Raw genomic sequence first — 100,858 nt, 5'->3', positions numbered from 1 at the left:
GCCCGGCGGCCCGCGCCACCACGCGCGGGCCGCCGGGCTCGCGTCGTGCCCTGTCACCGGGTGAAACCGTCGGTACCGCACGCCACCGCCGCGGGGCCGTTCACCTTTACGGGCAGGCCGTTCTTGGACACCCTCGTTCTCGTCTCCGCAGGCACCCCTTGGACCACACCACCAGGAGGAACCAGTGTCATACCGGCAACTGCTCACCCCCGAGGAGAAGCTCGCCGACGCGAAGAAGCTGTTGAGCCTCCCGCCCATCGTCGTGATCTGCGGCTCCACCCGCTTCATGACCGAGATGAACGAGACCGAACTGCGGGAGACCGAAGCCGGAAGGATTGTCGTCAAACCGGTCAGTGACATGAAGTCGCCGCCCGAACTTCGGTCCGATCCTGTCGAGGCCGAGGCGCTGAAGGTTCGACTCGGCGATCTGCACCTGGCGAAGATCCGGCTCGCTGATGAGGTGCTCGTGGTCGGCGACTACATCGGAGACAGCACCCGAGCCGAAATCGCCTACGCCCGGTCGCTGGGCAAGCCCGTGCGGTTCACGCACCCCGAAGTCGACCCTCACGCCTGACCGCCCGCCGCCACTTCGACGACCAGTGCCGGCAACCCGCCGCCCGACCGTCTCGCGGACCCGCTGCCGGGCCAGGCGTCCTCGGCGGTGACTGTGCGACGATCGCGGGACCGGCAGACGATCCGCACGTTCACGCTGCGACGGTAGTTCTCGGTCTTCGCGGTCCGCCCCCTGGTGAACGGGGTCTGGGGGCGAAGCCCGCGGGAACCAGTGTTTCCGCACCTCGGCGGAGCTGCTCAGAGCCCTCGAAGTCGGGTGTGAGCTTGTGGCAAGATCGCGGGATGCTGCGACTCACCGATTTCATCATCGACTGTCCGGACACGATGAAGCTGGCGGCTTTCTACTCCGAGGTGACGGGCCGTCCGATCAAAGAAGGCAGCTCCGAGGACTGGGCCGGCATCCAGTTCGGCGAGATCGAGCTGGCATTCATCAGGGTGGACGACTACCGCGCTCCGCAGTGGCCCGACAGCGAGCACCCCAAGCAGTTCCACCTCGACTTCGAAGTGGACGAGATCGAGTCCGAGCAGCGCCGCGTCCTCGACCTCGGCGCGACGCTGAGGAAGGACTTCATCGGCCCCAACGGCTACGGCTGGCAGGTCTACACCGACCCGGTCGGCCACCCCTTCTGCCTGTGCCGCAACAAGGGCGTCGTCTGGACCGACGAGGGCCCGATCTGGCCCAAGCGCGACTGACCGGCTCGGATGAGGTTCGTTGCTGACCGTCGGATCCGGTCGCGTTGATGGTCCACAGCCTGGTCGACGGCCTTGCCGATGACATCGGTGCTGGTCCGGTCGCGTTGCGGGTAGTCCTGGTACGTCGCCTGGCGCCGGACCAACTCGATGTCATTCGGCTCCGGGCTGCGCGGTGGCAGGGGCAACAGCTCCAGCCCGATCTTGGTCAGCTGTTCGCGGCGGCCCTGGGAACGGGGCCGCGAACGTGCCCTTGACCGCTCCCGCAGAGCCTCGAACCCCGGCCGGTACGCGCCATCCGAACGGCAGCAGGCCCGGGCCGAACGCCGGCAGGCCACCGGCCTGCCGGCACGGGCCGTCGACGACGGGCATCACACCGGCATGACGTGATGACTCTCAGTCGTGCAGCATCCGGGCGAGGACCGCCCGCTGCAGCGGGAGCACCTCGGAGTGCAGGTCGCGTCCCTGCCGGGTGAGCGCCACCCACACGCCGCGCCGGTCCTCCTGGCAGACGGTGCGCTCCACCAGGCCCTCCTTCTCCAGCCTGCCGATCAGCCGGGACAGGGCGCTCTGGCTCAGATGGACCTGGCCCGCGATGTTCTGGACCCGGCACAGCTCGCCGGGCTCCGCGACGCGCGAGGCGAGGATGTCGAGGACCTCGAAATCGCTCGCGCCGAGACCGTGGGGATGCAGCACGCGGTCGATCTCACACATCGTGCGCGCGTGGACCGCGAGGATGTCCCGCCACTGGTCTTCCAGCCGGGCGTCGGACGTTTCCGTTGCCATAACTGAACGGTAACAGAGATCCGGCCATTCGTTGACCGTGCAACTAGTGTAGGCGCATTCAAACGGCGATCCCGTGCACGGTCCTCTTCACGCGCGTTCGGGCGCCCGGCGACCGCCGGTCAGGCGGCCGGATCCTGCACGAGCCCGACCAGGTTGCCGTCCGCGTCCTTCACGAAGGCGATGAGCTTGCCGCCGCCCACGTCCTGGACGTCCTGAAGGGTTTCCGCCCCGGCGTCGAGCAGCCCCTTCAGCGTCGCCTTGAGGTCGGAGACGTGCCAGTACGGAACCGGTCCCGTCATGCCCTTCGCGTGACCGTTGGGATCGAGGCCGATCTCCTGGCCCGCGGTCCGGAAGCCCACGTAGTACGCCTCGTCGGCGTAGGGCTCCACGCCGAGCAGAGCGGTGAACAGCGCCTTGGACTGCGTGAGGTCCTTGACGGGATAGACGATGGTCTTGAGACCGTCGGTCATGACGACTCCTTCGTGGTACGTGTCCTGCGTGCGGTGCCCGTCGCGTACGGGGGCGCTCCGGGCGCCGACGGGGCTCCCGCCGACGCCTTCACGCTAGATCGCGGCGGCCCCGGGCGGCTTCTCGAATCCTGACCGGTCGCGCCGGGGCCGCGGAGCCGTGCCCGGCGCGACCGCCGGACGCAGGCGTCAGGTCGACTGGCGCCGCACCAGCTCCGTCGGCAGGATCACCGCCGCGGGATCCTCGCCCCCGATCTCGGCCAGCAGCACCCGCACCATCTCGGCGCTGATCCGGTCCCAGGGCTGGCGGATCGTGGTGAGGGCCGGGCTGGACGCGGTGGCGGCGGGGGAGTCGTCGAAACCGCCCACGGCCACGTCCTCCGGGACCCGGCGGCCCGCCCGGTGCAGGGCGGTCAGCACACCCTGTGCCATCAGGTCCGAGGCGACGAACACCGCGTCCACGTCGGGTGCCTGCTCAAGGAGCCGCTCGGCCGCCGCCTCGCCGCTGGCCCGGCTGTAGTCGCCGGAGACGACGAGACGGTCGTCGGCCTCGATGCCCGCCTCGGAGAGGACCTCCCGGTAGCCGGCCAGACGCTCGACGCCGCCCGGTGTGTCGAGCGGACCCGTGACGGTGCCGATCCGGCGCCGCCCGAGCGACAGCAGATGAGCGACCATGTCGCGGGCGCCGTCCCGGTCGTCGGCGGCGACATAGCTGACCCTGGACCCCAGACCGATCGGCTTGCCGCAGGCGACGAGCGGCACCCCCGCCTCACGCAGCTCCTCGGCGACCGGGTCGCCGGAGTGGCTGGAGACCAGCAGCACCCCGTCGACATGTCCGGCGGTGATGTATCGCGTGATGCGGCGCCGCTCGTCCTCGGTGCCCGCGAGCATCAGCAGCAGGGGCACGTCGTGCGCGGCGAGCGCCTGGGTGCAGCCGCGCAGCAGGACGTTGAAGTTGGGGTCCTCGAAGAACCGCTCCTGCGGTTCGGTCAGCAGGAAGCCGATCGAGTCGGAGCGTCCGGTGATCAGGGAGCGGGCGTGCCGGTTCACGACGTAACCCGTCCTGCGGATGGCGGCGTTGACCGCCTCCTGCGCCGAGGGGCTGACGTAGTGCCCGCCGTTGAGCACCCGTGACACCGTGCCCCGCGACACTCCTGCCTCGCGGGCGACGTCGTGGATCGTCGGCGGCTTGCGCCGGCCCCCCGTGTTGCTCATGGTCACGACTTTACGGCTCCTGACAGCAGATCGAGGCTCCAAAAGCGCTGGATGATCAGGAAGAGCGCGATCAGCGGGAGGACGGCGAGCATCGCCCCGGTGATCACGAGGGTGTACAGCGCCGGGGTGTTGGAGCCCTGTTCGAGGAGCGTGAACAGTCCGAGCGTGATCGGGAACTTCTCGTCGTCGCTGAGCATGATGTAGGGGAGCAGGAAGTTGTTCCACACGGCCACGAACTGGAACAGGAACACCGTCACCAGTCCCGGCACCATCATCGGCAGCGCGATACGGGTGAAGATCCGCCACTCGCTCGCGCCGTCCATCCGCCCGGCCTCGACCACGTCACCGGGTACGGCCGCGGCGGCGTAGATCCGGGCCAGATAGATGCCGTACGGGGACAGGACGAGGGGGAGCAGGACGGAGGCGTACGAGTCGGTCAGGTCCGCCTTCGCCAGCAGCAGGTACTGGGGGATGGCGAGGATCACCGGAGGCATCAGCACCCCGGCCATCAGGACGCCGAAGACGGTCTCGCGGCCGCGGAAGCGGTAGATCGCGAGCCCGAATCCGCTGAGTGCGGAGACGGCCGTCGACAGCAGGGCGCCGAGACCGGCGTACAGGGCGGAGTTGCCCATCCACCTCCAGTAGATGCCCTCGCGGTAGGCGTCGAGGTCCCGCAGGTTCTGGGTGAAACCGGTGCCCGGCAGGAACGTGAAGGTCGAGAACAGCTCACGGCCGGACTTGGTGGAGGCGATCACCACCCAGGCCACGGGCAGCAGACAGTAGAGGGCGCCGAGCAGCAGTGTCAGTGTCGGGACCAGGGCGATCCGGCCGCGCAGCGGCGGCCCCTGTGCGGTCCCCGGTGTCGTACCGGCGGCCGGTGCGGCCTTGCGGACGGCGAGAGAACTCATCGTGCTTCCCCCTGCTTGGTACGGGAGTTGGCGGCGCGCAGGAAGCCGAACGACAGGACCAGGGTGACCAGGGCGATGATCACGGCCTCGGCGGCCGCCGCGTGGATGTCGCCCGCGCCGAAGGCGTCGCGATACACCTTCATCAGCGGACTCCAGGTCGTGGAGACGGAGTTGGTGAGCGGCTTGAGGGTGGTCGGCTCGCTGAACACCTGGAGCGTCGCGATGATCGAGAAGAAGAAGGTGAGGATCAGCGAGGGCGCCACCATCGGAATCTTGATCCGCAGCGCGATCTGCAGCGGCGAGGCGCCGTCCAGCTTCGCCGCCTCGTACACCTCGGCCGGGATGGCCCGCAGCGAGGTGTAGATGACGATCATGTTGAAACCGGTGCCGCCCCAGACGGCGATGTTGGACAGGGCCAGGTACAGCGGCCCGCCGTCCAGCAGGTTCGGCTGCGGCATGCCCAGCTTGTCCAGGACGAAGTAGAAGGGGCTGACGTCCGGGAGGTACAAAAAGCCCCACAGCAGCGCGGCGACGACGCCCGGGATGGCGTACGGCAGGAAGATCGCGAGGCGGGTGACCGGGGCGAGCCGCACTTTGTCCGTGTCGAGCATGAGCGCGAAGAGCAGGGCGAGGCCGAGCATCACCGGGATCACGATGGCGCCGTAGCCCAGGACGCGCAGCGCCCCGTCGAGCAGTTCGCTGTCGGTGAGGGCGTCGGTGTAGTTCTCCAGGCCCGCCCAGATCTCCGTGCGGGCGCCGGAGCCCAGCCCGAGGCCCTTGACCTGGACCTTGTGCAGGCTCAGCCAGATCGCGTAGCCCATGGGCAGGGCGAAGAACAGGACGAAGAGGACCGTCGCGGGGAGCAGGAAGAGGTAGGGGGCGGAGCGCGCTCGTTCGCGGGCGGTGGTGCGGGACGGGAGGGCGTACGGGGCCCCCTCGGCCCCGTACGGCTCCCGGCGTGCCGTGGTCACTGAGCGACCCCGAAGCCCTGCTTCTTCAGGTCGGCGACCGTGGTGTCCTGCATCGTCGTCAGGGCGGCGCCGAAGTCGGACTTGTTCTTGGCGGCCGCGCCGAAGGCGTCGTTGAAGGACGTGTAGGCGACGTTCACGTTGGGGCCCCACGCGGACGGCGCGGTGGTCTTCGCGATCTCTGAGGCCTTCGTGTAGAAGTCCGGCTGGTTGGAGAAGAAGGCCGGCGGCTGGGTGAACGCGCCACTGAGCTGGGCGCTGGTGGAGGCGGGGTAGATGCCGCCCTCCTTGGCCATCGCGGCCACCGCCTTCGGGTCGGTGTTCAGCCACGCGGCGAACTTCGCGGCGGCGGCCCGGTGCTTGGAGTCCGTGGTGACGGCCGTCGAGGAGCCGCCCCAGCTGCCGGTGACGTCGTCGCTGTCCGACCACTGCGGCAGCGGTGCCATCGCCCACTTGCCCTTGGTGTCGGGAGCCGCGGTGGTCAGCGTGCCCGGTGCCCACACCGCGCTCACCCAGGCGATCTGCTTGCCCGTGTTCAGGGCCTTGTTCCAGGCCGGCTGGTACATCGGCTGGTTGTCGATCACGCCCTCCTCGACCAGACCGCCCCAGAAGTCGGCGACCTTCCGGGTCGCCGCGTCGTCGATGCCGACCTTCCACTTGTCGCCGGAGGCGGTCCACCACTTCGCTCCCGCCTGCTGGGCGAGTCCCGCGAACAGGCCGGAGTCGTTGGCGGAGAAGGTGGTCAGGGCCTTGTCCGGTGCCTTCTTCTTCAGTGCGCGCGCCGTCTCGGCGAACTGCTCCCAGGTCGTGGGGACGGTCAGGCCGTACTTCTTGAAGAGGTCCTCGCGGTAGTAGAACATCATCGGGCCGATGTCCTGCGGGATCGCGTACACCGCGTCCGAACCCAGGGTGGTCTGCTGCCAGACGCCGTCGGCGAACTTGCTCTTCGCGCCGTCCACGTCACCGGATATGTCGGCGAGGGCGTCATTGCTGACGAGGGTCGGCAGCGTCTGGTACTCGGCCTGGACCAGGTCGGGGGCCTTGTGCGCCTTGTGCGCGGTGAGGATCTTGGTGACGAGCGTGTCGCCCGACGCCTGCTTCTTCACCGTGACGGTGATCTGCTGCTTCTTGCCCGGCCCCTTGTTCCAGAGGTCCACGACCTTGTCCATGCCCGGGGCCCAGGTCCAGTACGTCAGCGACGCGGGCCCGGACTCGGCCTGGCTGTCCTTCGAGTCCTCCGACCCGCATGCGGCGAGCGCGGTGGCGCCGAGTACGGCGGCGACGGTGGTGGCACCCCATCGACGGAGCCGGCTGTGCTGCGTGTTGCGCATGGATCGTTCTCCCCTGACCTGGGTCCCCGCCCGCTGCGGAGACCTGCCGTGTTCCCTGGCCGCTCGCCGCCCGGGCGCTCGGGCCGGTGGTCGAAAGGTGCGGCCGCGCCCGGCCCACGGGGCCTGCGCGCGCTCACACCGACGACACCGGCGCGCCCGTCGGCTCCGGTGCGGTGCTTCTGTGAGCGTTCACAGTAGAGAAACATCCAGGACACTTGTCAATGGTTGTTGCTGTGCGGTTATGTTGGCCTCGCGACACTGAGCATGTGTGTGCACGTTCCCAAATGATCGACACATCGGGAGAGATCCATGCCGGAGACCACCCCCAAGGGCCTCACCGGGCTCGCCTTCGGTGGGGACTACAACCCCGAGCAGTGGCCGGAAGACGTACGCCACGAGGACGTCCGGCTGATGCGCGAGGCGGGCGTCACGATGGTGAGCGTCGGGATCTTCTCCTGGGCCCTGCTCGAACCGACCCCGGGCACCTACGAATTCGGCTGGCTCGACCGCCTGCTCGACCTGCTCCACGACAACGGCATCCGCGCCGACCTGGGCACACCCACCGTCGCGCCCCCCGCCTGGTTCTACCGGGAGCACCCCGACGCGCTGCCCGTGGCCGCCGACGGCACCCGCTACGCGTTCGGATCACGCGGCGCCATCTGCCACAGCAACACCCACTACCGGGCCGCCGCCGCGAACATCACCACCCGGCTCGCCACCCGCTACGCCGACCACCCCGCACTCGCCCTGTGGCACGTCCACAACGAATACGGCGTCCCCGTCTCGGCCTGCTACTGCGAGTCCTGCGCCGCGCACTTCCGGCGCTGGCTCACCCGCACCTACGGCACCGTCGAGGCACTCAACGAGGCCTGGGGAACCGCCTTCTGGGGACAGCGCTACGCGGACTTCGGCCAGATCGACCCGCCGCGCCTCACCCCGACGGTCGGCAACCCGGCCCAGGCCCTCGACCACCGCCGGTTCGCCGACGAGACCATGCGCGAGAACTTCGTCGCCGAGCGCGACATCCTGCACCGCCTCGCCCCGGGCATCCCCGTCACCACCAACTTCATGACCGCGCTGAGCCAGTGCGACTCCGTCGACTACTGGGCCTGGGGCCGCGAGGTCGACCTCGTCACCAACGACCACTACCTGATCACCGACGGCCGACGCACCCACGTGAACCTCGCGATGGCCGCCGACCTCACCCGCTCGGTCGCCGGCGGCGCGCCCTGGCTGCTGCTCGAACACTCCACGTCCGGCGTCAACTGGCAGCCCCGCAACCCCGCCAAGGCCCCCGGCCAGATGGCCCGCAACTCCCTCGCGCACGTGGCGCGCGGCTCCGAGGGAGCCATGTTCTTCCAGTGGCGCCAGTCCCGGCGCGGCGCCGAGAAGTTCCACTCGTCGATGCTGCCGCACGCGGGCACCGACTCCCGGGTATGGCGAGAGGTCGTCGAACTCGGAGCGTCCGTGGAGGCGTTGGCCCCGGTCAAGGGCACCCGCACCGTCGCCGACGTCGCCGTGCTCTGGGACTGGCACTCCTGGTGGGCGCAGGGCCTCCAGTGGCGCCCCAGCGAGGACCACGACGCCCGCGAACGCGCCGACGCCTTCTACGAGGCGCTCTACGACCGCCACCTCACGGTCGACTTCGCCCACCCGGAAACCGACTTGTCGGCCTATCCCCTTGTCGTCGTTCCCGCTCTCTACCTGATGACGGAGGCGGCCGGGAACAACCTCAGGGAGTACGTCGAGAGCGGCGGCACCCTCGTCGTCTCGTACTTCTCCGGCATCGTCGACGAACACGACGCCGTGCACGCCGGCCCCTACCCGGGCGCCCTGCGCGATGTACTCGGGCTGACCGTCGAGGAGTTCTCGCCCCTCCTCGCGGGGGAGCGCACCCGGATCACCGGACCCGACGGCTGCGAACTCACCGGTGACGTGTGGACCGAGTTCGTCGTGCCGCGCGGCGCCGAGACCGTCTGGACGTACGCCGACGGACTCACCGCGGGCCACCCGGCCGTCACCCGGAACCGCCTCGGCCAGGGCTCGGCCTGGTACGTGTCCACACGCCTCGGCGCCCAGGGTCTGGACGCCCTGCTCGGCCGGGCGGCCCACGACGCACGCATCGCGCCCCGCGCCGAACTGCCCCGTGACGTCGAAGTGGTGCGCCGCGCGGGCGAGTCGGGCACCTACCTCTTCGCCGTCAACCACACGTCCACCGATGCCAAGGTGCCGCTCGACGCGCACGGCACGGAACTGCTGACCGGCGAACGCGCGGCGGGCCGGCTCGCGGTTCCCGCGGGGGCCGTAAGGGTCGTCCGGCTCGACGGCTGAACCCGACCGCCGCCCGGGTCCGCGGTCCGTTCGCCGGGCGCGACCGCGGTCCCGGTCCGCGGCCCCGCCCGCCGGGTATCACCGCCGGCCGGCGCCCGATGGCCGGGCAGCACCGCCGTCCTGCCGCTGGCGCCCGATGCGCGGAGCACAGGCCTCGGCAAGGCCGTACACGGCGGACTCGGGGCTCAACTCGAGCCGATTGCCTGCGGGTAGTCGAAGAAGCCGGTCGGGTCGTACTTCCGCTTCACCTTGACCAGACGGGGGTAGTTCGCGCCGTAGTAGGCCTCCCGCCAGTTCTTCAGCGTCGGGTCGGGGAAGTTCTGGTAGGCCTGGTCGGGCGCCTTGCGGGGGAAGATGTCGTCGTAGAACTGCTTGAGCCAGTGGAGGTTGGCCTCGGCGACGTCGGGGCGGTCGTAGTCCGCCCACGAGGTCTCGGCGGCGAAGACGAAGAGGTCGTTTCGGTGCACGAACGCGGTCGCGTCCGGCGGTACCTCGTTGATCTCACCGCCGAGGGCGAACATGGCGAACCCGGCTCCGTCCTCGTTGTTGCTGCCGGGCCATTCCAGCAGGCGCTCGGCCGCCGCGCCGACCTGCTGATCGGCCAGGAGAGTTCGGGAGTCCAGGATCGCCGATTTGGTGGCGAAGCGGTCGATCGGTGTGGTGGCGCTCAGCAGTTCGCTCGCCTCACCGGGCGTGACCTGACGAACGGAAGCGCTGTTGCGGTCGCGCTCCTGGGTCGTGCCGATCTTGAGCAGCGGGTCGAGAATGGCACGCAGTTCCTGGACGGTGCCGTAGAACTGGCCGATCGCGTTGACGTTGGCGTTCGCATGGATCTGCGTCCGGGTCGTCCCGCTGGTGCCGATACCCAGACGCAGATGGAACCGGCCGTCGCCCACGGTGTCCTGGGCGATGCGCTGCGCGGCGGCGAGCACCGGCAGTACGGAGTCCAGGCTCCAGCGGAGCTGGTAGAAGCCCACGGTGCCCTCGAACTGCTCGTACTGGAAGGTGAACGAGGTGTGGACACCGAAGTTGTTGCCGGCTCCGCCGCGGCAGGCCCAGAACAGGTCGGGGTGCGCATCCTCGTCGGCCTCGACCGTGCGTCCGTCGGCGAGGACGACGGTCGTGGCGATGAGCCGGTCGCAGGTCAGGCCGAACATCTTGTCGCTGAAGCCGATACCGCCGCCGAGCACCAGCCCCGCGACCCCGACGCTGGGGCAACGACCGGTCGGCACGAACATGCCGTGGTCCTCCAACAGGGGATGCAGGTCGCCATTGGTGACGCCGGCGCCCACGGTGACGGTACCGGCGTCGTGCACGACCTTCATCGGTCCGTAGACCCGGGAGCGGGCACCGCCCGGCACCGGGGTGGAGACGATGCTCTTCATACGGGCCATGTTCAGCAGCAGGCCCGTGGTCGTCGAATAGCCGGCGTAGTTGTGGCCCAGCCCGGTGCGAGGCACGGCGGGCAGCCCCACCGAGCGAGCCCAGCGGATCGCTGCCGACACGTCCTCGGTGGTTGCGCAGGCGACGATGCCGGCAGGTCGAATTCCGGCGTACCTGTGGTTGAACGGCAAGGCCAGCGACTCGTATTCGGAGCCGTTCGGCCGGTAGAGCGTGGCCCCCGGGGACAGCGCGTCAGCCAGCCGCTTCCAGTCCCGAGCGCGGACCGACCCCGCCGCCTCAGCTGCCGCAGCCGCACTGTCCGGTGCCTGCAGTCCCAGCGTGCCGGCGACGCCGCCCAGCACACCTGCCCGCAGCACGTCCCGCCTGTCGATCACAGTGACCTACCCTCACGCAGCGTTCGCAGGCTCGTCCTGCGATTCCGTCGGCCAGTTCACTGGTCGTCGACCGGTGCCGTCCCCGTCTGCCGTCCACTCGCCGGACCCACCATGCGAAAGGACGAGAGACGCACCGCCGAACAGCTCAGACACAGGTACCGCCGGCCCGTCGAACGCACCATGGCCCGGCTCGCCGGATACCGACGCCTTCACCGCCGCTACGGACGTGCCGTCGGCGCCTTTGCCATGCGGTTCTCGGCAAAGGCGCCGACGGCTTCCCGGACGTCCACAGGACGGGTGTCGTTTCAGTGCCCCTGCGGCTGGTCCCGTCGTGTCGGCTGCAGCGCGTTGGCGAACACGTAGTCGCCGACGTTGGTGCCGATCTCCCTGCCGTCCTCGGCGTCCCAGCGGAAGTGCACGCCCAGATAGAGTCGGCTGAACTCGCCCTCCTCGGCGACCTGGCTGAAGCTGTTGATCCGGCGGTACGACTCGAGGGTGTGCGGGTCCTCGGAGTGCGCGATGAACGAGACGTCGTCACGCTTGAAGAAGTGCTGCATCGCAGTTGCCCACGCAGCCGTGAAGTTGGCGTGCCCGGAGGTCCAGGCGATGAAGCACGGGGTGAACGGTGCCCCTGAACGGTCCGCGCTGAGAGGCTCCCAGGTCGCGTTCGGGCCGCCCGTCGCCCGGATCGCGGACACCGGGCGCCACTCGTTGATCGGGGAGTCGAACTTGCTGTCCCAGGCCGCGATTCCGGCATCCGCCAACGACAGCGCCGACAGCGCGAACAAGTGGGTGGTCTCGTACGTGTCGAGCTTGAACTTCTTGGCGACGGTCCCGGTCAGTTCGAGCAGTTGTCCCGGGGGGTGGTAGGTGCCGTTCAGGTCATGGTCCCAGAACCAGCCGATGACGGTCTGTTCGTGGGTGCGCTCGGTGGAGTCGACGGCACCGACCCGTCGTACCTCGTCGACCTGGGCTGCGTACTCCGGGCTGGCCACCAGATCGGCGTAGGACGTGAAGCCGCGCAGAGTGGGAGGCCGGAACTGCGAGCCGGAGCGGAGCACGAACGGCTTCACCTTGCCCCAGTTCGGGGTCACCGCGTCACTCGGCTGCTTGCAGGCCCCTTCGTCAGCCGTCGCCTCCTCACCCGTCGGCCGCCAGGCTCCAGGCGTGGTGGTGTCGCCGCTGTAGACGTCCGGGTTGTCCGAACCGTCGCCCGCCCGGGCCTTGTTGATCTGCTTCACCACGGGGTCGACCACCAGGCGGTCGAGGGGGTCGTAGGAGTGGGGGGAGCGGCCGGTCCGGGCCCGGTACCGGGCGTCGATGTAGGCCTGATCACCCGGGTACAGCTGCGAGATGATCCGGTACGCCGTGCGGTCGATCAGCCGCTCCTCCTCGTCCGGACCTGGTCGCGAGTGTTTGTCGGCGTACTTCAGCGGCCGACTGAGGTACGGCTCGTACTTCAGGGTTCCGTACGTGTACTGATAGGCGCTCTCCGCGTTGTAGATCGCCGCGAAGACCATCGCCCCGGACCGGGAGAGCTTGCCGGGCGAGGCGTCCCAGCCCCGCGCATTGCGGAACGTCTGGAGCAGGACCTTGTTCCAGTACTGCGTCGGATCGTCCTTGTGTCCGGTCGCGGCGGCGGCCGGTGGCGCGCCGGCCGCCACCGGACTCAGCCCGGCGAGCAGGGCACCGGCCACGACGGCGGCCCGTAGGCGTCCCTGGCGCCCGAAACGGGACTTCAAGCGCGGGAGCGCAGATTGCACGGCCGACCGACGGCCATGATGCGGATGGAGAGACACGGCATTCCTTTCGATGTCGCCGATGAACAGCGGCAGCGTAATGTCGGATATCTTCAAATTAAGATCAACCACGCCGATATACCGTGTATCTCGTGCGACTTTAGAATTTACGCGGAAATGCCGATCCAGTCATGATTGACAGCCGAACCCGGTTGCGATCGCCCAGACGTGGAGATCTCACTCGTCCGAGCGATTTCCGGGCCGCGAGTAGCTGCCCAGGGTTGCGATCGGGGCCGATCTCCAACCATCTGCGGCTGGAGTATTAGTTGGGATGGGTGTCGGTGGATCCCCTGGCGAATCCGCCGACAAGGCAGTATTTTGTCACCTTGTATCCGACAATGTATTTCTCCCGCTCCGCCACGTATTCCTGAACGTAGGATGCGTTGCTGTGGAAGGTGAATGCCGCCTCGTCGCGATAGAGTTCGTATTGGACTCGATCGATTCCGCCGCCGACGGGCTGATTCTCCGTGTACACCAAGGTGTTGGGCTCGTTGGCTTGAATTTTGGGGACCGTACGCGCCACGAGCTTGTCGTACGCGCGGGCCGCCGCGGCGTCCTTGAGATAGAGATCGACCACCAGTGCGAACCCCGAGGACTTCGCGCACTGATCCGCGGCGTGGGCACTCTCGGGTGTGGCGCGTGTTGAACGGTCGGCTCTCTCGTCGGCGTACGCCGACGACTGTGCGAGCAGCGTTCCTGCGAGGACGCCGACAGTGGTGACGGCGGCGAGAATACTCGAACGGGCCCTCGCGCCATGAGGCGTAGCGGTATGGATATGCTTCACCGGGGTGGGATTATGCGTAAGCACATTATCTCCTCTTTGCGGCGCGATAATGGTGTTTACCTTTCAAGGCGTCAGGAGTGGGGAATGGCGGCTGCACGAGTGCACCGATTCCCGAAGTAAGACATCGCGGTAACACGATGACGTAAGGGATCACCCGCGCAGCCGACCTGCGCGGGGTCTTGGCTTGCGGCTCCAGCACCGTCTACTGCTCGTCGGTCGGACCTCCGCGCCACAAGCCTCGGCCCGGTTTGCCGCCGCGCTGACGGTTCCTCTGGGCGAGGCTGACGCGAGAGGCGGGGAGCGGCGGCATCAGGTGTCTTGGTGCTGGTTGTGAGCGTGTCGAGACGGTTCTCCGGGTTCTGCATTGCTACGGTCCATTTCGCCTAAATCATCCATAAAGAACCGATTCGCGCGTTCTGGTGGTCGAGAGGACACGGACCATGAACGATTTCTCCCGTCGCGGACTGCTCAAGGCGACGGCGGTCGCCGGTGCCGGTGCGGTCGTCGTGCCGGGCGCCGCGGCAGCCGCAGCCCCCGGTGCGAGCGCTGTGACCGGCGCATCCGGGGGTGAGGAGTACGGGGCGGAGTGCGCGCCGGCGAAGCTGACCGGCCGCATCGTCCGCCCCGAGGACTCGGGATACACGGACGCGCGCCTCGGGTGGGACCAGCTCTTCTCCCACTATCCGCTGGTCATCGTCTTCGCCCAGAACACCCAGGACGTGGTCAACGCCCTGACGTGGGCGCGGCAGAACGACGTGGCGGTGCGGGTGCGGAGCGGTCGCCATGCCCTCGAGGGCTGGTCGAACGTGGACAACGGCCTCGTGATCGACATCAGCGAGTTGAAGTCGGTGCATGTCGACACCAAGTCGCGTATCGCGACGGTCGGCGCCGGGCTCAACCAGGAAGAAGCGGTGACCACGCTCGCGAAGCAGAACTTCGCGGTGACGACAGGCACCGAAGGCAGCGTGGGCCTGTCCGGTGCCACACTCGGCGGCGGATTCGGCTTCCTCACCCGGTGGCTCGGCATGGCCTGCGACAGCCTGGTGGGGGCCGAGATCGTCGTCCCGGCGGGCAAGGAGTGCGCCAAGGCGATCAAGGCGGACCTGAACCACAATGCGGACCTGCTCTGGGCGCTGCGCGGCGCGGGGAACGGCAACTACGGCATCGTCACATCACTGACCTACAAAGTGGCTCCGCTGAGGAGCGTCGCTTATCTCCAGGCGACGTGGCAGGGCGTCGACAACCTCCGCGCCCTCTTCGAGGCGTACCAGAGCACGGCGCCGACCACCGACGCCCGCCTCGGAACCCAGCTCGAGATCCACCGGAACCAGATCTTCCTGTTCGGGGTTCTCCCCGAGGGAACGCCGGACGAGACGAAGAAGCTGCTGGACCCGATCCTGTCGATCGACAGCCCGACGGTCACCACGCAGGTCGGCAACTGGGGCGACGTGTACTCGGGATTCCAGATTCCGATCGAGCAAGAACCGGCGAACTGGAAGTTCCACTCGCAGTTCACCAGAAAGGCATTCCCGAAGGACGCGATCGACATCGTCGACTCGTTCATCAAGAGCGCCCCGACGGACGACAGCAACTTCTTCGTCCAGGCTTTCGGCGGGAACGTCAGGAAGAGCCCCCGCGGCGGCACCGCCTTCCCGCACCGCGACGCGCTCTTCTACGCCGAACCCGGCGTCGGCTGGGGGAAGCGCAGCGACCAGCCGGGCGTCTGTGACCCGCTCACCTCGCAATGCCAGGCCTGGATCGCCGAGTTCAGCCAGGCCCTGCGGACCTACGTGGACGGCGCCTACGTCAACGTGCCGAACATCGCGCAGCAGGACTGGGAAACCGCCTACTGGCGGAACAACTTCGACCGGCTCCGCAAGATCAAGGCGAAGTACGACCCCGACAACGTTTTCCAGTACGAGCAGAGCGTCCCGCCCGCGATCTGCTGACCGATCACGGCCCGAGCCCCCTCCCGACAGGCGAGGGGGCTCAGCCGTGCCTGGCCCCCTCATCCATGCGGGGGCCAGGCACGGCGATCTTCGGCCACCGCTGCCGTCACGGCCCGGCCACCGTGCACGCCGGCCGGGCCGTGACGGCAGCGCAATGCGCCCTGCCGCGCCGTCCGCCCGATCGGCCCCGGCCAGAGAAGCGGAACGCCGTGCGTGCCGCCCCGTGCTGCGGGACAGTAGCGGGAGACCGTCGTGACGGAGGGGGACGAGATGCTGAGGGCTCCCGTCAGTGGACAACGCCTGGACATACTCGAGTGGTTGCGGGACCCCGTCGCGCACTTCCCGGTACAACGCCACGGCGACCTCGTCGAGGACGGCGTCAGCCCGGAGGCCCTGGCCGCGAAGCTGGGCGTGAGCCGGGCGGTGGCGCGCACCCACCTCGATCTGCTCACGGGCGTCGGACTGCTGCGGGCGAAACGCGTCAGACGGCGCACCTTCTACAGCCGTGACGAGTACCGCATCGCCGAGGTCGGTCTTTTCTTCGAGAAGGGTTGGTAGGGGCGTGGGCGCGAAGTCGCGGCGGACTCAGGTGGCATGGCCGGAGGAGTCCCGTCTGGTGCCCCGGCGTTTCGTGCCGCTCGGCGGCCGAGGGCCGGAGGACGTGGTCGCCGACTCGCGGGGCCGGGTGCTCACCGGTCTGGAGGACGGCCGCATCGTCCGCGTCGAAGGACTCGCGGACGCCGGCCGCACCCGCGTCCAGGTGCTGGCGGAGACCGGCGGCAGGCCGCTGGGCCTCGAACTCGTCACCGACGACGACCTGTTGGTGTGCGACGCCGAGCGGGGACTGCTGCGCGTCGCCCTCGACGACGGCACCGTACGCGTCCTCGCCGACAGCGTGGCGGGCGAACCCCTGCGCTTCTGCAGCAACGTGACCGCGCTCTCCGACGGCACCGTCTGCTTCACCGTCTCCAGCCGCAGCCACCCGCTGGAGCACTGGATCGGCGACCTCGTCGAGCACACCGGAACGGGCCGCCTGCTGCGCCTGGCGCCGGGGGAGAAGGAGCCGGAAGTGCTCCTGGAAGGCCTCCAGTTCGCCAACGGTCTCGTCGCCGCGCACGACGAGACCTTCCTCGTCCTCGCGCAGACCGGGGCACGGCGCCTGACCCGCTACTGGCTCGGCGGCCCCCGGCAGGGCAGCGCCGAGACCCTCGTCGACGATCTGCCGGGCCAGCCCGACAACCTCTGGCGCGCCCCCGGCGGCCCGATCTGGGTGGCGCTCGCCGGACCTCGCGTCGCCCCGCTGGAACTGTTGCACCGGACGGGGCCCGCCGTCCGGCGCGCCGCCGCACGGATCGCGGTCCGCGCGCCGTTCCGTCCCCCGGGCACCATCGGCGCCCTCGCGGTGGACGAACAGGGCGACGTGCTGCACCACCTGACGCGTCGCCGCTCCCGGTTCCGCATGGTCACCAGTGCCTGCGAGGCCGACGGCCGGCTGATCCTCGGGAGCCTGTGGGAGCGCGGGCTCGGCGTCTGCGACCTGCCCGCTCCGACGGAGTGATCCGCCGACGCCGGGCGGCCCGGACCCCGCACACCGTCACGGGGTGATCCATCGGGTCCCGGCGGATCGGGGATCCGCGCGCCGTCACCGTCCTTCTTCCCCTTCTCGATGAGGTAGCCGAAGTACGCCGCGACGTTCGCCGTGGTGGTGGTCGGCCGGGAGGATCTCGGCGTCGACCACCTCGGCCTCGTCGAGGTCCTCAACGGGGCCAGTCGCTTCGGTCGCTGACGTCATCGTGACCACTCCTGCACGTCGTCGGCCTGGCGCACGGCATGCCAGCAGTCCGGGCAGTGATCGAGCCACCTGCCCCGTGCTGCCGGTCGTTGACGACGGCTGCCGAGCTCGCTCTGGCGCCGCAGCCCAGACACAGGTGTCGGCCGGAGCGGGACCGCTGCGCTGGCTCGCTTGCCGTCCTGGCAGCCTTTCGCGGTCGGCCAAGACGAGGAATTCGCGCGCGTCACCAGTCTGATCGCGGGATATCCTCCCCTGGTTCGATCATGTAGAGGTCCAAGGGGAGGGCCCATGGAGGACCGTGCGCAATCCACGGTGGGGGAGCACGTCGAGCTGGAGTACCAGCTGACGCACGAGGACATGAGACAGGCGCTCAAGGCGCGGGCTAGGGCGTCGGGCCGTGCCCGTCGGACGCAGCGGTTCGCTCTGCTGGGCGTGGCCGCGTTCGTCGGAGCGTCGGCGGTGCCGCTCGCGAAGGGAGAGGCTCCCGACACGCCGTCGCTGGTGATCGCCAGCCTGGTCGTCGTGCTGCTGTTCGTGCTGCAGCCCTGGCTCATGGCCCGCCAGTTTCACAAAATCGCGTCCCGGAACGGGGCGTACCGCGCCAGGGTCGACGACTCCGGCGCCACCGTCAGCAACACGGGCGGCTCCAGCCAGCTGAACTGGACCGCGGCCCCGCGTTACGCCGAGACCCCCGACACATTCGTCCTGCTTAGCGGGGACAAGAACGTCTCGTGCCTGACCGTGCTGCCCAAGCGGGGCGTGCAAGAGCCGGGGGGCGTGGAGGCTTTCCGGACTCTGCTGGACCGGCACATCCGCAGGCTCTGACTCAGGGGCTGTCGCCGCGACCTCGAATGTGCGGGAGCGGTGCGCCGAGGCGCGGTGGTTATCGCCAGAAGGCTGGTTCAGCCGCTGCAGCAGCCGGAGGGTCACCGTCAGGCTGCAGTGGCAAGAGCTGTTCAACACTGAGGCTGGCGTCGATGGTGACACTGGTCGTCCACCGGGGGCCGTACTGTTGCTTGTAGGGCCGCTGTTCAGAAGTAGTTCGCCCCAACACAAGCTCGTCATACCCATGGCCGGCGAGGTCCTCCATGAGGAAGCGCAGCAGTGGGCACCGCTTCACCAGGGCCATCCACACGGATCCTGGGTGGGAGACGACGGCAGGGTCTCCTGCCGGCCGGGTCTGGCTGCGCAACTGGTGCAGCCGGGCGAGTTCGCCGTAGCTCTCCAGGACTTGCCGAGAATCGACTGGCCTCTGGGAGCCTGTTGAGAAAGTCCTGGTCGCCTGGGGTCTGGCGTCCATTGGGTGTCGTTGTCAGCGGTGCTGTGCATGATCGGCGCGTCAGCTTTTCGCGGAGGTAGGGAAGTGCCATGCCGATCACAAACCAGCAGGTAGTGGGACACGTGTTCCTGCGGCAAATGTACGACGACTCGTACTTCCCTGATCACGTGGTCGACCAGGGGAAGACAATCCTGCTGCGGCTGTGCGAACGCGTTGAGGCCGAGCGGCCGTCGGCCCTGCAGAGCTTGTATGCACTCACCCAGGCTGCGACGGAGGAGTTCAACCTGCTGGACAGGGAGTTCGTGGCGGCCGGGAGCGGGATTGAGACGGTCGCGCGGGAGTGGATCTGTGACGAGTTCTGCTTCGTCGCGTCGGCATACGGGTTCGCGGAAGCGGATGCGGAGGAGCTGACCGCCGGTCGGGACTGGTGAACGAGGACGGGAGAGCCAGCTCCGATCAAAGCCATTCGTGTAAAGCTGCGATCAGCACGGTTGCCTCGTAGCGGACGGCGAGCTGGTCGTATCGCGTGGCGACAGCGCGATGTCTCTTGAGCCGGTTGATCCCGTACTCGACTGCATGGCGCTCGCGGTAGTCGGCCGGGTCGAAGTACGGCGGTCGGCCGCCGCGGGAGCCGAGCCTTCGACGGTTGCGCGCCTGGTCAGCCTTGTCCGGGATGGTGCATCGGATCCCCTGTCGGCGCAGGTAAGCGCGGCTTCTGCGGGAGGCATAGGCCCTGTCGGCCCGCACGCGGTCGGGGCGGACGCGTGGACGGCCCGGCCCGATGCGGGGCACGCGGACCTTGCCAGCACATGGGACACGGCCCGGCACCCGGCTCAGGTTCCGGGGAGGATACGGCGCGTTTCGTAGGCCCACATCGCGATCTCGACCCGGTTGCGGGCGCCGAGTTTGGCCATCAGGCTGGCCAGATGCGTCTTCACCGTGCTGAGGCTGATGTGCAGTGCATCGGCGATCTCGGTGTTGGTCAGCCCGCGAGCGACGGCGAGGAGCACCTGCTCCTCGCGGGCGGTGACGGGGGAGACCGGCTGGGCCACGGGCCGGCCGGCGGGCAGGTCCGCGAATGCCTGGAGCAGACGGACGGTGACGCTGGGCGCGATGAGCGCCTCACCGCCGGACGCCGACCGTACGGCCTGCGCCAGAAGGTCCGGTCCCGTGTCCTTGAGGAGGAATCCGCGGGCGCCGGCACGCAGCGCGCCGTAGACGTACTCGTCGAGGTCGAACGTGGTGATGACAACCACCGCCAGCGGGTCGGCGACGCCCGGGCCGGCGACCAGCCGGGTGGCCTCGAGCCCGTCGAGTTCGGGCATGCGGATGTCGAACAGGCAGACGTCGGGGCGTAGTTCGCGGGCCAGACGTACCGCTTCCCGCCCGTCGGCGGCCTCGCCGACCACCTCGATGCCGAGCTGGGCGTTCAGCATGATCCGCAACCCGGTGCGGATGATCGTCTGGTCGTCAGCGACGAGGACGCGAATGGACACCGCTCTCGCTCCTCGCTCTCGGCAGTTCGGCTTCGACATGCCAGCCCCGGTCGATACCCGGGCCGGCTCGTAGTGTGCCGCCGAGCAGAGTCGCGCGCTCGCGCAGTCCGGTAAGTCCGTATCCGTCGCGACCCCGGCCGGTGCGTCGGCCGTTGTCGCACACGCTCACCCGTACCGAGTGCCGTTCCGCGGCGACCCGAACGACGAGCTCGGTCGCGTCGACCGCATGGCGCAGCGCGTTGGTCACCGACTCCTGCACGATCCGGTAGACGGCCGCGTCCACGGCCGGGGGCAGCGCGTCCAGTTCGCCGTCGAGCCCCAGGTCGACCCTGAGGCGACCACCCGGGGTGCGCACCAGGCGCTCCAGATCCGCGACTCCGGCGGGGGGCGCCAGCTCGGCGCCGACCCCGCGGTCGCGCAGCGTGGCGACCATGGCGCGCATTTCCTCCAGCGTGCGCGCCCCTTCCTCCTCGACCCCCTCCAGCGCCTCGACGGCGGCGGACGGGTCGGTGCCCGCTAGCACCCGGCCCGCCTGGGCGATGATCACCATGGCCGACACGTGGTGGGCCACCGTGTCGTGCAGTTCCCGGGCGAGCTGCTCGCGCTCGCGGGAGCGCACCTGCTCCAACTGCCGCTCGCGAGCGGTCACCCAGAATCGCACGGCAGCCCCGACCACGCCGGGCAGCAGCAGGAAGACGAAGCCCACGACGTTCTCGACGACCGGGGTCTCGTCCGTGACGGAACACAGCGCGCTGGCCGCGAGGGTCACCGCGCCGCCCAGCACGATCTCGCGTCCCGATCCCCACCGGGGCAGCGCGTACACCAGCACGAGCACGACCGCGCCGGTGTACAGGCCGACGGGCTCGCGCGGTGCGGCGACGAGCCAGGCCACCTGAAGCAGGATCACCGAGCCGAACGCCAGCGTCACCATCGCCAGCGGGCGGGTCCGGCGCCACAGGGGCAGCAGGCACAGCCATACGGCGAACACCACAGCCACCGGCCGCCACACGACGTTCTCGCGCAGGGCGGCCTCCAGCACCACACCGCCCAGGCCCGCGGCGAGCAGCGCCCAGTCCCGCCACACCCGGGCGGGCGCGTCGGGCGGCCGGGGTTCGGTCCACAGGGTTCGCAGGTCGTCTCGCAGCACGGTTCTCAGCCTAGGGACCGCGCCGTGCCGCGCATCGGCCGAAAGGACGGGGCGTCACTCCGCCCTGGGGCCGACGGATCCGCGGCCCGCGAGCCGATGCCGCAGAGCGCCGTGGCGACGAACCTCGGCATCGGCGGCCGTACAAGGACGGCCGACGAGGTGGTTGGAGAACCGATGCTCTCGAAAGCCCTGTTGCGCCTGGGCACAAGCGCCGCCCGCCATCCCTGGCGGGTGATCGCGGCATGGCTGATCGCCGCCACGCTTGCCGTCCTCGCCGCGATCGCCATCGGCGGGCGGACCGCGGACTCGATGACCGCTCCGGGACTGGACTCCCAACGGGCCGCGCAACTGATCGAGCGGGCCGGCACCGGCCAGGAGGGGATGACCGCCCAAGTGGTCGTCACCCCCCTCGACGGCGGTGCGACGTTCTTCGACCACGGCAGCGCGCGCACCGCTCTCACGCGGCTGCAGACCGAGGTGCAGCGGCTGCCGCACGTGCTCGGCACGAGCGACCCGGTGGGGGCGCTCGACGCGGGCGGGGACACCGCCGTGCGCGGCGGCCTTGTCTCGGCCGACGGGCGGATCGCGGTCGTCCGGGTGCAGTACCCCGACCAGAGCCGGCTGTCGGCCGAAGACCTCGACGCCCTCGTCGATCTCGGCGACCGGCTGCGCGCCGAGCTGCCCCTGCGCATCGAGATGGGCGGGAACCTCTTCTACGTCTTCTCCGACCCCGACGGCGGCGTGAGCGAGCTGATCGGCATCCTCGCCGCGGCCGCGATCCTGTTCCTGGCGTTCGGTTCGCTCGTCGCCGCCGCGCTGCCGATCGGCATGGCGGTCTTCGGGCTGACCGTCGGGGTCGCCACGATGACGGTACTGGCGGGGGTGACAGAGGTCCCCACCTTCGCACCGGTCCTGGGCAGCATGGTCGGGCTCGGAGTGGGCATCGACTACGCGCTGTTCGTGCTCGCCAGGCACCGGGAGTACCTCGCGCGCGGGCTCGATCCCCGCGAGGCGGCGGGGCGAGCGGTGGCCACGGCGGGGAGGCCCGTGGTCTTCGCCGGCGGCACCGTGGTCGTATCGATCCTCGGCCTGGCGGTCGCGAACGTACCGTTCATGACGGTGGGCGGGCTCGCCGTGTCGATCGTCGTTCTGACCATGGTGGTCGCGTCGGTGACGCTGCTGCCGGCCTTCCTCGGCGCCGCCGGCCCACGCCTGGTCCGGGCCGGCCGGATCGGCCGGGCTCTGCAGACCAGGAAACCGGCCCGACTCGCACGGCGGCGGGACCCGGTGGCAGGCGCCGCGCACGCCGCCGGGTGGCGTCGCTGGATCGGGCACGTCAGCCGGCACCCGGTGCCGTACGCGGTCGGCGCGGCGGGGCTGCTGCTGACCGCGACGCTGCCCGTGCTCGGCCTGCGCGTCGGCCTGCCCGACGACGGCTCACTGCCCCACAGCCGTACCGAGCGCCGGGCCTACGACCTCGTCGCCGAGGGGTTCGGCCCGGGCATCAACGGTCCCCTCGTCATCGCCGCGGACCCCACCGGTGATCCGGGAGTGCTGGAGCGACTCGTGGCAACGGTCGCGGCGGATCCGGGCATCGCATCCGTCGCGTCGACGCACATCGATCGGGCCACCGGCATCGCGACCCTCGTGGTGTTCCCGACCACCAGCCCTCAGGACAAGGCCACGGCCGACACCATCGCCCGGCTGCGCACCGACGTGCTGCCCACGGCGATCGGGCACGGCCCGGCCAGGGCCCACGTCGGCGGCGCCGCCGCGAGCCTGTCCGATGTGGGCCGACGCACCAGCCAACGCCTGCCGGTGCTCGTCGCCGCCGTGCTGGCGATGTCGTTCCTGCTGCTGATGCTGGTCTTCCGCTCGATACTCGTACCGCTCAAGGCGGTACTGCTGAATCTGCTGAGCATCGGCGCGGCCTACGGCACCATGGTCGCGGTCTTCCAGTGGGGCTGGGGAGGCGCACTCATCGGGCTGGAAGCGACGGTTCCGATCGTGTCGTTCATCCCGATGTTCCTCTTCGCCATCCTGTTCGGCCTGTCGATGGACTACGAGGTGTTCCTCCTCTCGCGTGTACGCGAGGAGTACCTGCGCACCGGCGACAACGGCACGGCGATCGTCGAGGGCGTCTCGCGCACCGCCCGGATCATCACCTCGGCCGCCCTCATCATGGTGGCGGTCTTCCTGTCCTTCGCCGTCGCCGAGGACCCGTCCACCAAAATGTTCGGGCTCGGCCTGGCCACCGCGATCTTCATCGACGCCACGGTCGTACGCATGGTGCTGGTACCGGCGACCATGACACTCCTCGGCCGGACCAACTGGTGGCTGCCGAAGTGGCTGGACCGGATGCTTCCCCGCGGCCCGGTCGGCACCGACGACACCGACGCTGAATCCACGGGTGAGGCTCCGCGTCCACGGCTGGTCGACCGTTGACTCAACTCCTGCCCGCCCTTGGCGTCAGCCGGACCGTGCCACGAAGGCACATCCCGCAAATTGATCACGACTCGATACGCGCCCTGGCTGCCCGGCGGGAGGGAACGCTCCCTCGGCTGGGGAGGCCCGGGTCCCTGCCGGGTGGTCGTGGACCGGGCCGTGTGTGCGTGCGCCGTCCTCCCGGCGTTAGGCTGTCCGGCGGCCGCGATCTTGCGTCGCGGCGCGGCGGTGGGGCCCGCCGTACCCGAACCGCGGCACCGCTGCCGCCAACGGTCCCTACTTGCGAGGAAGTGCGCCCGGAGCCGTCCGGGACCGGCGAGTAGGAGAAGTGCGCCCATGACAGCCCCACGTCCCGAACGAGTCGAGGAGCCCGGCGCTCCCGTGCGCACGCCCGCGCGGACGGCGTCCCCCTGGCAGCGCCAGGGGCCGGTCCTCGCCATGGTCGCCCTCGGCGGCGCGGTCGGCGCGACCGCGCGCTATGGCGCCGCGCGGCTGTGGCCCGCCGAGACGGCCGGGTTCCCCTGGACCACGTTCTGGGTGAACGTCCTCGGCTGTGCCGTGATGGGCGTCTTCATGGTCCTCATCACCGACGTGTGGGTCGCCCACCGGCTGGTGCGGCCCTTCTTCGGCACCGGGGTGCTCGGCGGATTCACCACCTTCTCGACGTACGCCGTCGACATCCAGAGGCTGGTCGACGAGGGACGCCCCTGGACCGGGTTCGGCTACCTCGGCGCGACGCTGATCGCGGCGCTCGCCGCGGTCTGGCTCTCCGGGGCGGCGACCCGCCGCACCATGGCAGGGAGGCGGCGATGACGGAGCGGACGGCCGGCGCCCTGCGCGTGACGGTCCTCACCGGCGAACACGACACCTGCCACCACGAGCCGCTGTTCCCGCCGGGGCTCGAAGACAGCGCCACCGGCGGACCGATTGTTTGCGACGACCGCGTGATCGTCCTTCCCGGGGGCGGGGAAGGTGAGAAGTCGTTGTGAACTGGCTGCTGGTGATCATGGGGGCCGCGGTCGGCGCACCCCTGCGCTACCTGACCGACAGGGCAGTCCGGACGAAGCACGACTCGGCCTTCCCGTGGGGCACCCTGGTCGTCAACCTGACGGGCTCCCTCATCCTGGGACTGCTGACCGGCGCGGCCGCCTCGGGGCACGCCTCGCCGCACCTGCACCTGCTGATCGGCACGGGCCTGTGCGGGGCGCTGACCACCTACTCGACGTTCTCGTACGAGACGGTGCGGCTGACGGAGACGGGGGCGGGGTTCTACGCTGCGGCCAACGTGATCGTGAGCGTGACGGCCGGCCTGGGCGCGGCGTTCGCCGGGGTCTCGTTTGCACAAGCTTTGTGGACGTAGGTGCCGGGCGTCGCCGCGGGTAGGCCAGACTGTGCCGTGTACCGTCTACAGCACTGTCGACCAATTCTTCAGAACTGGATCCCATGAGCGTCATCAACGTCGGTCAGGCCGTCGTCCTCGGAGCCGTCGAGGGGGTCACCGAGTTCCTCCCCGTCTCCTCGACCGGTCACCTCAAGATCACCGAAGGGCTGATGGGCATTCCCGTCGACGACGACGCCGTCGTCGGGTTCTCCGCGGTCATCCAGGTCGGCGCGATCGCCGCCGTGCTCGTGTACTTCTTCAAGGACATCGTGCGGATCGTCTCCGCCTGGGGGCGCGGCCTGCGGAACAAGGAGGAGCGGCAGCACCACGACTACAAGTTCGCCTGGTGGGTCATCTACGCGACCATCCCGATCGTCGTCGTGGGCCTGGCCGCCAAGCCGCTGATCGAGGGCCCGCTCGCCTCCCTCTGGGTCGTGGCGGGCTCGCTGATCGTCGGCAGCGGTGTGATGTGGGCCGCGGACCAGATGGGGCGGCACAAGCGGGGTGAGGACGACACCTCCTTCAAGGACGCCATGCTGGTCGGCAGTTCGCAGATCCTCGCCCTGCTCTTCCCGGGCTTCTCCCGCTCGGGCGCCACGATGTCCACGGCGCTCATCCTGGACCTGGACCGCGTGGCGGCAACCCGCCTCTCCTTCTTCCTCGGCATCCCGGCCCTGACCGGCGCCGGCCTGTACGAGCTCAAGGACGCCCTGGGCGCGGGCGTCGGCGCCGCCCCGCTGGCCGTCGGCACCGTCGTGTCCTTCGTGGTCGCCTACGGCTCGATCGCCTGGCTGCTCAAGTTCGTCGCCAAGCACTCCTTCAACGCGTTCGTGATCTACCGGCTCGTCATCGGCGTCCTGCTGTTCGGGCTGCTGACCACCGGGGCCCTGGACAGCTGAGTCCACAGGCCGCTGGATCAGGGGGTGTGAAGCCGGTTGTCCGGCTTCACACCCCCTGATCCGTTTCCCCTCCCGCCGACCTCCGGCCGTCCTCGCCCCCGCCGTCGCTTGACAGCGCGCCTTCGTCCCACGGATTATCGCCACCGTGAACCTGTCAGACAGCCAGACAGGTGGCTCGGTACCGCGGCGCGTCAGCGCCATGGAAGCGGTGCTCACCCACCTCCGCGACGCCATCGAGCGCGGCGACTACGCCATCGGCGACAAACTCCCCTCCGAGGCGGAGCTGTGCCGCCGCCTCGAAGTCAGCCGACCCGTGCTGCGCGAAGCCCTGCGGGCCCTCCAGGTCATGGGCCTGACCGTGTCGCGCACCGGCAAGGGCACCTTCGTCGTCGCGAGTGCGGTCGAGGACCCCACCTTCGGCGACTACGCGGCGAGCGACCTGCTCGAAGTGCGCCGGCACGTCGAGATCCCCGTCGCCGGATACGCGGCCGTCCGACGCACCCCGGAGAACCTCGACCACCTCGCCCACCTCCTGGACCGGATGGAACGGGAGACCGACACCACCGCGTGGGTCGCGATGGACACGATCTTCCACATCGCCGTCGCCGAGGCGTCGCAGAACCCGGTCTTCCGCCGGGTCATCGAGGAGATCCGGGACGCTCTGGCCCGCCAGTCGGCGTTCCTGAACGAACTGGGGGGCCGGCGCGAGCAGTCCAACCGCGAGCACCGCGCGATCGTCGAGGCGCTGTTCGACGGTTCCGAGCACGACGCCGTCCAGGCCATGTCCCACCACCTCGACCGCGTCGAGACCACCCTCACCTCCATCGTGCGCCCCGAGGCCACGGACCCGGCCACGGAAGGCGGACCCCGGACATGAGCGAGCAGCACCGGCGAGCAGTACCGCAGCACGGCGCCCCCGCCCCGACGGCGCGGCCCGCCGCGATACCCCAAGGAGCCGACGCGTGAACCCGGCCCTGACCCACCCCGCCCGGCCCGCCGAGGCCCCCTCCGTGCGCGAACCGCTGCACGCCCCCGTCGCCCACCTCGTACGCGGCGGCGTGATCGAGGGCATCCACTACGGATCCGTGGTCGTCCTCGCCGCCGACGGCGGCGTGGAACTCCAGATCGGCGACATCGAGGCCGCCTTCTACCCCCGCTCGGCGCTCAAGCCCGTCCAGGCCGTGGCCATGCTGCGCGCCGGACTGCCCCTGGACGGCGAACTGCTCTCGCTGGCCGCCGCCAGCCACTCCGGCGAAGAACGCCACCTCACCGGGACCCGGCGCATCCTGGACCTCGCCGGACTGCCCGAGGACCGGCTGCGCAACGTCCCCGACCTGCCCTTCGACCCCGTCGTACGGGAAATCTGGGTGCGCGACGGGCGCCAGCCCTCCCGGCTCGCCCAGAACTGCTCGGGCAAGCACGCGGCCATGCTCTGCACCGCCCGCCTCAACGGCTGGACGCTCGACGACTACCTCGACCCCGCGCACCCGCTCCAGCGGACGATCGCGGAGACCGTCGAGGACCTCACCGGCCAGGCCGTCGCCCGCACCACCGTCGACGGCTGCGGCGCGCCCCTGTTCTCCGTCTCGCTGCACGGGCTGGCCCGCGCCGCCGCCCGGCTGACCACCGCGGCGCCCGGCACCCCCGAGGCCAGGGTCGCCGACGCCATGCGCGAACACGCCGAGATGGCCTCCGGAACCGGGCGCGACGTCGCCGCGCTGATGCGCGCCGTGCCGGGCCTGCTCGCCAAGGACGGCTTCGAAGGCGTACAGGTCGCCGCGCTGCCGGACGGCCGGGCCGTGGCCGTGAAGATCGCCGACGGCGCCGACCGGGCGCGCGTCCCGGTGACCGCCGCCGCCCTGGCGCGCTGCGGGGTCGACCCCGCAGCACTCACCGAGTTCGCGGGCGCACCGCTCCTCGGCGGGGGCGAGGTCGTCGGGAACGTCCGGCCGGCCCGCGCCCTCGACCCGCTCACGCACCCCACGTACGCCTGAACCGACCCTCCCGGAAGAGGACCGCACACCCATGACCGGCGCAGCCCACCGCAGTGAACACGACCTGCTCGGAGACCGTGACGTCCCCGCCGACGCGTACTGGGGCATCCACACCCTGCGCGCCACGGAGAACTTCCCCGTCACCGGCACCCCGATCTCCGCCCACCCGCACCTGATCGAGGCCCTCGCCGCCGTCAAGGAGGCCGCCGCGCGCGCCAACGAGGAACTCGGTCTGCTGGAACCCCGCAAAGCGGCGGCCGTCGTCGCCGCGTGCCGCGAGATCCGGGACGGCAAGCTGCACGACCAGTTCGTCGTCGACGTCATCCAGGGCGGCGCCGGCACCTCGACCAACATGAACGCCAACGAGGTCGTCGCCAACCGGGCCCTCGAACTGCTCGGACACGCCAAGGGCGAGTACGCGCACCTCCACCCCAACGAGGACGTCAACCTCGGCCAGTCGACCAACGACGTCTACCCGACCGCCGTCAAGATCGCGACCGTGTTCGCGGTGCGCGGGCTGCTCAAGGCGATGGCCGTCCTCCAGGACACCTTCGCGGCCAAGGCCGTCGAGTTCCGCGACGTGCTGAAGATGGGGCGGACCCAGCTCCAGGACGCGGTGCCCATGACGCTGGGCCAGGAGTTCTCGGCGTACGCGGTGATGATCGAGGAGGACCGGGGCCGGCTCGCCGAGGCCGTCGAGCTGATCCACGAGATCAACCTGGGTGCCACCGCCATCGGGACCGGCCTCAACGCCCCCGCCGGATACGCCGAGTCGGCGCGCCGCCACCTCTCGGACATCACCGGACTGCCACTGGTCACCGCCGCCAACCTGGTCGAGGCGACCCAGGACTGTGGTGCCTTCGTGCAGATGTCGGGCGTCCTCAAGAGGATCGCCGTCAAACTCTCCAAGAGCTGCAACGATCTGCGCCTGCTGTCGTCCGGGCCGCGGGCCGGCTTCGGCGAGATCAACCTGCCGCCGGTGCAGGCGGGTTCGAGCATCATGCCCGGCAAGGTCAACCCGGTGATCCCCGAGGTCGTCAACCAGGTCGCCTTCGAGGTGATCGGCAACGACGTGACCATCACCATGGCCGCGGAGGCCGGACAGCTCCAGCTGAACGCCTTCGAGCCGGTCATCCTGCACGCGCTGTCGCAGAGCATCACCCATCTGCGGGCCGCCTGCCTCACCCTCGCCGAGCGGTGCGTCGCCGGGATCACCGCGAACACCGAGGTGCTGCGCGCGGCGGTGGAGAACTCCATCGGCCTGGTGACGGCACTGAACCCGTACATCGGGTACACCGCGGCCACCGACATCGCCAAGGAAGCCCTCGCCACCGGACGCGGCGTTGCCGAACTCGTTCTGGAGAAGGGGTTGTTGCCCGCCGAGCGGCTGGAGGCCCTGCTGCGTCCCGAGGTCGTCGCGGGCAGCGCCGCCCCGGCCGCCTGAACCCGGCGAAGAGCGCCAGGACCGGACCGGAGGCACAATGGCGATCATGAGCTCGCCCCTGACGTTCCAGCCGGTGCTGGAACGGATCGCCGAGGACATCGAGCGGACCCCCGGCCGCGGCCGGCCCGCCGACTACATCCCGGCCCTCGCCGCCTGCGACCCGCGCCGCTTCGGCATGGCCGTCGCGGAGCTCGACGGCACGGTGTACGGCGTGGGGGACTGGCGGCAGCCGTTCTCCACGCAGTCCATCACCAAGGTCTTCACCCTGGCGCTCGACCTGGCCCGGGAGGGCGACGCCCTGTGGGAGCACGTCGGCCGGGAACCCTCCGGCAACCCGTTCAACTCCCTGGTCCAACTGGAGTACGAGAACGGCATGCCGCGCAACCCGTTCATCAACGCGGGCGCCCTCGTCGTCACGGACCGGCTGCAGACCCAGACGGGCGACGCCGCGGCCGCGCTGCTCGACTTCCTGCGCGCGGAGAGCGGCAACGCGGACCTCACCTTCGACAGGGAGGTCGCCTCCTCGGAAGCCGCGCACGGCGACCGCAACGCCGCCCTCGGCCACTTCATGGCGTCCTACGGCCATATCGACAACCCGGTGCCGGTGCTGCTGAAGCAGTACTTCCAGCAGTGCTCGATCGAGGCGTCCTGTGCCGACCTCGCGCTGGCCGCCGGATTCCTCGCCCGGCACGGCATCCGCGCCGACGGATCCCGGCTGCTCACCCGCAGCCAGGCCAAGCAGGTCAACGCGGTGATGCTGACCTGCGGCACGTACGACGCGGCGGGCGACTTCGCCTACCGGGTCGGCCTGCCGGGCAAGAGCGGCGTCGGCGGCGGCATCATCGCGGTGGTGCCGGGCCGCTGCACGCTCTGTGTCTGGAGCCCGGGACTGGACGAACGGGGCAACTCGGTGGCGGGCGTCGCGGCACTGGACCGCTTCACGACGCTGACGGGGCTCTCGGTCTTCTGAGCCGTCCGCCGCCGCGGCGACCACGCGCGGTTCGCGGCGGGGCGTCCACGTAGGGCTTCCGGCGGGGCGTCCATGTACGGCTTGCGGCGGGACGTACCTCCCTGGTTTCCGGTCGAGCCTCCGCACGTGGCGCTCGGTGCGGCGTCCGCGCGCGGCGCCCGGCGACCACGCGGCGGTCACACACCGGCCCCCGCCCGGAAGGCGTCACGTCGCTCCCCGGCCACCTCGCGTTGCCACGCTTCCCGGGTGCTGGCCATGGCTTCTCCCGTCGATCTCCGCCGCTGTCAGGCTCTCGGCCTGGCCGGTTCCGCCTTCCTCGCGCTGGGCGGTGAGACGGCCGGGGCACTGCGCGCGCGGGACCTGCTCGCCCCCGAGTCCGCGCGTGCCGTACTCGGTCTGGTCGGCGTCTATTTCGGAGTCGTCCTGCTGATCGCCGCCTGGGCGCTGCTCGGCACCGTCGTCCGCGGCCCCCGCCCGCCGACACCCCGCTCCCTGCTGCCGGTGCTGGCGGTGTGGGCGGCACCGCTGCTGCTGGCGCCCCCGCTGTTCAGCAGGGACGTGTACAGCTATCTCGCGCAGGGCGCCATGGTCGACGCGCACATCGACGTCTACGCGCACGGGCCCGCGCAGCTCGGTGGCCCGCTCGCCGACGAGGTGGCACCGCTGTGGCAGCAGACCACCACCCCGTACGGTCCGGTCTTCCTCGCGGTCGCCTCCGCCCTGTCCGGGCTGACCCGCGGCGAGGTGCCGGCAGGGCTGCTCGGCATGCGGCTGGTCGCCCTGCTCGGCGTGGCCCTGATGGCGGCGGCGCTGCCCCGCCTCGCCCGGCACAGCGGCGCCGATCCGGCCGCGGCGCTGTGGCTGGGCGCGCTCAACCCGCTCGTCCTGCTCCACCTGGTGGCCGGTGCGCACAACGACGCCATCATGCTCGGCCTGCTCGGGATGGGGCTGGTCGCCGCGCGCGGCCGGTGGCACGTCCTCGGCGTCGTCCTGGTCACCCTGGCGGCGCTGGTGAAGGCGCCAGCCGCCCTCGGCCTGCTGGCCGTGGTCGCACTGCGCGGACGGCGGGGCGTGGCGCGCTCGGCGCTGACCACGGCCGCTGTCGCTCTGGCCACGACGGTCGCGGCGACCGCGGTGGCCGGTACGGGCTACGGCTGGATAGCGGCGCTGAAGACCCCCGTCTCCCCGCACAACTGGGCGCTGACCAGCGTCCTGGGCCGCGCCACCGGGGCCGTGCTGCAGCAGCTGGGCAGCGGCCTCGCCCCGCTCGCGCTGCCCCTCTGGCACGCGGCCGGCCTCGCGGTGACCGTGCTGGTGGTGCTGTTCATATGGCTGCGGTTGCGCCCCGGCCCGGTCTACGCGCTGGGGCTGAGCCTGGCGGCGGTGGCCGTGTTCGGGCCGGCCGTCCGGCCCTGGTACGCGCTGTGGGGCCTGTTCCTCATCTCCGCGGCGGCGCCGGACGGTTCGGTGCGCACGCGGGTCGCGGCCGCCAGCGCGGTGCTGGCGCTGGCGGTGCTGCCGAGCGGGGGCCCGCCCGACACCGCCCAGGTCGTCCTGGCCTTCTCCGGCGGCGCACTCGCCCTGGTGGTGCTCTGGCAGGCACACCAGGCGACGCAGGCACGGACACCGGTACGGGAGCGGACGGCATGAGAGCACCGGCCACCGACCGCGGGCGGCTGCTGTGCCTGCTCGCACTCGCCGTCGCCGTCGGCGTGTTCACCGCCACGGTGCCGCTCCTGCGCGGCTGGTTCGACCTGCGCGTGTACTACGGGACGGTCGACACCTGGGTCCACCACGGCGGCCGGATCTACGACTACCGGGTGCCGGGGACGGCGTACGGCTTCACGTACCCGCCGTTCGCCGCGGTCGGCATGCTGCCGATGGCGCTGGTGGGGCTGCCCACCGCGATCGTCGTGGGCTTCGCCCTCAACCTGGCGGCGCTGGCGTTCGTGGTGTGGGTGCTGGTCGGGCCCGCCCTGCGCCGCTACGGCTGGTTCGGCTTCGCCGTGGCGGGCTGCCTGCTGGCCCTGTTCGAACCGGTCCGCGACACGTTCAGCTTCGGCCAGGTCAATCTCCTGCTCCTCGGCCTCGTGCTGAGCGACGCCTGGCTGCTGTCCACCGGCCGGGGCCGCCGGGCGGGCGTCGGCATCGGTCTGGCCGCGGCGGTCAAGCTCACTCCCGCGCTATTCATCGGCCTGCTGCTGCTCGCCCGCCGCCCGCGTGCCGCCGCGGTGGCCACGGCCGTCGCCGCGGCGGCCACCGCCCTGGCGGCCTGGATCGCACCGGACGCCTCGCGTTTCTACTGGACCGACGCGCTGTGGGACACGGACCGCATCGGCCGTCTCGGCTATGTCTCCAACCAGTCGTTGCAGGGCGTGCTGGCCCGCCTCGTTGCGCCGGACGAGCCGAGCAGGGCCGTCTGGGCGATCGTCGCCCTGCTGGTGATGTGCGTGTGGGTGTGGCGGACCACCCGCGCCCTGGCCGAGAGCGACTGGACGGCCGCGTTCGCTCTCACCGGGCTCACCGCGTGCCTCGTCAGCCCGATCACCTGGGTGCACCATCTCGTCTGGCTGCTCCCGTCCTTCGCCGTGCTGCTGCACCGGCGCCGCCTGCGCGTCGCGGGTGCGCTCTACGCGGTGCTGTGCAGCAGCGTGGTGTGGCTGTGGTTCGACGACGCCTCGGGTCTCGACGGGTTCCTCGGCAGCAACACGTACACGTGGATCACCCTCGGGCTGCTGCTGTGGCTGCCCGTCGGTCAGCCGCGGGCCGAACGGGCGGCCTTGAGCCGCAGCGCCAGGGCCACGCCCCCGGCACCGATCCCGGCCGCGCCGGCGATCCCGGCGGCGTCCGGCCAGCTCGTCCCGTCGTCCTGCGGCGACGCCGGGGCGGCCGGCCGTGCGGAGGGTCCCGCCGCGGGCACACCCCGCGTGTCGATCAGCGAACCCACCGGGTCGACGTGCCCGGACGCCTTGAACCCCCAGTCGAGCAGCGAGCGCGCCTCCTCGTACACGGCGAACCCGTCGCCTTCCTGAGGGTTCATCACGGTGACGATGAGCGTGCGATCGCCGTGCCGCGCGGCGGCGATGAGGGTGTTGCCGGCTTTGGAGGTGTAGCCGTTCTTGATGCCGATCAGGCCCGGGTACGGGTCGACCCCGTCGGCACCGGTCAGCAGGCGGTTGGTGTTCTCGATCCGGTACGGGTAGCCGTCCCCGGGGAACATGGCCTGCGCGGTGGAGCAGTACCGCGCGAAGTCCGCGTTGCGCAGTCCGGCCCGCCCGAAGACCGCGAGGTCGTAGGCGGAGGAGACCTGGCCCGGCGCGTCGTACCCGTCGGGGGAGACGACACGGGTGTCGAGCGCGCCGAGGGCCTTGGCCTTGGCCTGCATCCGGGCCGCCGTCGCCCGCCATCCACCGGTCATCGACGCCAGCACGTGCACGGCGTCGTTCCCGGAGTTGAGGAAGACGCCGCGCCACAGGTCGGCCACCTTGTACGTGTGGCCGGCGTCGACGCCCACCAGGCTGCTGCCCTCGCCGACGTCCGCGAGTTCCGCTTCCTTGACGGTGTGCCGGATGCCGCTGGGCAGCGCCGGCATGACGGTGAGGGCGAACAGCGTCTTGAGGGTGCTGGCGGGCGGCAGCCTGCGATGGGCGTTGTGCGCGGCGAGCACGTCGCCGGTGCGGGCGTCGGCCACCAGCCACGACAGCGCGGAGACGTCCTCGGGGACCTCGGGCGCACCTGCCTGTGGCCGTACGTGCGTCCCCGACCGGTACAGGGGCGGTGGCGATGCCGTCGGCCGGGCCGCGCCCGGGTCCGTGCCGATCCGGGCCTCGGCCGGACTCGGCGCGAGGGCCAGTGCTCCGACCACGCAGACGACGGAGCAGGAGACGGCGGCGCGGCAGGCGGCGGCCCGCGATGCGGCGAGTCGGGATGAGAATCCGATGGTCATACTGATCAACGTAGGAACCGAGCGGCCCTGGACCCGGACGCCAGGCCCGAACGGCCGCAGCGAGTACCCGGATGGCACACGCGGGGGAGGTCAGGCGGGCAGTGTCGGTTGGACCCGCCGCAGGAAGGCCGCGTTGTCCGGGGTGGCCCGCAGCCGCTCCAGGAGGGTTTCGACACCGGCCTGGCCGTCACGGGTGGCCAGTGCCCGGCGCAGGCCGCGTACGGCCGCCAATTCGGCCGCCGGAATGAGGAGTTCCTCGCGGCGGGTGCCGGACGGGGTGATGTCGACGGCCGGGAAGACACGCCGGGACGCCAGATCGCGGTCCAGGCGGATTTCCATGTTGCCGGTGCTCTTGAGCTCCTCGAAGAAGTAGCCGTCGGCGCGGGAACCGGTGTCCACCAGGGCGGTGGCGAGGACGGTGAGCGAGCCGCCCTCCTCGGCGAGGCGTGCCGCGCCGAAGAACCGCTTGGGGCCGAGCACGGCGCCCGCGTCGACGCCGCCGCTGAGGGTGCGGCCACCGGAGCCGGCGGCGTTGTTGTGCGCCCGGCACAGCCGGGTGAGGGAATCCATCAGGACGACGACGTGCTCGCCCTGCTCGACCAGCCGCTTGGCGCGTTCCATCACGAGTTCGGCGAGCGCGATGTGCTGCTTGGGGGACTTGTCGAAGGTGGAGGCGTAGACCTCCCCGCGGACCGAGCGCCGCATGTCGGTCACTTCCTCGGGGCGCTCGTCGAGCAGCAGCACCATCAGCCGGCATTCGGGATGGTTGCCGGCGATCGCGGCGGCGAGCTGCTGGAGCAGTACGGTCTTGCCGGTCTTGGGCGGCGCGACGATCAGGCCGCGCTGGCCCTTGCCGACCGGTGCGACGAGGTCCATGACGCGTCCGGCCAGGCCGCTCGCCGGGTGTTCCAGACGCAGCCGGTCGCGCGGGTGCAGCGGGGTGAGGTCACGGAAGTGGGGGCGGCGGCGCAGCTCCTGGGGCGTACGGCCGTTGACGCGCTCGACCTCGGTGAGCGCGCGGGCCGCGCCGCGTACGCCCTCGATCGTGTCACCCCTGCGCAGGCCGTGACGGCTGATCAGGGCGGGGGAGACCTGGAGGTCGGCGTTCGAGGGCAGACAGTCCATGGCGCGCAGGTGGCCCTTCCCGCTGCCGTCGATGTCGAGGACACCGGTGACGGCCTGCGGCCGGGGCTGCTGCACAGGGGTGCGTTCGAGTGTGGTGGTCATGAGAGAGGTCCTTTCAAGGACGAGGTGCACGGGACATGCGGGGAAGGGGTGAGAGGCCGCGAAGGAAGGCCGAGGGCCGGTGACGGCGCGCCTCGGCGCGGCGGGAACATCACCTCGCGGGCGGCGGGACGGAACAGTCCGTGACCGCTTTCAGGAGGTGGTGCCAAGAAGCTGATCGGCCGGTCGTTCGTCGACGGGCGCGACAGCGGAGAGAGAGAAACTGACACCGGCGATCCGAAGGGGATCGCACATGGGTGCTGTTTCGGAGACTACCACGCCTCGCGTCGGTGCGGTGGGGATGCGAGGCGCGGGGTCCGTACGGGCGGCTTCGGCGGGAAGAGCGCCGGATCGGCCTCGGGGGTGTCGAGGAGCCGATCGACGTCGTGATCGGCGCAGTGGGCGGCACCCAACTGATGGCGGTCTACGCGCTGTTGGCACCGGGCGGCACGCTCCTGAGCGTCGACCGGGTGTCATGCCGCGAGGCGTTCCTGCCCGTCGGCTCGACCTTGGGCAGCCCGGTCCCCGGGACCGTCGTATCGGTGTACGACGGCGCAGGCCTGACGGACTGTCGGGTGCCGCCGACCAGGCGCCTCGCGTTGGTGAAGGCCGGCAGGCTGAGTGTGCCAGTCGGCCGGTGCGGGCCGTGGGACCGGATCGCGGAGGCGGTGGGCACGCTGGGCAGCCGGCGGCTGCGGGGCAAGGCGGTGCTGGACGCCGGGTGAGCCGGTGGCCCGGGGGCGCGGGCCTGGGTGCCGTCTCAGCGCAGGCGGCCGAGCACCTTGGGCGACAGGCGTTCCGCCAGTTGCTCCAGGAGGGCGACCGTCTCCGCGAGGGCCGCGGGGTCGTCGGTGCCGAGCGCGGCGCCGAGTGCCTCGTCGACCGGGGCCGCCGCGACCTCGGCCCGCCGGCCGGTGATCTCCGGGTTCTGCCGCAGCAGTGAGCGCCGGCGGTCGGCGGGGTCGGTCGTCGTGAGCACCGATCCCGCCTCCTTGAGCCGCGCGACGCAGGCGGACACGGCGCTCTGGGGCAGCCCCGTGCGCGCGGCGACCTCGCCGACCGTCGTGTCCGGGTGGGCGTACACGTCGAGCATCACGATCAGCATGGACCGGGTGCTGGTGGACCGTCGACCGACCCCCTCGGTGGGGATGGCCTCCTCGCCGATCTTCATCAAGGTCCGGCCCAGGAGGAAGAGTTCCGCTCCGTTCATGCCCGCAGGTTACATCAAGAGTGATGCATCAAAATAGATTCATCACTCTTGATGCATCAGAAATGATGGATTAGCTTGGTGGAGCGCCACGGAACAATGACGCACCCACCCCGACAGGAGCCCGCCATGAACGCCACGTCCGGAAAGCTCCAGGTCCCCGGTGCCACGCTCCACTACCAAGTGCGCGGCGACGGACCGCTGTTGCTCGTCTCGCAGAGCGGCGAAGGCGATGCCGACCGCAGCGACGCCATGGTCGGCCACCTCGTCGACACCTACACCGTCGTCACCTACGACCGCCGGGGGCTGTCCCGCAGCGTCATCGACGATCCGGCCCGCGGAGCCACGCTCGACGAGCACGTCGACGACGTGAACCGGCTGCTGGCCGAACTCACCGACGAGCCCGCGCGCATGCTCGGCTGCAGCATGGGCGCCGTGATCGGACTGCGCCTCGCACAGCGCCATCCCGGCCGACTGGGCGTGCTCGTCGCGCACGAGCCGGCCATACCGGGCCTGCTGCCCGAAGCCGAACGCCTGCGCGCGCAGCGGGAACTGGACGACATGTGCACCGTCTTCCGCCGCGACGGCTGGATCGCCGGAGTCCGCAGGATCGGCGAGATCCTCGGCATCGATCCCGCTCGGCAGGAGACCGAACCAGGCGTCAGAACGCCCCCGTTGGACGCCTCCCGCGAGGCGAACTTCACCTTCTTCGTCGCGCACGACGCGCCCACGATGACCCGAGCCGAACTCCACCCGCACGAGATCCGCGCGCTCGCGGCGGGCCCGGTCCGCATCGTGCCCGCCGCCGGACGCACCACCCCGCGGGCCGTGTTCGACTACCGGTGCGCGGAAGAACTGGCGGCCGGACTCGGCGCCGAGCTCGTCCACTTCCCCGGCGGCCACAACGGCAACCTCACCCATCCCCAGGGCTTCGCGGAGCGGCTGCGCACACTGCTTTGACTGCTCCCCTTTCTGAAGGGTGGAGGTTCCAGCCTTCAGGGTTGAGTGGGGATGTACGGCTCAGGCTGCCGTCTGGGCCGGCAGCCCAGGCGGTCTTGCGCCCTCGACACCGTCCGGGTTCAGACCTGCCCGGATGAGCATCACGCGGGCGGAGTTCTTGTCCCGTGGGGACACGGCTCCGCACGCGGTGCAGGCGTACGTTCGTTCCGAGAGAGGCAGTGCGTGCTTGGTTCTCGCTCCGCACTGCGCACAGTCCATGGTGGTGTGCGCGGGGTGCACCAGGCGGACATCGCGCCCGTGCTTGCGGCCCATCTCGATCAGGGCTTTCTTGGTGGCGCCGATGGCGGCGTCGGCTGCCTTGCGGGCCATGGTGGTCTTCGCGAGGAACTTCGGCCGGAAGTCCTCCACCGCCACCACGTCGTGGTCGCGCACCACGGACTTCGCCCACTTGCGGGCACTGTCCTCACGCTGCCGGGCCACCTTCTTGTTCAGCTTCGCGGCCTGCGTCTGCGCGGTGCGGTATCCGTTCGACGCGGGCTGTGCCTTGGGGCGCCGGCGGCGGGCCATCATGCGCTGGTAGCGGGCCAGTCTTTGCGCGGCCTTGCGGCCACGCTCGGCGTGCGGCAGATCGTGGGCATCGGAGGTGGTGGTGGCAATCTCCTTCACACCCCAGTCCACCCCGAGGACCCGGCCCGTCGCCGGCAGCGGCTCGACCAGGGCAGGTACGACAAAGGACGCGTACCAGTGACCCAGCGTGTCCTGGTACACGCGCACGCTGGACGGCTCGGCCGGAAGCTCCCGCGACCACACCACCCTCACCACGATGTTCCCCGCCAGGTGCAGACGGCCGTCCTTCACGCTAAATCCGCGCCGGGTGTAGTTCAGACTCGGCCGGCTGTCCCGCTTCTTCTTCCAACGGGGCATCCCGGCACGCCGAGCCTGCGGCAGCCGGTCCTTGATGTCCTTCAGGGCTTTCCCACGGGCCTTGGCGAAGTCGCGGATCACCTGCTGTTGCGGAACGCTCGCGCCCTCGGCCAGCCACGGCGTCACCCTCCGCGCCTGCGTCAGCATCCTGTCCAGCTGCGCGGGACCGCACGTCAGCTTCTCACCGGTCGCCTTGCTCTGCCGGTGCACCGCCTTGGACTTGGCCACACACTCGTTCCAGATCCACCGGCACCGCGCCCACTCGGCCTCGAGCGCACGACGCGCCATCGCCGACAGACGCACACGGAAGGTGTATCGGGCATGGCCCACACCCTCCGATACCTGCGCTCCTGTCGTCATACACCCGAACCTACCCGAGGGGACTGACAGTTGAGACTTCTTGATCATTACGGGCTGCCGCACCGCGTCGCGGGCTGGACGCCAGATCACCCCGGCGGCGATCCTGCTGTCCCTGCCTTGCTCGGCAGGAGTTCGGTTCCGCCCCGGCCTGAAGGCCGGGGCCTCCTCGGAGTGAGCCGGTGAGCAGGCAGAATCGAGAACCGTGCCGCCCCGGCGGCACCGAACCGCCTCCAACTCGACGTCTCACAAGGAGAATCCGGTGGACACCTCGTCCGGCACGCCCCATCGCCTGGATCCCGCGGGCGGCTGCCCGCACGTCGACAACGCGCGGCTCCTCGCGCGGGGCGGCGTCGCGCCGGTCGTGCTGCCGGGAGACGTGGAGGGCATGGCGGTGCTCGGGCACGACGCGCTCAAGGAGTTCCTCGCACACCCCGACGTCGCCAAGGGAGCCCGGCACTTCACGGCACTGCGTGAAGGCCGCATCACCCCCGGGTGGCCGCTGACGACCTTCGCCACCGTGCGGGGGATGACGACGGCCGACGGCGACGACCACCGGCGGCTGCGGTCACTGGTCAGCAAGGCCTTCACCGCTCGCCGCGTGGAGCGCATGCGCCCCTGGATCGAGGAGCTGACGGAGGGACTGCTCGACGACCTGGAGCGCGCGGCCCGCGACGGTGGGGGAGTCGCGGATCTGCGCCGGCACTTCGCGCTGCCGCTGCCCATGGGAGTCATCGGCGAACTGCTCGGTGTCGACGCCGAGTACCGGGACCGGCTGCACCACCTCTCCAACCAGGTGGTCGCCACCGACATCGGACCCGAGCAGGCCCTGGCCGCGAACCGGGAACTGGTCGGCGTACTCGCCGCGGTGGCCGAGGCCCGCGCTCAGCGGCCGGGCGACGACCTCACCAGCGCACTCATCGCCGCCCGGGACGAGGAGGGGAACCGGCTCGGTCACGAGGAACTCATCGGCACCCTCGTCCTGATGATCATCGCCGGGCACGAGACCACACTGAACCTCATCACCAACGCCGTACGGGCGTTGTGCGGACACCGCGACCAACTGGACCTGGTGGCACGCGGCGGAGCGGGCTGGGCCGACGTCGTCGAGGAGACCCTCCGCTGGGACGCCCCCGTCAGCTACTTCCCCTTCCGCTACCCCGTACGGGACATGACGCTCGACGGCACCGTGATCCCCGCGGGCACCCCGGTCCTCGCCGGATACTCGGCCGCCGGGCGCGACCGCGACGCGCACGGACCGGACGCCGACCGGTTCGACGTCACCCGTCCCGGACGTGCGGACGCAGCCCGGCACCTCTCCCTCGGACACGGCGCCCACTACTGCCTCGGCGCCCCGCTCGCCCGCATGGAGGCGACCATCGCCCTGGAGCGGCTGTTCGCCCGCTTCCCCCGCCTCGACCTCGCGGTGCGCGAGGACGAACTCTCCCGTCACGCGAGCTTCGTGGGCAACAGTGTGCGAGAGCTGCCGGTGCGGCTCGCACCACCCTCCACCACCGCGTGAACGCCGAACACCGTGTGACCACCCGGACCGCCGAAGCGGCCCGGGCGAGAGGACCGGCGCGGGGCCCGCGACACGAGTTCGGCACCTGCGACACGAGGTCGGCAAAAATTGTCGAGCGGACGTTGTCGATGCGGCGCGTTCCCGTTCGTCGGTGGGATGCAGGAAGCTCACGAACACCGGGAGGAACCATGAAGTACATGCTGCTGGTCTGCGGCGACGACACCGCCGACGCCTCCGACATGGCACCCGTCGAACCCTGGGTGGAGGAACTGGGCGCCGAGCGCGGCGTACGACTGCACGGCCACCGGCTGAGCCTGCCCGCCGAAGCCGTCACCGTACGCGTCCGCGACGGCGAAGTCCTGCGCACCGACGGTCCGTTCGCCGAGACCAAGGAGTACGTCGCCGGATACGACATCCTCGAATGCGACACCATGGAAGAGGCGGTAGAGGCCGCCGCCAGGCACCCCGTGGCGACGATCGGCGCCATGGAGGTACGCGCGTTCTGGGAGGACGAGGACGCCGAGGGCGAGATCCGGCGGCTCGACGCGGAACTCACCGCCGCCGCGCGCGAGCGGGACTTCGACCGGGCCATGGGCTGCTACGCCCCGGACGTCGAGATCTTCCACCCCGTGTCCGGTCTGGAACAGCACGGGATCGACGCCCTGCGCAAGGCCGAGGAACTCTGGTTCTCGACGCTCGCCGGACCCGTGGAGCGCGAGGTGCTCGACTTCCGGGTCCGCGTCGACGAGAGCATCGCCTTCAGCCACGCCCTCGTGCGGATGCGCGCCGAACTGGTCACCGGTGACACGCTGGACACCACCGCGCGCGTCACCACCGGCTACCGCGCGGCCGGGGACCGCTGGCAGATCGTCCACCAGCACACCTCGGTCCCGTTCGACTCCCCGGTCACCCAGGACCGGCCATGAAGTACGTCCTGTTCGCCTGCACGCCCGTCGACGGCGAGGAGCAGGGCCCCGCCGAGACCGCCCGCGACCCCCGCTTCACCGCCTACGCCGACGAGGTGCGCGGGCACGGCGTCCCATGCAGCGGCGCGCGCCTGCGACCGCCCGCCGACGCCACCACCGTCCGCGTCCGGGGCGACGAAGTGCTGCTCGACGACGGGCCGTTCACCCGGTCCGAGCAGTACGTCGCGGGCTTGGACATCGTCGAGGTCGCCGACCTCGACGAGGCGATCGCGCTCGCCTCCCGGCACCCTGCCGCGCTGGACGGCGGCTCGGTCGAAGTGCGGCCGGTCTGGGAGTGAGCACGAACCCGCGGGCGCGAGACGTCGAGGGGGCGGTCGCGGACGCCTTCCGTGAGGAGTGGGGCCAGGTCGTCGCCACCCTGATCCGGGTGACCGGCGACTGGGACCTCGCCGAGGAGTGCGCCCAGGACGCCTTCGCCCAGGCTCTTGACCGGTGGCGGCGCGACGGCGTGCCGCGCCGCCCCGGCGCCTGGTTGACCACGACCGCACGCCACCGCGCCCTGGACGTGCTGCGCCGGGAGGCGACCGGGGCACGGAAGCTGCGGGAGGTGGCCGTGCTGGCACGCGACGACGGGCCCTGCGACCCGGAGTTCGAGGACGGGAGCGAAGTCGGCGACGACCGGCTTCGGCTGATCTTCACCTGCTGCCACCCGGCGCTGCCCATCGAGGCCCGGGTGGCGCTGACCCTGCGCACCCTCGCGGGTCTGACCACGCCCGAGATCGCCCGCGCCTTCCTCGTGCCCGAGGCGACGATGGCGCAGCGCCTGGTCCGTGCCAAACGGAAGATCCGCAACGCGGGTATCCCGTACCGTGTGCCGCCCGCGCACCTCCTGCCCGAACGCATCACCGGCGTCCTCGGCGTGCTCTACCTGCTCTTCAACGAGGGCTACGTCGCCGGCGCGGGCGACGACCTGGTGCGCAGGGACCTGTGCGCGGAGGCGATCCGGCTGGCCCGCGTACTGGCCCGGCTGATGCCCGACGAGCCCGAAGTGCTCGGCCTGCTCGCGCTGTTGCTGCTGCACGACGCGCGGCGGGACACACGCGTCGACGCGGCGGGCGACCTGGTGACGCTGGAGGACCAGGACCGGTCGGCCTGGGACAGGGCGGCGGTCGAGGAGGGCGCGGCCCTGCTGGAGTCCGCGCTGCGCCGCGGGCGTCCGGGCGCCTACCAGATCCAGGCCGCCGTCGCCGCCTGCCACACGACGGCAGCCACCGCCGAGGAGACGGACTGGGCCGACATTGCGGCGCTCTACGGCGAGCTGCGGCGGTTCGTGCCGTCTGCCGTGGTCCGGCTCAACCGCGCGGTGGCCGTGGGTATGGCCGAGGGACCCGAAGCGGGGCTCGCCCTGGTGGCCGAGCTGGAGGAGCAGGGCGAGCTCGCGGACTATCACCTGCTGCCCGCCACCAGGGCGGACCTGCTGCGTCGCGTCGGCCGCCGCGCCGAGGCCGCGCACGCCTACGCCCGGGCTCTGGAGCTGGTGGAGAACGACGCCGAGCGGCGCTTCTTGACGAAACGGCTCGCGGAGTGTCGATCGGCGTAGGCGCCGTTCGTCGGTGGGGTGACAGCGCCCGATGACGACGACGGAGGACCCGATGACCACCGCGGCGACCACCACCAGTACTACTCCGGCCGGCTTCGCTTCCGCCACCGACGACACGTCCGCCGCCACCGCGACGGCGCCCCACTTCCTCAGAGCCCTGGCCGGGCGGCTGCTCCCCGCTCGCCGCACTTACCCGGGCACGCCCGCCCCCTTCCTGCGGGAGGACTCCGCCGAACCGGGACAGGAGGGTCCCGACGTCTGGCTCGCGTTCCTGCGGCTGCGCGCCTGACGGGTCCCGCCCGCTGTGTTCAGTCGGGGGGTGCGTCGTCCCGCGGCGCCGCGGCGAGCTCGATGCCGCGGACCCGGCGCAGCCAGCGCACCAGGACGTAGAGGGCGCCGCCCACGATCGCACAGGGTTCCCACACGTCCGTGACGAGGGCCGGAAGGCCCCCGTGGCCGACGATCCAGACCGCCTGGAAACCCACCACGGCGGCGATGAAGCCGTTCGTGCGGGACTCCACGGCGAGCGTCCAGTCGACCGGAACCCACATGGGAGAGGCGAGGTCCCGGACGCGCAGCCGGACGGCCGCCCACAGGAAGCCGAGGGCATAGCGCATCCTCGTGCGCGGGGACAGCACAAGCCCGTGCTCGGGGTCCCCGGCGAGGACGGCCGCCCACTCCTCGCGCAGATGGGTGCGGCGCCGTCCGGCCACGAACGAGGCGATCCCCAGGGTGCCGTTGCCCCTGCGGCTCTGCCGCTGCCGGGCGGCGGACGCGGTCCCGGTGCCCGGCTCCTGGGCGCCCTCACTGCCCGCGCGCAGGGCCGTGATCAGGAGGGCGATCGCGGCGATCAGGATGGATGCCGCGGTGATGGCTCCGAAGATCCAGCCGTTGGTGATCAAGAAAGAGGAGAACGTGGAGCCGGGGCTCACGGTCTTCAGGGTGTAGCCGATCAGCAGAAAGAGGACGGCTGCCGTCCCGGCCAGTACGGGCGCGAGGACCGCCACGATCGCGACGGGGCCGGCGCCGAAGGGGGGCTCGTCGTCCCGCCGGTCCGTACTCATGCCGCACCTCCGTCGCCGGCCGGGCGCAGCCCGAAGAGCCGTGGCTTGCGCTCCCGGGCCTCGCGGGTGGCGAGCCGGCCCGCGGCGGTCAGTTCGTAGAAGTAGCGCTTGGGGCGGCCGGGGTGCTCGCCGGTCTCGGCCCGGCGGACCGCCCAGCCGGCGTCGACGAGCCGTTCGAGAATGGGATACACGGTGCCGGAGCCGAGATCGGCCTCCTCGCAGATCCGCAGCCCCCACGCCGGATCGTCCGGCGTGGCGGCCAACAGCACCTTGAGGACCTCAAGTGTCGGTCGTGTCAGGCGAATTGATGCCATATCACCAGTGAAACAGGCAGCTCGGCGTATGTCGAGAACGACAGTCGCACCGCTCCCCGCCGAGATCCCGCTATCCGTCGAGCCGGTAGATGCCGTACCCGAACCCCTGCGCGTCGATCCTGCCGTCGTCGCCGATGTGGACGCCGGAGGATTCCAGGGGTTCGGCTCCATGAACGCGGGTCGAGGAGCAACCGGCCGCGCTCTGCTGCGGGTTGATGACGACGAGGTGGTGGTCCCCGCGTCGGTACACGAAGGGATAGCCCGGGTGGAGGACTTCCACCGGGCTCCGGGCGCCGAGGTCCGGTGTGCCGGCGCGGAGGGCCACGAGGCGGCGCACCAGATGGAGGAGCGAGGTCTCGTCGGCGAGTTGGGCGGCGACGGTGGGCCGGGCGGGGGAGGGGTCGACCGGGAGGTAGAGGGCGTCGGCGGGGGCGGACGAGAAGCCGGCGTTCGGGCCGTCGTCCCACTGCATCGGGGTACGCGAACCCGCGCGGTTGTAGCGGGGGCCGAGCACGCTGCCCTCCTTGTCGGGCAGCCCCGGGATGTAGCGCATGCCGATCTCGTCGCCGTAGTAGATCGCCGGCAGGGTCGGCCAGGTCAGTTGGAAGGCGAAGGCCGCGGGCAGCTGATCGGCCGTGCGGGGGCCGCAGTTGAGGCGGGAGAAGTCGTGGTTGGCGGTGGGCAGGGAGATGAACCCGCTGTCGTCGAGGGTGGTGGCCGCCCGGTGCCAGGCCTCCACGAACGGGCGGGGCGAGCCCTTGCCGCTCGGGTCGAAGAAGCAGTCGAGCGGGTCCCAGGCCTCGTTGACCGTGCCCTCGGAGTTGCTCCACAGCGACCGCAGCGCCAGGCCGTCGGTGGGCCCGCCGAACTGGAGGAAGAAGTCGGTGTGGAAGCCCGCGGGCACCGACACCTCCGGCTCGCCCCACTCGGACAGCAGTGCCGCGTCCGGGTGCGCGCCGTCCAGCCAGTGCCGCAGCTCCGTCCAGATCCGGGCGGTCTCGGTCCTGCCCGGATCGTCCTTCACGAGCGAGGCGGCCATGTCGACGCGGAAGCCGGACACGCCGAGCCCCAGCCAGTGGTCCATGATCTCGCGCAGGGCGGCGCGGTTGGCGCGGGGACCCTCGGCGCCCACCGGACTGCGCCAGGGTTCGGCCGGATCGGCGCGCGCGTAGCCGAAGTTGAGGGCGGGCTGGCAGGCGAAGAAGTTCGGCAGATAGGCACCCGGCCGGGTCCCGGGGGAGGCGACGAAGCCGTCGGGGCGCCCTTCGGGTGTCCAGATGTACCGGTCGTCCGCCGGGTCGTCCGCGGCTGCCTCGAACCACGGGTGCTCGTCGGAGGTGTGGCCCGCGACGAGGTCCAGCAGGATGCGGATGCCGTGGCGGCGTGCCGTGTCGACCAGTTCGGCGAGGTCGTCGTTCGAGCCGTATCGGGGGGCGGTGTTCAGGTAGTCGGAGACGTCGTATCCGGCGTCCTGGAACGGCGAGGCGAAGCAGGGGTTGAGCCACACGGTGTTCACGCCCAGCCACGCGAGGTGGTCGAGGCGCTCGGCGACACCGTCGAAGTCGCCGATGCCGTCGCCGTTCGAGTCGGCGAACGACTGCGGGTAGATCTGGTAGAAGACGGCGTCGGCCAGCCATGCGGGGGCGGGACGGAACGAAGTCATGCCGGCGACCCTAGATCAGCCCGCCCGGCGCGCGCTGCCCCTGGGCAGTTTCATTTGGACCAGTGGGACGTTGATCGCAACACCTTGCGAAAGTAGCTTTCTGCGTCTGCCCTTCCAGGTGCTTCGCACGGATTGACGTTGTTATGGCTCGTCTTTGTTATGGCTCGTCTTTCGGCGGGTCTTCCAGCAGTGTGCGCAGCGAATCGAGGTTGTCCAGGCGGATGACGGTGTCAGGGTGGTCCGGGCCGAGCGCGGCCTCGCTGACGGCCAGCGCCCGCCACCAGCGGCAACGCCTTCGCGAAGCGCAGAGCACTGAACGTCCTGGCGAGATTACCCAGCCGCAGGCGGTGTGAGGGTGGTCCGTAGGCGCCAGGTGTAGGTGGCCGAGTTCCTCGGCCAGCTCGGTCAGCCCTGCAGTGTCGCCGTCGGCCCGGCGTCCGGTGATCTCCTGCAACACCTTCACCGAAACCTCCGGAGTCAGGGTGTCCAGGCGCAGGGGCGCGCCGAGGTCGCGCCAGGGTAGGCCGCGTCGAGTGGTGACCAAGGTCTGGCCGGTGCCCAAACGGCCGAGATATAGGTGCAGGCTTCCGCACCAGCGACGCCGTCGAGGCATGGACGCAGGCACTGCGTTTGAAAGCTCTGCTGGAGGAGCACGACGACGAGGTGATCCTGATGGCCGAGGTGCTCACTGCCGAGGACACGCGGCGGATGGCGACGGTGCTTCCAGACGCTGAGTTCTGCTACGTCCACCCTCGGATGGACCCCGAGACACATGACTACGCGGAGTTCAGCTTGGCGATCACCGCCGCGGAGGACTCCGCGCTGGAGCCAGAACTGCCTTTGGAAGTCCTGCACTATGTTCAACTGTGCAAGTGGTGATACCGGGGCGTACGGGTGGGTTCACGGGGCAGGTCGGACGGTGTGCGCGTGCGGCGGTGAACTGTGGCGGCCGTCGACGTACTGGACAAAGACCAGGACAACGGAGTGGGGCTCTGAGCTGAGGCTTTAGCGCAGACGCGAGACGACCTGACTCAGAGCGTGAGCGACAGGGCCAGTCGGTGGGCGGATCGAGAGCGGGCAACTGCCGATTTCCGTATCCTCGGAGTGAGCCCTCGGGGGAGGGTCGCATCGGGGGTGTGGGCTTATGGCCATCAGCTCGGAAATGGCTCGGTACATGAGCTCGGGTTGTTGCCCGCTATGCGGCGCCCGGATCCTCGACGCCCTGCGCACGATCTTCAATGGGGGCCTCCACGTGGTCCTGGGCGACCTATTGACCGCGAGCGGCCTGACCGCGACGGAACGCGTCCGGCTCGCTCCAACTAGCGCGAACGTGACCTTCGTGGAGCCCGACACCTTGCGCTGCGGCTACTGCCGGGAGACCTGGGAGATTCACAACAACCTTCCTCCGGCGCCCACCTCATCTTCCGCAGTCGATGTGGGAGGCATGTTCCGCCTGCCTAGGGTGCAGCAAGGTGGCGTCCCATCGAACGTTTCCCCTCCAGTCCCGGCAACCCCCCAGACGCTGTCTCCGACTCAGTTCCGCTTCACCCGACTCAGGGCGAACGCGCTCATCGAGGTTCCCGCGCGCTCTGTGCGCAAGGTCATGCGTAACGACAGCTCCACCACCGTGACCGGTGTCGAGGAGTTCGGGTGGCGCGTGGAACGAACGGTCACGGTCGAGGACCGCAATGCCACGATCAAGGGCGGTCTAGCGCGACTGACAATCGCTGGGTTCGCAGACCTCGGCGGGACTCTCGCCAAAGAGGTCAGAGAGATGTACTCAGTGACTTCGCAGGCTGAGCTTTCCCGGACGACCTCCGTGTCGACCCCGGTGCCGCCGCACTCGGCGATTGAAGTGGAGTTGACCTGGAAAATCGTGCGGCTTCCTGGGGTCGGCCTTTTCGCTGGCAGCGCGGGCGCACTGGTGGAGATGCCGTTCACCGTGGACATGGACCTGGCCGTCGAGTGGCACACGCGGAACGTCTGAGTGCGCACAGTTTCCAAGCGGGCACCGTGGAGCAGCGGTTCGTGCGAGCTGTCTGGAAGGGGATGGCCTCGGTCGGCTGGGGCGGCAGATGGCCGGACGACGCCGAGGCGGATTGGCCCGGCGTCGCCAAGTACGACGGCGTGGAGGTTGTCTTCAACGGCGACGATGTCAACTTGTCTCAGCCGACCGACCACCAGGACCGTCTTCGTTCACGTGGATGAATGGGGCGATCTTCCATGGGTAGAGAAACTCGCCGCGCACCTCGGCAGCACTGTGCTGGGAGACGCCCAGCTCGGCTGGTGAGGGGCGCGGCTCCATCAGTCCGGGCGACCTCTTGAAACTGCTGGAAAGGTCGTGAGGGCGGCTTGACTTGGATCATCAGCGCGCACCTGAACCGTCGGCTGCACGATCTCTTGGGCGAGTTCACCGAAGTGTGGATCGCGTCCATGCGACGCCTTGGAGAATGAAGGGCCGGTCAGTAGCACGCCCGTGCAAGACTCGGCAGTCAGCTTGCCGAGTCAGAAGGGGCGCTCGTCGTGTCCGACGTCATGCCGTCGCCGATTCACCTCGACAAGGTGGTCGAGGGACTCGCGACAAACCCGGCGCTTCCGGCTGAGCTCGTTCGCCGCCTCTTCGCTCATCGCAAAGGTTTTGGCTCCGTGGCCAAGCGGCCGGACCTCACCGACGAAATGATCGACGAGATCATGGCTCTCGACGACCATTGGCTCACCCATGCGCTCGCGCTCAACCGCAGCCTCCCGCATACCTTTCGGATGATGCTCACCGAGCACCCGGATCCGGATATACGCGCGGCCTTGGTGATCGCCTCGGACGGCGCACCGCGGGAGCTGTTCGAGCGGTTGGTGGGCGACGCTGACCAGCACGTACGTGAGTTCCTGGCGGAGAGAGACCACTTGCCGACAGATCTGCGCGTGCGACTGGCAGCCGACCCGGACCCGGAGATCCGGGCGACACTTGCCCAATGCTGGACCCAGGCTCCGGAAGCGGTGCGTCGGCTCCTGTTGACAGATCCCGAGGACGCAGTACGCGCAGCTGCCTGCGCGACCTACTACCGACGGCTTCCCCATCCCGTCCCGCCGGCCGACCTGATGCCGACGTTGTTGGCGGACCCGATCACGCGCGCGGGGGCGGTGCGGCACTGCACGCTGGACGCCGACACTGCTCGTTTTCTGGCCGATGACCCGGACTACAAGGTGCGCCGGGAACTGGCCGCGCACCCCGACCTTCCGCCGCCGCTGCGCGACAAGTTGGCCCAGGACCCCAGCCCGCGGGTCAGGCTCCGCGTCTTCGCCCGTCAGGACACCCCTGCGCCGACCCGTGCCGCGATCCACGCGCAGATCCTGTCCGACGCACCCTCGCTGGACGGGCCCGGCCGTCTCCCCGTCCTGGACGACGATGCGTCAGCACAGCAATTCATCATGAGTCAAATGGCGCGCGTGGAGCTTCGGACGATGCGTCTGCCGTGGGTGACCGCTGACCCGCTGCCGTACGTCCACTCGCCCTACACCTGCTTCCGTGTCTCGGCCGCCATGTCCGAGAGCCTTCCTGATCCGGTCGTTGCCCGGCTGCTCCACGACGAGAAGAGCAGCGTCCGCACGACGATGGCTCTGCACGCCCGTGACCGGGTCGACTCCGCCACCGCCGAACGCATCGACCGCACCTATCGCATGGAGAAGAAGACCCTGTGGCGTCCAGCAGACGATTTCCCCCTCCCGGTGGAGGCGCTGCGGCGCTTGGCCACCGATCCCGACCCGAGGATGCGGCAGCTGGCCCCGCGTGACCTCGACCTGCCGATGGAACTCATCGGTCGCTTGGCCGCCGATCCGGAGTACACGGTGCGCCGCGTGATCGCGGCCCATCGCAAGCTTCCGCCCCGAGAGCTGACACGGTTGTTGGCCGATCCATCGGAACGGGTGGCGATTGTCGCAGCCGGTTCCCCGAACCTGCCGGTCGAGCACATGCACGAGCTCCTCGCCCTGGCAGGCCTGTGAAACCGGCTGACCAGTCCGCGCAAGGGCCCCGTGCAAACACGGGTTTTCGAGGAGGTGGTCTGTGAACACGCCTTGACGTGGATCAACAAGCAGCGTTCACAGCCCGCTAGAACATGTGCCTGCGCGGTGGACCGAGGTCACCTTCGAGCCGGCTTGTCCGGGCGTGGATCATGGTCCCGTGATGAAGTGGACGAAGAAGACGCTTCCGGTCGGGCAGTCCGCGCATGAGCCGGAACTCTCGGCTTACCAGAGGGCGATGAGGAACCGGCTTCTCGCGGCCCCTGTGGTGCCCGCGCCCGAACCATGGCGGCCCGTGTTCGAATACGACTACGGCGTCCCTGTCGGCGGACTGCTCGGTATCGGCTTCGCTACGGACCCCGATACCGGCCACGATCTGGTGATGGTCGTCTCGCATGACGGGCACGGTCTCTTCGACGCCGTCACCGGCGAGAAGATCGCCAGGGACCGCGACCCAGATCCCGAGGACAGCACCCCCGACGCAGTTGCCGACCTTTCCTGCCCCGGGCTGGGGCCGGTCACTGGAAGCCGCGTACGCATCGCCGGACTCTTCGGCGGCGGGCTGCACACCACCACCGAAGACGGCTGGTCCCTGGAAGTCGTCACCCCGGCCTGGCCGAACGAGCGGATCCTGCTGTCAATCGACGGCGGGCTCCCCCACGAGGGTCCGCACAGAGAGAAGTGGTGGCACATCTTCCACTCGAACTACTCCACATTCCGCGCAGCCGGCTTCTCCCCCACCGGCAGAACGATCGCCATAGCGACGAGCAGCGACCTCTCCCTGTGGACTCGCAGTACGGACGACCGTCATGCCGACGGCTGAGACATGACCGAGTTCGGGTGGAAGAGCAGAAGGAGGCGGAGTTGAGCGTCACAGGTGTGTGGATCGTCGGCGCAGTGCCTGACCAAGAGGCACGGAATTTGCTGAGCGCTTCGGTTCAGAACCCGTCGATGACACCGGTGCGCTGCAACGAGCCTGGGGAGGTGGCTTGGTGGCGACGCAAGGCGCAGGCGTCCATGTTCACCACAGCGACGAGCTCTCCCGGCGATTGGAGCGCCGACGAGGACGCCCTCCGGCTGAGCGCGTTCGTCGACGCCTGCCGCGACGACTCCGACCACGCGGCGAAGTTGCGTGACACGGTCATGGATCAGTTTCCCCCCCGATATCGGGGAGGGCTTGTTCGTGGTCACGGCGCGCAAGGCCGACCCATTCTCCGCTTTGGCTTACGCGCTGGGTCCCGATGCGACGCTGCGGCTGCCGGGCCGGTTCGGGGACTTCCTTCTCGATGCCGAGCAAGTCCGCGCTGAACTGCCTGCGGTCGAGGAGACTCTCGTCCTGACCGGAACCCCACGTCGTGACGCGATCGAGCGAATCCACGCGTGGATGACCGGCTTGGGTGACGACCCCGCCCACGACGCGGACGAACTGCTTGACGGCCCGCTCCGCGTTCTCCGCCACGCCGCCCGTACAGGCCATGGGGCAGCCGGCCAAGTCCGCTGGTACTGACGTGGCCGCACACCTTCCTCTGGTCCGCCTGCTGACATAGGGGAGCTGTGTGCCGGCTGACGTAGATCGGTACGCCCCTTGTCGGACGTCGCTGGCAGCATCACCGCCATGAACGCCATCTTCAGTACCCCACCGCGGCCGTTCGACATCACCGCGCTCTTTCCTGAGCTGGCTCCTCTGGCGCGGACGGCGACCCGGCTGCACCCGCGGCCGGGCTCGCCGACCGTGCACGACAGCTCTGTCGGCGGGCCGCTCCTGTGGCCCGCCGGCGAGCCGTGGCCGTACTGCGACGAGCCGCACGACAGTCGCGTGACGACAGTCGTGCACTCTCCGGACGATGTCCGGCTCCTCCGCCACGACCGCGCCGCAGCGGCCGAGCGGTTGCGCCTGGACCCCGAGGCACCCCAGTGGACTCCCGAGGAACGGGCGACCTGGGAACGGCTCGCGGGCCGCCCGTGGTTCGACGGTCCGATCCCCCTCCTCCCCGTCGCCCAGCTCTACGCCCGCGACGTCCCCTTCCCGTGCCCGCCCGACGCGGACCTCCTCCAGGTCCTCTGGTGCCCCTTCGACCACGAGATGGCCCACCCCCGGACAGCCCTCTTCTGGCGCTCCTCCGCCACCGTCACCGACGTCCTCGACGCACCGCCCGAGCCGCCCATCGTCCAGCGGGACTGCTACCTCCCGCAGCCGTGCCTGTTCTCACCGGAGCAGGTCACCGAATTCCCCCACCCCGGGGAGCTGGGCGAGGAGCTCCGGGAGCAGTTGGACGACATGAGCCGCTGGGAGACGATCGATCCCGCGCGGTACAACACGTACGCGGACGACCCGGGCGAGCTCTACCAGAACAACCTGTCCACTGCCCCCGGCTGGAAGACCGGCGGCTGGAGCAGCTGGCCCCGCACCGACCCCAAGCCCCGCCCCTGCCCCGAGTGCGGCACCGAGCAGGTGCCGCTCCTCACCATCGCCTCCTGGGAATGGGACGGCGGCAGCGGGACTTGGATCGCCGAGGAGGAACGGACGAACCCGGCCCCGCCTCCCCTGGGCGCCCAGGACGGCAACTTCACCTTGATCGACATCATCGGCGGCTACGACCTCCAACTCCACGTCTGCCCGGCATCCCCGGACCATCCGCACATAGAACTGCTCCCGTGAGCCCTGCGGACGTCCTCCGCGCCGACGCATACGCCACTGGGCACGCGCCCTGCTGGGCAGGAGCGAGGGGCCGGTTGTGGTCGGCGACTCCGTGATCGATGTGGCGGTTTGTGACGGCGACACCGGCACCGTGGTTTCTGCGTGTCACTGCGAGCCTGTGGCCACCAGGGTCGCGGTGATGGGTTCGAGCTCGGTGATCAGTTCGTCGAGTTCGGCGGGGGACAGGGCGTCGTAGGGCGGGGTGGCGAGTTCGTCGGTGACGGTTTCGATGCGTTGTTTGGTCGCGCGGCCGGCGTCGGTGAAGTGGCCGTGGGTGTCGACGAGTCCGCGTTCGCGCATGCCGTCCATGACCGCGGCCAGGCGCTCTTTCGGCAGGTGATGGATGCGTCCGAACGACTCCGGGGGGTGGATGCCCTGGTCAAGAGCGGAGAGCACGTGGGCCTCCGTACCGCCGATGCGCGCGCCGACGAGAGCGGCGATGTGCCCGTCGCCGCGGTGCTCGCGCAGCATGGTCGCGGAATGCCACAGCCGGGCGACGGGGTCGCTGGGTACCTCAAGGGTGCGCATGCCGGCGTACATCACCCGGCCTTCGGCGGGGGCGCTCGTCGCGGCCTTGGTGGTCAGGTCCGCGGCGCGCACCAGGCCCGGGGAGCCGGCCAGCTCGTCGCCGAGGATGCGCCGTAGGGAGGCCGCGCTGCCCCGCTCCCTCGCGGCGACGGAGGCCTCGGGCGGGATCGTCTCCCAGGCGCTGGGGATGTGCCGTGCGGCTTCCCCGTCGGCGAAGTTGTAGAAGGCTGCGTGCACGACTTGGGCCGGCACCCGTCCCAGTGGTGCGGCGCGGCTGGCGAAGTAGCCGTCCCAGTAGGTGCGGTGGCCGAGTCCGGCCAGTTCCTCGTTGCACTCGTCGGCGCAGTAGGTGACCAGGCAGATCGGCTCCAGGAGCTCGAACATGCGCCGGGCGATATGAGTCGTCGGATGCAAGCGCGTCGTGCCCATTGGGTTCTCCCTTTGTCAGGTGTGTCGACTTGGACCGTCCGGCACACCGAAACTCATCGGCGACCGAAGGGACGGCGACCGAAGGGAAGCAGTGCAGATGGGTCGGTGTCCGGGCGATTGTGTATGCGAGAGCGGATTACCGCGCTCTGTCGCCGGATGCGCGGCTGATCGGTGGGTGGCCGCCGAGTGCGGTGTGGCAGCGGTGGTGGCTGTAGGTGTGCAGGAAGCCTGTCAGGGCGGTGATGCGTTCGTCGTGGCCGGCGCAGGGGCACAGACTGTGCGCAGGCGGCCCGTCGATGACCTGTGGCGTGCCAGGAACCGATGCCCCCGGAGCCACAGTGGCCCGCCTCTTTCGGGAACTCATCGCCGATACCGATCCGCGCCCCACCGACCGGGACGACCTCTAAGCTGGACGCGATGTTCACCCCGCAAGGTCCCAGCCTCCGCGAACTCGCCGTCCAGGCCCTGTCCTCCGTCGAGCACGGCTACGACCTGCTCGCGCCCAAGTTCGACCACACGCCCTTCCGGACGCCGGACTCGATTCTCGACGCGGTCGGGCGGGCGCTGCGGCCCATGGGGCCGTTCCGGGCGGGCCTGGACCTGTGCTGCGGAACCGGTGCGGGCATGGACGTCCTGCGGGGGCTGTGCCGGGACTCGGTCACCGGGATCGACATCAGCGCGGGGATGCTGGCCGTCGGACGCGCGGGGCACCGGGCCGGCGCCGCGCCGTCCATGGCCTGGGTGCGGGGCGACGCCCGCGCGCTGCCCTTCGGTCCCGCGTTCGACCTGGTCGTGAGCTTCGGGGCGTTCGGGCACTTCCTGCCTCGGGAGCTTCCGGGGCTGTTCGCCGGGGTGCACCGGGTCTTGCGGCCGGGTGGGCGGTTCGCGTTCCCCGTCACGGCTCCGCCCCGCCCGAGCTCGCCCTGGTTCTGGGCCCTGCTGGGCTTCGACGCGGTGATGCGGGTGCGCAACGCCGTGTGGCGCCCGCCGTTCGTCATGTACTACCGGTCCTTCCGCCTGGGTGAGGTGCGGCGGGAGCTGGTTTCGGCCGGTTTCGACGTGGAGCTTCAGGCGCTGCCCGAGTTCGGCACGCGGCCCGACGGCAGCCCGCGGTGCCGCATGGTGGTGGCGACCCGGACACCGGACGCGGCCTCCCTTTGACCCCTCGGGTCCGCCTGTCGTGGCCGAAGCACGCCCTTGAGTGCGTTTGTTTTCCAAACCATGTGGGCTACAGTAAGTCTGTTTTTCAAACTAACTATCTCATGCCCGTCCTCAGGACCGACTGTGCGAGGAACCGCGATGAAGATCCCCCTGTCCGCCGGCGCACCCGCGCTGACCACCCGTTTCGGGGTGCACGATGGCATCTGATCTGCGCGCCGCGGCGACCGCACCGCGCACGGCTCCCGGAGCGAGCCCGCTGCCGGTCCTCGTCGCCGCCTGCCTCGGCCTGTTCACCGTCTTCCTCCAGACCACCCAGACCATCGGCACCCTCAGCGCGGTCCAGGACGACCTGGGCCTCGGCCCGGCCGACCTCGTCTGGGTGCCCAGCACGTACACGCTCGTGGTGGCCGCCTGTGTGCTGGGAGCCGGAGCGCTCGCCGACCGGTGGGGCCGGCGGAGCGTCTTCCTCGCCGGGGCCGTCACCATGGCGGTCGGCGGAGTCGTCCTGGTCCTCGCAGGCAACCTGGCCACCGTGCTCGCCGGGCAGGCGGTCGCGGGCCTGGGCGGCGCCCTCATCACGCCCAGCTCGCTCGCGCTAGTCACCCACGCGGTCCCCGACCCCAAGCGCCGGGCGGGCGCGATCGCCGCCTGGGCCGCCACCTCGGGCCTCGGTCTGGCGATCGGCCCCGTCACGGCCGGCCTCGCCCTGCGCTGGTGGACGTGGCACAGCGCGTTCTGGCTGAACGCGGCGGTCGCCGTCCTCGCCGTCGTCGTCGCCCTGCGGTTCGTCCCGGAGTCCCGGAACCCGTCCCAGCGCCTGGACTGGCCGGGCCAGGTGACGGCCATGGCCGGGCTGGGACTGATGGTCTTCTGGCTCATCGACGGCGGACACCACGGTTACGGCTCGCCGCGCGCGATCGCGGCCGTCGCCGCCTCGGTCGCGCTGCTCGCCGCGTTCGTCCTGATCGAACTGCGGCGCGCGGCGCCCATGGTCGACCTGCGGCTGCTGCGCGACCCCTCCTACGGCGCCTCGCTGGTGCTCGCCGCGATCGTGCTGTTCGCCTTCGTCGGCCTCTCGCTCCTCGAGGTGCTGTGGCTGCAGCGGGTCCGGGGACTGAGCGCCCTGGAGGTCGGTGCCCAACTCCTCGCACAGTTCGGCACGTTCATCGCCGCGTCCGTCCTCGCGGGCGTGCTCGTACGGCGTCTGGGGCCGCGCACCCTGATCAGCGCGGGGCTGCTGTTCGCGGCCGTCGGAGCCGCGCTCTTCGCGCAGGTCGGACCCGGCACCTCGTTCACCGGATACGTCGCCGCATTCGTCCTGTTCGGACTGGGCAGCGGCCTCGCCAACGCGCCGTCCACCGCGCTCGCGGTCGGCCATGTGCCGCGCGGACGCGAGGGCGAGGCGGGCGGCACGGTGAACGCGGCCCGCCAGATCGGCGCCGTCCTCGGCACCAGTGTCCTCGGCACACTCATGACCTCGCGTTTCGAGGACCGGGTCACCCAGGTCCGCGATCCGCGTGCCGCCTTCACCGACGCTGTCGGCTCCACCGTGTGGGTCGTCGTGGCGGTGCTCCTGGCCGGAGCGGCCGTCGCGCTCGCCCTCTCGGCGTGGACGCGGCGCACCACACCCGCCCGCAACGGCTGAGGGATACGCCCCGCCGCGGCGCCGCCACCCGCGCGGGCCCGGGCCCCCGGAACGAACCGGGGACCCGGGCCCGACGCATCCGATCCGGGAACCCGGCCTGCCGTACGGAAGGCCGGGCTCGGTGGCGCCGCCGTCAGAGCGGCGCGTGTCCGGTCAGCCGCGGATGAATTCCAGCAGGTCGGCATTGAAGGCCTGCTCGAACTCGCCCACCAGACCGTGCGGCGCGCCCGGGTACACCTTGAGCGTCGCGTCCTTGACCAGCTCGGCCGTCTTCAGCGCGGCGGCCGCGATCGGCACGATCTGGTCGTCGTCGCCGTGCGCGACCAGCGTCGGCACGTCGATGCGGGCCAGGTCCTCGGTGAAGTCGGTCTCGGAGAACTGCCGGATGCAGTCGTACGCCGCCTTCAGACCGGCCTGCATGCCCTGCAGCCAGAACTCGTCGCGCTTGCCCTGCGACACGGCCGAACCCTCACGGTTGGCGCCGAAGAACGGCACGCTCAGCTCTTGGTAGAACTGCGAACGGTCCGCCGCCACACCGGCCCTGATCCCGTCGAAGGCGTCGAGCGGAGTGCCCTCCGGGTTCGCGTCCGTCTTCAGCATCAGCGGCGGAACGGCACCCAGCAGCACCGCCTTGGCCACCCGCGCGCTGCCGTGCCGGCCGATGTAGCGGGCGACCTCGCCGCCGCCGGTCGAGTGCCCCACCAGGATCACGTCGGTGAGGTCCAGCTTCTCGATCAGTTCGGCCAGGTCGTCGGCGTACTGGTCCATGTGGTTGCCCTGCCACGGCTGCGCGGAGCGGCCGTGCCCGCGGCGGTCGTGGGCGACGGCGCGGAAGCCGTTCTCCGCGACGAGCCGCATCTGACCGTCCCAGGCGTCCGCGTTCAGCGGCCAGCCGTGGCTGAAGACGACGGGCTGCCCGCTGCCCCAGTCCTTGTAGAAGATGTCGGTGCCGTCGGACGTCGTGAACGTACTCATGGGTGTTCCCTTTCGAATGGTGAAGCGATGTGCGCGTGGTGGTGCGACGTGGCGTGCGGGCGCCGTACGGCCGGTGGTCGCGCGCAGCCGGTCACACGGAGCGGCGGACGAAGTCCGGCGCCGTGTCGGCTGCTTCCGGCCGGCCGTGGTCGATGGTCAGCGCATGTCCCCGGTCCTTGATCTGGGTGATCTCGGTGGCGCAGGGGCTGTGCGGCTGTTTCTTGCGTGAGCGACGGGCGATGGGGCCACGCACCACGTGGTCCTCAGGCCCGGGACGATCAGTCGCGGGCCGCCGTCGGGGTTCTCGGCACCGGACCGGAGGAGGCCGCCGAGGCGGTGGCCGACGCCGGGAAGCCGACCGGAAGGCGGTCCGCGGCGTCGGCCCGGTCGATCCGTTGCACGTCGTTGGTGGTCACGTCGTCGACGCTAGACGTGATCGGCGCTCCTGGGATCGGTCACGTGACTGTCATCGTGTACCGGACACCGATCCGACCAGGTCGCGGCCCCGGCCGCCGCCACCCATGTCCTCGGGTTCCGCGCCGGGACGGGGGCCTGGCGGAGGACGGCCCTCCGTGCGTCGCCCGGCCGGCGTCCCGGCGCGGTCAGCCGGCCGCCGGGAGCGTGAACTCGTACACCAGGGCGTCCTGCCGGGCGTCGACGACGAGGTCGGTGATCTCCAGGGGGCGGTCGTACTGGTCGTGGACGCGCCGGGTGACCCTGACCGACTCGGGGAGGCGGGTGATCGCGTCCCGGTGGTGCAGGGTCAGCCCCGCCTTGCGCATCCAGTCGTAGGCCCTGCGCAGCTGTGCCGACGCGGTGCCGTCGGCGCGGTCCCGGTAGCGGGCCAGCTCCTCGACCTCGGTGACCGCCACCGCGGAGAAGGACGTCACGGCCGTCCGCAGCCCCGTGCCGTCCGCCGCGGTCGACTCGTAGCGGTGGACCAGGGTCGGCCGGCGCGGAGCGAGACCGAGGGCCTCCGCGTGTTCCGGCGGGGGTGTCTCCCAGGTCACGGTGGTCCGCTGGAGCGTGGGTGGTTCGGGGCTGAGCGCCCCGACCGGGAAGTCCAGGGAGGGGACGTGCTCGGCGGCGGTGCCGGGCAGCGTGGCGTGGCTGCCGCGCCGGTCGGTGGAGACCGTGCCCTCGCGCCGCAGCAGTTGCAGCGCCTGCCGAACCGTCTCGCGGCTCACGCCGAATCGTGCGGCCAACTCCCTTTCTGCCGGGAGACGTTCACCGGGTGCCACGGTTCCGTCGCGCAGCTCGCCGAGCAACTGCGTGGCGATCCGTGCGTAGAGCGGCTCGTGGTCGGATGACTGGGTGGTGCGGGCCATGTCCGCGCCTCCTGGATGGTGACAAGGCGTAGCCGTGCGGGCTCATTGCGCCACCACATCTAGCATTGGTCTAAACCACCAGGAAAGAGCGGTCGGGCAGTTCGGCCGATTTCAGTCCGCGCGCCACGGCGGGCGCGGACCCCCTCAGAGCGAGCTGTACAGCGCGTCGACGAGCGCCGTCTTCCGTGGGTCGTCGGCGATGTGCGGGCCCATGCGGTTCATGACGTACCCCAGGGACACCCCCGCCTCCGGGTCGGCGAGACCGCACGAGCCGCCGAACCCGTCATGACCGAAAGCCCTCGGGTTGGGCCCGTACGAGCCGTTGGCCCCGCTCAGCCACAGCCCGAGCCCGATCTCGGTCTCGCTCTCGAACCCGGCGCCCAGGACGAGATCGCGGCAGCTGCCCTGTCCCTCGCGTACCCGCTCGGCGGCCTCCGGTGACAGCAGCTTCCGGGAGCCGTACGTACCCCGGCCGGCGAAGATCCCGTACAGCGCGGCCACCGCGCGCGCCGTCCCGTGGCCGTTGGCCGCGGGGATCTCGGCCGCCCGCCAGCGGGCCGTGTTGGCCTCCCCGGCGCCGACCGCCGGATTGGCCAGCGCGGCGAGCGCGGCGGGCGCCAACTGGGCGAAGACGGCGGCCTGTTCGCTGGTCGTCGCGGCCGGCGGATGCACCAGCTCGGCCGCCCGCTCCGCGTCCTTCTCCGGCAGCCCGATGGTGAAGTCGATGCCGAGCGGGCCGGTCACCTCGTGCTCCAGGAACGCGCCCGGCAGCAGCCCCGAGACCCGCCTCACCACCTCGCCGACGAGATGGCCGAAGGTGAGCGCGTGATAGCCGGACCGCGTTCCCGGCTCCCACCAGGGCTCCTGGGCGGCCAGCCGCTGCACGGTCAACTCCCAGTCGCACAGCTGGGCGAACGAGTGCGGCTCACGCAGTCCGGACAGTCCCGCCCGGTGCGACAGTAGATGCCGTACGAGGACGTTCTCCTTGCCGGCCGCCGCGAACTCCGGCCAGTACTCGGCCACGGGGGCGTCGAAGTCGAGCAGCCCCCGGTCGGCCAGGATATGGGCGCACAGGGCCGTCGGCCCCTTCGACGTCGACCACACGTTCACCAGGGTGTCCCGTTCCCAGGGACGGGTGCGCGCGGCGTCGGCCCAGCCGCCCCACAGGTCAACCACCGTCTCCCCGTGCAGCGTGACCGCCACCGCCGCTCCCAGCTCCTCGCGGTCCCGGAAGTTCTCCTCGAACGCGGTGCGCACCGCCGCGAAACGCTCGTCGCAGTGGCCTTGGACGTCGGACGGGTGCTGGGACATGGGACCTCCGTCGTGCGGACGCGGGCGTCCCCGGACGAACCCCGGGTCCGCCTGAACGTACCGACTGGTCGGACTGGAGGGAAGTGCGGTGGCCGGATCCACCCCGGAGGGCGGGCGCCCGGGCGGACCGGCCCGGCGCCCCGCCAGGTACTCCCGGGCCGGGTCCCGCGCGCCCGGGCGGCGCCGGACGGCACCCCGACGACACCCCCTAGGTCAGGAAGCGCGAACCGGCCGGTTCCTGATGGCCCTCCAGCGTGTGCCAGTAGTCACGGGTCTCCACGGCCAGCCCGTCCGCGCCGAAGCGGACGAACACGCAGCCCGCCAGCGTCGTCGGCTGTCCGTCCTCCTCGGCCAGGACGCGGAACTCGGCCACCGCGAGACCGTCCTGCCCGACGACTGGTTCGGAGAACCGAACGTCGATCGTGTGCTCGGCCGCGAAGGACCACCGTACGTACGCGGCGAGTTCGTCCCGCCCCCGGTGCGGTTCGCGGAAGGGCATCGACCGGTGGACGCAGTCCGCCGCGTACAACTCCAGGATCGCTTCGACGTCGTGGTCCGCCCAGGCCCGCTCCCACACCCGGACGAAGTGCCGCGCCGCCCGCCCCGTGTCCATCGCGGCGCTCAGACGTGCGCGGGCAGCCAGTGCAACTGGGCCGCCTGCTGGTAGGGGCCGCCGCCCTCGTGGTCGTTGAAGTCGTACACCTCGATCTTCTTCTCCTCGTGCGCCCAGGCGTTGTACGCCGCGAAGACCGTCGACGGCGGGCAGGTCTGGTCCTCCAGCGCCGCCGAGAACAGGGCGGGTGCCCGTCCGCGCGCGGCGAAGTGCACTCCGTCGAAGTACGAGAGCGTGCGCAGCACCTGATCGGTTCGGCCACGGTGGGTCTTGAGGTAGTTGCCGATCTCGCGGTAGGGAGCGCGGTCGGTGAGCACGGTGGCGCGCGGGAAGTCGCACAGGAACGGCACGTCGGGCGCGATCGCGGCCAGATCCGGCACCAGGCCGCCCACCGCGATGGTGATGCCGCCGCCCTGGCTGCCGCCGAGGGCCGCGGTGCGGGCCGCGTCGACCAGCGGGTGGGTGCGCGCCGCCTCCACGGCGCGCACCGCGTCCGTGAACAGCCGCCGGTAGTAGTAGGTCTCGGGGTCCTCGACCCCGCGCGTCATGAAGCCCGGGAACGAGGGCGCGCTGCCCACCGGGTCCGGGGTCTCGCCGCCGCCCCACGCACTGGCCTGGCCGCGCGTGTCCATCACGAAGTGCGCGAAGCCCGCCGAGGCCCACAGCAGATGGGTGTGCGCCAGTCCGCGTCCGCCGCCGTACCCGATGTACTCGACGACCGTGGGCAGCGGCGCGTCCGCTCCGGCGGGCACCGTCAGCCAGCCCTTGACCGGGTGCCCGCCGAAGCCGGCGAACGTGACGTCGTAGGTGTCGACGGTCTTCAGAGGGGTCGCGAACGGCTCGAACCGGGCGGCGAGATCGTGCTCGCGGGTCTCCTGGAGCGTCTTGGCCCAGAAGGCGTCGAAGTCCTCGGGCTCGGTGGACGCGCTGCGATAGCCGCGGAGTTCGTCGAGAGGGAGGTCGAACAGGGCCATGAAGGACCACCTTTGGCATCGAAGGTGCGGATGATCACACCGTACGTGTGCCGTCAGGGGGCCGCCAGAGCCTGCCGCGCGCCGCCCGGCGTCACGCGGACGGCCCGGCCGAACGGAGCGATCCGGACGCGGTGGCCTGTGCCGAACCGCCCGCCGCGGCCGAGGCGCCCGGCGCCGGCCGAACCGCTCGATCCTGACGTGACGGGCCCTGTCGGACCGCTCGATCCTGACGTGACGGGCCCTGTCGGACCGCTCGATCCTGACGTGATGGGCCCTGCCGGACCGCTTGTCCCGGACACGGCGGGCCCGGCCCGATCGCCCGTCCCGGACGAGTCGGCCTCAGCCGAACCGCTCGATACGGATGCGGTCCACCGGCTGGCCCGCCTCCACCAGCAACCGCGAGGCGTGCTCCGCGAAGGCGTTGGAGCCGCACACGTAGGCCTCCCAGCCACCTGGCGGCCGTTCGTCCATGAGCGGGGCCACATGCGCGGCCGTCATCCGGCCCACCGGTACGCCCTCCGGAGCGCGGCGGGTGAAGACGGGCGTGGTCTCGGCGCCGAACTCGTCCGCGTAGATGAGCTCTTCGGGACCGCGCGCGGAGACGAGCAGCCGCAGCGGTATGTCGAGCCCGCGCGCACGGTGGTGCCGCAGCATCGACATCAGGGGGACGACGCCCGAACCGGCGCCGATCAGCAGCGCGGGCCGGTCGCCGGGCCAGGCGAAGAAGCCGCTCAGCGGGCCCCGCACCTCAACCCGGTCACCGGGCGCGGCCACGGTGTGGAACCAGCCGGAGACCTCGCCGCCGTCGACGTGATCGAGGGTCAGCTCGATGTGGCCGTCGTCGCCGGGCGGTGACGCGAGGGAGTAGTGGCGCTGGGCCACGTAGCCGTCCCCGGCCGTCAGGCGCAGCAGCAGATGCTGTCCGGGCAGGTGCCCCGCCCAGCGCGGCACGGCGAACCGGAACGTGGAGGCGTGCGCCGTCTCCCGGCGGATCTCGGTCAGCGTGGCCGTCTGCCACGCCGTCGCGGCGCTCTCGCTCACGGCGATGCGGCCGGGCACGGCGAAGCGCGTCGGGGGCACGAAGGGCACGGTCGTCGTCTCAGTCACCGGAGTAGCGCTGCTCTTCCCAGGGGTTGCCGCGTGCGTGATAGCCGTTCTGCTCCCAGAAGCCCGGCTCGTCGTGGTCGAGGATCCGCAGCCCCGCGATCCACTTGGCGCTCTTCCAGAAGTACAGGTGCGGCACGATCAGCCGCGCGGGTCCGCCGTGCTCGGCCGGGAGCGGCTGCCCCTCGTACTCCCAGACGATCCAGGCGCGGCCGCCGGTGAGGTCGGCGAGCGGAAGGTTCGCGGTGTACCCGGTATGCGCGTACGCGACCGCGTGGGTGGCGGCCGGGTCCGGGCGCACGGCCGTCAGGAACGCGTCCAGGGACACACCGCCGAAGCGCACCCCGAACTTGGACCAGCTCGTCACGCAGTGGATGTCGCCCTCGTACGCCGAGGCCGGCAGCGCGTGCGCCTCGTCCCAGCTCCACGAGCGAGGCTCGGCCACCAGGCCGTCGATCCGGAAGCTCCAGTCGGCGGGGGACAGGTCCGGGGTGACCTCGGCGGAGAGTACGGGCCAGTCGTCGCCCGCGTCGTACTGGCCGGGCGGCAGCCCGGCGTTGTGGACGCGCGGACGTCCGGTGAAGCCTCGGGTGACATTCATGCGGCTGGTGCCTCCAGGCCGTCCGGGACGGCCCGCGGGTCGAGCGTGATCGGTCCGCACGTGTGCGCGATGCGGACACGTGCTCAATGGTTACGCATTCAACCGTACGCGGCCGTGTGCGGTGCCGCGGGCCACGGCGGGCCGCCGTTCATTGCGGGCGCATGAACTCTCCGCGGGCCCGGGAATAGCCGCGCCGGGATCTTCCTTGCTGCTGGAGCCGAGTCCGGTGGCCTGTACAACTACGCCCGGTGTCCGGCCGCCACGACCGGTGACAGCGAAGGAGAGTGAGGGAGCAGATGCCCAAGGCGTACGTCTTCACGCGATACGGCGGCCCGGAGACGGAGGCGCTGGTGGAGCGGGACCGTCCGAGTCCCGGGCCCGGCCAGGTCCTCGTCGCGGTGCGCGCGGCGGGGGTGAACCCCGTCGACTGGAAGCAGCGCTCGGGTTACCGGCGCCCGGGCGAGGCCGACCGCGAACTGCCGGTGGTGTTCGGCAACGAGGTCGCCGGGGTCGTCCTGGAGACCGGCCCGGACGTGACCGGGTTCGCCGTCGGGGACGAGGTCTTCGGCAGCCCGGTGGCGGGCGGATACGCCGAGTACACCCTGCTTCCCGTCGCCGTCACGGCGCACAAGCCGGCCGGGGTGTCGTTCCCGGACGCCGCGACGCTGCCCGTCGCGGCCGCGACCGCCTACGACGGCCTCCGCCAGCTCGCCCTGCCCGCGGGCGCGACCGTACTCGTCACCGGCGCGGGCGGCGGGGTCGGCGTGGCGGCCCTGCAGATCGCGCGCGCCTTCGGGCTGCACGCGGTCGGCGTGGCCGCCGAGGGCAAGAAGGACCTGATCGAGTCGCTCGGGGCCGCGCACGTCGCATCGGGGCCCGACCTCGCCGCACGGGTACGCGCGGCGGCGCCGGGCGGCGTGGACGCCGTCTTCGACCTGGTCGGGGGAGAGGTCCTGGAGGCCGCGGCGACGCTGCTGACGGACCGCACCAAGCTGATCACGGGCGCCGACCGGGCGACCGTCGCCCGGCTGGGCGGCGCACCCGTGGAACGGGCCCGTACCGCCACCGTGCTCGACGAGGTGGCGCGGCTCGTCGTCGAGGGACGGCTGCGGCCCTTCGTCACCCTCACCGTGCCGCTCGACCGGGCCGGGGAGGCCCTGCGCGCCATCGAGGAAGGCCACACCCGCGGCAAGATCGTGATCGAGGTGTCGGCATGAGCACACGCCCCCCGAAGGACCGCGAGCCCGCGCTGCGCGCGGCCGGCGACCGCGACGCGCTCCCGCACCCGGCGGACGCCCCGGCACCCGCCGGGTACCCGGCCGGCGACCCGTTGCCCGCCCCGCACCCGGCCGGCGCCCCGGCATCCGCCCCGCATCCCCTCGACAACCCCGCCCTCGGCTCGCTGACCGGCCCGCACGCGCACTTCGCGGAGCGCCGCGGGCGTGTCCTGCGCTATCCCGTGGACGTGTCGCCGTGGCTGGCGCTGCCCGACGAGCCGGACGCCGACGACTGGGCGGACCTGGCCGCACTGGCGGGTCCCGGAGCCGAAGCCCCGCTGGCGGGCTTCACGGGGCGGCTCCCGGACGGCTGGGAGGTGACGTTCGACATCGGCGGCGTCCAGCTGGTCGACGACGGGATCGCGGCGGCACCGGACGCCGAAGCCGTACGGCTCGGTCACGCCGACGTGCCCGAGATGCTGGACCTGGTCGCCCGTACCCGCCCTGGCCCCTTCCTGCCGCGTACCGTCGAGCTGGGCACCTATCTGGGGATCCGCCGCGACGGGGCGCTGATCGCGATGGCGGGGGAGCGGCTCCATCCGCCGGGCTGGACCGAGATCAGCGCGGTGTGCACCGACCCCGCCTTCCGGGGCGAGGGCCTCGCCACACGGCTGATCCTGGCGGTCGCGCACGGCATCCGCGAGCGTGGCGAGACGCCGTTCCTGCACACCGCGGCGGGCAACACCAACGCCATCCGGCTCTACGAGTCGCTCGGCTTCCGGTTGCGCCGCACCACGCGTTTCCTGGCGGCCCGCGCGCCCGAACACCTGGGGGACGGGCGGCCGGTGGGGGTCGGCTGACCCGCCCACGCGGCGGTGCGACGTACGTGCGTGAAGCGCCCGGCCCGTCGGGAGGTCAGTCCCCGGCGGGCCGCCCGGGCCGGGGCGCCTGCTCGACAGCCGCCGCGTTGTAGCGCAGCAGGTAGGACGCGAAGCGCTCCAGGTCGTCCTCGGACCAGCCGGCGAGCCGCTCGCGGAACGCGCCGCGCCGGCTGCGGGTGACCTGGGCGAGGACGTCGCGGCCCGCGTCCGTGAGGTGCAGGACCTGGACGCGGTGGTCCTCGGGGTCGACCCGTCGCTCGATGAGTCCGTCGCGCTCCAGGGCGGCCACCTGACGGCTCACGGTGGACTTGTCCAGCGCGTAGTGCGAGGCCAGGTCCGTGGCGCGGCAGCCGCCGCTCTCCTCCAGGTGACCGAGCAGGGTGTAGGAGACGAGGGACAGCTCGGGATGCATGCGTCCCGCCGAGGCCCGCGCCCGCCGCGCGAACGCCGTCATCTCGCGCTGGATGGTCTCGACGGCCGCGTCGACCGCGGGCGTGCCGGGGGTGACAACGGTCTCATCGGACCTCTCGGATGCCTTCACGGCGCCTCCCTCCACTCTTCTGGTTGTATAGTACAACTTGATAGAGAGTTGTATATGCCAACCACTGGAGGATGAGGCTCGTGGCCACCGGTCTGCGTTCCCCGGCCCTGCGCCATGTGCTCACGCACCTGGTCACCCCGCTGCTGATGTGCCTCGGCATGGGCCTGGCCTACATGGGTGCGTTCGTGGCACCGGAGCCGCACCACCTGCCCGTCGCCGTCGTCGGCAGCGGCCCCGAGGCGAAGGTCTTCGCCCAGACGGTCAAGGACACGGCGGGGGACGCGCTCGACGTCCGGACCGTCGCGAACCGGTCCGACGCGGTGCGTCTCCTCGAGTCCCGCGACATCACCGGCGCCTACGTGCCGAGCGCCAAGTCCCCCGAGGTCGTCGTCGCCTCCGCCGCGTCCGACATGGACGCCATGGCCGTAGAGAAGGTCTTCACGCCCGTCGCCGCGCACCAGGGCAAGCCCCTGAAGGTCACCGACGTCGCCGCGCCCGTCGACGACGACCCCACCGGCCAGGGCCTGTTCTTCCTGCTGATCGCGATCAGCATCGGCTCGTACGCCTCCGTCGCCGCGCTCGGTGCCGCCGGCGCCGGTCTGCCCATGCGGACACGGGCACTGCTGGCGGTCGGCGTGTCCGGCGTCGTGAGCGTCATCGGCGCGGCGCTCGCCGGGCCCGTCTTCCACCTCGCCCACCACGACCTCGCGAGCGTGTGGGGGATGAGCTGGCTCTACTCCGCCGGCATCCTGTTCATCGGCGTCGGACTCCACACCTTCCTCAAGCGGTGGACCACGCTCGCGATGATGGTGCTGTTCGTGATGCTCAACTTCACCAGTTCCGGCGGCCTGTTCCGGCCCGAGCTCCAGAACGGCTTCTTCGGCACCCTGCACGCCTTCTGGAACGGAGCCGGATTCGTCGAGGGCGTCCGCAGCCTTCTCTACTTCGACCACGACGGCCTGTCCGGCGACGTGGGCACGCTGGTCGCCTGGCTGGTGGCCGGACTCGTCGTCACGGTCGTCGCCGGCGTCGTCGAGCGCGCCCGCGCCCGCGGGTCCGTGCCGCAGACGCCGACCGCCGTACCCGCGCCCGCCCTTGAGACGGCGGACAGGGGTGACGGACGAGCGGCGGAGGAGGAGCTGGAGGAGTCGGTCGCCGTGTGAGCCGTCCTGCTAGGGTGGCGGTCCCGGCTGCGGACCGCCACAGCCGATGAGTTGCCGAGGAGGTGGGACCGATCACCGTAGTGACAGGTCGGGCGCTCTCACCTCGAGGCAGCGCGGCTCACCGTCGATAGGTGACCGCGAGAGCGCCCTTCGGCTCATCGGAAGGCTCTCGGCTTCATGCCCCCTCTCTCCCCTGATTCCGTCGACTCCGTCGTGTCCGCGCTCCGCTCCGCCGGCTGCGTGTTCGCCGAGGACGAGGCGGAGTTGATTCTCTCCACGGCGCGCACCCCCGACCAGGTCGCCGTGATGGTGGACCGCCGCGTCGCGGGACTGCCCCTCGAACACGTCGTCGGCTGGGCCCGGTTCCACGGACTGCGCGTCCATGTGGAGCCCGGCGTCTTCGTACCGCGCCGCCGCACCGAGTTCCTCGTCGACCAGGCCGTCGCCCTCGCCCCCGGCGCACGGGTCGTGGTCGACCTGTGCTGCGGTTCGGGCGCGGTGGGTGCCGCCCTCGCCGCCGCTCTCGGCGCACCGGAGCTGCACGCCGCCGACATCGACCCGGCCGCGGTCCGCTGTGCCCGCCGCAACGTGGCCCCCTACTCCGGCCGGGTCCACGAGGGCGACCTGTTCGCGGCCCTGCCCAAGGCGCTGCGCGGCCGCGTGGACATCCTGGCCGCGAACGTGCCCTACGTCCCCTCCGACGAGGTCGGTCTGCTGCCCTCGGAGGCCCGCGACCACGAACCCCTGGTCGCGCTCGACGGGGGAGCGGACGGGCTGGACCTCGTGCGCCGGGTCGCCGGCGACGCCTCCGCCTGGCTGGCCCCCGGCGGCTGCCTGCTGGTCGAGACGAGCGAACGCCAGGCACGGCCCGCCGTCGAGGCCTTCACCCGCGCCGGCCTCGAAGCCCGGCTCGCCGTCTCCGAGGAGATGTACGCCCACGTCGTGACCGGCTTCCGGCGCTGAGGACCGGGCGGTGCCGTGTCCGGCCGATGCGTTCTTGCGTCGGCCGGAGCGGCCCGGCCGAGTGATCCGTGTCGGTCGCAGTGGTCCGGGCCGAGTGGTCCGCGTCGGTCGCGGCGGGTGGCCGAGTGACCCTCCTCATTGTGCAACTAGTTGCAAAAGGCATGGTGCGTCCTCTACAACAGACTCACCACACCGTTTCCGGAGGTCCGCCCGATGAGCCGATACCCGCACCTGCTGAACCCGCTCGACCTGGGCTTCACCACCCTGCCCAACCGTGTGCTCATGGGCTCCATGCACGTGGGCCTGGAGGAGGCCGAGCGCGGCTTCGAGCGGATGGCGGAGTTCTACGCCGAGCGGGCCCGCGGCGGTGTCGGGCTGATCGTGACCGGCGGCATCGCGCCGAACGACGCCGGCCGGCCGTACGAGGGCGGCGCCAAGCTGACCACCGAGGCGGAGGCCGACCAGCACGCCGAGATCACCGCGGCGGTGCACCGCGAGGGCGGCAGGATCGCGATGCAGATCCTGCACTTCGGCCGGTACGCCTACCACCAGGACCTCGTCGCGCCGAGCGCCCTCCAGGCACCGATCAGCCCCTTCCCGCCGCACGCCCTCACCGACGCAGAGGTCGAGCAGACCATCGACGACTACGCGCGCGCCGCCCGGCTCGCCCGGCGCGCCGGGTACGACGGTGTCGAGATCATGGGCTCCGAGGGCTACCTCATCAACGAGTTCATCGCCGCCGGCACCAACCGGCGCGAGGACCGCTGGGGCGGTTCGTACGAGAACCGGATGCGGTTCCCCGTCGAGATCGTCCGCCGTGTGCGGGAGGCCGTCGGCGAGGACTTCATCATCATCTACCGGCTGTCCATGCTCGACCTGGTGCCCGGCGGCTCCTCCCTCGACGAGGTCATCACGCTCGCCAAGGCGGTCGAGGCCGCAGGCGCCACGATCATCAACACCGGCATCGGCTGGCACGAGGCGCGGATCCCCACCATCGCGACGTCGGTGCCGCGCGGCGCGTACGCCTGGGTCACCAAGAAGGTCATGGGCGCCGTGTCGGTCCCGCTCGTCACCACCAACCGCATCAACACCCCGGAACTGGCCGAACAGTTGCTCGCCGAGGGCCACGCCGACATGGTGTCCCTCGCCCGCCCGATGCTCGCCGACCCGGACTTCGTCGCCAAGGCGCGGGACGGGCGGCCGGAGGCCATCAACACTTGCATCGGCTGCAATCAGGCCTGCCTCGACCACACCTTCAGCGGCAAGATCACGTCCTGCCTGGTCAACCCGCGCGCCTGCCACGAGACGGAGCTCGTCCTCGCGCCCACCCGGCTGCGCAAGCGCGTCGCCGTGGTCGGCGCCGGGCCCGCCGGACTCGCCTGCGCGGTCAACGCGGCCGAGCGCGGCCACGAGGTCACCCTCTTCGACGCCGCCCACGAGATCGGCGGACAGCTCAACGTGGCCCGCAAGGTCCCCGGCAAGCAGGAGTTCGACGAGACGATCCGCTACTTCCGTCACCAGCTCGAACTGCACGGTGTGGACGTCCGGTTGAACACCCACGTCGCCGCCGACGGGCTGGACGGCTACGACGAGGTCGTCGTCGCCACCGGCGTCAGCCCCCGCGTCCCGGAGATCCCCGGCGTCGACCACCCCAGTGTCGTCGGCTACCTCGACGTCCTGCGCGACGAAGCCACCGTCGGCGAGCGCGTCGCCGTCCTCGGCGCCGGCGGCATCGGCTTCGACGTCGCCGAGTACCTCACCGACAGCGGCGACAAGGCGAGCGAGGACCCCGAGACGTACTTCCGCAACTGGGGCGTCGACATGTCCTACCAGACACCCGCCGGCCTCGCCGCGCCGGAGCGCCCCGCCCCGCCCCGCACCGTGCACCTCCTCCAGCGCAAGACCACCAAGGTCGGCGCCGGCCTCGGCAAGACCACCGGCTGGATCCACCGCGCCGAACTCAAGCACCGCGGCGTCACGATGGTGCCGGGCGTCCAGTACGACCGCATCGACGACGCCGGACTGCACGTCACCGTCGACGGCGAAAGCCAGGTCCTGGAGGTCGACACCATCGTGCTGTGCACCGGTCAGGAACCGCGCCATGACCTGTACGAGGAGCTGCTCGCCGCAGGCCGCAGCGTGCACCTCATCGGCGGCGCCGACGTGGCCGCCGAGCTGGACGCCAAGCGCGCGATCAAGCAGGGCACCGAGCTGGCGGCGGCCCTGTAGGCACCGAAGGCACGAGGGCCGTCCCGGGACCGACCCGGCGGCGGCCCTCCTTAGGATGAGGCCCATGTCACTGCCGCACGCGATCCTCACCGCCCTGCTGGAGAAGCCGTCGTCGGGCCTCGAGCTGACCCGGCGGTTCGACAAGTCGATCGGCTACTTCTGGTCGGCGACGCATCAGCAGATCTATCGCGAGCTGGGCAAGCTGGAGGCGGAGGGCCACATCCGCGCGCTGCCCTCCGAACAGCCCGCCCGAGGGCAGAAGAAGAGCTACGAAGTCCTCCCGGCGGGCCGCGCCGAACTCGCCCGCTGGACCGCCGCCGCCCAGGACCCGAAGCCGTTGCGCGACACGCTGCTGCTGCGGCTGCGCGCCTCGGCCGTCGTCGGCACCGAAGGCGTCGAGGCGGACCTGCGCCGCCATCTCGAACTGCACCGCAGGCAGTTGGCCGAGTACGAGGAGATCCAGCAGCGGGACTTCCCGCCGGGCAAGGACGCCACGCAGGACCGGCTGCGCCATCTCGTGCTACGCGCCGGGATCGACCTGGAGACGTTCTGGACGCAGTGGCTCGCCCACGCCCTGGAGGAGTTCGAGCAGTTCGGCGACCAGCCGTCCGGGGCCGGACCGCAGGCACTGGAAGGTGCCGCCCGCGAGGGTGCGGCCGGCGCGGACGCGGGACGCGCGGACACGGCGCGCGACGAGGCACCGGGGGAGTAGACGCCCCGCGGGCGGAAGTCCGGAGCGGGCGCCCGGAGGGGACGGCCGGCGGCCGTGCGCGGCGCCGACCGGTCGAGTGGGCGGCCGTCCGTCGTGCCGACCGGTCGAGTGGGCGGTCGTCCGTCGTGCCGACCCGGTCGAGTGGGCGGCCGTCCGTCGTGCCGACCCGGTCGGGTGGACGGCCGCGGTGAGCCGGGGCCGGTATCGGAGTCCAGGGCGCCGGGGTCCGGGCCCTGTATCAGAGGCGGTGGGGCTTGGACCGGCGGCGCAGGAACCAGGCCGCCGCCACACTGCCGGTGGCGACCAGTGCGGCGCCGCCCACGACGGTGATCGTCCCGTAGTCCTCGACGGCTCCGCCGAAACCGCCCATGACGCCGCGCGACGGCGCGGCCGAGCTCGTCGCCGAGATCGTGGGCGTGGAGGGGGCCGAGACGATGATCGACTGGGTGCCCGCGGTCGACCCGCTCTGGCACACCACGATGACCGTGTAGGTACCGGGGCTCACCCCGGTCCAGGACGCCGACTGGCTGGTGCTGGTGCCGGTCAGCGGCATCTGGCGCCCCTGGGCGAAGTTCGCCTGCCCGCTGGAGAGCAACGAGGCGATGCCGAAGCTGCTGCCGTTGCTGGGGCACGCACTCGTGGTGACCGTGACGGCGCTGCCGCTGGTACTCACGGAGATCCCGGACGCCCGCGCGACAGCCGACGGGGCGGCCAGGGTGAGCGGAAGCGCAGCGGCGGCGGCCACGGTCAGGCCGGAACGGAGAAGTATCTGAGTCATACGCATAGGAACTGCCCTCCAGCGGCACGGTTGGCGGTACATCCCATGCGCCGCCGAGGATTGGAAAGGCCCGTGCTGCCTCAGGGCGAGCCAACGTGCACCCGGCCCGGCCCGCACGCGGACGGGGACCGGGCAGGTGAACAATTCCTTCGTCCGGCGGACGCCAGGTGGCTCGCCACGCGCTTCCGGTGGACGGCCGGAACTTGTCACACGATCCCCGCGGTCGGCCGGTGGTTCGTCACGCGTTCCCCGCGGTCGGCCGGTGGCTCGTCAAGCGCGGGCGGACCGTCCGTGCCGCGGCGGGGGTCGGCCGGTCGTCACCAGGTGCGGCCGGCCTGAAGCAGCCGCTCGCGGACGAGGGCCACGTGCGGATTGTCCGAGGCGCCGGGACGCTGGGTGAGATACCCGGTGTTGATCGGCGGGTCCTCGGGGGTCAGCAGCGGGACCAGGGCGCCGGTGGCCAGCTCGTCGAGGCACAGATAGCGGGGGAGCACGGAGATTCCCGCGCCGGCGACCACCGCGGCGAGGACGCCACGCAGATCGGGCACCGTGATCGCGGCCTGTCCGGTCAGCCGGGTCCCGAACACGTGCCGCCAGTAGCGGCGGGCGATGGGCAGGTCCTCCGCGTACGTCACCAGGGGCACCTCGTGGAGCGCGGCGGGTCCCTCCGCCGCGACCCGTTCCGGGCCGATCCGTTCGGCCCAGGCGGGGGCGGCGACGAGCACGAACTCCTCGTCCATCAGGGGAACGGACGTCAGGGTTCGCCCACGCGGCCGGACCGTGGCGATCACCAGGTCGAAGCGGCCACCGCGCAGCCCTTCCAGGAGTTCGTCGGTCAGGCCGGTGCTGATCCGCAGCCGGACGCCCTGCCGGGTGAGCGGCGCCAGCGCCGGCAGCGCCTTCACGCACAGCAGTTCCGCGGGGCCCGCCACATGGACGGGGTCCGGCGGCTGGTCCGCACCGAGCCCGCCGCGGTCCGCGACCGCCGCCAGCGCGTCCAGCGGGGCCGCCACCTGGGCGGCCAGCTCGTCCGCCACCGACGTGGGCACCACACCCCGCGACCGCCGCTCGAACAGTTCCCTGCCGAGCTGCTCCTCCAGGGACCGCATCTGTGTCGTCACGGTCGGCTGGGACAGGCCGAGCAGCCGCCCGGCCGCCGTGAACGATCCGCTCCGGTGCACCGCGAGGAAGGTCCGCAGCAGGGAGAGATCGAGCTGCGCCGCGACATTGGGTTCCCTATGGGCCATGCGTCCAAGCCTAGGTCCCACCTATCACCCGACCCTCTAAGGGGCCGGTTCCCGTTCACGTCGACTCCCGGCCTCGTGGATCAGTTCGTCTCCCGGCCTGCGGATCCGTTCGTCTCCTTGCCCGTGGCGCCGGTCGTCACCGAGCGTTCCGCCGACAGGCCGCCCCAGGTCCCGTCCGGCAGCTTCGCCCGGAGCCGCACCCGGTGCGCGGCCCCGGCCTCCCGGCCCACGTAGAAGCTGTACGTCGATCTCCCGCTGGGCGGGGTGCCGCCCCACACCAGCGAGGTCACCGGAGCGCCGTCGAGGTGGATCTGGTACTCCGTGATCACGCCGTCCGCCTCGGGCGCGACCCACGACAGGTCGATGTAGTAGGCGCCGTCCGCACGATGCGTCGTGGCGCGGAAGTCCGTCGGGGCCGTGCCCCGGTTGTCGGCGGCACCCCGCGCGGTGGTGACCGGGACCGTCGCGCTGGCGGCGGAGAGGTTGTCCGCCGCGTCGCGCGCCCGCACCGTGAAGCGGTAGTGGGTGCCCGGCCTCAGCCCGGTGACCACGGCCGCCGTCTGCCCGCCTCCGACGCTGTGGATCTTCGAGGTGCCCTGGTAGACGTCGTACGAGGTCACGCCCCGGTCGTCCGTCGACCGCTCCCAGGACAGTTGCACGGCCCGGCTCCCGACCGCCTTGCCGTGCGGCGTCCCGGGGCGGCTGGGGGCCGTGTCGTCGGCCGATGACTGGGCCGGCGTGGTGGCGCGGACCGGCTTGCTGGGCGGCCCCGCGTCCCCGGCGGCGTTGCGCGCCCGGACCGTGAAGACGTACGTGGTGGCAGGTTCGAGTCTGGTGACGTCCACCATGTGCTCGGCGCCGGGGACCTCCTCGACCTTCGTGGTGCCGCGATAGATCTCGTAGCGGGTGATCTTCGGGTCGGCGGACGCCACGTTCCACATGACGTGCACGCTGGTGGCGCTGCCCGCCGCGGCGGTGACGCCCAGGGGTGCCGAGGGCAGCCGTTCGCCCGGGTTCTGATCGGCCCCGCCCCAGCCGCAGGACGTCAGGACGAGCAGCGAACCGCACAGCGGTCCGCACTTCAACGCAAGGGGAACGCGTCGCACGGCACTGCCCTCCCTCGACGGGATTGGTCTGTACCTATAAGACAACGGTTGGCGTGGTCGCATCAAGAGGGGGGACTGCCGTTGGTCGGGCCGTGACGCGGTACGTATGCTGATCCCTGACGCGGCGTGAACTCAGGCTTGTCCCAAGGGAGTTCATGTCCACGGCGCGGACCGCTGTCGTCGCTGAACCCGCGCCGGCGAGAGCGGCCGGGCGGCCGGAGCCGACTGAGGCTCGGGCCCTCGGCCGCATGGCGTCCGAGCGTATCTCCGCTGCCCCCGAGCGCATCTCCCCTGCCCCGTCCGTCCCCGCCCGGCCGTGTCCGGATGGACGCACCGTCAGACGCCCACCGAATTTCCGGGGCGGGTGGGGGCCTGCCGTCGGCCGCGGCCCGGACCGTCGCGGCCACGCCGTCCCTGGCCCGTCCCTGACGTGCCGGAGGGGCGCCGGGCGGCCGGGGCCGAGCGTGCGACGACCGTGCCGGTCAGGTCTTCCGGTAGCTGTACGCCTCCGCGGCCGCCGCCTCGACCGCGTCCAGATCCGCGCCCGCCGACGCCGTGACGACCGCGGCGACCGCGCCCTCGACGAAGGGGGCGTCGACGAGACGCGCCCCGTCGGGGAGCTCGTCGCCCTCGGCGAGCAAGGCCTTGACGGTGAGGACCGCACTGCCCAGGTCGGTGAGGACGGCGATTCCCGCGCCCCGGTCCACGGCGGCGGCAGCGGCGGCGATCAGTTCCGCACTCGTGCCGAGACCCCCGTCGGGGGTGCCACCGGCAGGGGCGACGGGAGCGGTCGTGCCGCCGCCCGCGAGCCCCGTCGCCAGCTCGGCGACGGACGCGGCGACGGCCGCGCTGTGGGAGACCAGCACGATCCCTACGAGCTTCTCCGTCGTGTCACTCACCGGCCGCCTCCACGAGTGCCCCGATCAGTAGTGCCGAGGACGTGGCGCCCGGGTCCTGGTGCCCGATGCTGCGCTCGCCCAGATAGCTCGCCCGGCCCTTGCGCGCCTGCAACGGCGTCGTCGCGACCGCGCCCTCGTCGGCGGCGGCCTTCGCCGCGGCGAACGACTCGGAGAGCGCGTCGACCGCCGGCACCAGCGCGTCGATCATGGTCTTGTCGCCGGGCGAGGCGCCGCCCAGCGCCATGACCGCGTCGACGCCGGCCCGCAGTGCCTGGGCGAGTTGCTCCTGGGTGACCTCGGCGGCGTCCCCCAGCTCCTTGCCGGTCTTGCGGAGCAGACTGCCGTACAGCGGCCCGCTGGCTCCGCCGACCGTCGAGATGAGCTGCCGTCCGGCTAGTACGAGGACGGCGCCGGGCGTGGCCGGCGCCTCCTTCTCCAGTGTGGCTCTCACGGAGTTGAACCCGCGCTGGAGATTGCTGCCGTGGTCGGCGTCACCGATCGGTGAGTCCAGGTCGGTGAGCCGCTGCGCCTCGCGGTCCACCGACGCGGCGGTCGCCGTCATCCAGCGGCGGAAGAAGCCGACGTCGAGCACGGAGTCTCCTTACCTGGTACGTACATTGACTGCGCCGATATGTGCGGGTGCGGGTGCGGGTGTCGGTGCACGGTGGCGGCCTGGCCGCGCGTTGGCCGCGCGATGAGGCGGCCGGTAGGTGGCCGGACGTCGACGGCGCTTCGGCTGTGAATGGAGCTCACAACGTCCCGCCGTCTCCGCCCGGTTCCTTGTGGACCGGGTTCACAAGGTCGCGATGGCTCCCTCCGGCCGGCTGCCGACCGGGCTCACCAGGACATCCTGCCTCGCCACCACCGGACTGCCTGTTGACCGAGTTCACACGCCCCAGCGGAGTCCTGGCGTATTGACCGGTGCGTCCCACAGTCGCAGCAGCTCCTCGTCGACCTGGCACAGCGTCACCGAGGCGCCGGCCATGTCCAGCGAGGTGACGTAGTTGCCGACCAGTGTGCGCGCCACGGGCACGCCCCGCTCGCCCAGCACCCGCTGCACCTCCGCATTGAAGCCGTACAGCTCGATCAGCGGGGTCGCGCCCATGCCGTTCACCAGGACGAGCACGGGATTGCGCGGTTCGAGGTCTTCCAGGATCGCGTGCACCGAGAAGTCGGCGATCTCCCGCGAGGTCATCATCGCCCGCCGTTCCCGGCCCGGCTCGCCGTGGATGCCCACGCCCAGCTCCAACTCCCCGGGCGGCAGGTCGAAGGTGGGACTGCCCTTGGCCGGGGTGGTGCAGGCGCTGAGGGCCACGCCGAAGCTGCGGGAGTTCTCGTTGACCTGCCGGGCGATCGACTGGACGCGCTCCAGCGGCGCGCCCTCGTCGGCCGCGGCGCCCGCGATCTTCTCCACGAACAGGGTCGCCCCGGTGCCGCGCCGTCCTGCGGTGTAGAGGCTGTCGGTGACCGCGACGTCGTCGTTGACGAGGACCTTCGCGACCTGGATGCCCTCGTCCTCGGCGAGCTCCGCCGCCATGTCGAAGTTGAGGACGTCGCCCGTGTAGTTCTTGACGATGAACAGCACGCCCGCGCCGCTGTCCACGGCCGCCGCGGCACGCACCATCTGATCCGGCACCGGCGAGGTGAAGACCTCGCCCGGACAGGCCGCCGAGAGCATCCCGGGACCCACGAAACCACCGTGCAGCGGCTCGTGCCCCGAGCCGCCACCGGAGACGAGGCCCACCTTGCCGGCCACGGGGGCGTCCCGCCGTACGATCACCCGGTTCTCGACGTCCACCGTCAGCTCCGGGTGCGCTGCCGCCATGCCCCGCAGCGCGTCCGCGACCACCGTCTCCGCCACGTTGATGAGCATCTTCATATGTAGCTCCTGGTCAGGCTAGCCGATGGGGCTCTGGCAAGGGTTTTTGCTGTTCAGGACGGGTGTAGGTCAGTTTTCGATTTTGGCACTTGGGAGCGGGTCCTGACGGTATTGATGCTAACTTAATGCTGACTTTGATGACGGGGTGTCAGGTTGTTGCCGGTGATCGGCAGTGTCGCGAGCGGAGCCCCGCTCTCGGAAGTATCGGTCCTGCGGTCGCGGAGGTCACGTGCGCGGACGCTGCTGGGCGCGCCTTGTCGGCGAACGGGTGCTGAGTTCGTTGCCTTGTCCGGCGGGTTCCGACAAGGCCGGACATGGAAGAGCGGCACCTCCCGGTGCGCCGATGACGATGAGGGGAGGCGGTCGAACCAGCCGATGAGCTTTTCGGGGTGCTGTCCGAAGTAGTTGCAGGCGTAGAAGCGCTGGTTGGAGCCCTCGATCCAGAACAGCTCGTTGTCCTCCGCGCCTGGACACCGCCGAACTCCTCGGGCCAGAAGTTCATCGCGACGATCGTGGAGTTGGCTCCCGTGCACGGCTGTAGAGGCCGAGCTTCATCGCTGCCGGGCTGTCCTGGCTGCGGACGTAACGCAGCGAACCGACGACGTCGCGGGCCTCGATCAGTCCGAGCCGGCTGGTGACGCCGTTGGCGTCGCTGCTCAGGCCATGGTTGCGAAGGTCGTAGGTGAGGATGTTGTGGTCGGCGGCGTGCAGGAAACGCAGTTCGGTCAAGAGTCGACCTCGAAGCCACCGGACACACCAAGCTCGGTGTGCCACGGCTCGAGCTGCCCTGGGAATCCATACGGATTGCACGTCATTGGGTGGTTGACCACGAGAAGGCGGTCCGAACCGTTGACGGCGATGTACCAGGCCTCGTTCATGGCCATCGTCTCGGATGGTGGTGCGGATCTTTTGCCCCGTCGGGCGCCTTGGAGGCCGAGGTCGCGCATGAGCCGAACGACCGTGCAGCGGGCTGCTGTTATGCCTTCGCGGTGCAATTACAGGCGGGTGCCGGAGGGTGTGCCCGTGCCGGACATCGGGCGTCCTGTACTCAGGACGCCGTTTGGTCCTCTTTCCAGAGTCCGCGTTCTTCGAGCGTCTCGATGAGGTGGTCGGCGCTGTCGAGGATGTGCTGTTCCATCAGGGACCGGGCCATGCGTGAGCTGCGCCTGCGGAGGGCTTCGAGGATGAGGGGGTGTTCCTCGCGGGTGGCGGCGGCCCGGCCCTCGATGGAGAGGTAGAAGCGGTTGGGCAGTTGCTTGACGACCGAGCGGAGCAGCAGGGCGAGACGAGGGGAGTCGGCCGCGAGGTTGATCTGGCGGTGGAAGGCGTGGCCGTACTCGACCATTTCGTCCTCGTCGCCGGCCTCGATGGCCTCTTCCTGCTGCTTGGCGATGGTTTCGAGTCCGGTGAGCTGCTCGCTGGTGATCTTTATGGCGGCCCGGGCGGCCAGTTCGCCGCCGAGCTGCGCCTGGACCCAGAACAGGTCGCGTACGTCCTGCTTCGAGAAGGAGGTGACGACGAAGCCGCGGCGGGGGACCAGCTCGATGAAGCCCTCGCTGCTGAGGGAGAGCAGGCCTTCCCGGACGGGCGTGTTGCTGACACCGACCGCTTCGGCGATGGGTTCCATACGCAGGAACTCGCCGGGCTGGACCTTTCCGGAGATGATCAGCTCACGGACGTAGCTTGCCACCTCTTCGGACAGCTGCTGCCGCTTTGAGTCGCGGTCGCGCGTCATGAATGCCTCGTTCCCCATCGAGTCTCCGGCCGGTCTGGAATAGAAAGCATCATATAGCTTCTGCCTTCGGGGCGACCCTGAGCGGCGGAAACGGCTCCGTGCGCGAGAGCGACAAGGCGGGCTGCGGCGCGCGATGCGCACCGCAGCCCGCGGGTGTGTGGTGCGGCCGGCTCAGACCGTGCTGCCGCGCAGCTCCGTCAGGGCTTCCATGGTCAGGTGCCGGGGCGTGCTGTCGGGATCGACCAGGACGACGGTGCAGCGGGAACTGCGGGTGAGTGCGGTGGTGAAGCTGCCCTCGGTGAACTGGACGACGGGGCCGCGCGGCGAGCGGCCCACGGCCACCGCGCGGGCGTTCACTTCGGCGGCGTGCTGGGCGAGGACGCGGCCGGCGGCGGCGTGGTCGCCGACACTGCTGAGGATCTGGCCGGTGGCGGCGATGCCGCGGGCGGCGAGCCGGTCGAGGTGGGTGGTGACGGCTGCCCGTGCCTGGTCACCGGTCTCGGTGTCGGCGGTCTGCTCCTCGACCACGGCGGTCTGCTGGACGTGGACGACCTCCAGCGGGCTGCCGGTTTCGCGGGCGAGGCGCGCCGCGGCGTCGACGATGGCGGCCGCCTGGTGGTGATCGCCGACAGCGACGACGACCGGAGCCGTGCCGCCGCAGGGCGCGTCGCCGACGGGCGTGAGGGTCGGGACGACCGGCTCTCCTGCGCCGGCGTGCTGCTCGGCCTGACGGAGCAGGCGGTGCCCGCTGGCCAGGACCGGGATGGCGAGGAGGAAGGTACCGGCACCGAGGTAGAAGGGGACGCTCAGGCCGCCGGCGTCGGCGAGCTTGCCGGCGACGTACGGAGCCAGGCCGCCGCCGATGAAGCGCAGAAAGCCGTAGGAGGAGGAGGCCACGGGACGCTCGACCGGGGCGACGAGCATGACGGCCTGGGTGGTGAGGGTGTTGTTGATTCCGATGAAGGCGCCGCTGACGATGACCGCCACGATCACCACGGTCGGGTTGCTCACGCCGGCGGCGATGACGGCCATGACGACACTCAGGCCGAGCAGGTTGGCGTACAGGACCGGCGCGGTGCCGAAGCGGGCCTGCAGGCGCGGGGCGAAGAAGACGCTGAAGGCGGCCACCAGCAGACCCCAGCCGGTGAAGACGAGTCCGAGTTCGTGGGCGCTCAGCTCCATGGGGTACGGCGCGTAGCCGAGCATGGTGAAGAAGCCCCAGTTGTACAGCAGGGCCATGATGCCCATGGTCAGCAGACCGCGGTGACGCAGCGCCTTGAGTGGCGCGATCGGTGAGGTCCGGCGTTCCGGCTTGGGCAGGGAGGGTACGAAGGCGAGGGTCGCGACCAGGGCTATGGCCATCAGGACGGCGACGCCGAAGAACGGGCCGCGCCAGCTGATGGCGCCCAACTCGCCGCCGAGCAGCGGCCCGACGGCGATGCCGAGGCCGAGCGCTGCCTCGTACAGGATGATCGCGCCGCCGAATCCGCCGCTGGCGGAGGCGACGATGACCGCCAGGGAGGTGGCGATGAACAGGGCGTTGCCCAGGCCCCATCCGGCGCGGAAGCCGACGATGCCGTCGACGGAGCCGGAGGTGCCGGCCAGGGCGGAGAAGACGACGATGATGGCCAGGCCTATGACGAGGGTCCGCTTGGCGCCGAAGCGGCTGGAGAACCAGCCGACGATCAGCATCGCGACCGCCGTCACGACGAGATAGCTGCTGAACAGCAGCGACACCTGGCTCGGCGATGCGTGCAGGCTCTGGGCCAGGGCGGGCAGGATCGGGTCGACGAGACCGATGCCCATGAACGAGATCACGCAGGCGAACGCCACGGCCCAGACGGCCTTCGGCTGCCTGAACGGGCTGGCAGTCTTTCCGTGCGGTCCACTCATTACCGCTTCTCTCCAGTCATGTGGGGACGGGGACGGGGATCCCAACAGGGCGCGTTCAGGGACGCACTTGGCGATCCCGAATCGCGCGGGCAAGGGCCGGGAGCGCGACCTTCACCACGCGCCGCTCCGGTTCGGTCAGTTGCTCGACCAGCTCCCGCAGGGCTTCGGCACGCTCGGCCCGCCGCTGCCGGAACAGCTCCAGGCCCGTGTCGGTGGCCTCCACCAGCACGCCCCGGCCGTCGGTGCGGTCGGCTGTACGCCGTACCAGCCCCGCACGCTCCATGCGGGTGACGAGCTGCGTCATGTTGGGCTGGGAGACGTTCTCGCCCCGGGCCAGTTCGGTCAGTCGCTGGGGCCCCTCGCGGCCCAGCCGGCCGAGCGCGGACGAGGCCGCGCTGCCCAGGCCGCCGGCCGTGGCGCTGTGCCGTACGTACCGGACCATCTGCTCCACGGCGGTCATCAGGTCCTCGATGGACGCATCCGAGGAGGCAGGGGCCGCATCCCGATTCTGCATAATCGGATTATGCATCTATGTGTACTGTGAAGCAATCGAACGCGTCACCCTGGCGGGGAGACTGCCGAGCGACGGCTCGACCGCTGGGCGGCACCGCATCCGCAGAGTGGCGGGTTCAACGCCGAACGGGCGCATTGTGGACAAATATCCGTGGACCAAGGAGACGCGCATGACCCACCCCTTCGATCCCTACAGCGTGCTGCCGCCGGTGCCGCAGTTCACGCTGCGCAGCACCGACATCGCCGACGGGCAGACCCTGGACATCGCCCAGTGCAGCGGCCTGTTCGGCGGCCCCGGGCAGGACCGATCCCCGCAGCTGGCGTGGGAGGGCTACCCGGACGGCACGCGGAGCTTCGCGGTGACCTGCTACGACGCGGACGCGCCGACGGTCAGCGGCTTCTGGCACTGGGCGGTGTACGACATTCCCGCATCCGTGCACGAGCTGCCCGCCGATGCGGGCGCCGTCGGCGGAAAGAACCTTCCCGTCGGCGCCAAGGTGCTGGCCAACGACGCGGGTCAGGCCGGCTACCTCGGCGCCGCACCCCCGCCCGGGCACGGCGCTCACCGCTACTTCTTCGTCGTGCACGCGCTGGACGTCCCCACGCTCGACATCGCGCCGGACGCCACCCCCGCCTGGCTCGGTTTCCAGCTTCTGGGCCACGCCCTGGCGCGGGCCACGCTCACGCCGGTCTACGCGACGCCGGTCTGAGCAGAGCGAGAGCCCGGGGCGGATCACCCCTGCCCCGGGCTCTCGGTCCCATCTCGTGCCCCATCGCTCAGCGCGCCGGCTCCTGGTCGTTCCACAGGCCGCGTTCTTCCAGCACTTGGATCAGGCGGTCGGCGCCCGCAAGGATGTGCTGCTCCATGAGCGACCTCGCTTTGTGCGCCTGGTGTTTCCGCAGGGCGTCCAGCAGCAGGGGGTGCTCCGTCCGGGTGGCGGCGACCTGCCCCTCGATCGTCGCGTAGAAGCGGTTGGGCAGGTGCTTGACGACGGAACCCAGCAGGAGGGCGAGGCGGCGGGATCCCGCCGCCAGGTTGATCTCGCGGTGGAACGCGTGGCCGAGGCCGGCGACGCGTTCCGTGTCGTCGGCCTCGACGGCCGCTTGATAGCGGTCCAGGATCACTTCGATCCGTGCGATCTGCTGCGCGGTGATCTGCCGCGCGGCGCGAGCGGCCAGCTCGCCGGAGAGTCGTGCCTGGGCCCAGAACAGATCGCGTACATCCTGCCGGGTGAACGGTGCGACCATGAATCCGCGGCGCGGGACGAGTTGGACGAAGCCCTCGCTCCGCAGGGCGAGCAGTCCTTCGCGCACCGGTGTGCTGCTGACGCCGACCGCCTCGGCGACGCGCTCGGTGCGCAGGAAGTCACCCGGTCGAACCTCTCCCGAGATGATCAGCTCGCGCACGTAGCTCGCCACCTCCTCGGCAAGCGGCTGCCGCCGGCTCGTACGGTCATGGATCACGACCACGTCGTTGGTTCCCATCGGTCCGCCGCCCCCTCTTCGATCCCGACATCGCTCTTGCCTACGCATAATATATTTTGTATGTTCGCTCCGCTCCATTGAGAGTCCACCGAAAGTGAAAGGGCGATCCCTCATGGCAGGTCTTTACTTCGAGGAGTTCGAGCCCGGTGCCGTCATCGAGCACGTGAACCGGCGGACGGTCACCGAGACCGACAACGTGCTCTTCAGCACCCTCACGCTGAACCTGGCCCCGCTGCACCTGGACGCGGAGTACAGCAAGAACAGCATCCACGGTCAGCGACTGGTCAACAGCCTGTTCATCCTGGGACTGGTCTCGGGCATCACGGTTCCGGAGACGACCCAGGGCACCACGCTGGGCAACCTCGGCTTTCAGGAGATCAAGTTCCCCAAGCCGGTCTTCCACGGTGACACGATCCACGTCCGCACCGAGATCGTCGACAAGCGTGAGTCCAAGAGCCGTGACGACTCAGGGATCGTCACCTTCCGCCACCTCGGCATCAACCAGCGCGACGAGATCGTCTGCGACGCCCGCCGGGTCGGCCTGATGCTCAAGCGATCTGCTGCCGAGAAGGCGGAAACGGCCGCCTCCTGAGGACGCGGCTCGCAGATAGGAGTCGGTATGCGAAACACCAGCTTGTTCGCCAGGCCCGACCACCCGGTGTGGGTGCCGGGCGAGGCCGAGCGCGAGCGCAGCCGCCTGCTCGCGGCCATGCGCCGATGGGGATACGACAGAGTCGAGGAACTGCACCGGGCATCCGTGGAGCACCCGGAACGGTTCTGGCGTGACGTCGTGGACGACCTCGACATCACCTTCTCGCGGCCGTTCGAGCGTGTCCTGGACGACAGTGAAGGCAAGCCGTTCCCCCGCTGGTTCGAGGGCGGACGCCTGAACGCGGCGACGCTGTGCTCCCACCGTCATGCGGTCGGCCCGCTCGCCGACAAGACGGCCGTCGTCTACGAAGGCGACGGAGGCCAGCGGCGCTCGTTGACCTACGCCCAACTGGACACGGAGGTCAGGCGGTTCGCCGCCAACCTCACCGGGCTCGGCGTCAAGCGGGGAGACCGCGTCGTCCTGTTCCTTCCGGTCGTCCCGGAGGCCACCGTCGCCTTCCTGGCCTGCGCGATGATCGGTGCCATCTCGGTTCCGGCCTTCACCGGCTACGGCGCCGAGGCACTGGCCTCCCGGCTGCGCGACTCGGAGGCGGTCGTCCTGGTCACCGCCGACGGAACCACCCGCCGCGGCAGGCGGGTTCCGCTGAAGCGGACCGCCGACGAGGCCCTCGCGTCCGCGCCCTCGGTCCGGCACGTCGTCGTGGTCCGCCATCTCGCCGACGGCGTCGACATGGTCGACGGACTCGACGTCTACTGGGACGAGCTCGACCCGCACCCGGCCCCCGTCGACACGGTCGACGCCGACCCCAACGAGCCGCTGACCATCGTCTACACCTCGGGAACCACCGGGGCCCCCAAGGGGATCGTGCATTCCCACGGAGGCCTGGCGGTGAAGGCGGCCGCGGACTTCGGCTACGGCTTCGACGTGCACAGCGAGGACGTCATCGCCTGGATCAGCGACATGGGCTGGCTGGTCGGCCCGCTGCTCATCATGGGTGGCCTGCAGCTGGGCGCCACCGTCGTGTTCACCGAGGGCGTGCCCAACCACCCGACGCCGAAGCGACTTTGGGAGATCGTCGAACGCAACGGCGTCACCCTGCAAGGAGTCGCCCCGACCGCGATCCGCGCCGTGATGGCCGGCAGCGACGGGAAGTTCGGGGACCTCAGCAGTCTGCGCGCGTTCGTGTCCACCGGCGAGGCCTGGGACGAACCGACCTGGCGGTGGCTGTTCGAGACCGTCGGCGAGTCCCGGCGCCCGATCATCAACTACAGCGGCGGCACCGAGGTCGGCGGCGGCCTCCTGAACAGCTATCCCTTCCTGCCCATGGAGCCCGCGTCCTTCAACGGGCCGCTGCTCGGCATCGACGTCGCGGTCCTCGACCAGGACGGACGGCCGGCCGTGGACGAAGTCGGCGAGTTGACGGTGCTCAACACGTTCCCCGGTATGACGCACGCCTTCTGGCAGGACCGCAAGCGCTACCTGGAGACGTACTGGAGCCAGTGGTACGGCGTCTGGCTGCACGGCGACCTCGCGAGCGTCGACCACAACGGCACCTGGCGCATCCACGGCCGCTCCGACGACACCATCAAGGTGTCCGGCCGCCGCGTCGGGCCGGCCGAGATCGAGGCGTCCCTCCTCAAGGACCGCCGGATCGTCGAGGCGGCCGTCATCGGCGTCCCCGACGCGCAGCGCGGGCAGCGTGTGGTGGCCTTCGCCGTGCTGGGCGACGCCGACATCGATCCCGACGCCCTGACCACAACCGCGGTGCACAACGTCGGCCGCTCCTTCGCACCGACGCTGCACATCGTGGCGACACTGCCGAAGACCAAGAACGGCAAGATCATGCGCCGTGCCATCCGCGCCCGCTACCTCGGCGCGTCGACGGGCGACCTGTCGTCGCTCGACCCCATGACCCCCCTGGAGGACATTCCCGTCCTCGAAGAAGGAGCCCACTGATGGCCACGACCGAGCTCACCGATCTGGAGCTGATCCGCAAGACCGTCCGCGAGCTGGCGCGCAAGTTCGACTACGGGTACTGGCGGGAGAAGGACAAGAAGGGCGAGTACCCCTGGGAGTTCGTCAAGGCCTTCGCCGACGGCGGCTGGCTCGGCGCGATGATCCCCGAGGAGTACGGCGGTCTCGGCCTCGGCCTGGCCGAGTCCGCCGTCATGATGACGGAGATCGCGCAGTCCGGCGCCGGCATGAGCGGCGGTTCGGCGATCCACTTCTACGTCTTCCCGCCGGCCCCGATCCTGCGGTACGGCTCGGAGGCGATGAAGCGCGAGTTCCTGCCCAAGCTCGCCAAGGGCGAGCTCCTCATGGCGTTCGCCATCACCGAGCCCGACGCGGGTGTGGACACCTCCCGCATCCGCACGCGCGCCGAGAAGATCGACGGCGGCTGGCGGATCAACGGCCAGAAGATCTTCATCACCAACGCGCAGAACGCCCACAAGATCCTGATCGTGGCCCGTACCTCGCCGCGTGACGAGAACAGGCCGCTGGACGGCATGACCCTGTTCTTCACCGACCTCGACCGCTCGAAGATCACCGTGCGCGAGATCGAGAAGCTCGGCCGTGCGGCCATCGACACCAACGAGCTGTTCATCGACAACCTCGAGGTCGGCGACGACGAGGTCGTCGGCGAGGTCGGCCAGGGCTTCCGCTACCTGATCGACGGGCTCAACCCCGAGCGCATCGTCGTCGGCATGGAGGGCATCGGCCTCGGCCGCGCCGCGCTCGAGCTGGCGTCCAAGTACGCCAACGAGCGGGTCGTCTTCAACCGCCCCATCGGCAAGAACCAGGCCGTCGCGCACCCGCTGGCCGACTCCTGGATCCGCCTCGAGGCGGCCGAGCTCGTCGCCATGAACGCCGCCAGGCTCTTCGACGACCAGCAGAACTGCGGCAAGGAGGCCGCCGCCGCGAAGTACCTCGGAGCCGAGGCGGGCTTCGAGGCGTGCGACCGCGCGATGCAGACGCACGGCGGCTACGCGTACGCCAAGGAGTACCACGTCGAGCGGCTGTGGCGAGAGGCGCGACTGCTCCCGAACGCTCCCTTCTCCCAGGAGATGGTGCGCAACTACATCGCCACCAAGGCGCTCGGGCTGCCCCGCTCGTACTGAGCCGTACCGACGAGCGGCCGGGCCGCCCACACCGCGGCCCGGCAGGTACGAAGGTCACCGGAGGAAAAGTGAGGACAACATGGGTGACGCGGTGAGCGGCCCCCTGGCCGGAGTGCGCGTCGTCGTCCTGGCGGGCATGGGCCCCGTTCCCTTCACGGGGATGCTCCTGGCCGACATGGGCGCGCACGTCGTACGGGTGACCCGGCCGGCCAACCGGTCCGCACGTGCGCTGAGCCAGACCGACGGTCTGGGCCCGCAGCACGACCTGGCCAACCGAGGCGTGGACGCCGTGGCCGTCGACCTCAAGGACCCCGAGGGCGTCGAGACGGTGCTCCGCCTCGTCGAGGCCGCGGACGTCTTCATGGAGGGCTACCGCCCGGGCGTGGCCGAACGCCTCGGTCTCGGACCGGACATCGTCACGGCCCGTAACGCGGCTGTCGTCTACACCCGCCTCACCGGCTACGGCCAGAGCGGACCGCTGGCGAAGGTGGCCGGACACGACATCAACTACGTCGCCCAGTCGGGCGCGCTGCACGCCATGGCCCGGCGGGGCGAGGCCCCCCGGCCGCCCATCAACCTGCTCGGCGACTACGCGGGCGGCGGGATGATGGCCGCCTACGGGATCGTATGCGCCCTCCTCGAAGCGCGGACGTCGGGGCGCGGGCAGGTCCTGGACGCCGCGATGCTCGACGGTGTGGCCGTGCTGACCGCCAAGCTGCAGGGCCTGCGGGCGGCAGGTCTCTACGACGACGAACCCGGAACGAACTTCCTCGACTCCGGTGCGCCCTTCTACGACACCTACCGGTGCGCGGACGGACGCTACCTCGCGGTGGGAGCGCTGGAGCCGGACTTCTACCGTGAGTTCACCTCGCGCCTCGGCGTGGACGTCGCCGACTGGCCGGACCAGAACGACCGGTCCGGCTGGCCGAAGCTGCGCGAACTCATCGCGTCGGCGGTCGAGTCGAGGACACGGGCGGAGTGGGCGGACGTCTACGCGGGCACGGATGCCTGCGTCACGCCGGTCCTCTCGTTCGACGAAGCGGCCGATGACGCCCACAACGCCCAGCGCCAGGTCTTCCAGCGCGTGGACGGCGTGCTCCACCCGTCGCCCGCACCGCGCCTGAGCCGTACGCCCGGGCGGGTCCCCGCGGCGCCGAGCGCCGTGCCCGTCGAGGCGCGCGACCTGATCGAGTCCTGGAAGGCCGGGTCCGTCTGACCGTCCGGTGACCGAGGGGGTGGTGCACGGGAACTCCCGTGCACCACCCCTTCAGCAATGTGCGACGGCCGCCGTCACCTGTTACCCCTCGGACTCTTCGGGGGCAAGCGTGATATCGCGGTGCAGGTCGGGGCCGGGTTGGTAGACCAGCAGGGATTCCGCGCGTGGCGGATGCGCCGGACTGGAGACGACCAGTGTGTACGCGCCCGGTGCCAGCCTCGTGACGGTGTAGCGGCCGCCGGCCGTCTGCACCTGCGCCCGACGTTTGCCACGGCTGTCCACCACCGTGATCCGCGCCTCGCAGCTGCCGTGCTCCGGGCAGCGCACCGAGCCCTGCACGGTCACCGTCCCGTCGACGGCCCGGTCGGCGGCACGCAGGGCGCCGGCCGGCGTGCCCGCGAGGCCTGTGCCATGGAGCGGTCGGGTGCCTACCGCCACGGTGGGCGCAGCGGTCGACGTGGTGACGGTCATGCCACGGTCCTGGGCGATGCTTGCCAACACCTCGTCCAGCGCGGCGAGTTCACACAGCGCCTTGTGCAGGCGGTCCGCGCGAGGTCCCACGGCCGAGTCCAGGACGGCCTTCAGTTCGGAGATCGCGGGGCTGATACGGACCCAGGTCCCGCCGTCCTCGCCGGTGGTGATCTGCCGGCCGAGCGCGCGAACGGAGGTGGTGAGGACCTGCGTGATGTGCTCGACTTCGGTGCGCAGCCGTGGGGCCGGGTCGATGTCGATGTCCGCCGCCGCTGCCAGGGATCCTGCGTGCCGGGTGGCTGTAGCGAGCAGCCCGAGCAGGTTGTCGGCGCCCCGGCCCCGCGTCCCGCGCGGCATCCTGACCAGCGGTTGATGCACGCTCTTCATCTGGTGCAGAGCGGCCTCCACGGCACGCGCCGCACCACGCAGCCGCACCGGCGCCTCGGGGTCCGTCCACCGCTCGGTGAGCCGGCCGATCAGCTCCTCCAGCGCGGACAGGTAGCCGTGCGCGGCCTCGCGGGAGATCTTCCGGGTGGACACCGGGAAGATCAGTACGGTGCAGAGGGTGGCCACCAGCATGCCCAGCGCGTTGTCGATCAGCCGGTCCGCCAGCAGCCGGTCCATCTCGTCGTACGGCGTGACGAACCCGTACAGCTGCACCAGCGCGACCACCAGCCCGGTGACCATGTAGGTGTACCGACGCTGTACGCACGCGGCACCGAGGGACAGCCCGGCCACGATGACCAGCAGTGTCCAGTGGATGTGGCCGGGGCCGATGAGGCGCAGCAGCGCGATGCCGATCACCGCGCCGGCGAGCGTGCCCACCACACGGTGTGCCAGCTTGCGAAGCCGCTCATGGGTCGTGTTGGTCCCGAGCATGGCGACCATCGCGCCGATGATTCCCCAGTAGTAACGCTCCGGGTTGACGGCATCCGCGATCGGCAGGGCGATCGCGCCCGCGGCAGCGGCCTGAAGCGGAGCGCGCCACGCAGGGACCGCCCGCCGCAGGCCCGGGCCGCTCTGCGCGGACACCACACGCCGGGCAGCCGGACCGGCTTCGGGCAGGCGCCCGTTCTCCAGCACGACGCTGGGCTGGAAGGGAACCTTCGCGCGGGTGGTGGGCGTGTTCCAGCCGAGCCTGAGCCACGAGGCGAGCGAGTCGGCGAGCGAGTCCAGCAGGTCACCGACCCGCCGGGCCAGTGCGCGTACCTCTTCGTCCTGGTCCGTACCCCTCGGTGTGTTCGCGGCGTGGCCACGGATCAGCTCGGCGGCCGGTCGCAGGGCATCGGCCCGGCCCAGGTGGGTGTCGCGGGTGATGGTCAGGCCGACGACCATCGTTTCGCGCAGCGCCGACGGCACCTGGTGACGTGACATCTTCTGCACGGTCTCCCCGATGCCCTGAAGTGCCAGTTCGGCGTCGAACAGGTACTGATGCAGCAGTTCGGCCGCCTCCGGGTCGGCGGCGACCTCGGGCTGCGCGAGCCGCCCGTCGATGATCAGGGTCGTGATGTTGAGCCGGCGCAGGGCTCGCCGCATGCGCTTGATCGCGACAGCCGGGTCCGCGTCCGGGTCCAGGGCGGTGGCCGCGGCGTCGGCGATCCTGCGTGCCTCGACGACGAAGGCCCGCTGGGTCCGCAACAGGTCCTCACGCGGCATCGGGTAACACAGCAGCAAGCGGGCGGCGAGCAAGGCCACCGACGTCACCACGGAGATGACGAAGAGCCGGCCGCACTCGGACAGCGGGACGGCCGCCATCTCGCCCACCACGAGGGCGACGAACACCAGGATGCCGGTCAGCAACCCGAGGGGACCGAACCGGGCCAGCACCATCATGAGGACCAGTGCCACGACGAGGAGGCACAGGCTCAGTAGCCGGTGCGGGTGGAGCCACGCGCTCAGGGGCAGCACGGCGCAGAACGGGACCGGCATCCACAGGACGGCACGCGCCAGCCGCGCGGGGGTGTTCTCGGCGATCAGGAAGGATCCCACCAGCCCCAGCACGCCGCCGACTGTCATACCCAGCATGGGCGGGAGGCCTACGGCGTGGGACATTCCATAGCCCGCGGCCAGGGCCGTGATCATCGACACCAGGGTGCGCCAGGCCGCCTGTATCTGGCCGAGCCCCGGGTCGACCGCGAGTACCCAGTCCCACCAGCGGCGCGGCCCGCCGACCCGGCCGGGAGCGAGTGAGTCCTTAGGTGTCTCGCGGGGAGTGTCTGAAGCGGAGGAAGTCCCGGAGAGGTCGGAGGCGGTGGCCGACGACAGGGGAGGGGTGCTCAAGTAGCCTCGGATTCCAGTGCGTTGAGGAGGGTCAGGACGGTCTCGCGGGCGGCCGCGACGACGCGCTCGGCGTCTTCGACGCTCGGACCCAGTGCGTCGAGCAGGGCCGCGGCGATGCGCTGTCGCCCTTGCCGCAGTAGCTCCTGACCCTGGCTTGTGAGATAGGCGTTGGTCGCGCGCCGGTCGTCGGTGCAGCGCTGCCGCTCGACCAGCCCGCGCTCCTCGAGTTCTTTGAGGAGAACGGTGACCCTCGGCTGGGTGAGCCCGGTGGGGGCGGTCAGGTCGCCCACCCGGTGCGGGCCCGCCTCCAGCGCGGTCAGAACGTTGACGTGGCTGTGTGGCACCCCGAACTCGCCGAGGCGGTACATGGTGCGGGTGAGCCTGCCGATGCCGCTGAGCAGGTTCCTGGAGGCCCGAGTGATCCGTTCTTCGTCCTGCGCCCGCGAGTGCATACGCTCATTATATACGTGACTTATGCACTTTCCCTGCCGTGTGGCCGCGCACCACCGGTGGACTGGGGGAGAGATGTGCCACATAGATAACTCAATTATATAGCGCTATTATGTATCTCGTGCTCATCGCCACTGATGGTCGGCTTCGCCCCTCTCGACGGGCCGGTCGGGGTCGTGGGCGGGCCTGAACGGCCGGGCGTGGCGCCTGGCTGGTTCGCAATCGAGAACAGCGCGAGATCTGGCGCTGGCAGTAGAGGAGAGATGACAGTGACAGCCGACATTCGGACGCCGGGACTCGGCTCGCTCGTCGAGCCGGAGCGCATGCTGATCGGCGACTTCTGGGTTCCGGCCCGGTCCGGTGCGACGTTCCCCGTGGTGGACCCGGGCACGGGTGACGTGGTGACGCGTATCCCTGAGGGGGACGCCATCGACGTCGACGCGGCGGTCCGGGCGGCTCGACAGGCCTTCGAGGAGGAGCGCTGGACGGGACTGTCCGGTCAGCAGCGGGCGGTCGTGCTGTGGCGCGTGTCCGATCTGCTGGAGGCTCATGCCGACGAGCTGGCCCGGCTGGAGAGCCTGGACGTGGGCATGCCGGTGTCGGTGGCCCGGGCGATGCTGGGCGAGGCGGTCAACCTGTTCCGGTACTACGCGGGCTGGGCGGACAAGATCCATGGCCAGGCCGTGGAGATCGGTCCCGGTGCGCGCCGCCTGCAGGGCATCACGCTCAAGGAGCCGGTCGGTGTGGCCGGGCTGATCGTGTCGTGGAACGCCCCGCTCATCGGCATCTCCATGAAGCTGGCACCGGCACTGGCGGCGGGCTGCACCTGTGTCGTCAAGCCGTCGGAGGAAGCCTCGCTCTCCGTGCTGGCACTCGTACGCCTCCTGCTGGAGGCGGGCGTCCCCGAGGGCGTGGTGAACGTCGTGACCGGGCACGGTCCGGTCGGTGCGGCTCTGGCCGCGCACGACGACGTGGACAAGGTGAGCTTCACCGGCTCCACCGCGGTCGGCAAGAAGATCGTGCAGGCGGCCGCCGGCAACCTGAAGAAGCTCTCCCTGGAACTCGGCGGGAAGTCCCCGGTGATCGTGCTGCCGGACGCGGAACTGGACCAGGTGATCCCCGGTGTCGCCATGGGCATCTTCTGGAACTCCGGCCAGATCTGCACCTCTGGAACCCGCCTGTTCGTCCACCGGGACATCTACGAGGACGTCGTCCAGGGCATCGCGGGATACGCCCGCTCGCTCAAGGTCGGCCACGGTTCCCAGCCGGGCATGGACCTCGGTCCGCTCATCTCCCAGCGGCAGCTCGACCGGGTCACCGAGTACGTCGAGAGCGGGATCACGGAAGGCGCCCGCGTGGTCACCGGCGGCTCCCGCATCGGCGACAAGGGCTTCTTCTTCGAACCCACCGTGGTGGCCGACGCCGACCCGTCGATGCGCATGATCCGCGAGGAGATCTTCGGCCCGGTCCTCGGCGTGATCCCGTTCACCGATGTCGCCGAGGCGGTGGCCGCGGCCAACGATACGGACTACGGCCTGGCCGGCAGCGTCTGGACCCGGGACATCGCCACCGCCCACACCGTCGCGCGCAAGCTCCGCACCGGCCGCATCGGCATCAACGTCCACCGCGCGGGCGGAGTCCAGATGCCCGTCGGCGGCTACAAGCAGTCCGGCTGGGGCCGCGAGAACGGCCTGGAAGGCCTCGAGGAATACCTCGAGACCAAGTCCGTCATCACCCTGCTCGACCGCTGAACACCCAGTCGTCCGTCTTCCGCGGTTCCGCCGAGACGAAGACGGATCACCTGTCCATCACTCATCAAGAAGAAGGCGCAATGCCCAGGTACAGCTATGTCGTTCTGACCAACCCGGTGGAGGGCAAGGAGGACGAATACAACGAGTGGTACACGAACACCCACGTCCACGACGCGCTCGCCGTGCCGGGCTTCGTCAGCGCACAGCGGTTCAAGCTTGCCGACGCCCAGCGCAACGAGGCGCCCTACCCGTGGAGCTACCTCGCGATCTACGAGATCGAGACCGACGACCTCCAGAAGTCGATCGACGAGCTGTCCGCGCGGTACAACACGCCGGCCATGGTGATCAGCGAGGCGCTGAGCCCGGAGCGGCTGGGCCTGATCTTCGAGGCGATGACGCCGCGCCTCGAATCGAAGCCATAGGCCCACAGCCGTAGGGCCGCACCGACCCTGCGGCCGACAAGGGACCGAATCCCCGCAGACCGGCCCCTCCTCGCCGGTGCACCCGCGATGAGGACGGGCCACGCAGCGTACAGCGATATCAGTTCGACAAAGGAGATCATTCGATGCAGACGCGTGGAGCAGTGATTCGCCAGACCCCCGGCGAGCTGGAGGTCGTGGACCTGGAGCTGGACGACCCCCGCCAGGACGAGGTCCAGGTGAAGCTCGTGGCCTCGGGCCTGTGCCACTCGGACAGCCACCACATGTCCGACGTCCCGGTCGGCACCTATCCCTTCGCGCTCGGTCACGAGGGCGCGGGCATCGTCACGAAGGCCTTCCCGAACAGCAAGGGCATCAAGGAGGGCGACCACGTCGTCTTCACCGCGATCCCGTCCTGCGGGCACTGCCGCTGGTGTGCCACGGGGATGGAGAACCTGTGCGACCTGAAGGACGGCATCCTGCGCGGCCCGCGCTGGACCGACGGCTCCTTCCGGCTGCACACCACGGACGGTGCCCCGGTCGGGCAGATGTGCGGCATCTCCACCTTCGTGGAGACGACCACGGTGTCGCTGAACTCGGTCGTGAAGATCGACAAGGACATCCCGCTGGACAAGGCCTGCCTCGTCGGGTGCGCGGTCAGCACCGGCTGGGGCTCGGCCGTCAACCTGGCGCGAGTACAGCCGGGCGAGACCGTGCTGGTCGTCGGTGCCGGCGGGATCGGCGCGGCTGCCCTCCAGGGCGCCCTGCACGCCGGTGCGGCCAACATCGTCGCGGTGGACCCGGTGCCGTTCAAGCAGGAGACGGCCAAGCTGTTCGGCGCGACGCACGCCGCCGGGTCGGTCGAGGAGGCCGCCGAGCTCGCCAAGGAGCTCACCCACGGTCAGGGTGCGGACTCGGCGGTCATCGCCATCGGTGTCCGTGACTCGTCCATCGTGGGCGCGGCGCTGCGTGCCATCCGCAAGGCCGGCACCGTCGTGGTGGCGTCGGTGGCCCCGCACTCCGCCGACGAGGCGCCGATCCCGCTGTCCAACCTGACGCTGAACCAGAAGCACCTGGTGGGCTCGCTGTTCGGTGGCACCAACGGCAACCATGACGTCAATCGCCTGCTGGACCTCTACCGGGCCGGCAAGCTCAACCTCGACGACATGATCACCCGGACGTACAAGCTCGACGAGATCCAGCAGGGCTACCACGATCTCCACGCGGGCAAGAACCTCCGCGGAGTCGTGCTCTTCGACTGATCGAGGTCCGTGTCCGGCCAACGGCCGTCGTGCACCACCGTCATGAGAGGTGCCGGGTCCGTCCCCGCGTACCCGGCGCCTCCGTGCTCACACGGAAAGAAGTGATACACCGCCATGTGGACCCACTACAGGCGCGCTGTTCTGCACGCCGCGCGCCACGGCTTCAAGCTGGGGCGGCCCCTGCAGAACCCGGAGGCGCTGCTGCGGGTCGCCGTTGCCGTCGTCGTCGCCACGGTCGTCAGCTACTTCCTGAACAATCCGATGGTGACGATCGGCGCCTGGTTCACCGGCATGGGCTCGCTCGTCCCCCGCCGGCGCAACCGCGTGGTCATCTCAGCCGTGAGTACGCTCCTGCTCTGTGTCGCCGGTCCGCTCGTGGGCGTCCATCTGCACGACATCCCGTGGCTCCTCTACGTTCTGGCCTTCCTCGGCACATTCGTCGGCGGCATGCTGCTGACCCTCGGCATCGGCCCGGGAATGAGGGTGATCATCATGATGATCATGATGGTGGCCTTCGCCGACATCTCGCCCGACATCTCCACGGGGCTGAGCGAGGTGAAGTGGCTCGCCGTCGGAGGCGGCATCGGCTTCGTCTGCCATCTGATCCCGCCCTACGGCCCTCGGTTCGCGGGCCAGCGCGATGCTGTGGCGGCGCTCTACGACGCGCTCGCCGCCGATGCCAGGGCGTACGCGGACGGCGGCGCCCCGGGCCAGCCATGGCCCCAGCCGACGCTCACCGCACGGCAGGCGCTGACCGTCCTGCCGCAGCGCTGCCGCGCCGCGGCCGCACCCCTGTTCGCGCTGGTCGGCGAGGCGGAACGCATCGTGCGATACCTGCGCGCCCTCGAGGCGCCCACCGGCCTGGACCCCGACACCCGCAAGGCGCGCTGCGCCGCCGTCGCGGACGTCCTGTCCGAGATCGCCTCGGCCGTGCGAACCGGCCGAACGGTCGCTGCCACGACGGACGAACGCGCGCGGCGCCAGCTGGAGCCGCGACCCGGTGAGCCCCCGGCACGCACGCTGCGGGGCCTCGTGGAGAGCCTCACCGAAGCGGAACGGATCGCCTCGCTGTCCGACTCCGGCGATGCCGGTGCCTCCTGGCAGCACACCGAACTGGCCAAGCAGCACGCCCAGTCCGGCTTCCTCGCTCGTGGACTGCGGCAACTGCGTGCCGAACTCGGCTGGGAATCCCCCGCCTTCCGGCACGCTCTGCGCCTCGCGGTCGCGGCCACCCTCGCCGAGGCCGTCGGCCGCGCCAGCGGTGACTGGGGCGGCATCGGTGTGGCGCACCACGCCGTCTGGGCCTTCCTGACGGCCGCGGTCGTCCTGGTCCCCACCTTCGAGCACACCATCGGCCGCGGCATCAGCCGGAGCGCCGGTGCCATCGTCGGCGGCTTCCTCGGCTGGGCCCTGACCATGCTGCCCCACGACAAGCTGCTGCACTCCGTCATCGTGGTCCTGCTGATCTTCGGCTACCTGGCCTTCCGCAGCATGGGGCAGCCGCCGACGATCATCTGCATCACGGCCGTGGTGGCCTACATCGGCGGAGAAGGCGCCAGCGCGTGGAGCCGCACCGTCGACACGCTGATCGGCGCCGCCATCGCCATGATCGTCTACATGCTGTGGCCCACCTGGCACAGCAAGCGACTGCCCCGGCTGCTGGGGAACTGGACCCGGATCGAAGGCCGGTACCTCGGCGCCCTCGCAGCCGCTTGGGCCGACCCCGCAGGCGCCGACCGGGCGGCCCTGGACAGGATGGGGCACGAAGCCCGCGTCGCCCGCCGCCACTTCCAGGAAGCCGCCGCCAACGCCACGTCCGAACCGGTCCACCACCGAGCCCGGTGGAGCGGCCCCGAACTGGAGGAGCTCTCCCGCTCGACCCGCGAACTCGCCAAGGGATCGGCCCTGCTGGCCGCCCATGCGCCGGGTCCGCGGCAGCCGGGAGTTCCCTCAGTCGCTCGCTACGCGGAGTCCTTGCAGGAGGAGTTGTCCGAACTGGCCGAAGCCGCGGAGACGGGCAGGATGCCGGCTCCCGGACTGACCGCTGAGCTGCACGACCTCTTGAGCGTCGAACTCGCGGACACCACACCGTCCGGGATGTGCGAGCGTGAGGTCTTCGCCCATGTCACCCACGCCGTGGAGGACCTGGCATCCGCGATCAGTGACCAGCGCGTGACCGGCCGGCACCGGGCGGTCGGAGTGGGGTGAAGGGTTCGCGTCGGGAGAGCACCTGGACGAACAGAAGGTTCAGGAACGTGACTGACGATCCTGGATCGCGCGGGTCAGGGCCGGGAGCGCGACCTTCACCGCGTGCTGTTCCGGCTCGGCCAGCTCCTCGATGAGCTGCTGCAAGGCCTGGGCGCGCTCGGCGTGACGCTGCCGGAAGATCTCCAGACCGGTCTCGGTGGCTTCCACCAGCACCACCCGGCCGTCGCTGGGATCGGCGACCCGCCGCACCAGCCCGCCACGTTCCATACGGCTGACGAGCTGGGTCATGTTCGGCTGAGTGACTCCCTCGGCCCGGGCCAGCGTGGTCAGTCGCTGGGGGCCTTCCCGGCCCAGTCGGGCGATCGCGGAGGATGCCGCGGTGCTCAGGCCGCCGGCAGTGGCGCTCTTGCGTACGTAGCGGACCAGCTGCTCCACGGCGATCATCAAGTCTTCCGGCGGCACCCCGGGCACCCCAGGGTCGTCAGTTGTAGCCCGCTTATGCATCAACCGATTATATGTGTCCGCCGGTGGGATCACTTTGACGTGACCCCGGCGGGCGGGCCACCCACCGCCCGGTGGCCACCGGGCAGCCCGAGGGTCTGCCACCCTGCGGGCAGTGTCGTAGGGTCCGGGGCCGCGGCTACGACAAGACGCGCTCGATCAGTGCGACCTTGACGTGGTCCGGGCGCTTCAGCGTCCCGTCGGGGACGAGCTCGACGACCGTCTTCACATTGAGGGCCGAGCGGATCCGCTGTTCGAGCGCGGCGCGCAGGTCCTGCTGCTGGTCCTGGCTCAAGCCGGAGGCGTGCTCGACGACCAGGGGGAGCGGACGCTGGGTCGAGTGCCCCTCGAAGTCCGCCTGGATCCGCATCTCCCCGGTGGTCGCCGGCATCATCTCCAGAACCAGCTGCTTGATCGCGGACGGGAAGACGTTGATTCCGCGCACGATCAGCATGTCGTCCGTGCGGCCGATGCAGCGGACCTTGTAGCCGGTTCGACCGCAGGAGCAGTCGGTTCCGGTGACCACGACGTGGTCCCTGGTGCGAAAGCGCAGCAGGGGAGAGGCCTGGCGGCGCAGGGCCGTGTAGACGAGCTCGCCCTGCGCGCCCTCGACCGGTGCGACCTGCTCACCGGTCTCGGGGTCGATCAGCTCGGCGACCATGAGGTCCGGTGAGAGGAAGTGCATCCCGTCGCCCGCCTCGCACTCACCCCAGTACGTGCAGGCGATGTCGGTTCCCCCGAGCATCTCGCGCGCGGTCGCGCCCCACAACGTCTCAAGGTTCTCGCGCACCGCGGGCAGGCCGCCGCCGGGCTCACCGCCGACACTGATCGCGCGGACACCGAGTTCGCGGGCGGCGCGACCGACGATCTTCGGCGCCTGCTCGGCGAGGTGGGTGAGGAAGTACGGGGTGCCGATCAGGGCGTTGGGCCGCTGATCCGCCTGCACGCGCAGCAGCCGCTCCGCGCCGGCCTCCGCGCCGATCGGGATGTCGACGATGCCCATGTACTGCAGAATCTGGACGATCGGCAGTCCACCGACGAACCCCTTGCTCATGCCGAAGGCGTGCAGCAGCCGGTCACCCGGCCGGAATCCGTTCGCATACAGTGCCCGCGCCCCGAGTTCGCACCAGGTGACGACGTCGCTCGCGGTGAGCCCCACGTACGACGGGCTCCCCGTGGTGCCGGACGACGCCTGAATCTGCACGATGTCGGAATCGTCCACAGCGACATGGGCTCCCAGCGGCGGAAAACTCGCCAGACTGTCACGGAGCTCCTGCTTCTCGGTGAACGGAAGACCGGCCAGATCCTCGACCGTCCTGACCTTCGTGACATCGACATGGTGCTGTGAGAACTTCTCGCGGTAGAAGGCGCTGTTCGCGGCCAGATGGGCAATCTGTTCCCGCACGCGCTCATCCTGGACTGCCCGTGCCTCCGCGGCGGAAATGGTCTCGATCGAGTTCCAGTACTTCTCTGAGAACGGAGCACCTGCCATGACGCCTCCCTCTCTTTCAGGGTATTCAATAATCATATATCTTATTCAGGAGCCGACCCGGGCTGGTTCGGCGGGGACGGTGAGACGGATTGCGGGTGGCTGTATCCGGTCCAGCTCGCCATATCTTGCCCGAATTTGTCGGCATCCATATGAGCGCAGAGCGCGGCCGGGTGCGGCTGCGACTTCGGCGACCGGACGACCCTTCCGAGGTTTGGAAATATCATATATGTTGGTTGGGTTCCGACAGTGACAGCCCTGCGTACGTCGCCGGGTCGAAGGGATGACCATGCCTCCTGAAGAACTGCCCCCGCAGGAGGGGCTCCTGTCCGGCCTCAGGGTTGTCGAGATCTCGAGCTACGTGGCCACGCCTCTGTGCGGGCTCACGCTCGCTCAGTTGGGCGCCGACGTGATCCGGGTCGAACCCCTCGGCGGCGCGGCGGACCGGACCAGATGGCCGCTGGCCGACTCCGGAACCAGTCTGTACTGGTCGGGCCTGAACAAGGGCAAGCGCGCCGTCGCCGTCGACATGGAATCCGCGGCGGACCGCCGGCGCGTGGTGGACCTGATCGTGCGGGGCGGTCCGTGTGTGGTCGTGAGCAACAGCGACAGATACCCGGAACTGGGCTACGAGGCGCTCAGCGCGCTGCGTCCCGACGTGATCCACGTGGTCCTGCAGGGGCGTGCCGACGGCGGTGCCGGAGTGGACTACACGGTCCAGGCCGCCACCGGGTTCCCCCTGATCACCGGAGCGCCGGGCAGTGCCGCGCCGGTGAACCACGTGCTGCCCGCCTGGGACATCGCGGCCGGCCTGTATCTGGCGGTCGGCCTGCTCGCCGCGGAGCGGGAGCGGCTGGTCGGCGGCCGGGGCCGGGAGATCCGGGTCGCGCTGGAGGACGTCGCGCTCGCCACGGCGGGCAACCTCGGCTATCTGGCCGAGGCGCAGGTCACGAACCACGAGCGCGCGAAGTCCGGCAACGACGTCTTCGGCACCTACGGCCGTGACTTCGTGACCGCGGACGGCGTACGGCTGATGGTCGTGATCCTGACGAAGCGGCACTGGACCAAGCTGTTGACCGCGACCGGTCTGACGGCCGCGTTCGAGGGCCTCGCCGGCGCCCTGGACATCGACTTCTCCAGCGAGTCGCAGCGATACGAACACCGCGAGCTGATCTCGACCCTGCTGGCGCGCTGGTTCGGCGGTACCCGGTTCGCCGAAGCGGCCGAGATCCTGGACCTTCACCGGATCCTTTGGGAACGCTACCGGAGCTTCGAGGAGCTCGGCCGTGACGGCGGTGCCGCGCTGCGAAAGAGCGACCTGTTCGACGAGGTCGACCAGCCCGGAGTGGGCCCGCACCTGGCGCCGAAATCACCCATCGTCGTCGACGGCGGGCGCCTGGATCCCCTGCCCGCCCCCGCCGTCGGTGAGCACAACACGCAACTCCTCCCGGTGGTGGGCGGGTCCGACGCTCCCAGAGGCGATGCGTAGGCCACTCAGGACGCCGATTCCCACCTGCTCCACAGCCCGCGCTCATCGAGGGCCTCGACCAGGTGGTCTGCACCCTCGGCGATGTGTCGCTGCATGAGTGCCCTCGCCTCGCCTGCGTCGCCCGTGCGCAGCGCGTCGAGCAGGAGGGGGTGTGCGTGCCTGGTGGCGGCGACCTGACCCTCGATCGTCGCGTAGAAGCGGTTCGGCACATGCTGGACGGCCGAGTTGAGCAGGAGAGTGAGGCGGTGTGAGTCCGCCGCCAGGTTGATCTCCCGGTGGAAGGCGTGGCCGAAGCCGGCGATGCGTTCTTCGTCGCCCGCGGCGATGGCCTTCTCGTGCTCGGCGAGGATCGCCTCGAGCCTGGCGATCTGTTCTGCCGTGATCTTCCTGGCAGCGCGCGCGGCCAACTCGCCGGCCAGGTGTGCCTGGGTCCAGAACAGATCCCGGATGTCCTGCTGAGTGAAGGGGGCGACGATGAAGCCCCGGCGCGGGACCAGTTGGACGAAGCCCTCGCTCTGGAGAGCCAGCATGCCTTCTCGGACCGGTGTGTTGCTGACGCCCACCGCCTCGGCGATGGGCTCGATGCGCAGGAACTCGCCCGCGCGCACCTCGCCGGAGATGATCAGCTCACGGACGTAGCTCGCCACCTCGTCGGGAAGTCGTCTCCGCGTGGCGCCTCGACCGTGCAGGGTGATTACGTTGCCCGTCATCGTTGTTTCTCGCCTCCTCATGAGGCCCCAGCATAATATACGATCGATCACTCTCTCTTGTTCGTAGCCGAGGCGCAACGAGGTGTTTACGCGCGGCACCGGGCGACCCCCGAGGGGGTCGC

The 100,858-nt window shown here is 70.6% G+C and carries 98 protein-coding genes and 2 pseudogenes; 50 read left to right on the top strand and 50 right to left on the bottom strand.

Annotated features, from left to right (window positions below):
* Positions 1–184: 184 nt before the first annotated feature.
* Positions 185–574: a hypothetical protein gene (locus ABEB03_RS40130; RefSeq protein WP_345657938.1), complete on the top strand. Its 390-nt coding sequence runs from the start codon at positions 185–187 to the stop codon at positions 572–574.
* A 281-nt stretch (positions 575–855) separates the two neighbouring features.
* Positions 856–1,266: a VOC family protein gene (locus tag ABEB03_RS40125; protein ID WP_345657936.1), complete on the top strand. Its 411-nt coding sequence runs from the start codon at positions 856–858 to the stop codon at positions 1,264–1,266.
* Between the two features lie 393 nt (positions 1,267–1,659).
* Here the strand turns inward: ABEB03_RS40125 and ABEB03_RS40120 are convergent, their stop codons facing one another.
* From ABEB03_RS40120 to ABEB03_RS40095, 6 genes are all read right to left on the bottom strand, one after another.
* Positions 1,660–2,049, bottom strand: a complete 390-nt coding sequence (locus ABEB03_RS40120) for a MarR family winged helix-turn-helix transcriptional regulator (RefSeq protein ID WP_345657935.1) — start codon at positions 2,047–2,049, stop codon at positions 1,660–1,662.
* 119 nt (positions 2,050–2,168) lie between these two features.
* A complete protein-coding gene (locus ABEB03_RS40115) occupies positions 2,169–2,519 on the bottom strand; it encodes a VOC family protein (protein ID WP_345657934.1) in 351 nt (116 codons plus the stop codon).
* Between the two features lie 186 nt (positions 2,520–2,705).
* The gene (locus ABEB03_RS40110) at positions 2,706–3,737 is read right to left on the bottom strand and encodes a LacI family DNA-binding transcriptional regulator (RefSeq protein WP_345657933.1); all 1,032 of its coding nucleotides are present in this window, start codon (positions 3,735–3,737) and stop codon (positions 2,706–2,708) included.
* The gene (locus tag ABEB03_RS40105; RefSeq protein WP_345657931.1) at positions 3,734–4,639 is read right to left on the bottom strand and encodes a carbohydrate ABC transporter permease; all 906 of its coding nucleotides are present in this window, start codon (positions 4,637–4,639) and stop codon (positions 3,734–3,736) included. Before ABEB03_RS40105 ends, ABEB03_RS40110 begins: the two co-directional genes overlap by 4 nt.
* Positions 4,636–5,610 carry a carbohydrate ABC transporter permease gene (locus ABEB03_RS40100; RefSeq protein WP_345657930.1) on the bottom strand — a complete coding sequence of 325 codons (975 nt, stop codon included), beginning with the start codon at positions 5,608–5,610 and terminating at the stop codon, positions 4,636–4,638. The genes ABEB03_RS40105 and ABEB03_RS40100 overlap by 4 nt, the downstream gene beginning before the upstream one ends.
* Positions 5,607–6,938, bottom strand: coding sequence for an ABC transporter substrate-binding protein (locus tag ABEB03_RS40095; RefSeq protein WP_345657929.1), 1,332 nt, complete (start codon positions 6,936–6,938; stop codon positions 5,607–5,609). The genes ABEB03_RS40100 and ABEB03_RS40095 overlap by 4 nt, the downstream gene beginning before the upstream one ends.
* 309 nt (positions 6,939–7,247) lie before the next feature.
* Between ABEB03_RS40095 and ABEB03_RS40090 the strand changes: the two genes are divergently transcribed.
* Positions 7,248–9,269, top strand: a complete 2,022-nt coding sequence (locus tag ABEB03_RS40090; RefSeq protein WP_345657928.1) for a beta-galactosidase — start codon at positions 7,248–7,250, stop codon at positions 9,267–9,269.
* A gap of 185 nt (positions 9,270–9,454) precedes the next feature.
* Here ABEB03_RS40090 and ABEB03_RS40085 read toward each other — a convergent pair whose 3' ends face one another.
* The 3 genes from ABEB03_RS40085 to ABEB03_RS40075 form a co-directional block, all read right to left on the bottom strand.
* Positions 9,455–11,047, bottom strand: coding sequence for an FAD-binding oxidoreductase (locus ABEB03_RS40085; protein WP_345657926.1), 1,593 nt, complete (start codon positions 11,045–11,047; stop codon positions 9,455–9,457).
* Between the two features lie 305 nt (positions 11,048–11,352).
* A complete protein-coding gene (locus ABEB03_RS40080) occupies positions 11,353–12,789 on the bottom strand; it encodes a vanadium-dependent haloperoxidase (RefSeq protein ID WP_345657925.1) in 1,437 nt (478 codons plus the stop codon).
* Positions 12,790–13,108: 319 nt separating this feature from the next.
* Positions 13,109–13,630 carry a hypothetical protein gene (locus ABEB03_RS40075; protein WP_345657924.1) on the bottom strand — a complete coding sequence of 174 codons (522 nt, stop codon included), beginning with the start codon at positions 13,628–13,630 and terminating at the stop codon, positions 13,109–13,111.
* Positions 13,631–14,070: 440 nt separating this feature from the next.
* Between ABEB03_RS40075 and ABEB03_RS40070 the strand changes: the two genes are divergently transcribed.
* From ABEB03_RS40070 to ABEB03_RS40050, 5 genes are all read left to right on the top strand, one after another.
* A complete protein-coding gene (locus tag ABEB03_RS40070; protein ID WP_345657923.1) occupies positions 14,071–15,579 on the top strand; it encodes an FAD-binding oxidoreductase in 1,509 nt (502 codons plus the stop codon).
* A 270-nt stretch (positions 15,580–15,849) separates the two neighbouring features.
* On the top strand, positions 15,850–16,137 hold the full coding sequence (locus ABEB03_RS40065) for a helix-turn-helix domain-containing protein (RefSeq protein WP_345657945.1): 288 nt from the start codon (positions 15,850–15,852) through the stop codon (positions 16,135–16,137).
* 55 nt (positions 16,138–16,192) lie between these two features.
* Positions 16,193–17,137: an SMP-30/gluconolactonase/LRE family protein gene (locus tag ABEB03_RS40060; protein ID WP_345657944.1), complete on the top strand. Its 945-nt coding sequence runs from the start codon at positions 16,193–16,195 to the stop codon at positions 17,135–17,137.
* A 522-nt stretch (positions 17,138–17,659) separates the two neighbouring features.
* On the top strand, positions 17,660–18,196 hold the full coding sequence (locus tag ABEB03_RS40055) for a YcxB family protein (protein WP_345657922.1): 537 nt from the start codon (positions 17,660–17,662) through the stop codon (positions 18,194–18,196).
* A 543-nt stretch (positions 18,197–18,739) separates the two neighbouring features.
* Entirely contained in the window at positions 18,740–19,081 is a 342-nt protein-coding gene (locus tag ABEB03_RS40050; RefSeq protein WP_345657921.1) for a DUF5713 family protein, read from the top strand.
* Between the two features lie 25 nt (positions 19,082–19,106).
* On the opposite strand, the gene ABEB03_RS40045 is transcribed toward ABEB03_RS40050, so the two are convergent.
* From ABEB03_RS40045 to ABEB03_RS40035, 3 genes are all read right to left on the bottom strand, one after another.
* A complete protein-coding gene (locus ABEB03_RS40045) occupies positions 19,107–19,397 on the bottom strand; it encodes a transposase (protein ID WP_345657943.1) in 291 nt (96 codons plus the stop codon).
* Between the two features lie 86 nt (positions 19,398–19,483).
* Positions 19,484–20,146, bottom strand: a complete 663-nt coding sequence (locus tag ABEB03_RS40040; RefSeq protein WP_345657920.1) for a response regulator transcription factor — start codon at positions 20,144–20,146, stop codon at positions 19,484–19,486.
* A complete protein-coding gene (locus ABEB03_RS40035) occupies positions 20,121–21,293 on the bottom strand; it encodes a sensor histidine kinase (protein ID WP_345657918.1) in 1,173 nt (390 codons plus the stop codon). The genes ABEB03_RS40040 and ABEB03_RS40035 overlap by 26 nt, the downstream gene beginning before the upstream one ends.
* Before the next feature lie 174 nt (positions 21,294–21,467).
* On the opposite strand from ABEB03_RS40035, the gene ABEB03_RS40030 reads away from it, so the two are divergent.
* The 11 genes from ABEB03_RS40030 (at position 21,468) to ABEB03_RS39980 (ending at position 33,458) form a co-directional block, all read left to right on the top strand.
* A complete protein-coding gene (locus ABEB03_RS40030) occupies positions 21,468–23,738 on the top strand; it encodes an MMPL family transporter (protein WP_345657916.1) in 2,271 nt (756 codons plus the stop codon).
* A 336-nt stretch (positions 23,739–24,074) separates the two neighbouring features.
* A complete protein-coding gene (gene crcB, locus ABEB03_RS40025; protein ID WP_345657915.1) occupies positions 24,075–24,551 on the top strand; it encodes a fluoride efflux transporter CrcB in 477 nt (158 codons plus the stop codon).
* Entirely contained in the window at positions 24,548–24,727 is a 180-nt protein-coding gene (locus tag ABEB03_RS40020; protein WP_345657914.1) for a hypothetical protein, read from the top strand. The genes crcB (ABEB03_RS40025) and ABEB03_RS40020 overlap by 4 nt, the downstream gene beginning before the upstream one ends.
* Positions 24,724–25,098, top strand: coding sequence for a fluoride efflux transporter CrcB (gene crcB, locus ABEB03_RS40015; RefSeq protein WP_345657912.1), 375 nt, complete (start codon positions 24,724–24,726; stop codon positions 25,096–25,098). Before ABEB03_RS40020 ends, crcB (ABEB03_RS40015) begins: the two co-directional genes overlap by 4 nt.
* An 83-nt stretch (positions 25,099–25,181) precedes the next feature.
* Positions 25,182–26,018 carry an undecaprenyl-diphosphate phosphatase gene (locus tag ABEB03_RS40010; RefSeq protein ID WP_345657910.1) on the top strand — a complete coding sequence of 279 codons (837 nt, stop codon included), beginning with the start codon at positions 25,182–25,184 and terminating at the stop codon, positions 26,016–26,018.
* 145 nt (positions 26,019–26,163) lie between these two features.
* Positions 26,164–26,895, top strand: a complete 732-nt coding sequence (locus tag ABEB03_RS40005; RefSeq protein WP_345657909.1) for a FadR/GntR family transcriptional regulator — start codon at positions 26,164–26,166, stop codon at positions 26,893–26,895.
* An 85-nt stretch (positions 26,896–26,980) separates the two neighbouring features.
* Positions 26,981–28,012, top strand: coding sequence for an asparaginase (locus tag ABEB03_RS40000; RefSeq protein WP_345657908.1), 1,032 nt, complete (start codon positions 26,981–26,983; stop codon positions 28,010–28,012).
* Between the two features lie 31 nt (positions 28,013–28,043).
* The gene (gene aspA / locus ABEB03_RS39995) at positions 28,044–29,456 is read left to right on the top strand and encodes an aspartate ammonia-lyase (protein ID WP_345657906.1); all 1,413 of its coding nucleotides are present in this window, start codon (positions 28,044–28,046) and stop codon (positions 29,454–29,456) included.
* 37 nt (positions 29,457–29,493) lie between these two features.
* Positions 29,494–30,426 (top strand): glutaminase, encoded by a 933-nt coding sequence (locus tag ABEB03_RS39990; RefSeq protein WP_345657905.1) that lies wholly within the window; start codon positions 29,494–29,496, stop codon positions 30,424–30,426.
* Positions 30,427–30,498: 72 nt separating this feature from the next.
* Positions 30,499–32,076, top strand: a complete 1,578-nt coding sequence (mptB, locus tag ABEB03_RS39985; protein ID WP_345657903.1) for a polyprenol phosphomannose-dependent alpha 1,6 mannosyltransferase MptB — start codon at positions 30,499–30,501, stop codon at positions 32,074–32,076.
* Positions 32,073–33,458, top strand: coding sequence for a glycosyltransferase 87 family protein (locus tag ABEB03_RS39980; protein WP_345657902.1), 1,386 nt, complete (start codon positions 32,073–32,075; stop codon positions 33,456–33,458). The genes mptB and ABEB03_RS39980 overlap by 4 nt, the downstream gene beginning before the upstream one ends.
* A 59-nt stretch (positions 33,459–33,517) precedes the next feature.
* Here ABEB03_RS39980 and ABEB03_RS39975 read toward each other — a convergent pair.
* Positions 33,518–34,372: pseudogene (locus ABEB03_RS39975) on the bottom strand (D-alanyl-D-alanine carboxypeptidase family protein); the annotation flags it as partial.
* A gap of 90 nt (positions 34,373–34,462) precedes the next feature.
* On the bottom strand, positions 34,463–35,599 hold the full coding sequence (gene rho / locus ABEB03_RS39970; RefSeq protein WP_345657901.1) for a transcription termination factor Rho: 1,137 nt from the start codon (positions 35,597–35,599) through the stop codon (positions 34,463–34,465).
* 254 nt (positions 35,600–35,853) lie between these two features.
* Between rho and ABEB03_RS39965 the strand changes: the two genes are divergently transcribed.
* On the top strand, positions 35,854–36,321 hold the full coding sequence (locus ABEB03_RS39965; protein ID WP_345657899.1) for a zinc-binding dehydrogenase: 468 nt from the start codon (positions 35,854–35,856) through the stop codon (positions 36,319–36,321).
* A gap of 35 nt (positions 36,322–36,356) precedes the next feature.
* On the opposite strand, the gene ABEB03_RS39960 is transcribed toward ABEB03_RS39965, so the two are convergent.
* Positions 36,357–36,806: a MarR family winged helix-turn-helix transcriptional regulator gene (locus ABEB03_RS39960; RefSeq protein ID WP_345657898.1), complete on the bottom strand. Its 450-nt coding sequence runs from the start codon at positions 36,804–36,806 to the stop codon at positions 36,357–36,359.
* A 126-nt stretch (positions 36,807–36,932) separates the two neighbouring features.
* On the opposite strand from ABEB03_RS39960, the gene ABEB03_RS39955 reads away from it, so the two are divergent.
* Complete coding sequence (locus tag ABEB03_RS39955; RefSeq protein ID WP_345657897.1) at positions 36,933–37,763, top strand: alpha/beta fold hydrolase; 831 nt, start codon at positions 36,933–36,935, stop codon at positions 37,761–37,763.
* A 60-nt stretch (positions 37,764–37,823) separates the two neighbouring features.
* Here the strand turns inward: ABEB03_RS39955 and ABEB03_RS39950 are convergent, their stop codons facing one another.
* On the bottom strand, positions 37,824–39,047 hold the full coding sequence (locus tag ABEB03_RS39950; RefSeq protein ID WP_345657896.1) for an RNA-guided endonuclease InsQ/TnpB family protein: 1,224 nt from the start codon (positions 39,045–39,047) through the stop codon (positions 37,824–37,826).
* Positions 39,048–39,306: 259 nt separating this feature from the next.
* Here ABEB03_RS39950 and ABEB03_RS39945 point away from each other — a divergent pair, with 259 nt between their 5' ends.
* The 5 genes from ABEB03_RS39945 (at position 39,307) to ABEB03_RS39925 (ending at position 43,381) form a co-directional block, all read left to right on the top strand.
* Positions 39,307–40,566 carry a cytochrome P450 family protein gene (locus ABEB03_RS39945; RefSeq protein WP_345657895.1) on the top strand — a complete coding sequence of 420 codons (1,260 nt, stop codon included), beginning with the start codon at positions 39,307–39,309 and terminating at the stop codon, positions 40,564–40,566.
* A gap of 188 nt (positions 40,567–40,754) precedes the next feature.
* Positions 40,755–41,492, top strand: coding sequence for a nuclear transport factor 2 family protein (locus ABEB03_RS39940; RefSeq protein WP_345657894.1), 738 nt, complete (start codon positions 40,755–40,757; stop codon positions 41,490–41,492).
* Entirely contained in the window at positions 41,489–41,830 is a 342-nt protein-coding gene (locus ABEB03_RS39935; RefSeq protein ID WP_345657893.1) for a YciI family protein, read from the top strand. Before ABEB03_RS39940 ends, ABEB03_RS39935 begins: the two co-directional genes overlap by 4 nt.
* Positions 41,827–43,092, top strand: a complete 1,266-nt coding sequence (locus ABEB03_RS39930) for an RNA polymerase sigma factor (RefSeq protein ID WP_345657892.1) — start codon at positions 41,827–41,829, stop codon at positions 43,090–43,092. The genes ABEB03_RS39935 and ABEB03_RS39930 overlap by 4 nt, the downstream gene beginning before the upstream one ends.
* A 31-nt stretch (positions 43,093–43,123) precedes the next feature.
* The gene (locus tag ABEB03_RS39925) at positions 43,124–43,381 is read left to right on the top strand and encodes a hypothetical protein (RefSeq protein ID WP_345657891.1); all 258 of its coding nucleotides are present in this window, start codon (positions 43,124–43,126) and stop codon (positions 43,379–43,381) included.
* A 19-nt stretch (positions 43,382–43,400) separates the two neighbouring features.
* Here ABEB03_RS39925 and ABEB03_RS45510 read toward each other — a convergent pair whose 3' ends face one another.
* The 4 genes from ABEB03_RS45510 to ABEB03_RS39905 all read right to left on the bottom strand — a co-directional run bounded on the left by ABEB03_RS45510 (position 43,401) and on the right by ABEB03_RS39905 (position 46,695).
* Positions 43,401–44,156 carry a hypothetical protein gene (locus tag ABEB03_RS45510; RefSeq protein ID WP_425589367.1) on the bottom strand — a complete coding sequence of 252 codons (756 nt, stop codon included), beginning with the start codon at positions 44,154–44,156 and terminating at the stop codon, positions 43,401–43,403.
* A complete protein-coding gene (locus ABEB03_RS39915) occupies positions 44,153–44,470 on the bottom strand; it encodes a PadR family transcriptional regulator (RefSeq protein WP_037762607.1) in 318 nt (105 codons plus the stop codon). The genes ABEB03_RS45510 and ABEB03_RS39915 overlap by 4 nt, the downstream gene beginning before the upstream one ends.
* Before the next feature lie 70 nt (positions 44,471–44,540).
* A complete protein-coding gene (locus tag ABEB03_RS39910) occupies positions 44,541–46,133 on the bottom strand; it encodes an alpha-amylase family glycosyl hydrolase (RefSeq protein ID WP_345657889.1) in 1,593 nt (530 codons plus the stop codon).
* Between the two features lie 157 nt (positions 46,134–46,290).
* Positions 46,291–46,695: a hypothetical protein gene (locus ABEB03_RS39905; RefSeq protein ID WP_345657888.1), complete on the bottom strand. Its 405-nt coding sequence runs from the start codon at positions 46,693–46,695 to the stop codon at positions 46,291–46,293.
* 68 nt (positions 46,696–46,763) lie between these two features.
* On the opposite strand from ABEB03_RS39905, the gene ABEB03_RS39900 reads away from it, so the two are divergent.
* The 4 genes from ABEB03_RS39900 to ABEB03_RS39885 all read left to right on the top strand — a co-directional run bounded on the left by ABEB03_RS39900 (position 46,764) and on the right by ABEB03_RS39885 (position 50,973).
* Positions 46,764–47,012, top strand: coding sequence for a hypothetical protein (locus ABEB03_RS39900; protein WP_345657887.1), 249 nt, complete (start codon positions 46,764–46,766; stop codon positions 47,010–47,012).
* Positions 47,013–47,277: 265 nt separating this feature from the next.
* Entirely contained in the window at positions 47,278–48,120 is an 843-nt protein-coding gene (locus tag ABEB03_RS39895; RefSeq protein WP_345657885.1) for a hypothetical protein, read from the top strand.
* A gap of 536 nt (positions 48,121–48,656) precedes the next feature.
* Positions 48,657–50,132: a hypothetical protein gene (locus ABEB03_RS39890; protein ID WP_345657884.1), complete on the top strand. Its 1,476-nt coding sequence runs from the start codon at positions 48,657–48,659 to the stop codon at positions 50,130–50,132.
* Between the two features lie 256 nt (positions 50,133–50,388).
* A complete protein-coding gene (locus ABEB03_RS39885) occupies positions 50,389–50,973 on the top strand; it encodes a hypothetical protein (RefSeq protein WP_345657883.1) in 585 nt (194 codons plus the stop codon).
* Between the two features lie 115 nt (positions 50,974–51,088).
* Here the strand turns inward: ABEB03_RS39885 and ABEB03_RS39880 are convergent, their stop codons facing one another.
* Positions 51,089–51,295, bottom strand: coding sequence for a hypothetical protein (locus ABEB03_RS39880; protein WP_345657882.1), 207 nt, complete (start codon positions 51,293–51,295; stop codon positions 51,089–51,091).
* A 32-nt stretch (positions 51,296–51,327) separates the two neighbouring features.
* Between ABEB03_RS39880 and ABEB03_RS39875 the strand changes: the two genes are divergently transcribed.
* Positions 51,328–51,657 carry a hypothetical protein gene (locus tag ABEB03_RS39875; protein ID WP_345657881.1) on the top strand — a complete coding sequence of 110 codons (330 nt, stop codon included), beginning with the start codon at positions 51,328–51,330 and terminating at the stop codon, positions 51,655–51,657.
* Positions 51,658–51,765: 108 nt separating this feature from the next.
* Positions 51,766–52,809: a hypothetical protein gene (locus tag ABEB03_RS39870; RefSeq protein ID WP_345657880.1), complete on the top strand. Its 1,044-nt coding sequence runs from the start codon at positions 51,766–51,768 to the stop codon at positions 52,807–52,809.
* 144 nt (positions 52,810–52,953) lie between these two features.
* On the opposite strand, the gene ABEB03_RS39865 is transcribed toward ABEB03_RS39870, so the two are convergent.
* Positions 52,954–53,805: an SCO6745 family protein gene (locus tag ABEB03_RS39865; protein ID WP_345657879.1), complete on the bottom strand. Its 852-nt coding sequence runs from the start codon at positions 53,803–53,805 to the stop codon at positions 52,954–52,956.
* 417 nt (positions 53,806–54,222) lie between these two features.
* On the opposite strand from ABEB03_RS39865, the gene ABEB03_RS39860 reads away from it, so the two are divergent.
* Positions 54,223–54,966, top strand: a complete 744-nt coding sequence (locus tag ABEB03_RS39860; RefSeq protein WP_345657878.1) for a class I SAM-dependent methyltransferase — start codon at positions 54,223–54,225, stop codon at positions 54,964–54,966.
* A 196-nt stretch (positions 54,967–55,162) separates the two neighbouring features.
* Positions 55,163–56,611, top strand: coding sequence for an MFS transporter (locus ABEB03_RS39855; protein ID WP_345657877.1), 1,449 nt, complete (start codon positions 55,163–55,165; stop codon positions 56,609–56,611).
* 153 nt (positions 56,612–56,764) lie between these two features.
* Here ABEB03_RS39855 and ABEB03_RS39850 read toward each other — a convergent pair whose 3' ends face one another.
* The 9 genes from ABEB03_RS39850 to ABEB03_RS39810 form a co-directional block, all read right to left on the bottom strand.
* Complete coding sequence (locus ABEB03_RS39850) at positions 56,765–57,586, bottom strand: alpha/beta fold hydrolase (RefSeq protein ID WP_345657875.1); 822 nt, start codon at positions 57,584–57,586, stop codon at positions 56,765–56,767.
* 91 nt (positions 57,587–57,677) lie between these two features.
* Positions 57,678–57,839: a hypothetical protein gene (locus ABEB03_RS39845; RefSeq protein ID WP_345657873.1), complete on the bottom strand. Its 162-nt coding sequence runs from the start codon at positions 57,837–57,839 to the stop codon at positions 57,678–57,680.
* A 25-nt stretch (positions 57,840–57,864) separates the two neighbouring features.
* Positions 57,865–58,002, bottom strand: a complete 138-nt coding sequence (locus ABEB03_RS39840; RefSeq protein WP_345657872.1) for a hypothetical protein — start codon at positions 58,000–58,002, stop codon at positions 57,865–57,867.
* 186 nt (positions 58,003–58,188) lie between these two features.
* The gene (locus ABEB03_RS39835; protein ID WP_345657871.1) at positions 58,189–58,914 is read right to left on the bottom strand and encodes a GntR family transcriptional regulator; all 726 of its coding nucleotides are present in this window, start codon (positions 58,912–58,914) and stop codon (positions 58,189–58,191) included.
* A 144-nt stretch (positions 58,915–59,058) separates the two neighbouring features.
* Positions 59,059–60,225 carry a serine hydrolase domain-containing protein gene (locus ABEB03_RS39830; protein ID WP_345657869.1) on the bottom strand — a complete coding sequence of 389 codons (1,167 nt, stop codon included), beginning with the start codon at positions 60,223–60,225 and terminating at the stop codon, positions 59,059–59,061.
* A gap of 208 nt (positions 60,226–60,433) precedes the next feature.
* Positions 60,434–60,838, bottom strand: a complete 405-nt coding sequence (locus tag ABEB03_RS39825; RefSeq protein ID WP_345657868.1) for a nuclear transport factor 2 family protein — start codon at positions 60,836–60,838, stop codon at positions 60,434–60,436.
* A gap of 8 nt (positions 60,839–60,846) precedes the next feature.
* On the bottom strand, positions 60,847–61,812 hold the full coding sequence (locus ABEB03_RS39820) for an acetylxylan esterase (protein WP_345657867.1): 966 nt from the start codon (positions 61,810–61,812) through the stop codon (positions 60,847–60,849).
* Positions 61,813–62,151: 339 nt separating this feature from the next.
* On the bottom strand, positions 62,152–62,919 hold the full coding sequence (locus ABEB03_RS39815) for a ferredoxin reductase (RefSeq protein WP_345657866.1): 768 nt from the start codon (positions 62,917–62,919) through the stop codon (positions 62,152–62,154).
* Positions 62,912–63,517, bottom strand: coding sequence for a sulfite oxidase-like oxidoreductase (locus ABEB03_RS39810; protein WP_345657865.1), 606 nt, complete (start codon positions 63,515–63,517; stop codon positions 62,912–62,914). The genes ABEB03_RS39815 and ABEB03_RS39810 overlap by 8 nt, the downstream gene beginning before the upstream one ends.
* A gap of 296 nt (positions 63,518–63,813) precedes the next feature.
* Between ABEB03_RS39810 and ABEB03_RS39805 the strand changes: the two genes are divergently transcribed.
* Positions 63,814–64,734 (top strand): NADP-dependent oxidoreductase, encoded by a 921-nt coding sequence (locus ABEB03_RS39805; protein ID WP_345657864.1) that lies wholly within the window; start codon positions 63,814–63,816, stop codon positions 64,732–64,734.
* Positions 64,731–65,594, top strand: coding sequence for a GNAT family N-acetyltransferase (locus ABEB03_RS39800; protein WP_345657863.1), 864 nt, complete (start codon positions 64,731–64,733; stop codon positions 65,592–65,594). Before ABEB03_RS39805 ends, ABEB03_RS39800 begins: the two co-directional genes overlap by 4 nt.
* A gap of 55 nt (positions 65,595–65,649) precedes the next feature.
* Here ABEB03_RS39800 and ABEB03_RS39795 read toward each other — a convergent pair whose 3' ends face one another.
* On the bottom strand, positions 65,650–66,069 hold the full coding sequence (locus ABEB03_RS39795) for a MarR family winged helix-turn-helix transcriptional regulator (protein WP_345657941.1): 420 nt from the start codon (positions 66,067–66,069) through the stop codon (positions 65,650–65,652).
* Positions 66,070–66,302: 233 nt separating this feature from the next.
* Between ABEB03_RS39795 and ABEB03_RS39790 the strand changes: the two genes are divergently transcribed.
* From ABEB03_RS39790 to ABEB03_RS39775, 4 genes are all read left to right on the top strand, one after another.
* Positions 66,303–67,319, top strand: coding sequence for an ABC-2 transporter permease (locus ABEB03_RS39790; protein ID WP_345657940.1), 1,017 nt, complete (start codon positions 66,303–66,305; stop codon positions 67,317–67,319).
* A gap of 177 nt (positions 67,320–67,496) precedes the next feature.
* Positions 67,497–68,282 carry a putative protein N(5)-glutamine methyltransferase gene (locus ABEB03_RS39785; protein WP_345657861.1) on the top strand — a complete coding sequence of 262 codons (786 nt, stop codon included), beginning with the start codon at positions 67,497–67,499 and terminating at the stop codon, positions 68,280–68,282.
* Between the two features lie 213 nt (positions 68,283–68,495).
* Entirely contained in the window at positions 68,496–70,511 is a 2,016-nt protein-coding gene (locus ABEB03_RS39780; RefSeq protein WP_345657859.1) for an NADPH-dependent 2,4-dienoyl-CoA reductase, read from the top strand.
* 64 nt (positions 70,512–70,575) lie between these two features.
* On the top strand, positions 70,576–71,223 hold the full coding sequence (locus tag ABEB03_RS39775; protein WP_345657858.1) for a PadR family transcriptional regulator: 648 nt from the start codon (positions 70,576–70,578) through the stop codon (positions 71,221–71,223).
* A gap of 238 nt (positions 71,224–71,461) precedes the next feature.
* Here the strand turns inward: ABEB03_RS39775 and ABEB03_RS39770 are convergent, their stop codons facing one another.
* The 12 genes and pseudogenes from ABEB03_RS39770 to ABEB03_RS39715 all read right to left on the bottom strand — a co-directional run bounded on the left by ABEB03_RS39770 (position 71,462) and on the right by ABEB03_RS39715 (position 81,274).
* Positions 71,462–72,007, bottom strand: coding sequence for a hypothetical protein (locus tag ABEB03_RS39770; protein WP_345657857.1), 546 nt, complete (start codon positions 72,005–72,007; stop codon positions 71,462–71,464).
* Between the two features lie 311 nt (positions 72,008–72,318).
* Positions 72,319–73,248, bottom strand: a complete 930-nt coding sequence (locus tag ABEB03_RS39765) for a LysR family transcriptional regulator (RefSeq protein ID WP_345657856.1) — start codon at positions 73,246–73,248, stop codon at positions 72,319–72,321.
* A gap of 80 nt (positions 73,249–73,328) precedes the next feature.
* Positions 73,329–74,354, bottom strand: a complete 1,026-nt coding sequence (locus ABEB03_RS39760; protein ID WP_345657855.1) for a fibronectin type III domain-containing protein — start codon at positions 74,352–74,354, stop codon at positions 73,329–73,331.
* A gap of 482 nt (positions 74,355–74,836) precedes the next feature.
* Positions 74,837–75,253, bottom strand: a complete 417-nt coding sequence (locus ABEB03_RS39755; RefSeq protein WP_345657853.1) for a PTS-dependent dihydroxyacetone kinase phosphotransferase subunit DhaM — start codon at positions 75,251–75,253, stop codon at positions 74,837–74,839.
* The gene (dhaL, locus tag ABEB03_RS39750) at positions 75,246–75,845 is read right to left on the bottom strand and encodes a dihydroxyacetone kinase subunit DhaL (protein ID WP_345657852.1); all 600 of its coding nucleotides are present in this window, start codon (positions 75,843–75,845) and stop codon (positions 75,246–75,248) included. The genes ABEB03_RS39755 and dhaL overlap by 8 nt, the downstream gene beginning before the upstream one ends.
* A gap of 294 nt (positions 75,846–76,139) precedes the next feature.
* Positions 76,140–77,132 (bottom strand): dihydroxyacetone kinase subunit DhaK, encoded by a 993-nt coding sequence (gene dhaK, locus ABEB03_RS39745; protein ID WP_345657851.1) that lies wholly within the window; start codon positions 77,130–77,132, stop codon positions 76,140–76,142.
* A gap of 498 nt (positions 77,133–77,630) precedes the next feature.
* Positions 77,631–77,861 carry an alpha/beta hydrolase family protein gene (locus tag ABEB03_RS39740; RefSeq protein WP_345657850.1) on the bottom strand — a complete coding sequence of 77 codons (231 nt, stop codon included), beginning with the start codon at positions 77,859–77,861 and terminating at the stop codon, positions 77,631–77,633.
* Positions 77,858–78,016: a hypothetical protein gene (locus ABEB03_RS39735; RefSeq protein WP_345657946.1), complete on the bottom strand. Its 159-nt coding sequence runs from the start codon at positions 78,014–78,016 to the stop codon at positions 77,858–77,860. The genes ABEB03_RS39740 and ABEB03_RS39735 overlap by 4 nt, the downstream gene beginning before the upstream one ends.
* Before the next feature lie 33 nt (positions 78,017–78,049).
* Positions 78,050–78,127: pseudogene (locus ABEB03_RS39730) on the bottom strand (hypothetical protein); the annotation flags it as partial.
* Between the two features lie 53 nt (positions 78,128–78,180).
* Positions 78,181–78,885, bottom strand: a complete 705-nt coding sequence (locus ABEB03_RS39725) for a GntR family transcriptional regulator (protein WP_345657849.1) — start codon at positions 78,883–78,885, stop codon at positions 78,181–78,183.
* Between the two features lie 153 nt (positions 78,886–79,038).
* The gene (locus ABEB03_RS39720) at positions 79,039–80,760 is read right to left on the bottom strand and encodes an MFS transporter (RefSeq protein WP_345657848.1); all 1,722 of its coding nucleotides are present in this window, start codon (positions 80,758–80,760) and stop codon (positions 79,039–79,041) included.
* Positions 80,761–80,815: 55 nt separating this feature from the next.
* On the bottom strand, positions 80,816–81,274 hold the full coding sequence (locus ABEB03_RS39715) for a MarR family winged helix-turn-helix transcriptional regulator (protein WP_345657847.1): 459 nt from the start codon (positions 81,272–81,274) through the stop codon (positions 80,816–80,818).
* Between the two features lie 169 nt (positions 81,275–81,443).
* On the opposite strand from ABEB03_RS39715, the gene ABEB03_RS39710 reads away from it, so the two are divergent.
* Entirely contained in the window at positions 81,444–81,983 is a 540-nt protein-coding gene (locus ABEB03_RS39710; RefSeq protein WP_345657846.1) for a YbhB/YbcL family Raf kinase inhibitor-like protein, read from the top strand.
* Positions 81,984–82,050: 67 nt separating this feature from the next.
* Here the strand turns inward: ABEB03_RS39710 and ABEB03_RS39705 are convergent, their stop codons facing one another.
* Positions 82,051–82,758 carry a GntR family transcriptional regulator gene (locus ABEB03_RS39705; RefSeq protein ID WP_345657845.1) on the bottom strand — a complete coding sequence of 236 codons (708 nt, stop codon included), beginning with the start codon at positions 82,756–82,758 and terminating at the stop codon, positions 82,051–82,053.
* 112 nt (positions 82,759–82,870) lie between these two features.
* Here ABEB03_RS39705 and ABEB03_RS39700 point away from each other — a divergent pair, with 112 nt between their 5' ends.
* From ABEB03_RS39700 to ABEB03_RS39685, 4 genes are all read left to right on the top strand, one after another.
* The gene (locus tag ABEB03_RS39700) at positions 82,871–83,350 is read left to right on the top strand and encodes a MaoC family dehydratase (RefSeq protein ID WP_345657844.1); all 480 of its coding nucleotides are present in this window, start codon (positions 82,871–82,873) and stop codon (positions 83,348–83,350) included.
* 27 nt (positions 83,351–83,377) lie between these two features.
* A complete protein-coding gene (locus tag ABEB03_RS39695; RefSeq protein ID WP_345657843.1) occupies positions 83,378–85,327 on the top strand; it encodes an AMP-binding protein in 1,950 nt (649 codons plus the stop codon).
* Positions 85,327–86,490: an acyl-CoA dehydrogenase family protein gene (locus tag ABEB03_RS39690; RefSeq protein ID WP_345657842.1), complete on the top strand. Its 1,164-nt coding sequence runs from the start codon at positions 85,327–85,329 to the stop codon at positions 86,488–86,490. The genes ABEB03_RS39695 and ABEB03_RS39690 overlap by 1 nt, the downstream gene beginning before the upstream one ends.
* 79 nt (positions 86,491–86,569) lie before the next feature.
* Positions 86,570–87,706 carry a CaiB/BaiF CoA transferase family protein gene (locus tag ABEB03_RS39685; RefSeq protein WP_345657841.1) on the top strand — a complete coding sequence of 379 codons (1,137 nt, stop codon included), beginning with the start codon at positions 86,570–86,572 and terminating at the stop codon, positions 87,704–87,706.
* A gap of 81 nt (positions 87,707–87,787) precedes the next feature.
* Here the strand turns inward: ABEB03_RS39685 and ABEB03_RS39680 are convergent, their stop codons facing one another.
* Together ABEB03_RS39680 and ABEB03_RS39675 are read right to left on the bottom strand one after the other, a co-directional pair.
* Positions 87,788–90,457 (bottom strand): FUSC family protein, encoded by a 2,670-nt coding sequence (locus tag ABEB03_RS39680; protein ID WP_345657840.1) that lies wholly within the window; start codon positions 90,455–90,457, stop codon positions 87,788–87,790.
* Positions 90,454–90,909 (bottom strand): MarR family winged helix-turn-helix transcriptional regulator, encoded by a 456-nt coding sequence (locus tag ABEB03_RS39675; protein WP_345657838.1) that lies wholly within the window; start codon positions 90,907–90,909, stop codon positions 90,454–90,456. The genes ABEB03_RS39680 and ABEB03_RS39675 overlap by 4 nt, the downstream gene beginning before the upstream one ends.
* A 261-nt stretch (positions 90,910–91,170) precedes the next feature.
* Between ABEB03_RS39675 and ABEB03_RS39670 the strand changes: the two genes are divergently transcribed.
* The 4 genes from ABEB03_RS39670 (at position 91,171) to ABEB03_RS39655 (ending at position 96,547) form a co-directional block, all read left to right on the top strand.
* Entirely contained in the window at positions 91,171–92,658 is a 1,488-nt protein-coding gene (locus tag ABEB03_RS39670; RefSeq protein WP_425589366.1) for an aldehyde dehydrogenase family protein, read from the top strand.
* Positions 92,659–92,738: 80 nt separating this feature from the next.
* Positions 92,739–93,080: a hypothetical protein gene (locus ABEB03_RS39665; RefSeq protein WP_345657836.1), complete on the top strand. Its 342-nt coding sequence runs from the start codon at positions 92,739–92,741 to the stop codon at positions 93,078–93,080.
* 143 nt (positions 93,081–93,223) lie between these two features.
* Positions 93,224–94,339 (top strand): NDMA-dependent alcohol dehydrogenase, encoded by a 1,116-nt coding sequence (locus tag ABEB03_RS39660; protein ID WP_345657835.1) that lies wholly within the window; start codon positions 93,224–93,226, stop codon positions 94,337–94,339.
* 114 nt (positions 94,340–94,453) lie between these two features.
* Positions 94,454–96,547, top strand: coding sequence for an FUSC family protein (locus tag ABEB03_RS39655; RefSeq protein ID WP_345657834.1), 2,094 nt, complete (start codon positions 94,454–94,456; stop codon positions 96,545–96,547).
* Positions 96,548–96,586: 39 nt separating this feature from the next.
* Here the strand turns inward: ABEB03_RS39655 and ABEB03_RS39650 are convergent, their stop codons facing one another.
* Positions 96,587–97,051: a MarR family winged helix-turn-helix transcriptional regulator gene (locus ABEB03_RS39650; protein WP_345657833.1), complete on the bottom strand. Its 465-nt coding sequence runs from the start codon at positions 97,049–97,051 to the stop codon at positions 96,587–96,589.
* 136 nt (positions 97,052–97,187) lie between these two features.
* Positions 97,188–98,540, bottom strand: coding sequence for a phenylacetate--CoA ligase family protein (locus ABEB03_RS39645; RefSeq protein WP_345657831.1), 1,353 nt, complete (start codon positions 98,538–98,540; stop codon positions 97,188–97,190).
* A 286-nt stretch (positions 98,541–98,826) separates the two neighbouring features.
* Here ABEB03_RS39645 and ABEB03_RS39640 point away from each other — a divergent pair, with 286 nt between their 5' ends.
* Complete coding sequence (locus tag ABEB03_RS39640; RefSeq protein WP_345657830.1) at positions 98,827–100,026, top strand: CoA transferase; 1,200 nt, start codon at positions 98,827–98,829, stop codon at positions 100,024–100,026.
* 5 nt (positions 100,027–100,031) lie between these two features.
* Here the strand turns inward: ABEB03_RS39640 and ABEB03_RS39635 are convergent, their stop codons facing one another.
* Positions 100,032–100,736, bottom strand: a complete 705-nt coding sequence (locus ABEB03_RS39635) for a GntR family transcriptional regulator (RefSeq protein WP_345657829.1) — start codon at positions 100,734–100,736, stop codon at positions 100,032–100,034.
* Positions 100,737–100,858: the final 122 nt, after the last annotated feature.

Source organism: Streptomyces siamensis, from assembly GCF_039543605.1.
Lineage (GTDB): Bacteria > Actinomycetota > Actinomycetes > Streptomycetales > Streptomycetaceae > Streptomyces > Streptomyces siamensis.
Note: the sequence above shows the minus strand (reverse complement) of the source record. Positions and strands in the feature narration are given on the sequence as shown.

Excerpts from the sequence above, each read along its gene's own strand:
- ABEB03_RS39700 (WP_345657844.1), top strand. The coding sequence starts at position 82,871 with ATGGCAGGTCTTTACTTCGAGGAGTTCGAGCCCGGTGCCGTCATCGAG.
- ABEB03_RS39725 (WP_345657849.1), bottom strand. The coding sequence starts at position 78,885 with ATGGGGAACGAGGCATTCATGACGCGCGACCGCGACTCAAAGCGGCAG.
- ABEB03_RS39830 (WP_345657869.1), bottom strand. The coding sequence starts at position 60,225 with ATGTCCCAGCACCCGTCCGACGTCCAAGGCCACTGCGACGAGCGTTTC.
- ABEB03_RS39955 (WP_345657897.1), top strand. The coding sequence starts at position 36,933 with ATGAACGCCACGTCCGGAAAGCTCCAGGTCCCCGGTGCCACGCTCCAC.
- ABEB03_RS40030 (WP_345657916.1), top strand. The coding sequence starts at position 21,468 with ATGCTCTCGAAAGCCCTGTTGCGCCTGGGCACAAGCGCCGCCCGCCAT.
- ABEB03_RS39650 (WP_345657833.1), bottom strand. The coding sequence starts at position 97,051 with ATGCATAAGCGGGCTACAACTGACGACCCTGGGGTGCCCGGGGTGCCG.
- ABEB03_RS39850 (WP_345657875.1), bottom strand. The coding sequence starts at position 57,586 with ATGAGTACGTTCACGACGTCCGACGGCACCGACATCTTCTACAAGGAC.
- ABEB03_RS39775 (WP_345657858.1), top strand. The coding sequence starts at position 70,576 with ATGTCACTGCCGCACGCGATCCTCACCGCCCTGCTGGAGAAGCCGTCG.
- ABEB03_RS40050 (WP_345657921.1), top strand. The coding sequence starts at position 18,740 with ATGCCGATCACAAACCAGCAGGTAGTGGGACACGTGTTCCTGCGGCAA.
- ABEB03_RS39675 (WP_345657838.1), bottom strand. The coding sequence starts at position 90,909 with ATGCACTCGCGGGCGCAGGACGAAGAACGGATCACTCGGGCCTCCAGG.
- ABEB03_RS40090 (WP_345657928.1), top strand. The coding sequence starts at position 7,248 with ATGCCGGAGACCACCCCCAAGGGCCTCACCGGGCTCGCCTTCGGTGGG.
- ABEB03_RS39660 (WP_345657835.1), top strand. The coding sequence starts at position 93,224 with ATGCAGACGCGTGGAGCAGTGATTCGCCAGACCCCCGGCGAGCTGGAG.
- ABEB03_RS39925 (WP_345657891.1), top strand. The coding sequence starts at position 43,124 with ATGACGACGACGGAGGACCCGATGACCACCGCGGCGACCACCACCAGT.
- ABEB03_RS39880 (WP_345657882.1), bottom strand. The coding sequence starts at position 51,295 with ATGACCGTGTCACGCAACTTCGCCGCGTGGTCGGAGTCGTCGCGGCAG.
- ABEB03_RS39865 (WP_345657879.1), bottom strand. The coding sequence starts at position 53,805 with ATGGGCACGACGCGCTTGCATCCGACGACTCATATCGCCCGGCGCATG.
- ABEB03_RS39655 (WP_345657834.1), top strand. The coding sequence starts at position 94,454 with ATGTGGACCCACTACAGGCGCGCTGTTCTGCACGCCGCGCGCCACGGC.
- ABEB03_RS39935 (WP_345657893.1), top strand. The coding sequence starts at position 41,489 with ATGAAGTACGTCCTGTTCGCCTGCACGCCCGTCGACGGCGAGGAGCAG.
- mptB (WP_345657903.1), top strand. The coding sequence starts at position 30,499 with ATGTACGGCTTGCGGCGGGACGTACCTCCCTGGTTTCCGGTCGAGCCT.
- ABEB03_RS39635 (WP_345657829.1), bottom strand. The coding sequence starts at position 100,736 with ATGACGGGCAACGTAATCACCCTGCACGGTCGAGGCGCCACGCGGAGA.
- ABEB03_RS39800 (WP_345657863.1), top strand. The coding sequence starts at position 64,731 with ATGAGCACACGCCCCCCGAAGGACCGCGAGCCCGCGCTGCGCGCGGCC.
- ABEB03_RS39705 (WP_345657845.1), bottom strand. The coding sequence starts at position 82,758 with ATGGGAACCAACGACGTGGTCGTGATCCATGACCGTACGAGCCGGCGG.
- ABEB03_RS39735 (WP_345657946.1), bottom strand. The coding sequence starts at position 78,016 with ATGGCCATGAACGAGGCCTGGTACATCGCCGTCAACGGTTCGGACCGC.
- ABEB03_RS40120 (WP_345657935.1), bottom strand. The coding sequence starts at position 2,049 with ATGGCAACGGAAACGTCCGACGCCCGGCTGGAAGACCAGTGGCGGGAC.
- rho (WP_345657901.1), bottom strand. The coding sequence starts at position 35,599 with ATGACCACCACACTCGAACGCACCCCTGTGCAGCAGCCCCGGCCGCAG.
- ABEB03_RS39980 (WP_345657902.1), top strand. The coding sequence starts at position 32,073 with ATGAGAGCACCGGCCACCGACCGCGGGCGGCTGCTGTGCCTGCTCGCA.
- ABEB03_RS39780 (WP_345657859.1), top strand. The coding sequence starts at position 68,496 with ATGAGCCGATACCCGCACCTGCTGAACCCGCTCGACCTGGGCTTCACC.
- ABEB03_RS40125 (WP_345657936.1), top strand. The coding sequence starts at position 856 with ATGCTGCGACTCACCGATTTCATCATCGACTGTCCGGACACGATGAAG.
- ABEB03_RS39860 (WP_345657878.1), top strand. The coding sequence starts at position 54,223 with ATGTTCACCCCGCAAGGTCCCAGCCTCCGCGAACTCGCCGTCCAGGCC.
- ABEB03_RS40070 (WP_345657923.1), top strand. The coding sequence starts at position 14,071 with ATGAACGATTTCTCCCGTCGCGGACTGCTCAAGGCGACGGCGGTCGCC.
- ABEB03_RS39785 (WP_345657861.1), top strand. The coding sequence starts at position 67,497 with ATGCCCCCTCTCTCCCCTGATTCCGTCGACTCCGTCGTGTCCGCGCTC.
- ABEB03_RS39810 (WP_345657865.1), bottom strand. The coding sequence starts at position 63,517 with ATGAATGTCACCCGAGGCTTCACCGGACGTCCGCGCGTCCACAACGCC.
- ABEB03_RS39820 (WP_345657867.1), bottom strand. The coding sequence starts at position 61,812 with ATGGCCCTGTTCGACCTCCCTCTCGACGAACTCCGCGGCTATCGCAGC.
- ABEB03_RS39915 (WP_037762607.1), bottom strand. The coding sequence starts at position 44,470 with ATGGCATCAATTCGCCTGACACGACCGACACTTGAGGTCCTCAAGGTG.
- ABEB03_RS40065 (WP_345657945.1), top strand. The coding sequence starts at position 15,850 with ATGCTGAGGGCTCCCGTCAGTGGACAACGCCTGGACATACTCGAGTGG.
- ABEB03_RS39715 (WP_345657847.1), bottom strand. The coding sequence starts at position 81,274 with ATGCAGAATCGGGATGCGGCCCCTGCCTCCTCGGATGCGTCCATCGAG.
- ABEB03_RS39795 (WP_345657941.1), bottom strand. The coding sequence starts at position 66,069 with ATGACGGCGTTCGCGCGGCGGGCGCGGGCCTCGGCGGGACGCATGCAT.
- ABEB03_RS39765 (WP_345657856.1), bottom strand. The coding sequence starts at position 73,248 with ATGGCCCATAGGGAACCCAATGTCGCGGCGCAGCTCGATCTCTCCCTG.
- ABEB03_RS39825 (WP_345657868.1), bottom strand. The coding sequence starts at position 60,838 with ATGGACACGGGGCGGGCGGCGCGGCACTTCGTCCGGGTGTGGGAGCGG.
- aspA (WP_345657906.1), top strand. The coding sequence starts at position 28,044 with ATGACCGGCGCAGCCCACCGCAGTGAACACGACCTGCTCGGAGACCGT.
- ABEB03_RS39855 (WP_345657877.1), top strand. The coding sequence starts at position 55,163 with ATGGCATCTGATCTGCGCGCCGCGGCGACCGCACCGCGCACGGCTCCC.
- ABEB03_RS40055 (WP_345657922.1), top strand. The coding sequence starts at position 17,660 with ATGGAGGACCGTGCGCAATCCACGGTGGGGGAGCACGTCGAGCTGGAG.
- ABEB03_RS39690 (WP_345657842.1), top strand. The coding sequence starts at position 85,327 with ATGGCCACGACCGAGCTCACCGATCTGGAGCTGATCCGCAAGACCGTC.
- ABEB03_RS39990 (WP_345657905.1), top strand. The coding sequence starts at position 29,494 with ATGGCGATCATGAGCTCGCCCCTGACGTTCCAGCCGGTGCTGGAACGG.
- ABEB03_RS39670 (WP_425589366.1), top strand. The coding sequence starts at position 91,171 with ATGACAGTGACAGCCGACATTCGGACGCCGGGACTCGGCTCGCTCGTC.
- ABEB03_RS39645 (WP_345657831.1), bottom strand. The coding sequence starts at position 98,540 with ATGGCAGGTGCTCCGTTCTCAGAGAAGTACTGGAACTCGATCGAGACC.
- ABEB03_RS39960 (WP_345657898.1), bottom strand. The coding sequence starts at position 36,806 with ATGAACGGAGCGGAACTCTTCCTCCTGGGCCGGACCTTGATGAAGATC.
- ABEB03_RS39720 (WP_345657848.1), bottom strand. The coding sequence starts at position 80,760 with ATGAGTGGACCGCACGGAAAGACTGCCAGCCCGTTCAGGCAGCCGAAG.
- ABEB03_RS39790 (WP_345657940.1), top strand. The coding sequence starts at position 66,303 with ATGTGCCTCGGCATGGGCCTGGCCTACATGGGTGCGTTCGTGGCACCG.
- ABEB03_RS40095 (WP_345657929.1), bottom strand. The coding sequence starts at position 6,938 with ATGCGCAACACGCAGCACAGCCGGCTCCGTCGATGGGGTGCCACCACC.
- ABEB03_RS39940 (WP_345657894.1), top strand. The coding sequence starts at position 40,755 with ATGAAGTACATGCTGCTGGTCTGCGGCGACGACACCGCCGACGCCTCC.
- ABEB03_RS39895 (WP_345657885.1), top strand. The coding sequence starts at position 47,278 with ATGGCCATCAGCTCGGAAATGGCTCGGTACATGAGCTCGGGTTGTTGC.
- ABEB03_RS39885 (WP_345657883.1), top strand. The coding sequence starts at position 50,389 with ATGAGGAACCGGCTTCTCGCGGCCCCTGTGGTGCCCGCGCCCGAACCA.
- ABEB03_RS40010 (WP_345657910.1), top strand. The coding sequence starts at position 25,182 with ATGAGCGTCATCAACGTCGGTCAGGCCGTCGTCCTCGGAGCCGTCGAG.
- ABEB03_RS39910 (WP_345657889.1), bottom strand. The coding sequence starts at position 46,133 with ATGACTTCGTTCCGTCCCGCCCCCGCATGGCTGGCCGACGCCGTCTTC.
- ABEB03_RS39640 (WP_345657830.1), top strand. The coding sequence starts at position 98,827 with ATGCCTCCTGAAGAACTGCCCCCGCAGGAGGGGCTCCTGTCCGGCCTC.
- ABEB03_RS39770 (WP_345657857.1), bottom strand. The coding sequence starts at position 72,007 with ATGCGTATGACTCAGATACTTCTCCGTTCCGGCCTGACCGTGGCCGCC.
- ABEB03_RS39695 (WP_345657843.1), top strand. The coding sequence starts at position 83,378 with ATGCGAAACACCAGCTTGTTCGCCAGGCCCGACCACCCGGTGTGGGTG.
- ABEB03_RS40105 (WP_345657931.1), bottom strand. The coding sequence starts at position 4,639 with ATGAGTTCTCTCGCCGTCCGCAAGGCCGCACCGGCCGCCGGTACGACA.
- ABEB03_RS45510 (WP_425589367.1), bottom strand. The coding sequence starts at position 44,156 with ATGAGTACGGACCGGCGGGACGACGAGCCCCCCTTCGGCGCCGGCCCC.
- dhaK (WP_345657851.1), bottom strand. The coding sequence starts at position 77,132 with ATGAAGATGCTCATCAACGTGGCGGAGACGGTGGTCGCGGACGCGCTG.
- ABEB03_RS39710 (WP_345657846.1), top strand. The coding sequence starts at position 81,444 with ATGACCCACCCCTTCGATCCCTACAGCGTGCTGCCGCCGGTGCCGCAG.
- ABEB03_RS39950 (WP_345657896.1), bottom strand. The coding sequence starts at position 39,047 with ATGACGACAGGAGCGCAGGTATCGGAGGGTGTGGGCCATGCCCGATAC.
- ABEB03_RS39665 (WP_345657836.1), top strand. The coding sequence starts at position 92,739 with ATGCCCAGGTACAGCTATGTCGTTCTGACCAACCCGGTGGAGGGCAAG.
- ABEB03_RS39835 (WP_345657871.1), bottom strand. The coding sequence starts at position 58,914 with ATGGCCCGCACCACCCAGTCATCCGACCACGAGCCGCTCTACGCACGG.
- ABEB03_RS39805 (WP_345657864.1), top strand. The coding sequence starts at position 63,814 with ATGCCCAAGGCGTACGTCTTCACGCGATACGGCGGCCCGGAGACGGAG.
- crcB (WP_345657915.1), top strand. The coding sequence starts at position 24,075 with ATGACAGCCCCACGTCCCGAACGAGTCGAGGAGCCCGGCGCTCCCGTG.
- ABEB03_RS39870 (WP_345657880.1), top strand. The coding sequence starts at position 51,766 with ATGAACGCCATCTTCAGTACCCCACCGCGGCCGTTCGACATCACCGCG.
- ABEB03_RS40115 (WP_345657934.1), bottom strand. The coding sequence starts at position 2,519 with ATGACCGACGGTCTCAAGACCATCGTCTATCCCGTCAAGGACCTCACG.
- ABEB03_RS40020 (WP_345657914.1), top strand. The coding sequence starts at position 24,548 with ATGACGGAGCGGACGGCCGGCGCCCTGCGCGTGACGGTCCTCACCGGC.
- ABEB03_RS39685 (WP_345657841.1), top strand. The coding sequence starts at position 86,570 with ATGGGTGACGCGGTGAGCGGCCCCCTGGCCGGAGTGCGCGTCGTCGTC.